General features: G+C 67.3%; 81 protein-coding genes, 3 tRNA genes and 1 rRNA gene (1 of these 85 running past the window's edge). 33 read left to right on the top strand and 52 right to left on the bottom strand.

All coding sequences use genetic code 11. The features are described from left to right. The first annotated feature begins 2 nt into the window (after positions 1–2). Positions 3–117: ribosomal RNA gene (rrf, locus tag BLS81_RS05470) — 5S ribosomal RNA — on the top strand. 88 nt (positions 118–205) lie between these two features. Beyond that, positions 206–282, top strand: a tRNA-Met gene (locus tag BLS81_RS05465). Positions 283–518: 236 nt separating this feature from the next. Here BLS81_RS05465 and purU read toward each other — a convergent pair. The 3 genes from purU to BLS81_RS05450 form a co-directional block, all read right to left on the bottom strand. Further along, on the bottom strand, positions 519–1,376 hold the full coding sequence (gene purU, locus BLS81_RS05460) for a formyltetrahydrofolate deformylase (RefSeq protein WP_093221878.1): 858 nt from the start codon (positions 1,374–1,376) through the stop codon (positions 519–521). Between the two features lie 209 nt (positions 1,377–1,585). Further along, positions 1,586–1,981 carry a response regulator gene (locus tag BLS81_RS05455; RefSeq protein ID WP_093221594.1) on the bottom strand — a complete coding sequence of 132 codons (396 nt, stop codon included), beginning with the start codon at positions 1,979–1,981 and terminating at the stop codon, positions 1,586–1,588. After that, a complete protein-coding gene (locus BLS81_RS05450; protein WP_256326081.1) occupies positions 1,978–3,510 on the bottom strand; it encodes a sensor histidine kinase in 1,533 nt (510 codons plus the stop codon). The genes BLS81_RS05455 and BLS81_RS05450 overlap by 4 nt, the downstream gene beginning before the upstream one ends. Before the next feature lie 149 nt (positions 3,511–3,659). Here BLS81_RS05450 and BLS81_RS05445 point away from each other — a divergent pair, with 149 nt between their 5' ends. Further along, the gene (locus BLS81_RS05445; RefSeq protein ID WP_093221588.1) at positions 3,660–4,073 is read left to right on the top strand and encodes a CopG family transcriptional regulator; all 414 of its coding nucleotides are present in this window, start codon (positions 3,660–3,662) and stop codon (positions 4,071–4,073) included. An 18-nt stretch (positions 4,074–4,091) separates the two neighbouring features. Beyond that, positions 4,092–5,150: an extracellular catalytic domain type 1 short-chain-length polyhydroxyalkanoate depolymerase gene (locus BLS81_RS05440; RefSeq protein WP_093221586.1), complete on the top strand. Its 1,059-nt coding sequence runs from the start codon at positions 4,092–4,094 to the stop codon at positions 5,148–5,150. A gap of 129 nt (positions 5,151–5,279) precedes the next feature. Here BLS81_RS05440 and BLS81_RS05435 read toward each other — a convergent pair whose 3' ends face one another. From BLS81_RS05435 to recJ, 4 genes are all read right to left on the bottom strand, one after another. Then, complete coding sequence (locus tag BLS81_RS05435; RefSeq protein ID WP_256326071.1) at positions 5,280–7,316, bottom strand: ATP-binding protein; 2,037 nt, start codon at positions 7,314–7,316, stop codon at positions 5,280–5,282. Between the two features lie 61 nt (positions 7,317–7,377). Continuing rightward, the gene (locus tag BLS81_RS05430; RefSeq protein WP_093221581.1) at positions 7,378–8,871 is read right to left on the bottom strand and encodes an ATPase domain-containing protein; all 1,494 of its coding nucleotides are present in this window, start codon (positions 8,869–8,871) and stop codon (positions 7,378–7,380) included. A 269-nt stretch (positions 8,872–9,140) separates the two neighbouring features. Beyond that, positions 9,141–9,215 (bottom strand) — tRNA-Glu (locus BLS81_RS05425). Between the two features lie 60 nt (positions 9,216–9,275). Continuing rightward, positions 9,276–11,042 carry a single-stranded-DNA-specific exonuclease RecJ gene (recJ, locus tag BLS81_RS05420; RefSeq protein ID WP_093221578.1) on the bottom strand — a complete coding sequence of 589 codons (1,767 nt, stop codon included), beginning with the start codon at positions 11,040–11,042 and terminating at the stop codon, positions 9,276–9,278. Positions 11,043–11,444: 402 nt separating this feature from the next. On the opposite strand from recJ, the gene BLS81_RS05415 reads away from it, so the two are divergent. From BLS81_RS05415 to BLS81_RS05395, 5 genes are all read left to right on the top strand, one after another. Beyond that, positions 11,445–13,778, top strand: a complete 2,334-nt coding sequence (locus tag BLS81_RS05415) for a TonB-dependent receptor (RefSeq protein WP_093221574.1) — start codon at positions 11,445–11,447, stop codon at positions 13,776–13,778. 125 nt (positions 13,779–13,903) lie between these two features. After that, the gene (locus BLS81_RS05410) at positions 13,904–15,100 is read left to right on the top strand and encodes a multidrug effflux MFS transporter (protein ID WP_093221875.1); all 1,197 of its coding nucleotides are present in this window, start codon (positions 13,904–13,906) and stop codon (positions 15,098–15,100) included. Then, on the top strand, positions 15,097–15,777 hold the full coding sequence (locus BLS81_RS05405) for an ABC transporter ATP-binding protein (protein ID WP_176787039.1): 681 nt from the start codon (positions 15,097–15,099) through the stop codon (positions 15,775–15,777). Before BLS81_RS05410 ends, BLS81_RS05405 begins: the two co-directional genes overlap by 4 nt. After that, positions 15,767–18,280 carry an FtsX-like permease family protein gene (locus tag BLS81_RS05400; RefSeq protein WP_093221569.1) on the top strand — a complete coding sequence of 838 codons (2,514 nt, stop codon included), beginning with the start codon at positions 15,767–15,769 and terminating at the stop codon, positions 18,278–18,280. Before BLS81_RS05405 ends, BLS81_RS05400 begins: the two co-directional genes overlap by 11 nt. Then, positions 18,280–19,335 carry a lipocalin-like domain-containing protein gene (locus BLS81_RS05395; RefSeq protein WP_093221567.1) on the top strand — a complete coding sequence of 352 codons (1,056 nt, stop codon included), beginning with the start codon at positions 18,280–18,282 and terminating at the stop codon, positions 19,333–19,335. Before BLS81_RS05400 ends, BLS81_RS05395 begins: the two co-directional genes overlap by 1 nt. Positions 19,336–19,347: 12 nt before the next feature. On the opposite strand, the gene BLS81_RS05390 is transcribed toward BLS81_RS05395, so the two are convergent. The 10 genes from BLS81_RS05390 to BLS81_RS05345 form a co-directional block, all read right to left on the bottom strand. Beyond that, positions 19,348–20,034 carry a response regulator transcription factor gene (locus BLS81_RS05390; protein ID WP_093221565.1) on the bottom strand — a complete coding sequence of 229 codons (687 nt, stop codon included), beginning with the start codon at positions 20,032–20,034 and terminating at the stop codon, positions 19,348–19,350. Further along, a complete protein-coding gene (locus tag BLS81_RS05385) occupies positions 20,031–22,697 on the bottom strand; it encodes a sensor histidine kinase (RefSeq protein WP_093221562.1) in 2,667 nt (888 codons plus the stop codon). The genes BLS81_RS05390 and BLS81_RS05385 overlap by 4 nt, the downstream gene beginning before the upstream one ends. Beyond that, positions 22,694–23,293, bottom strand: a complete 600-nt coding sequence (gene kdpC / locus BLS81_RS05380) for a potassium-transporting ATPase subunit KdpC (RefSeq protein WP_093221560.1) — start codon at positions 23,291–23,293, stop codon at positions 22,694–22,696. Before kdpC ends, BLS81_RS05385 begins: the two co-directional genes overlap by 4 nt. Positions 23,294–23,303: 10 nt before the next feature. After that, the gene (kdpB, locus tag BLS81_RS05375) at positions 23,304–25,334 is read right to left on the bottom strand and encodes a potassium-transporting ATPase subunit KdpB (protein ID WP_093221558.1); all 2,031 of its coding nucleotides are present in this window, start codon (positions 25,332–25,334) and stop codon (positions 23,304–23,306) included. A 15-nt stretch (positions 25,335–25,349) separates the two neighbouring features. Next, a complete protein-coding gene (kdpA, locus tag BLS81_RS05370) occupies positions 25,350–27,053 on the bottom strand; it encodes a potassium-transporting ATPase subunit KdpA (RefSeq protein WP_093221555.1) in 1,704 nt (567 codons plus the stop codon). A gap of 13 nt (positions 27,054–27,066) precedes the next feature. Next, complete coding sequence (gene kdpF, locus BLS81_RS05365) at positions 27,067–27,156, bottom strand: K(+)-transporting ATPase subunit F (RefSeq protein WP_093221874.1); 90 nt, start codon at positions 27,154–27,156, stop codon at positions 27,067–27,069. Between the two features lie 7 nt (positions 27,157–27,163). Beyond that, positions 27,164–27,355: a hypothetical protein gene (locus BLS81_RS05360; protein ID WP_093221552.1), complete on the bottom strand. Its 192-nt coding sequence runs from the start codon at positions 27,353–27,355 to the stop codon at positions 27,164–27,166. Between the two features lie 493 nt (positions 27,356–27,848). Continuing rightward, positions 27,849–28,907: a ribonucleotide-diphosphate reductase subunit beta gene (locus BLS81_RS05355; protein ID WP_093221550.1), complete on the bottom strand. Its 1,059-nt coding sequence runs from the start codon at positions 28,905–28,907 to the stop codon at positions 27,849–27,851. A 56-nt stretch (positions 28,908–28,963) separates the two neighbouring features. Further along, the gene (locus tag BLS81_RS05350) at positions 28,964–29,155 is read right to left on the bottom strand and encodes a hypothetical protein (protein ID WP_093221547.1); all 192 of its coding nucleotides are present in this window, start codon (positions 29,153–29,155) and stop codon (positions 28,964–28,966) included. Beyond that, positions 29,155–29,454 (bottom strand): hypothetical protein, encoded by a 300-nt coding sequence (locus BLS81_RS05345; RefSeq protein ID WP_093221545.1) that lies wholly within the window; start codon positions 29,452–29,454, stop codon positions 29,155–29,157. Before BLS81_RS05345 ends, BLS81_RS05350 begins: the two co-directional genes overlap by 1 nt. Positions 29,455–29,528: 74 nt before the next feature. Between BLS81_RS05345 and BLS81_RS05340 the strand changes: the two genes are divergently transcribed. Beyond that, complete coding sequence (locus tag BLS81_RS05340; RefSeq protein WP_093221542.1) at positions 29,529–29,771, top strand: DUF2171 domain-containing protein; 243 nt, start codon at positions 29,529–29,531, stop codon at positions 29,769–29,771. Between the two features lie 2 nt (positions 29,772–29,773). Here BLS81_RS05340 and BLS81_RS05335 read toward each other — a convergent pair whose 3' ends face one another. The 3 genes from BLS81_RS05335 to BLS81_RS05325 form a co-directional block, all read right to left on the bottom strand. After that, positions 29,774–30,247: an endonuclease domain-containing protein gene (locus BLS81_RS05335; RefSeq protein WP_093221539.1), complete on the bottom strand. Its 474-nt coding sequence runs from the start codon at positions 30,245–30,247 to the stop codon at positions 29,774–29,776. A gap of 133 nt (positions 30,248–30,380) precedes the next feature. After that, complete coding sequence (locus BLS81_RS05330; protein ID WP_093221536.1) at positions 30,381–32,303, bottom strand: ribonucleoside-diphosphate reductase subunit alpha; 1,923 nt, start codon at positions 32,301–32,303, stop codon at positions 30,381–30,383. A gap of 485 nt (positions 32,304–32,788) precedes the next feature. Further along, positions 32,789–34,912: a putative bifunctional diguanylate cyclase/phosphodiesterase gene (locus BLS81_RS05325; RefSeq protein WP_256326070.1), complete on the bottom strand. Its 2,124-nt coding sequence runs from the start codon at positions 34,910–34,912 to the stop codon at positions 32,789–32,791. A 235-nt stretch (positions 34,913–35,147) separates the two neighbouring features. Here BLS81_RS05325 and BLS81_RS05320 point away from each other — a divergent pair, with 235 nt between their 5' ends. From BLS81_RS05320 to BLS81_RS05305, 4 genes are all read left to right on the top strand, one after another. Then, entirely contained in the window at positions 35,148–36,665 is a 1,518-nt protein-coding gene (locus tag BLS81_RS05320; protein WP_093221531.1) for a fumarate hydratase, read from the top strand. A gap of 131 nt (positions 36,666–36,796) precedes the next feature. Next, positions 36,797–37,081 carry a GIY-YIG nuclease family protein gene (locus tag BLS81_RS05315; protein WP_093221529.1) on the top strand — a complete coding sequence of 95 codons (285 nt, stop codon included), beginning with the start codon at positions 36,797–36,799 and terminating at the stop codon, positions 37,079–37,081. Between the two features lie 105 nt (positions 37,082–37,186). Continuing rightward, positions 37,187–38,107, top strand: a complete 921-nt coding sequence (locus BLS81_RS05310; RefSeq protein WP_093221526.1) for an EamA family transporter — start codon at positions 37,187–37,189, stop codon at positions 38,105–38,107. A 96-nt stretch (positions 38,108–38,203) separates the two neighbouring features. Continuing rightward, positions 38,204–39,385, top strand: a complete 1,182-nt coding sequence (locus tag BLS81_RS05305; protein ID WP_093221524.1) for an MBL fold metallo-hydrolase — start codon at positions 38,204–38,206, stop codon at positions 39,383–39,385. A 96-nt stretch (positions 39,386–39,481) separates the two neighbouring features. Here BLS81_RS05305 and BLS81_RS05300 read toward each other — a convergent pair whose 3' ends face one another. Next, on the bottom strand, positions 39,482–39,757 hold the full coding sequence (locus tag BLS81_RS05300) for a GCG_CRPN prefix-to-repeats domain-containing protein (protein ID WP_093221521.1): 276 nt from the start codon (positions 39,755–39,757) through the stop codon (positions 39,482–39,484). Between the two features lie 102 nt (positions 39,758–39,859). Beyond that, the gene (locus BLS81_RS05295; RefSeq protein WP_093221517.1) at positions 39,860–40,453 is read right to left on the bottom strand and encodes a DUF3617 domain-containing protein; all 594 of its coding nucleotides are present in this window, start codon (positions 40,451–40,453) and stop codon (positions 39,860–39,862) included. An 86-nt stretch (positions 40,454–40,539) separates the two neighbouring features. Between BLS81_RS05295 and uvrB the strand changes: the two genes are divergently transcribed. Beyond that, on the top strand, positions 40,540–42,750 hold the full coding sequence (gene uvrB, locus BLS81_RS05290; RefSeq protein ID WP_093221515.1) for an excinuclease ABC subunit UvrB: 2,211 nt from the start codon (positions 40,540–40,542) through the stop codon (positions 42,748–42,750). A 27-nt stretch (positions 42,751–42,777) separates the two neighbouring features. After that, the gene (locus tag BLS81_RS05285; RefSeq protein WP_093221512.1) at positions 42,778–43,098 is read left to right on the top strand and encodes a HigA family addiction module antitoxin; all 321 of its coding nucleotides are present in this window, start codon (positions 42,778–42,780) and stop codon (positions 43,096–43,098) included. A gap of 91 nt (positions 43,099–43,189) precedes the next feature. On the opposite strand, the gene BLS81_RS05280 is transcribed toward BLS81_RS05285, so the two are convergent. Beyond that, on the bottom strand, positions 43,190–43,792 hold the full coding sequence (locus BLS81_RS05280) for a DedA family protein (RefSeq protein ID WP_093221510.1): 603 nt from the start codon (positions 43,790–43,792) through the stop codon (positions 43,190–43,192). Between the two features lie 96 nt (positions 43,793–43,888). Here BLS81_RS05280 and ileS point away from each other — a divergent pair, with 96 nt between their 5' ends. From ileS to BLS81_RS05265, 3 genes are read left to right on the top strand one after another with little or no spacing between them, the layout of a single operon-like run. Then, entirely contained in the window at positions 43,889–46,858 is a 2,970-nt protein-coding gene (gene ileS / locus BLS81_RS05275; protein WP_093221507.1) for an isoleucine--tRNA ligase, read from the top strand. Next, complete coding sequence (lspA, locus tag BLS81_RS05270) at positions 46,855–47,376, top strand: signal peptidase II (RefSeq protein ID WP_093221505.1); 522 nt, start codon at positions 46,855–46,857, stop codon at positions 47,374–47,376. The genes ileS and lspA overlap by 4 nt, the downstream gene beginning before the upstream one ends. Continuing rightward, positions 47,369–47,785 carry a DUF3035 domain-containing protein gene (locus BLS81_RS05265; RefSeq protein WP_093221502.1) on the top strand — a complete coding sequence of 139 codons (417 nt, stop codon included), beginning with the start codon at positions 47,369–47,371 and terminating at the stop codon, positions 47,783–47,785. Before lspA ends, BLS81_RS05265 begins: the two co-directional genes overlap by 8 nt. Positions 47,786–47,868: 83 nt before the next feature. On the opposite strand, the gene BLS81_RS05260 is transcribed toward BLS81_RS05265, so the two are convergent. The 3 genes from BLS81_RS05260 to BLS81_RS05250 all read right to left on the bottom strand — a co-directional run bounded on the left by BLS81_RS05260 (position 47,869) and on the right by BLS81_RS05250 (position 50,843). Next, on the bottom strand, positions 47,869–48,630 hold the full coding sequence (locus BLS81_RS05260; protein WP_093221500.1) for a TorF family putative porin: 762 nt from the start codon (positions 48,628–48,630) through the stop codon (positions 47,869–47,871). Positions 48,631–48,816: 186 nt separating this feature from the next. Beyond that, positions 48,817–50,007: a cystathionine beta-lyase gene (gene metC, locus BLS81_RS05255; RefSeq protein WP_256326069.1), complete on the bottom strand. Its 1,191-nt coding sequence runs from the start codon at positions 50,005–50,007 to the stop codon at positions 48,817–48,819. After that, the gene (locus BLS81_RS05250; protein ID WP_093221494.1) at positions 50,004–50,843 is read right to left on the bottom strand and encodes a sulfurtransferase; all 840 of its coding nucleotides are present in this window, start codon (positions 50,841–50,843) and stop codon (positions 50,004–50,006) included. Before BLS81_RS05250 ends, metC begins: the two co-directional genes overlap by 4 nt. Positions 50,844–50,964: 121 nt before the next feature. Between BLS81_RS05250 and queF the strand changes: the two genes are divergently transcribed. The 3 genes from queF to BLS81_RS05235 all read left to right on the top strand — a co-directional run bounded on the left by queF (position 50,965) and on the right by BLS81_RS05235 (position 55,148). Continuing rightward, positions 50,965–51,411 (top strand): preQ(1) synthase, encoded by a 447-nt coding sequence (gene queF / locus BLS81_RS05245; RefSeq protein ID WP_093221491.1) that lies wholly within the window; start codon positions 50,965–50,967, stop codon positions 51,409–51,411. Between the two features lie 133 nt (positions 51,412–51,544). Next, the gene (locus BLS81_RS05240) at positions 51,545–53,818 is read left to right on the top strand and encodes a glycosyltransferase family 4 protein (RefSeq protein ID WP_093221489.1); all 2,274 of its coding nucleotides are present in this window, start codon (positions 51,545–51,547) and stop codon (positions 53,816–53,818) included. 46 nt (positions 53,819–53,864) lie between these two features. Next, positions 53,865–55,148 (top strand): glycoside hydrolase family 130 protein, encoded by a 1,284-nt coding sequence (locus BLS81_RS05235; protein WP_093221486.1) that lies wholly within the window; start codon positions 53,865–53,867, stop codon positions 55,146–55,148. A gap of 15 nt (positions 55,149–55,163) precedes the next feature. On the opposite strand, the gene BLS81_RS05230 is transcribed toward BLS81_RS05235, so the two are convergent. From BLS81_RS05230 to BLS81_RS05215, 4 genes are all read right to left on the bottom strand, one after another. Further along, positions 55,164–56,291, bottom strand: coding sequence for a glycosyltransferase family 4 protein (locus BLS81_RS05230; protein ID WP_093221482.1), 1,128 nt, complete (start codon positions 56,289–56,291; stop codon positions 55,164–55,166). Beyond that, complete coding sequence (locus BLS81_RS05225) at positions 56,288–57,778, bottom strand: oligosaccharide flippase family protein (RefSeq protein ID WP_176787038.1); 1,491 nt, start codon at positions 57,776–57,778, stop codon at positions 56,288–56,290. Before BLS81_RS05225 ends, BLS81_RS05230 begins: the two co-directional genes overlap by 4 nt. Further along, on the bottom strand, positions 57,765–59,762 hold the full coding sequence (locus BLS81_RS05220) for an acyltransferase family protein (protein WP_093221477.1): 1,998 nt from the start codon (positions 59,760–59,762) through the stop codon (positions 57,765–57,767). Before BLS81_RS05220 ends, BLS81_RS05225 begins: the two co-directional genes overlap by 14 nt. Before the next feature lie 231 nt (positions 59,763–59,993). Further along, complete coding sequence (locus BLS81_RS05215) at positions 59,994–61,940, bottom strand: OPT family oligopeptide transporter (RefSeq protein ID WP_093221475.1); 1,947 nt, start codon at positions 61,938–61,940, stop codon at positions 59,994–59,996. 177 nt (positions 61,941–62,117) lie between these two features. Between BLS81_RS05215 and BLS81_RS05210 the strand changes: the two genes are divergently transcribed. Continuing rightward, positions 62,118–62,948, top strand: a complete 831-nt coding sequence (locus tag BLS81_RS05210) for a diacylglycerol/lipid kinase family protein (protein WP_093221472.1) — start codon at positions 62,118–62,120, stop codon at positions 62,946–62,948. 13 nt (positions 62,949–62,961) lie between these two features. After that, the gene (locus tag BLS81_RS05205) at positions 62,962–63,729 is read left to right on the top strand and encodes a metallophosphoesterase family protein (protein ID WP_093221470.1); all 768 of its coding nucleotides are present in this window, start codon (positions 62,962–62,964) and stop codon (positions 63,727–63,729) included. 203 nt (positions 63,730–63,932) lie between these two features. Here BLS81_RS05205 and mtnA read toward each other — a convergent pair whose 3' ends face one another. The 5 genes from mtnA to BLS81_RS05180 form a co-directional block, all read right to left on the bottom strand. Then, positions 63,933–64,964 (bottom strand): S-methyl-5-thioribose-1-phosphate isomerase, encoded by a 1,032-nt coding sequence (mtnA, locus tag BLS81_RS05200; RefSeq protein WP_093221467.1) that lies wholly within the window; start codon positions 64,962–64,964, stop codon positions 63,933–63,935. A gap of 84 nt (positions 64,965–65,048) precedes the next feature. Then, positions 65,049–65,696, bottom strand: a complete 648-nt coding sequence (gene mtnC, locus BLS81_RS05195; protein ID WP_256326068.1) for an acireductone synthase — start codon at positions 65,694–65,696, stop codon at positions 65,049–65,051. Then, entirely contained in the window at positions 65,693–66,232 is a 540-nt protein-coding gene (locus BLS81_RS05190) for a 1,2-dihydroxy-3-keto-5-methylthiopentene dioxygenase (RefSeq protein WP_093221462.1), read from the bottom strand. The genes mtnC and BLS81_RS05190 overlap by 4 nt, the downstream gene beginning before the upstream one ends. Continuing rightward, a complete protein-coding gene (locus tag BLS81_RS05185) occupies positions 66,229–66,846 on the bottom strand; it encodes a methylthioribulose 1-phosphate dehydratase (protein ID WP_093221459.1) in 618 nt (205 codons plus the stop codon). The genes BLS81_RS05190 and BLS81_RS05185 overlap by 4 nt, the downstream gene beginning before the upstream one ends. Before the next feature lie 23 nt (positions 66,847–66,869). Next, positions 66,870–66,943 (bottom strand) — tRNA-Gly (locus BLS81_RS05180). 98 nt (positions 66,944–67,041) lie between these two features. Between BLS81_RS05180 and BLS81_RS05175 the strand changes: the two genes are divergently transcribed. Then, the gene (locus tag BLS81_RS05175) at positions 67,042–68,337 is read left to right on the top strand and encodes a methyltransferase family protein (RefSeq protein ID WP_176787037.1); all 1,296 of its coding nucleotides are present in this window, start codon (positions 67,042–67,044) and stop codon (positions 68,335–68,337) included. Positions 68,338–68,456: 119 nt separating this feature from the next. On the opposite strand, the gene BLS81_RS05170 is transcribed toward BLS81_RS05175, so the two are convergent. The 5 genes from BLS81_RS05170 to msrA (BLS81_RS05150) form a co-directional block, all read right to left on the bottom strand. Beyond that, a complete protein-coding gene (locus tag BLS81_RS05170; RefSeq protein WP_093221457.1) occupies positions 68,457–69,830 on the bottom strand; it encodes a glutamate--cysteine ligase in 1,374 nt (457 codons plus the stop codon). Positions 69,831–70,096: 266 nt separating this feature from the next. Then, entirely contained in the window at positions 70,097–70,837 is a 741-nt protein-coding gene (locus BLS81_RS05165; protein ID WP_093221454.1) for a 16S rRNA (uracil(1498)-N(3))-methyltransferase, read from the bottom strand. Next, positions 70,837–73,143 (bottom strand): ribonuclease R family protein, encoded by a 2,307-nt coding sequence (locus BLS81_RS05160; RefSeq protein WP_093221452.1) that lies wholly within the window; start codon positions 73,141–73,143, stop codon positions 70,837–70,839. The genes BLS81_RS05165 and BLS81_RS05160 overlap by 1 nt, the downstream gene beginning before the upstream one ends. Before the next feature lie 18 nt (positions 73,144–73,161). After that, positions 73,162–73,899: a potassium channel family protein gene (locus tag BLS81_RS05155; protein WP_093221449.1), complete on the bottom strand. Its 738-nt coding sequence runs from the start codon at positions 73,897–73,899 to the stop codon at positions 73,162–73,164. 136 nt (positions 73,900–74,035) lie between these two features. Beyond that, a complete protein-coding gene (gene msrA / locus BLS81_RS05150) occupies positions 74,036–74,584 on the bottom strand; it encodes a peptide-methionine (S)-S-oxide reductase MsrA (protein WP_093221869.1) in 549 nt (182 codons plus the stop codon). 102 nt (positions 74,585–74,686) lie between these two features. Here msrA (BLS81_RS05150) and galE point away from each other — a divergent pair, with 102 nt between their 5' ends. The 3 genes from galE to msrA (BLS81_RS05135) all read left to right on the top strand — a co-directional run bounded on the left by galE (position 74,687) and on the right by msrA (BLS81_RS05135) (position 77,958). Beyond that, positions 74,687–75,685 carry a UDP-glucose 4-epimerase GalE gene (gene galE, locus BLS81_RS05145; RefSeq protein ID WP_093221866.1) on the top strand — a complete coding sequence of 333 codons (999 nt, stop codon included), beginning with the start codon at positions 74,687–74,689 and terminating at the stop codon, positions 75,683–75,685. A 130-nt stretch (positions 75,686–75,815) separates the two neighbouring features. Further along, positions 75,816–77,213 carry a M20/M25/M40 family metallo-hydrolase gene (locus tag BLS81_RS05140; protein WP_093221447.1) on the top strand — a complete coding sequence of 466 codons (1,398 nt, stop codon included), beginning with the start codon at positions 75,816–75,818 and terminating at the stop codon, positions 77,211–77,213. A gap of 64 nt (positions 77,214–77,277) precedes the next feature. After that, positions 77,278–77,958 (top strand): peptide-methionine (S)-S-oxide reductase MsrA, encoded by a 681-nt coding sequence (gene msrA, locus BLS81_RS05135; protein WP_371128240.1) that lies wholly within the window; start codon positions 77,278–77,280, stop codon positions 77,956–77,958. Positions 77,959–77,997: 39 nt separating this feature from the next. Here msrA (BLS81_RS05135) and BLS81_RS05130 read toward each other — a convergent pair whose 3' ends face one another. Beyond that, entirely contained in the window at positions 77,998–78,477 is a 480-nt protein-coding gene (locus BLS81_RS05130) for a hypothetical protein (protein WP_093221445.1), read from the bottom strand. Positions 78,478–78,600: 123 nt separating this feature from the next. On the opposite strand from BLS81_RS05130, the gene BLS81_RS21030 reads away from it, so the two are divergent. Together BLS81_RS21030 and ung are read left to right on the top strand one after the other, a co-directional pair. Further along, positions 78,601–78,924, top strand: coding sequence for a hypothetical protein (locus BLS81_RS21030; protein WP_176787036.1), 324 nt, complete (start codon positions 78,601–78,603; stop codon positions 78,922–78,924). A 50-nt stretch (positions 78,925–78,974) separates the two neighbouring features. After that, entirely contained in the window at positions 78,975–79,676 is a 702-nt protein-coding gene (gene ung, locus BLS81_RS05120) for a uracil-DNA glycosylase (RefSeq protein ID WP_093221440.1), read from the top strand. Between the two features lie 95 nt (positions 79,677–79,771). Here the strand turns inward: ung and BLS81_RS05115 are convergent, their stop codons facing one another. Beyond that, positions 79,772–80,470, bottom strand: a complete 699-nt coding sequence (locus BLS81_RS05115) for a pirin family protein (protein WP_093221438.1) — start codon at positions 80,468–80,470, stop codon at positions 79,772–79,774. Between the two features lie 103 nt (positions 80,471–80,573). Between BLS81_RS05115 and BLS81_RS05110 the strand changes: the two genes are divergently transcribed. After that, positions 80,574–81,485: a LysR family transcriptional regulator gene (locus tag BLS81_RS05110; protein ID WP_093221435.1), complete on the top strand. Its 912-nt coding sequence runs from the start codon at positions 80,574–80,576 to the stop codon at positions 81,483–81,485. A gap of 213 nt (positions 81,486–81,698) precedes the next feature. Here the strand turns inward: BLS81_RS05110 and BLS81_RS05105 are convergent, their stop codons facing one another. The 8 genes from BLS81_RS05105 to BLS81_RS05070 all read right to left on the bottom strand — a co-directional run bounded on the left by BLS81_RS05105 (position 81,699) and on the right by BLS81_RS05070 (position 98,182). Beyond that, a complete protein-coding gene (locus tag BLS81_RS05105) occupies positions 81,699–84,077 on the bottom strand; it encodes a TonB-dependent receptor (RefSeq protein ID WP_093221433.1) in 2,379 nt (792 codons plus the stop codon). Between the two features lie 152 nt (positions 84,078–84,229). Beyond that, positions 84,230–87,226 carry a TonB-dependent receptor gene (locus BLS81_RS05100; protein WP_093221430.1) on the bottom strand — a complete coding sequence of 999 codons (2,997 nt, stop codon included), beginning with the start codon at positions 87,224–87,226 and terminating at the stop codon, positions 84,230–84,232. 90 nt (positions 87,227–87,316) lie between these two features. After that, positions 87,317–88,240: a FecR family protein gene (locus tag BLS81_RS05095; RefSeq protein WP_093221428.1), complete on the bottom strand. Its 924-nt coding sequence runs from the start codon at positions 88,238–88,240 to the stop codon at positions 87,317–87,319. Then, positions 88,237–88,791 (bottom strand): RNA polymerase sigma factor, encoded by a 555-nt coding sequence (locus tag BLS81_RS05090; RefSeq protein WP_093221425.1) that lies wholly within the window; start codon positions 88,789–88,791, stop codon positions 88,237–88,239. The genes BLS81_RS05095 and BLS81_RS05090 overlap by 4 nt, the downstream gene beginning before the upstream one ends. A gap of 186 nt (positions 88,792–88,977) precedes the next feature. Beyond that, positions 88,978–90,909: a sialate O-acetylesterase gene (locus tag BLS81_RS05085; RefSeq protein WP_093221424.1), complete on the bottom strand. Its 1,932-nt coding sequence runs from the start codon at positions 90,907–90,909 to the stop codon at positions 88,978–88,980. A 9-nt stretch (positions 90,910–90,918) separates the two neighbouring features. Then, the gene (locus BLS81_RS05080) at positions 90,919–93,600 is read right to left on the bottom strand and encodes a glycoside hydrolase family 3 C-terminal domain-containing protein (RefSeq protein ID WP_093221421.1); all 2,682 of its coding nucleotides are present in this window, start codon (positions 93,598–93,600) and stop codon (positions 90,919–90,921) included. Positions 93,601–93,629: 29 nt separating this feature from the next. Next, positions 93,630–95,171 (bottom strand): tryptophan halogenase family protein, encoded by a 1,542-nt coding sequence (locus tag BLS81_RS05075; RefSeq protein ID WP_093221419.1) that lies wholly within the window; start codon positions 95,169–95,171, stop codon positions 93,630–93,632. Between the two features lie 59 nt (positions 95,172–95,230). Further along, the gene (locus BLS81_RS05070) at positions 95,231–98,182 is read right to left on the bottom strand and encodes a TonB-dependent receptor (RefSeq protein ID WP_093221416.1); all 2,952 of its coding nucleotides are present in this window, start codon (positions 98,180–98,182) and stop codon (positions 95,231–95,233) included. A gap of 341 nt (positions 98,183–98,523) precedes the next feature. Here BLS81_RS05070 and BLS81_RS05065 point away from each other — a divergent pair, with 341 nt between their 5' ends. Together BLS81_RS05065 and BLS81_RS05060 are read left to right on the top strand one after the other, a co-directional pair. After that, complete coding sequence (locus BLS81_RS05065) at positions 98,524–99,210, top strand: SapC family protein (protein ID WP_093221414.1); 687 nt, start codon at positions 98,524–98,526, stop codon at positions 99,208–99,210. Next, positions 99,207–100,208 (top strand): cupin-like domain-containing protein, encoded by a 1,002-nt coding sequence (locus BLS81_RS05060; protein WP_093221411.1) that lies wholly within the window; start codon positions 99,207–99,209, stop codon positions 100,206–100,208. Before BLS81_RS05065 ends, BLS81_RS05060 begins: the two co-directional genes overlap by 4 nt. 28 nt (positions 100,209–100,236) lie before the next feature. Here BLS81_RS05060 and BLS81_RS05055 read toward each other — a convergent pair whose 3' ends face one another. Next, complete coding sequence (locus BLS81_RS05055) at positions 100,237–101,808, bottom strand: alpha-N-arabinofuranosidase (RefSeq protein WP_093221409.1); 1,572 nt, start codon at positions 101,806–101,808, stop codon at positions 100,237–100,239. A 13-nt stretch (positions 101,809–101,821) separates the two neighbouring features. Continuing rightward, positions 101,822–103,492: the 3' portion of a glycoside hydrolase family 43 protein gene (locus BLS81_RS05050; protein ID WP_093221407.1), read on the bottom strand. 321 nt of this gene lie beyond the right edge of the window; the window shows 1,671 of its 1,992 coding nt (coding positions 322–1,992); the start codon falls outside the window, past its right edge; the stop codon is at positions 101,822–101,824.

The raw sequence follows: 103,492 nt of genomic DNA, 5'->3' as shown, positions 1-103,492 counted from the left end.
TGCCTGGTGGCTATAGCGTCTGTGCCCCACCCGATCCCATCCCGAACTCGGCCGTGAAACCAGTCCGCGCCAATGGTACTATCGCTTAAGCGATGGAAGAGTAGGTCGTCGCCAGGCATTGAAGCCGGTGCGCAGGAACATATACTCGGATCTCTCAGAACCCATTCACATGTCTCCCCCCGCACACCCACGCGGGGATCCTTGGCGCGGGGTGGAGCAGCCCGGTAGCTCGTCAGGCTCATAACCTGAAGGTCACAGGTTCAAATCCTGTCCCCGCAACCAATCACCACACGCCCACAACCGCCCGAGATACCTCAGGGCGGCTTTTTTGTGCGTTTTCTCCATGCCTTGTGCCTCTGAGCAACCTCCCAAGCGTCCGGCGAAATGTGGCTGGATGCCACCATGTCTATCCGCTGTCGCCGGCCGGATGCCGTTTGCAGCCAGCGGTTCGGCCTCGATACGGGTTCGCCCGGCCGCGCAGCGCCCGAGCCCGCGCCGATCGGTCCGTGCTGCCGCGATTAGCCCCGGAAGACGACGGTACGCCCGTCATTCTGGAAGACGCGATCGTCGAGATGCAGCCGTACCGCCTCGGCCAGCACACGGCGCTCGATATCGCGGCCTTTGCGCACCAATTCGTCAGGTGTGTCCGAATGGCCGATCGGTTCGACGTCCTGGTGGATGATCGGTCCTTCATCCAGATCCGCCGTGACGTAATGTGCAGTGGCCCCGATCATCTTGACGCCGCGGGCGTGAGCCTGATGATAGGGCTTGGCGCCCTTGAAACCGGGTAGGAAGCTGTGATGGATATTGATGCAGCGACCGGAGAGGAAAGCGGCGAGATCGTCGGAAAGTATCTGCATGTAACGCGCCAGGACGACCAATTCCGCTCTCGTTTCCTCGACCAGCGCCTTGATCTGCGCTTCCTGCTGCGCCTTCGTTTCGCGGGTGACGGGCAGGTGGTGGTAGGGAATCGCGTCCATCAGCGACGTGTGAAGCACCTCGCGCGGGTGGTTCGATGCGATCGCCACCACCTCCATCGGCAGCTCGCCCAGCCGCATGCGGTACAGGAGGTCGCCCAGGCAATGGTCCCATTTGGATACCATCAGCAGCACCTTCTTGCGGCTGCGCTGATCGTTGAGCGACCAATCCATCCCGGCCGCGCCCGCGATCGGCGCGAATGCCGCGCGTACCGCATCAAGGCCCGCGTCGCTGCCGGGCCGGAACGCGACCCGCATGAAGAAGCGATCGTTTAGCGCATCGTCGAACTGCTGCGCATCGACGATGTTGGCACCGCTTTCAAACAGGAAGGTGGCGACACGCGCGACAAGGCCGGGGCGATCGGGGCATTGCAGGCGCAGCGTATAGAGTTCGGGCATCATGCGTTCCCCAAGGTGTGCCGGCGCGCGGCGTTCGTATCCGTGGTCTGCTGGGCCATCATCAGCATCTACACCGGTGCCGACAAGATTATCACCGCGCGGGCCGAAAAGATCAGCATGCCAGTGGCTTCGGCGCTGATACCGAGATGGACCTACGCAAAATAGCCCGGAAAGAGTTCAGATGCCGACCAGATCAGCGTCTTGACTGGTCATGGGGTGCGCAGCGGAAGCGTTTGACGCTCGCCGCGCAAGTCGCGCAGCCGGGACACCAGCGCCGTCATGTTGACTGGTTTGGGCAGATAGGCCGCATCGGCGAGGTCCGGGGGGAGCGCCGACGCGTCATAGCCGGTCGCGAACAGGATCGGCACGCCGTCCCCGCGCAGGCCGCGGCCCACTTCGATGCTCGTCTCGGCGCCGAGATTGACGTCGAGCACGGCGAGATCGGGGCGCGCGCCGCGCAGCGAAGCGAGCGCGCCCGCCGCGTTAGCGAACGGGCCCAGCACGCGGGCGCCGGCCCGCCTCAGCGCCTCGGCGATATCGTCGGCGAGGTAGAAATCGTCCTCAAGGACGAGGACGGAACAGCCCTCAAGCGATGGTGCGGTCACGATCCGGTCTCCCGTATGTTCGGCAGCGGCGGCGAATTGGTCTGCAGGATGCTGTCGCCGGCGGCGAGCGGGAAGGCGATGCGGCAACGCAGGCCGTCCGCAGTGACCGTGAGTTCGCCTTCGCCGCTCAGCTCATAAGGAACACGGCGGGTGATCAGTTCGGTGCCAAAGCCCCGGCCATGTCCCGCGTCCGCCGGGTTCTCGACCGCGCTCTCGCGCCATTCCAGCGCCAGCCAGTCGCGTTCGTCCCGCCGATCGAGTCGCCAGCCTACCGTGATCCGGCCGCGCGGTTGCAACAGCGCGCCATATTTGGCGGCGTTGGTGGCAAGCTCATGGATGGCGAGCGTCAGCACTTCGGCCGCCTTGGGCGACAGCGAGATCTGCGGCCCGGCGACCGTGACCCGGCTCTCCTCCGCGTCCTGCGCGACCAACTCGTCGCGGATAATGCCGTCCAACGCGACGCCAACGCCCGGGCCCCGCGTCAGCAGCGCCTGCGTGCGGGCCATCGCCGCGATGCGTCCGCTCAACCGGTCGCGAAACTCCTGCGTGCTGACCGCCGCGTCGCCGCGCTTGACCACGGAGGCCACCATCGCGAGCACGTTGCGAACGCGGTGCTGCAGTTCGGCCAGCAGCACGGTCTGGCGTTCCTCGTTGCGTTTGCGATTGGTGAGATCCTGCCCGATCTTGAGGAACCCCGCGACCGCGCCGTCCGGGTTGCGCAAGGCGATAGTCTGGCCATCGACGAAGACGCGGCTGCCGCCTTTGGTGACGTGCCAGCGGATGTCCGGCGCCTTGCCATTGGCGCGCGCTTCCGCGCTCTCGCGCTCCGGGATGCCGTTGAGGCGATCTTCGGGGGTGAAGATGTCGGCCATCGTCCTGCCGATCATCTCTTCCTCACTCCAGCCGAACACCTCGGTGGCGCCGTGAAACCAGTCGGTGATGATATCATCCTGATCGGACAGGATGATCGCGAAGCCATGCGCGTTCTCGACGACCAGCCGAAAACGCTCGTCGGTGCGCTCCAGCGCGGCCATCTTGAAGAGCCGGTCGACGATCAGCCCGAGCACCGCGCAATAGGTGTGCAGGAACGCGATATCTTCTTGGTCGAACGCGCCTGGCGCGCGCGCGAGCGCCTGGAGCACCCCATAGGGCTTGCCGCCCGGCAGGATGATCGGCGCGCCGACGATCGCGCTCACGTCCCGCGCGCGCAGGGACCGGGTCTGCGGGGCGGTGTCCTGCGTCATGGCGAGGCTTTCCGGCTCGAGCGAACGCACCGTGAAGGCGGTTTCGTCCGCGTCGAGATGCGTGCCGACCATATCCGCCGCCCAGCCGATGCCGGCGCGGACCCGCGCCGCGCCGCCGGCCGCGTCGAGTTCTACCACCCTGACGACATCGGTGCGCAGCGCCCGCGCGACGATGCGGCAGCCTTCGGCAAGGACGGCGGAAAGGTCGTCGCAACGCAGCGCGAACGCGCCGAAATCGGCGAGAAGGCCGTGTCGCTCAGCGAGTTCGTCGCGGCTGGCGGTCATCTTCACCCTTTGATTTCATAGGGATGAAACCCGCTGCGGGCGCAAAGGTGCCGAAAGCCCGGCCATTTCGAAACCCGTCATGATCTCGCACTTGCACAATAGACTCTAATCATCCATATACCATCCACACGGATGGTAGGGCGGTTGTGATGGCGGAAGTTCACGAGTTCAGGCCCAAGGCCGACAGTGAGAAGATCACCATCAATCTCGGCTATGTCGATCTCGGCCATATTGACCTGATGGTGCGGGACGGTTTCTATTCGAACCGCACCGACTTCATCCGCACGGCGATCCGCAACCAGCTCGAACGCCATCGCCAGGCCGCCGAAAAGTCGGTCGTGCGCAAGCGCCTCGATCTCGGCATCAGCTATTTCTCACGCGCGCAGCTCGAGGCGGTGCGCGATGCGGGCGAGGTGCTCGAAATCCGTGTGCTCGGCCTCACCAGCATCGATCCCGAGGTTTCCCCAGAGCTCGCGAGGGCGACGATCGCGTCGCTCACCATCCTCGGCGCGCTGCACGCGACGCCGGCCGTCAAGGCCGCGCTCGCGGATCGCATCGCCTGACCATCGAAGGATATCAACATGGCTCTCAAGACATCGATGGAAGAGGCGCTGCGCCTGACACGATCGGGCAAGCTGCTCGAAGCGACCGCCTTGCTCCGCTCCGCCTTCACGCGCGGCGGCGGTGCGCCGGCTCCGGCAGGCGCGGCCGGCGGCACGTTGATCGAGAACGTCCCGTTCGGGCGGACGAAAGCCGCGCCTGACACGACCACCGCGCCCGGCCGCGAAGCGCGCTTCGAGGAGCGCAGCTACAGCGGCCCGGAGGGGACGATGCACTACCGGCTTTACCGGCCCGCGCAGGCGAGGGCGGGAATGCCGCTGATCGTGATGCTGCACGGCTGCACGCAATCGCCCGAGGATTTCGCGCGGGGGACGGGCATGAACCGGTTCGCGGACGAACACGGCTTCCTCGTCGCCTATCCACGCCAGACGCAAGCCGCCAACGCGCAGAAATGCTGGAACTGGTTCAAACCCGGCGATCAGCGGCGTGATCGCGGCGAGCCGGCGCTGCTCGCCGGCGTCACCCGTCAGGTGATTGCCGAGGAACGTGCCGATCCCGCGCGTGTCTATGTCGCGGGCATGTCGGCGGGGGGCGCGGCGGCGGCGATCATGGCGGCGGAATATCCCGATCTCTATGCCGCGGTCGGCATCCATTCGGGTCTCGCCTGCGGGGTGGCGCGCGACTTGCCGAGCGCGCTCCACGCGATGAAGCGGGGCGGCGGCACGCGCGCGACGGACACCGGGCGGCGGTTCGTTCCCGTCATCACCTTCCACGGCGACCGCGACGCGACCGTAAACGAGATCAACAGCCGCGAGATCGTGGCGGCGGCCGCCGCCGTCGCGCCGGCGCCGCTCACCGCCACGGTCGAGACCGTCCGCAATCCGGCCGGGCGCTCCTACACGCGCGAGACGAGCGCCGACGGGCGGGGCAGGGTGCTGATCGAACGCTGGACGATCGCGGGTTCCGGCCATGCCTGGTCGGGCGGAGACGCATCCGGCTCCTACACCGACCCGGCCGGCCCCGACGCGTCGCGCGAAATGGTGCGCTTCTTCCTCGAACGCAAACGCGCCACCGTCTGATCCTTCCCGCGTCGCGGCGGAAAGGGCGCGTGGGCTCCGGGATGGTGGGCTTGTGCGCGCGACATCGCTGGCGGAGAGCCCTCTCCGTCGCGCCATGCGCGCCACCGCTCCGCACGGGAAGCGGCCCTCTTACGATGCTACCATCTCGGCGATCTTGGCGCTCAGCGCCTCGATCGCGAACGGCTTGGTAATCATCGCCATGTTGGTGCCGAGGAATCCCGCGCGGATCGCGGCATTCTCGGCATAGCCGGTCACGAACAGGATCGGCAGGTCGGGCCGATGCTCGCGCGCAACTTCGGCGAGCTGGCGGCCGTTCATGCCGGGCAGCCCGACGTCGGAGATCATGAGATCGATATGCTGGTTCGATCGCAGGATCGGCAGCGCGCCGTCGGCATCGCTCGCCTCGATGGTATGATAGCGCAATTCTTCGAGAACGTCGCCCACCAGCAGGCGGACCGATTGGTCGTCTTCGACCAGCAGCACCGTCTGGCCGTGTCCGTCGATCGCCAGCGGCGGCGTGTCCGGCCCTTGCGCGAGCGGAGCCTGTTCGACCGGCAGATAGATTTTCACCGAGGTGCCCTGTCCCGGCTGGCTGTGGATACGCACCTGCCCGCCCGATTGCCGCGCGAATCCATAGACCATCGACAGGCCGAGTCCGGTGCCCTGGCCGGTCGGCTTGGTCGAGAAGAACGGCTCGAACACCTTCTCCAGCACCTCCGGCGACATGCCCACGCCGGTATCCGACACGCCGATCATGACATAGCGGCCGGGTTCGATATCGGGCTTCGCCGCCGCATAGGCCGCATCGAATTCGACCACGCCGGTCTCGATGGTAAGCTGCCCGCCGTCGGGCATGGCATCACGCGCGTTGATCGCGAGGTTGAGGATCGCGTTTTCGAGCTGATTGGCGTCGGTCACGGCGAAGGGAAGGCCGGGCGCCAGCGCGAAGTCGAGGGAGATGTTCTCGCGGATCGAGCGCCGCAGCAGATCGTCGAGCGAGCGCGCGAGCGCGTTGACGTCGGTCGGCTTGGTGTCGAGCGATTGCCGCCGCGAGAATGCCAGCAGGCGCGCGGTCAAGGCCGCCGCGCGCTGCGCGGAGGCCGCGGCGGCATCCATGAACCGTTCGAGGTCGTCGGTCCGGCCGCTCGCGAGCCGCCGTTTTATGATGTCCATCGCGCCGATCACGCCGGTCAGCATATTGTTGAAATCATGCGCGATGCCGCCGGTGAGCTGCCCGACCGCCTCCATCTTCTGGCTCTGCCGCAGCGCCGCCTCAATCCGGCTGCGGTTCGCCATCTCGGCTTCGAGTTCGGCGGTACGTTCGGCGACCTTCTGCTCAAGCGTGCGGTTCAACTGGTCGAGCTGCTCGCCCTCGCGCCGCAGCGCCTCCTGGGATTCGGCAAGCGCGCGCTCGGCCGCCTTGCGCGCGGAAATGTCCACGACGGTGCCGAGGAAGCGGACGCGGCCCGTGGCGTCGCGGATCGTGCGGCCGCGCGCATTCACCCAGCGGGTGACTCCGTCCTGCAAGCCGATCGTGCGATATTCGATGTTGTAATGGCCGTCGCCATCGGGATCGAGTGATCGCTCGACCGCCGCCAGCGCCCGCGCGCGATCGTCCTCGTGCAGCCCGGCGACGAACGACCCCTGATACGTCACCTCGGCATCCGCCGGCAGCCCGAACAACGCCTTGCAGCGCGCGTCATAGCTCAGCACGTCGCGTTCCGGGTCATATTCCCAGGTGCCGATGTCCGCCGCGCCGGTCGCCAGCCGCAACCGTTCCTCGTTGGTCGCCAGATCGCGCAGCCGGTCGCGCAGGTCGAATTGCCGCTGGCGCGATCGCATCGCCGAGCGGATCGCGCTCAGCAGCGAGGCGGTGCCGAGCGGCCGTTCGAGCACGATCGTGTTCGACAGCACCTCGGCGATCCGCAGCCGCGCCCGCTCGCTCGATCGCCCCTCGATATCGCGCCGCGAGGCGAGCAGGATGAACGGTATGTCGGACCAGGCGGGTTGCGCGGCCAGCGCGGCTTGCAGCGGCTCCAGGCCGCCCCGCAACGCCTCCTCGGTGACGAGGACGACGCCGGTTTGTTCGTCGAGCGCGGCGGCGAGGTCCGGCACGCTCCCGCGAACGCATACGTCGTACCCCTCTCGCGCCAGCAGCGCGGACACGCTCTCGGCGTCACGCCCATAAGGCGCGCTGATCAAAACCCGGTGGCCGAGCGGGGCATGCCTATGGCTCAAGCCGGTCTTCCATCAGCGGATCGTCTCCGCCCCGATATTCGGGCGTGCCCGTCATCACCCCCTTGAACTCGGTCAAGGGCTCCCCGACGCGAACGCCGCGTGGGTCGATACGCAACTCACGGATCGCGTCCTCATGCTGGCCGCCGCGATTCTTGATGACCGAGATCGCCTTGCGGAGCCGCCCACCCGCCTCGAAGAAGCGCAGCAGCAGCACCGCGTCGGCGACATACGAGACGTTGAGATTGCTCGTCATATTCCCGAGCAAGCCTTGCTGCGGGTTGATGAGGAACGTCACGACGCCCTGCTGACTGAGGTAGGACAGCAACTCGTGCATTTGCAGGATGAGCTGCTGTTCCTGCGGCATCGCCGCGATATAGCCGTTGAGGCTGTCGAGCACGATCATTCGCGCGCCGCGCGCCTCGACCTCGCCGCGAATCCGGCTCGCGAATTCCCCGGGCGAGATTTCCGCCGGGTTGATCTGCTCGATGCGCAGGCAACCGCTGTCGAGATGTTTTCGCAGATCGAGGCTGAACGCCGTCGCCCGCGTCAGCAGCGTTCCGATCCGCTCGTCGAATTCGTAGATCGTGGCGCATTCGCCGCGATCGCAGGCGGCGTGGACATATTGCAGCGCGATCGTCGTCTTGCCCGTGCCGGCCGGCCCGGTGACCAGCGTGCTGGTGCCGCGCATCGGCCCGCCGCCGAGCAAGGCGTCGAGCTCCGCCACCCCGCTCGCCACCGGCTCGTCCGCATAGTCGCGGTGGTGATCGGCCGCGATCATCCGCGGGAAAACATCTAGCCCACCCTTGCGGATCATGAAATCATGATAGCCGGCGATGAAATCGACGCCGCGCAGCTTCTGCACCTGCAACCGCCGCCGCGCCGCGCCGAAATCGAGCGTCAACCGCTCCAGCGTGATGACGCCGTGGCAGAGGCTGTGCAGTTGAGAATCGCGGCCGGTCTCCGATCCGGTCATGTCGTCGACCAGCAGCACTGTGCCGCTGCGCCCGGCGAAGAACTGCTTGAGCGCGAGCACCTGCCGACGATATCTGAGCGGATCCTGCGCGAGCAGCCGCATTTCCGAAAGGCTATCGAACACGACGCGCGTCGGCTTGACGCGGTCGACCGCGTCCTGGATGAGCTTGATGGTCTCGCTCAGCTCCATTTCCCACGGATGCAGGATCGACTGATCGCGCGCGTCGCCGAGGATCTCCGCGGCCGAATCGAACTCGAAGATCGCGAAATCGTCGATCCCCCAGCCGTGCGACGCCGCCACGACGGCGAGTTCCTCCTTGGTCTCGGATAGGGTGATGTACAGGACGGGTTCGCCCTGAGCGACGCCTTCGCGCAGGAATTGAAGCGCCAGTGTCGTCTTGCCCGCGCCGGGCGCGCCTTCCAGCAGATACAGCCGGCTCGCGGGCAATCCACCCTTCAGGATCGTGTCCAGACCGGCATTGCCCGTGGATATGATGGTGTTGCCCGACATTTGCCCGCCATTCGTCAGAAAACACCGATCCTAAACTACGCCCGCCGGCGCGCGAAATCGTTGTCTTTGAAGATTCGTCACAAAGCGCGATGATCTAAACTTGGATCAATCGAAAAAGATCCAGCCGCGCGCTTGGGTGCGTGTGGCAACTGCCGTCCCTTTGTCCCGGCTGCCGGAACGTGGCGCGGCGGAGCATGCCTGCGCCCGAACCACTTGAGCTTGGAGATTTGCCGCCGCTTCGAATTTATAAGTCGTTGAAAAACAACGAATGGTGACCCCTACGGGATTCGAACCCGTATTTCAGCCGTGAAAGGGCCGCGTCCTAACCCTTAGACGAAGGGGCCATGCCGTTGCCGGGCGGGCGTTGGGCGCTGCTAGGGAAACATGCGCTCGAGGTCAAGCGTCTAATCGGCCCAGGCGGCATCGTCGAGGTGAAGTTCGGCAGCGGGCTTGGCGCCCCAGTCGTCGATCTTGGCGCGGCCGGCGACCCACAGCCTGCGGTGCGGCGGTGCGCCGAGCAGCGCCTGCCCGAGCAGCGTATCGGCGGCGCGAAAGGCGACGGTCTTGAGCGGCCGGCCGTCATCGCCGCTGGCGATCGCGCGGACGTGGCCGTTGCCGACGATGTCGGCCTTGAGGATCCGCACCGGCCCGGCGGCGATGCGCGGCGCGGGCCAGCCCATGCCATAGGGGCCGCCGGCCTCCATCGACTCGACCAGCGCCGGATTGACCCCGCCGGGCGCGAGCAACGCATCGACCAGCAGTGCACGGTCGCCGATCGCGCGGGTCACCGCCGCTTCGAGTCGTTCCTCGAGGAAGTCCGTGAACGCGTCCAGCCGGTCCTCGGCGATCGTCAGCCCTGCCGCCATCGCATGCCCGCCGCCCGCGATCAGCAGGCCGCTGTCCTTCGCCGCCAGCACGCCTGCGCCGAGATCGACTCCGGCGATCGAGCGGCCCGAGCCCTTGCCGACGCCCGCCTCATCCAAGGCGATGACGATCGCGGGGCGGCCGTATTTCTCTTTCAGGCGCCCGGCGACGATGCCGATCACGCCGGGGTGCCAGCCGGGCCCGGCCACCACCATTACCGCGCGGTTGCCCTTGTTGAGCGCGATCGCCTCGGCGGCCTCCTGCACTTGCGCCTCGATCGCGCGGCGTTCCTCGTTCAGGCGATCGAGCTCGGCGGCGATCGCCTCGGCCTCGGCGGGGTCGCGCGTCGTCAGCAAGCGCACCCCGAGATCGGACTTGCCGACCCGCCCGCCGGCGTTGATGCGCGGGCCCAACGCGAAGCCGAGGTCGGAACACACCGCCGCGCGCTTCATCCGCGCGGCATCGGCCAGCGCGCTGAGGCCGACGTTGCGGCGCTGCCCCATCACCTTGAGGCCCTGCGCGACGAACGCGCGGTTGAGACCCTTCAACTGCGCGACATCGGCGACGGTGCCGAGCGCGACCAGATCGAGCAGGTCGAGCAGCCGTGGCTCCGCGCGGGCAGCGAAAAATCCGCGTCCGCGCAGCGTCCGCACTAGCGCGGCGCCGAGCAGGAACGCCACGCCGACCGCGGCGAGATGCCCGTGCGCCGCGCCCTCGGTCTCGTCGAGCCGGTTGGGGTTCACCAGCGCATGCGCGTGGGGCAGCGCGGTCGCGCATTTATGGTGATCGACCACGATCACATCGACTCCGGCTTCGCGCGCCATTTCGAGCGCCTCGAACGCCTGAGCGCCGCAATCGACCGTGACGATCAGCCGTGCGCCTTCCCGTGCCAGCCGCACCAGCGCCTCGCCCGACGGGCCATAGCCTTCCATCAGGCGATCGGGGATATAGGCGCGCGCCTCCAGCCCGAGTTCGCGCAGCAGCAGGATCATGAGCGCCGCCGAGGTGGCGCCATCGACGTCGTAATCACCGAAGATCGCGATCTGTTCGCCCGCCTGCACCGCATCGGCCAGCCGCGCGGCGGCGCGGTCCATGTCCTGGAAGATCGACGGATCGGGCATGAAGGCGCGGATGCTCGGGCTCCGGTGCGCGTCGAGCGCCTCGCGCGGGCACCCGCGTGCAAGCAACAGATGCGTGACGAGATCGTCGGGCGCGAAACCGGGGTCGCGTGCGTCCGCCGCCAGCATGCGCCAGCGCCACGGCTGGCCGAGGATCGAGCGGGTGATGTTGAGGACGGTGGGGGTCATCGCGCGCGGGCTGGGGGGCACTGCATCGCCGCTCCCTGCACCAAATCGCGGCGGGTTAACAGGCGCCCCCGTTCGGTGTGTGATGAATATCACACTGCTTCGTAATCGCACGGTCCGGCCCGGAGTGGGGCTGGCGCATGGCCGAATTTTGCGCCAAGGGCGCGCCGCGTTGATGAAAAGACCGCGAGGAGAGCAAGTGTTTGCGGGGCATGGCTGGCTGAACAGCCGGTCACCGTGAAAGCAAAATCTCTGTCATCAAAACTACACAATCCGATCCTAGCCGCGCGGCAAGGGTCAGCCGCAAACACCACCGAACGCCTGTTCTTGACGAGCCGGCGGGCGGTGGCGTGCGTGCGGGCAAACAGATTCGATCGTGTCGATCCTTTTACCTTGGGGGTTCCCGTGTCCAACTTCACCATTCGTTCGCTTCTCTTCGTCGGCTGCGCCACCGCCGCGCTGTCGTTCGCGCCGGCCGCCTCGGCCCAGGACGCGCCGACGGCCACGACCGCCGCGGCGAGCGACGGCACGCTCGGCGACATCGTCGTGACGGCGGAGCGGCGTTCGGAGAATCTCCAGAAGGTGCCGATCTCGGTCGGCGTGCTCCAGGGCAGCGACCTGCGCGACTATACCGCCGGCGGCAGCGATACGCTGCTCGAACTCGCCAACCGCGTCCCCGGCCTCTACGCCGAGACGACCACGGGCAAGATCTTCCCGCGCTTCTACATCCGCGGCCTCGGCAATATCGATTTCTATCTCGGCGCGTCGCAGCCGGTCGAGATCATCCAGGACGACGTCGTGCTCGAGCACGTCGTGCTCAAGTCGAACCCGGTCTATGACGTCAACCAGATCGAGGTGCTGCGCGGGCCGCAGGGCACGCTGTTCGGCCGCAACTCGACCGCCGGCATCATCAAATTCGACACCAACAAGCCGACCAACGAGTTCACCGGCCGCGCCACCGCGTCCTACGGCACCTACAACACCGTCACGCTCGACGCGGGCGTCGGCGGGCCGATCGTCAAGGACGTGCTGACCTTCCGCGTGTCGGGCCTGTATCAGCACCGCGACAACTGGATCACCAACACCTACACCGGCACCAACAGCGCGGACGGCACCACCGGCGGCAAGGACACGCTCGGCGGCTTCGACGAGAAGGACATCCGCGTCCAGCTCGAGCTGACCCCGCCCGACACCGGCTTCACCGGCCTGCTCTCGGCGCATGCGCGCGATTACAGCGGCACCTCGACGATCTTCCATCGCGGCGCCATCCTCAAGGGCACCAACGACGTGAGCAACGCGCCGCGCGCGTTCGTCGGGCTCGACGAGGGCGCGGGCAACCCGCAGGCGTACAAGACCTACGGCGGGTCGTGGAACATGAAGAATGATTTCGGCGGCGTCACGCTGACCTCGATCAGCGCCTATGAGACGACCTCGGGCTACAGCCGCGGCGACACCGACGGCGGCGTCGCGACCAACTTCCCGGGCAACCTCTATTTCGGCGAAAGCCAGGGCCGGGTGCGTGATCTCGACCAGCTCACCCAGGAGCTGCGCCTCGCCAATAACGGCAACGGTCGCTTCAAATGGCAGATCGGCGGCATCTATTTCTATTCGCGCGACAACACCGAGTTCGACCAGCGCGGCTTCTTCCTGCTGCCGGGCCAGGCGGCGCGCAACCCGAACAACTATGTCCTGCTGCGCAACACCAACACGTCGTACGCGGGCTTCGGCCAGGCGAGCTATGAGATCGTCCCCAAGCTGACCATCACGGGCGGCGTGCGCGTCACCAACGACACCAAATCGACGCGTCTGGTGATCGGCCCGCGCAACGCGGCGGGCGTCTCGACCTTCCCCGCCACCGCGCCGACGTTCGTCCGCCTGTCGGACACGCAGCCGAGCTGGGACGTGGCACTGCGTTATCAGGCCACCGACGACGTGAGCCTGTTCGCGCGGGTCGCGCACAGCTTCCGCGGGCCGACGATCCAGGGCCGCAACGCGGTGTTCAGCTCGGCGTTCGTTACGGCGGGTTCGGAGACGATCACCTCGTATGAGGGCGGCTTCAAGTCGAACCTGCTCGGCAACACGCTGCGCTTCAACGCGACCGGCTTCTACTACAAGGTCAAGAACATCCAGTTGAACGGCAACGACGCCAACAACAACGGCCTGCTGTTCAACGCCGATCAGGCGCAGGCGTGGGGCGGCGAGGCGGAGCTGACCTGGCGGCCGGTGCCGAACTTCACGGCTGGCATCGGCGCGAGCGTGCTCCACACCGAAATCAACGACAAGCGCGTCTATACGCCGGTGTGCTTCCTCAACGGCGCGGTGACCTGCACGGTGCTCAACCCGACGATCCCGGTCCGCAACGCGGCGGGCGTGACGACCGCGACGCTCGCGCAGATCGATGGCAACCCGCTGCCCAACGCGCCGAAATATCAGCTCGACGGCAACGCGCGCTACGACTTCCCGCTCGGCAACGGCGGCAAGCTGTTCGTCGGCGGCGACGTGACGCTCCAGGGCTACACCAGCCTGGTGCCGTACAAGACGATCGAATACACCTCGGACGGCACGTTCGAGGCGGGCCTGAAGGCCGGCTACACCGCCCCCGAAGGCGCGTATGAGATCGCCGTGTTCACGCGCAACGTGACCAACGAGAAGAACCTCAAGGGTGTGCTCGACAATTACAATGCGGCGGTGTTCAACGATCCACGCATCGTCGGCGTCCAGCTCAGCGGCAAGTTCTGATCCCCGGTGGGGCCGCCGCCCGGCGGCCCCGCACCCCGCGCCGCCCAGGGGCGGCGCAAATGCTTGTAATGTCGGGCGGCTGCCGCGAAAGGACCGGTATGACCGAGCCGACCGCACGCTATCCGATGAGCGGGTTCGAGTTCGTCGCGTTCATCGCCGCCTTGATGGCTGTGAACGCGCTGGGCGTCGACCTGATGTTACCCGCGCTCGCCGATATCGGGCGCGATCTCGCGATCGTCACCGCGAACGACCGGCAATGGATCGTCACCGCCTATATCTTCGGTTTCGGCATTGGGCAGATCTTCTACGGGCCGCTGGCCGACCGGTTCGGGCGCAAGCCGGTGGTGGTGGTGGCGCTGCTCTGCTTCGTCGGAGCGGCGGCGTTCGCGGCGCATTCGGCCTCGTTCGCGGCGCTGCTCGGCGCGCGGGTGTTGCAGGGGTTGACCTCGGCCGCGTCGCGCGTGCTGTCGGTGGCGATCGTGCGCGATCGGTTCTCGGGCCGGCAGATGGCGCGCACCCTGTCGGTCGCGCAGATGATCTTCTTCGTCTTCCCGATCCTCGCGCCCACGTTGGGGAGCCTCGTGCTCGCCTTCGGCCCGTGGCGGCTGATCTTCTACGCGCTCGCCGGATATACGCTGGTGGTGCTGCTCTGGACCTTGCTGCGCTTCGCGGAGACGCTGCCGCGCGCGCGGCGCATACCGATCTCGTGGCCGTCGCTGCGCCAGTCCTATCGATTGACGCTGACCGACCGCTTCTCGCTCGGCTATGCGGTGAGCAGCGCGCTGACCTTCGGCGGCATCGTCGCGTTCGTCTCCTCCTCGCAGCAGATTTTCGTCGATGAGTTCCACGCGGGCGGCAAGTTCACCATCCTGTTCGCGGTCTGCGCCTTTTCGATGGGCTGCGCGGCCTTCGCCAACAGCCGCCTCGTCGAACGCCTCGGCATGCGGCTGATCTCGCAGAGCGCGGTGTTCGGGCTGATCGCGCTGTCGCTGGTCCATGTCGCGATCATCGCCAGCGGGCACGAATCGCTTGCCACCTATATCGTCTTCCAGGCGCTGAGCATGACGTGCATCGCACTGTGCGGATCGAATTTCGGCGCGATGGCGATGGAGCGGGTCGGCCATATCGCCGGCACCGCTTCCTCGGTGCAGGGCTTCATCGCCAGCGTCGGCGCGGTGGTGGTGGCGGCGGTGATCGGACAATCCTATGACGGCACCACGCTGCCGCTGGCGCTCGGCTATCTCGCGATCGGCGTCGTCGCGCTGGGGCTGATCCTGTGGATCGAGGGCGGGCGGCTTTTCCAGGCCCGGGCCGGGGCGTGACCGCGCCGCGCCTCGACGTGCGCGGCCTCGGCAAGAGCGTGCCCGGCCCGCGCCGTCTGTTCGCCGGGCTTGATCTCGCGGTGCGCGGGGGCGAACTGGTTGCGATCCTCGGCGAATCGGGCGTCGGCAAATCGACCTTGCTCAACATGCTAGCCGGTCTCGACGAGGCCGATGAAGGGACCGTCACGATCGAGGGCAGCACGCTCGGCCCGCTCGACGAGGCGGCGCGGACGCGGTTGCGGCGTGAGCGGATCGGCTTCGTCTTCCAGGCCTTCCACATCCTGCCGTATCTCACGCTGGCGCAGAACGTCGCGCTGCCGCTCGCGCTCGTGTCGTCCGACTCGCGCGCCGCGCAGGCGCGTGCCGAGGCGATGCTCGACTCGGTCGGGCTTGGCGGGCGCGGCGGCGATTATGCGCGCGATCTGTCGGGCGGCGAGTTGCAGCGCGTCGCGATCGCCCGCGCGCTCGTCCACGCGCCGGCGCTGATCCTCGCCGACGAACCAACGGGCAATCTCGATCCCGAAACCGCCGCGCGCGTGCTGGCGCTGTTCGGCGGCGCGGTGCGCGAGCGTGGCGCGGCGGGCGTGATCGTCACCCATTCGGATGCGACCGCCGCCATCGCCGACCGCGTCCTGACGCTCACCGCGCAGGGGCTCGTGGAACGCCGTGGCGGCTGAGCCTGACCTGTGGTCCGGGCGGCTCGCGCTCGGCTGGCTGATCGGCGGCGAATGGCGCTTCCACCCCGGTCGCTTCGTGCTGACGGCGGTGGCGATCGCGGTCGGGGTGGCGCTGGGCTTCGCGGTGCATCTCATCAACGGCTCGGCGCTCGCCTCGTTCGACGGCGCGGTGCGCGGCGTGGGCGGAGGCGCGGAACTGTCGGTACGCGCGGCCAGCCCGCTCGGCTTCGATGAAGCGCTGTATCCGCGCGTCGCGCGTGCGGCCGGGGTGCGCGACGCCAGTCCGGTGGTCAAGCTCGACGCGCGCATCGGCAGCGCGCGGCTGACGTTGCTTGGCCTCGACGTGATCCGCGCTGCTGCCGTCACGCCGGCGCTGGTCGGGATCGCCCCCGAACGCGGCAACGATGCGATGTTCGCCGAGGACGCGGTCTTCCTGTCGCGCGCGGCGCTTGCTCAGACCGGAGCAAAGATCGGCGCGCATGTGGCGGTTACCGCCAACGGGCGAAGCGTGCCGCTGCGCGTCGCGGGAACGCTGCCCGGTGCGGGCGACACCGCTGTACTTGGGGTGATCGACATCGCTGCCGCGCAGTGGCGCTTCGGCCGGCTCGGCACGCTCGACCGGATCGATCTTGCGGTGTCCGATCGGGCCGCCGCCGAGTCCGCGCTGCGCGGCCTGCCTGGCGCGACGCTCTCCGCGGCGGAGGCGCAGAACGCGCAGGGGGATGTGCTGTCGCGTGCCTATCGCGTCAACCTCGACATGCTCGCGTTGGTCGCGCTGCTCACCGGTGGGTTCCTGGTCTATTCGGCGCAGTCGCTGTCGGTGGCGCGGCGGCAGCGCGCGTTCGCGCTGCTGCGCACGCTCGGCATGCCGCGCGGCGGGGTGGTGGCGGCGGTTGCTGTCGAAGGGCTGGCGATCGGCGTGGTCGGCGCGGGCGCGGGACTTGTGACGGGCTATGTGATGGCCTGGGCGGCGTTGCGCTGGTTCGGCGGCGATCTCGGCGCGGGCTATTTCGGCGGCGGCGTGGTGCGGCTCGCGTTCCAGCCCGGCGCGGCGCTCGGGTTCTTCGCGCTCGGGCTGGCCGCGGCGGCGCTGGGCAGCGCGATCCCCGCGCGGCTGGCGGCACGCGCCGCACCCGCCGCCGCGCTGAAAAACGCCGGCGACGTGCTCGATCCGCGCGCGCGGGTGGCATGGTGGCCGGCGGCGGTGTTGCTCGTTGTCGGCGGCGCGGTCGCGCTGCTCCCGCCGGTCGGCGGGCTGCCGCTGTTCGGCTTCGCGGGAATGGCGCTGCTGCTTGCCGGCGGCGTCGCGGGCGTGCCGTGGTTCGCGCGCGTGCTGCTCACCCCGCTCGCGCGGCGCAGCGGCGGGGCGGTGCCGCGCCGGCTCGCGATCCGCCACCTCCACGGCGCGCCCAACGATGCCGCGACCGCCTTGTGCGGAATCGTCGCCTCGACGGCGCTGATGATCGCGATGGCGACGATGATTACCAGCTTCCGCGGCGCGGTCGATGACTGGCTCGGGCAGGTACTCGGCGCGGACCTCTATCTGCGCACCAGCGCGGGCGCGGTGTTCGATCCGGCCACGCAGGCGCGGCTCTCCGCCACGCCCGGCGTCGCGCGCGCTGCGTTCAGCCGCCAACTGCCGCTGACGATCGTGCCCGACCGCCCGCCGATCACGCTGATCGCCCGCCCCGAGCGCGGCGCGCACGACCCGCTGCTGGTGCTGATTGCCCCAGCCGTACCGCTCCCGACCGGTGCGCGGCCGGTGTGGGTGTCGGAGCCGGCGCAGCGGCTCTATGGCTGGAACCCTGGCGATAGCGTCACGCTGCCGATCGGCGGCGGCGCGCGCTTCACCGTCGCCGGCGTGTGGCGTGATTACGGACGGCAGACCGGCGCGGTGCTGGTCGATGCGCATGACTATCAGCGCCTCACCGGCGATACCGGCCGCGACGAACTCGCGGCGATGCTGCGCCCCGGTGCTGACACGGGGGCGGTCACCGCCGCGATCCAGGCGCGGCTTCCGGCCGATCTGCGCGATCAGGTCGAGATCACCCGGCCCGCCACGCTGCGCCGCTTCGCGCTGACGTTGTTCGATCGCAGCTTCGCGGTCACCTATCTGCTCGAGGCGATCGCGATCCTCGTCGGGCTCGCCGGGGTCGCCGCGACCATCTCGGCGCAGACGATGGCGCGCGAGCGCGAGTTCGGCATGCTCCGCCATCTCGGCCTCACCCGCCGCCAGCTCACAGCGATGCTCGCCACCGAAGGCGCCTTGGTCGGGCTGACCGGCGCGCTCGCCGGCATCGCGCTCGGGCTGGTGTTGGCGCAGGTGCTGATCCACGTCATCAACCCGCAGTCGTTCAACTTCACGATGAGCACGCGAATCCCGTTCGGCACGCTCGCGGCGGTGGCGGCGGCGCTGTCGGGCGCGGCGGCGGCGACCGCGATCCTCGCCGGCCGCCGCGCGACCGCACGCGGCGCGGTGCAATCGGTACGGGAGGATTGGTGATGCTGCGTTGGATAGCGGGCCTCGCGCTCGCCGCCGTCGCGCCGGCCGCGACGCCCTATCCGGTGGTCAGGCCGGGCATAACGCTGCGCTTTCCACAGGATCACGGCGCGCATCCCGCGTTTCGTACCGAATGGTGGTATGTCACCGGCTGGCTGCGCACCGCGCGCGGCGACGATCTCGGCTTTCAGGTGACGTTCTTCCGCACCCGCCCACAGACCGACCCGCGCAACCCGAGCCGTTTCGCGCCAACGCAGGTTCTGTTCGCGCATGCCGCGCTGTCAGACGCCAAGACCGGCCGCCTGTTCCACGGCGAGCGCGTCGCGCGCGCTGGCTTCGGGCTGGCGCAAGCACGCGAAGGCGATGCCGATGTCGCGATCCGCGACTGGCGGATGCGGCGGCTGCCCGACGGGCGCTGGGCGACGCAGGTCAACGCCGATGGCTTCGCGCTCACGTTGGCGCTCAGCCCAACCCAGCCGCCGCTGCCGCAAGGGCAGGGTGGCTACAGCCGCAAGGGGCCGCGCCCCGAAGAGGCGAGCTATTATTACTCGATTCCGCATTTGCGCGTCAGCGGGCGTGTCACGCGGGCCGGCACGACCGAGCCCGTGACGGGCGAGGCGTGGCTCGATCGCGAATGGTCGTCGGACTATCTCGCGCCTGAAGCGCAAGGCTGGGACTGGACCGGGCTCAACTTCGACGACGGCAGCGCGCTGATGGCGTTCCGCATCCGCCGCAAGGGCGGCGGCACGCTCTGGGCGGGCGGGGCGTTGCGGCGCGCCGATGGCACGCGATCGGTGTTCGCGCCCGGCGATGTGTCATTCCGGCCGCTTGCGATCTGGCGCAGCCCGGCGACGGGGGCGACTTATCCGGTCGCGCAGCAGCTCAGCGTGCGCCTCGCCGACGGCATCCACCGCTGGCGCCTGCAGCCGTTGTTCGCGGCGCAGGAACTCGATACGCGCGGCAGCGGCATGCCGGTCTATTGGGAAGGCGCGGTGCGAACACAGGGCGGGCGCGGCTATCTCGAACTCACCGGCTACGCCAAAGCGCTCGCGATGTGAGGGCAGGGCGGATCAACCCGCCGTCAGCAGCCGGTATCCCACGCCCAGTTCGTTCGCCACCACCGATCCGACCGCGTCGGCGGGTTCGATCTTCTGGCGCAGATTGCGGATGACGATGCGCAGATATTCGATCTTGCGGTCGTGATCGAGCGGCCAGGCGGCGGCGAGGATGCGCTGATGCGTCACCACCCGCCCCGGCGCTTCGGCGAGGCATGCAAGCACGTCATATTCCTTGCGAGTCAGATGCACCTCCTCGCCGGCGCGGCGGACGCGGCGGTGCTCGAAATCGATCTCCACATCGCCCGCGCGCAAAGTCTTTGGTTTGGCGCGATGCCCGGCGTGGCGCAGCGCGACACGCAGGCGTGCGAGCAATTCCTCGGTGTCGAACGGCTTGGTGACATAATCGTCGGCGCCGAGATCGAGCGCGGCGACCTTCTGGTCGGTCTCGTCGCGCGCCGAGACGACGAGGATCGTCGCCTCCCCCAGCTTGCGCAGCAGCGGCACCAGCGACAGCCCGTCGCGGTCGGGCAGGCCGAGATCGAGCAGGATCGCGGCCGGCGTGTGGCGCTCCGCCGCCTTGAGCGCCTCGCCGCCATTCGCCGCCTCGACCACGCCGTAGCCGGCGCGCTCAAGCGTGTTGCGCAGCAATCGGCGGATCGATTGCTCGTCGTCGATCACGAGAACGGTGGCGTCGGTCACAATATCCAATCTCCATCGCTGTCGCGGACCAGCAGCGCCTTGGGGAAGATCAGCCGGAAGTCCGCGCCGGTGCCGTCCTCGCGGTTGCCGGCGCGCACCGCCATGCCCATCGCCTCGGCGAATGCCTTGACGATGGCGAGGCCGAGCCCGGTGCCGCCGATCTGACGGTCCGATCCCTCCAGCCGCCGGAACGTCTCGAACACCTCGCTCTCGCGCCCCGGCGGCAGGCCCGGCCCCTGGTCGAGTACCGACAGCGTCAGCGTGTCGTGGCGATGCACGCCGCGCACCGTCACCGGCGTACCCGGATCGGCATAGCGCCCGGCATTGTCGAGCAGGTTGAGCAGGCAATGGTGGAGCAATTGCGGATCGACGCGCACCAGCGGCAGGTTGGGCGGCACGTCGAGGACGATCGCATGCCCCTCCAGCGCACGACGCGCGTCCTGCGCCGCGCCGGCGACGGCGTCGGACAGATCGACCGGCTCGAGCGTCAGCGTCAGCGCCCCAGCCTCGACGCGCGCCATGTCGAGCAGGTTGGCGACAAAGCGGTTGAGCCGCGCCGATTCGCTCTGGAGCGTCGCGATCAGCTCTGGCGTCGCGCCCTGATCGAGTTGCCCTGCCGCCGCCATCACCGCAGTCAGCGGCGTGCGCAGATCGTGGCTGACCGACGAGAGCAGCGCCGCGCGCAGCCGGTCACGCTCGCGCAGGCGGTCGATATCGCGCATCTCGGCCTCCAGCCGCAGCCGTTCGAGCAGCAGCGCCGCCTGGTCGATCAACCCGGTCAGCAGCGGCAGTTGGTCGGCGCGGAGCGGTTCGGCGCTGTCGTCGCGCGCCATGCCGAGCACTGCCAGTGTCCGCTCGCCCGCGCGCATCGGGCGGAACAGCCATTCGGAGGCGGCGAGCGTGTCCGAGCCGCGCCCGGCCGGCGTGCCGGCGTCGAGCGCCCATTGCGCGGCGGCGAGTTCCATCGTCTCCAGCCGCACTTCGGTGTTGGCGGCCTGTAGGACCAGGCCGGTGCCGGTCGGCGCGGGGACGAGCAGCATCGTGCGGAAATCGAACAGCCGGCCGATCTCCTCGCAGATCGCGCGCGCCAGCGCCTCGGCATCGTTGATCGCGCCGAGCTGGCGCAGGAAGCCGGCGAGGGCGGCGTTGGCGCGCGCGCTCGCCGCCGCCAGATCGGCCTGCGCGCGCACGCGCGAGGTGAGCTGGCTGGTCGCCAGCGCGATGCCGAGCAGCACCAGCACCGAGACGACGTTCTCAGGGTTGTTGATCGTCAGCGTACCCGTCGGCGGCAGGAAGAAGAAGTTGTAGGCGAGCGACGAGAGCACGCCCGCGAACAGCCCCGTGCGCAGCCCGAAAAGGCTCGCCGCCGCCATCACCGGCAGCAGATAGAGCAGCGCGACATTGCCGAGGTTGAGAATGTGGAACAGCGCGTTGGCGATCGCGGTGACCCCGCCGACCATCAGCGCGGTCCACGCATAGCCGGCGCGGCTGCCCCAATGGCCGGGACGCAGCCGAAGCTTGCGTGATCCCGCACCCTCGATCGGCAAGACATGCACCGCCACGCCGGGCGTCTCGCGCACCAGCCGGTCGACCACCGAGCCGTGGCGAAGCTCGAACCAGCGCGACCGCACCGATTTGCCGACGACGAGCTGGGTCGCGCGGGCATTGGCGGAGAACGCCTTCAGCCCCTCGATCACCGATGCGGCCGGGACGGTCGCGGCGGCGGCGCCGAGTTGCGTGGCGAGGTTGAGCACCTTGGCGATCTGCCGATGCTCGTCGTCACTGAACCCCTGCGTGCGCGGCGTTTCGACATGCAGCGCGGTCCAGGGCGCGTGCAGCGCGTCGGCGATGCGTTTGCCGGCGCGCACCAGCCCCTCGGCGCCGGGCGCCTCGCTCACCGCGACGACGATCCGTTCGCTCCCTGCCCAGGTGCCGCCGACGCCGAGCGCGCGGACATGGTCGAGCATCTGCGCATCGACCGCCTGCGCCGCGCGCCGCAGCGCGAGTTCACGCAGGGCTGACAAATTCGACTTGGAGAAGAAAAGCGACAGCGCGCGCGTCGCCTCCTGCGGCAGATAGACCTTGCCATCCTTGAGCCGCTCGATCAGTTCGTCGGGCGGGATATCGACCACCTCGATCTCGGCGGTTTCGAGGATGCTGTCGGGCACCGTCTCGCGCACCCGCACCCGCGTGAACGAGGCGACGACATCGTTGAGGCTCTCGACATGCTGGATGTTGAGCGTCGAATAGACGTCGATTCCCGCATCGAGCAGCTCGACGACATCCTGATAGCGTTTCGGATGGCGGCTGCCCGTCGCGTTGGTGTGGGCGAGTTCATCGACCAGCACGAGCCGGGGGCTGCGTGCGAGGATCGCGTCGAGGTCCATTTCCTGAAGCGTCCCGCCGGCGTGGGCGACGGCGCGGCGCGGCACGATCTCATAGCCGCGCGTGAGCTGCTCGGTCTCGATCCGCCCGTGCGTCTCGACCACCCCGATCACGACGTCCACGCCCGCTTTGGCGCGGGTGCGGCCGTCGCTCAGCATCTCGAAGGTCTTGCCGACGCCGGGCGCCGCGCCGAGGAAGATCTTGAGCCGCCCCTTACCCTCCTGCGCCGCCTGGCGCAGAAGGGCGTCGGGCGAAGGGCGGCCGGTCGTGTCGTTCAACGCGTGTGCCCAACACCATCATGGCCGAGACCATCGAGCGCGCGGTTGAGCGCGAGCACGTTGACGTGCGGCTCGCCGATCACGCCGAGCAGCGGCTGTTCGACATGATCCATCACGAGCGCTCGCACCTTTCCAACCGGCAGGCCGCGCACCTTAGCGATACGCTGCGTCTGATACAAAGCCGCCTCGGGGCTGAGATCGGGATCGAGCCCCGAGGCGGAGGCCGTCACCAGATCGGCGGGGACTTTCATCCCTGGTGCGGAAGGCTTGGCGGCGGCGACATCGGCGCGCACGCGGTCGGCGAGCGCCTGCGAGGTCGGGCCATAGTTCGAACCGGACGAGGCGAGGCCGTCATAGCCTTTGCCCGCCGCCGAAGGACGTGTCTTGAAATAACGGTCGCTGGTGAATGCCTGGCCGATCACGGTCGAGCCGATCACCTTGCCGCCTTGCGAGATCAGGCTGCCGTTGGCCTGGCTCGGGAAGATCGTCTGGCCCATGCCGGTCAGCGCGAGCGGATAGGCGATCCCGAGCAGCAGCGCGAACAGGATGGTCATGACGAGTGCGGGACGAAGCGCGGAAGAGATATCGTTGCCCATGAGAATTTCCTCAGGCGAGACCGAGGCCGGTGACGGCCAGGTCGATGATCTTGATGCCGATGAACGGGGCGACGAGGCCGCCCAGACCATAGACGGCGAGATTGCGGGCGAGCAGCGGGCCGGCGCCCATCGGCTTATACGCGACGCCCTTGAGCGCGAGCGGCACCAGCAGCGGGATGATGAGCGCGTTGAAGATGATCGCGGACAGGATCGCCGATTGCGGGGTGCTGAGGCCCATCACGTTGAGCACGGCAAGCCCCGGATAGAGCACCACGAACATCGCCGGGATGATCGCGAAATATTTGGCGACATCGTTGGCGACCGAGAAGGTGGTCAGCGCGCCGCGCGTCATCAGCAACTGCTTGCCGAGGCCCACCACCTCTATCAGCTTGGTCGGATCGCTGTCGAGATCGACCATGTTGCCGGCCTCGCGCGCGGCTTGCGTGCCGGTGTTCATCGCGACACCCACGTCGGCCTGCGCGAGCGCGGGCGCGTCGTTGGTGCCGTCGCCGCACATCGCGACGAGCCGGCCGCCCTGCTGCTCCTTGCGGATCAGCGCGAGCTTGTCCTCGGGGGTGGCTTGCGCGAGGAAATCGTCGACCCCCGCCTCGGCGGCGATCGCGGCGGCGGTGAGCGGGTTGTCGCCGGTTATCATTACGGTGCGGATGCCCATCTGGCGAAGTTCGCCAAACCGCTCGCGGATGCCGGCCTTGACGACATCCTTGAGGAAGATCGCGCCGAGCAGCTTGCCGTCCTGCGCGACCGCGAGCGGCGTGCCGCCGGCGCGCGCGATCTCGTCGGTGACGCGGCGCAGTTCGGTCGCGGCGGCGGTCTCGCCCGCACCCGGATTGGCGCGCAGGATCGAATCGACCGCGCCCTTCTGGATCAGCGAGCCGTTCATCTGGACGCCCGAAATGCGCGTCTGCGCGGTGAACGGGATCACCTCGGCCCCGGCGGGCAGAGTATGGGTGGTGACGCCGAATGCCTCGCGCGCCAGCACCACGATCGAGCGACCTTCGGGGGTCTCGTCGGCAAGGCTGGCGAGCAGCGCCGCCTCGGCGAGATCGGTCTGGCTCGCACCGCCGACCGCGCGGAACTCGGACGCCTGCCGGTCGCCGACGGTGATCGTGCCGGTCTTGTCGAGCAGCAGCACGTCGATATCGCCCGCCGCCTCGACCGCGCGGCCCGATTTGGCGAGCACGTTGAAGCGTACCAGCCGGTCCATGCCGGCGATGCCGATCGCCGAGAGCAGCGCCGCGATCGTCGTCGGGATGAGGGTGATGAGCAACGCCGCGAGGATCGCGACCGGAATCCCGCCGCCGGCATAGCTGGCGAAGCCCGGAATGGTGGCGACCGCGATCAGGAAGATGATCGTCAACCCGACCAGCAGGATCGTCAGCGCGATTTCATTGGGCGTCTTCTGGCGCTCGGCGCCTTCGACCAACGCGATCATGCGGTCGAGGAAGCCTTGCCCCGGATTGACCGTAACCCGCACCGCGATCCGGTCCGAGATGACGCGCGTGCCGGCGGTGACGGCGGAACGGTCGCCGCCCGCCTCTCGGATCACCGGCGCGCTTTCGCCGGTGATCGCCGCTTCGTTGACCGAGGCGACGCCCTCGACGACCTCACCGTCGGAAGGGATCAACTCGCCGGTTTCGACGAGGACGAGATCGCCGATGCGCAGCGCGCTGGCGGGCACGTCCTCGACGCTTGCGCCCTTGACGCGGCGGGCGGTGAGTTCCGCCTTGGTCGCGCGCAGCGACGCGGCCTGCGCCTTGCCGCGCCCCTCGGCGAGCGCCTCCGCGAAGGTGCCGAACAGCACCGTCAGCCACAGCCAGATCACGAGCTGGAGCTTGAAGCCGACACCGAGCGCGTCATGCCCGACGACGAGCAGGATGGTCAGCAGCGTGGCGACGATCGCGGTGGTGAACATCACCGGATTGCGGACGAGCTCTTTGGGATTAAGCTTGCGGAACGCGTCGCCGATCGCGGGCGCGATCAGGTCGGCGGTGAACAGAGATTTGGCAGGTGTGCGTGCCATGATGGCGGCCCCCGATCAGACAGTTTTGCCGGCGATCATCGCGAGATGATCGGCGATGGGACCGAGCGCGAGGCTCGGCAGGAAGGTCAGCCCGCCCAGGATCAGGATGATGCCGACGAGCAGCCCCACCCACAGCGCGCCGGTGGTCGGGAACGACCCAGCCGATGCGGGCGTGTATTTCTTGGCGGCGAGGCTGCCGGCGATGGCGAGCATCGGCACGATCACGAAGAACCGCCCCAGCCACATCGCGATGCCGAGCATGGCGTTGTAATAGGGCGTGTTCGCGCTGATCCCGGCGAAGGCCGAGCCGTTGTTGCCGACGGCGCTGGTGAAGGCGTAGAGAATTTCGCCGAAGCCATGCGGCCCCTTGTTGAGCGGACCGGCGAGGCCGTCCGCGACCACCGACGAGATCGCGGTCATCCCGAGGATGACGAGCGGCAGGATCGCGATCGCCAGCACCGCCAGCTTCACTTCGCGCGCCTCGATCTTCTTGCCGACATATTCGGGCGTGCGCCCGACCATCAGCCCGGCGACGAACACGGCGAGGATCGCGAACAGCAGGAAGCCGTAGATGCCCGCGCCGACACCGCCGACGACGACCTCACCCAACTGGATGTTGAACAGCGGGATCATCCCGCCGAGCGCGGTGAAGCTGTCATGCATCGCATTGACCGCGCCGCACGACGCCGCCGTGGTGACGACCGAGAACAGCGCCGAGGCGACGATGCCGAAGCGTACCTCCTTGCCCTCCATATTGCCCCCGGCGACGCCGAGGTGATGGAGCACCGGATTGCCGGCCGCTTCCTGCCAATAGGTGATGGTGACGCCGGCGAGGAACAGGATCGCCATCGCCGACAGGATCGCCCAGCCCTGGCGGGGGTTGCCGACCGCCTTGCCGAACGTCCAGGTCAGCCCGAAGCCGATCACGAAGATCGACAGCATCTGGACGAGGTTGGTGAGCGCGCTCGGGTTCTCGAACGGGTGGGCGCTGTTGGCGTTGAAGAAGCCGCCGCCGTTGGTGCCGAGCATCTTGATCGCTTCCTGGCTGGCGACGGGGCCGAGCGCGAGCGTCTGCTTGGCGCCTTCGAGCGTCGCCACGTCGACCGACCCGGCGAGCGTCTGCGGCACGCCGCTGGCGATCAGGAACAGCGCATAGACGATCGAGATCGGCAGCAGCAGATAGAGCGTGACGCGCGTGCAATCCGCCCAGAAGTTGCCGACGGTCTTGGCCTCACGCCGCGCGAACCCGCGAAACAGCGCGAAGGCGAGCGCGATGCCGGTCGCCGCCGACAGGAAGTTGTGGATCGTCAGCCCGAGCATCTGCGAGAGGTTCGACATGGTCGATTCGCCCGAATAGCTCTGCCAGTTGGTGTTGGTGGTGAAGCTGATCGCGGTGTTGGCGGCGAGATGCTGGCTGGTGCCGGCAAAGCCGAGCGGGTTGCCCGGAAGCACCCCCTGCAAGCGCAGGATCGCATAAGTGAAGAGCATCAGCGCCGCGTTGAACAGCAGCATGTGGACGGCATAGCGCCGCCAGCCCTGTTCCTGGGTCGGGTCGATCCCGGCGAGGCGGTAGAAGCCGCGCTCGACGGGGCCGAGCACGCGGTGGAGCGGGGTGCGCCGCCCTTCGTAGAGCGCGTGGAGCCACAGCCCCATCGGCTTGGTGAGCGCAAGCAGGATGCCGACGAACGCGGCGATGAGAATCCAGCCCTGGATGGTCATGGATGCGCTCCCTTCAGAAGCGTTCGGGCCGGACGAGCACGGCCACGAGATAGAGAAGCAGACCGAGCGTGGTCAGCGCGGCGAGCCAGAGGTCGAGCGTCATCGCCACCTCACGCCTTGTCGCAGAGGCGGACATAGGCGAGCGTTGCCGCCACCAGCCCGGCCATCGCTGCGATCCAGAGCAGATCCTGCATGGGAAATTCCTTTCGAGATGCGAAGGCGCGCATCGCGAAGCACGGCCCCACGCCGCGCATCGCGCGCGCGCAAGGGTTCAGGCGGAACGCGCCGCCGGGCGGGTGCAAGCGGGATTGGCGGCAGCGGCGTGGGCCGGCCGTACAGAGACTCGTGTCATGATCGTCCTCGATCACGATGCGACGCGTCCGACACCCGGCCACGACCCTCGTGAGGACGTCTAATTAGGCCCGACTCGCATAGGGTTTCGAGATCGATTCCCGGACGGGCGCATAGGTTTTACATAGTATTTGTGTGGCTGTGGTTGCCCGTTCGCCCCGCGCGAAAGTGTCTCGACTTCGCTCGACACGAACGGGCGGCGAGGGTGCGCCGCATCCATCATTTGGTGCTGAGCGCAGCCGAAGCGCGTGTTACCAACGCAGCGCGCGGCACGCACTTCGACTGCGCTCAGTGCGAACGGATTGGAGGTACAAGGCCCTGAATCACCGTTCGTCCCGAGCGAAGTCGAGGGAGGTGCCCGGAGGACAGGGTGCCTCGACACGAACGGGTGTTTACCTCGGTAAGCGCTTCAAGGGGCGGCGCGCCGCCGCCCCGCCGCAAAGGTCACTCCGCCGCCACCCCGGCGCGCGAGAACATGTCGCCGCCTTGCTCGCCGGCATCCTCGTTGGCGGCCGGACCGGCCTTGGCCTTCTGGCGCGTGTCGAACGAATCCCACACCTCGTTCCAGTTGCCGCGCGTCGCCGCCTTCGAATATTCGGTCGCGCGCTGTTCGAAGAAGTTGGCGTGCTCGACGCCGTTGAGCAGCGGCGCCAGCCAGGGCAGGGGATGCTCGTCGATCATGTAGATCGGCTTCATCCCGAGCTGGCCCAGCCGCCAGTCGGCGATGTAGCGGATGTACTTCTTGATCTCCTTGGGGGTCATGCCGTTGACCGGCCCCATCTCGAACGCGAGATCGATGAAATTGTCTTCGAGATGCACCGTCGTCTGGCACATGTCGCGAATGTCCGACTTGACCGACTTTGTGAAACAGTCGCGCTCGCGCACGAAGGTGTGGAACAGCTTGACGATGCCCTCGCAATGCAGGCTCTCGTCGCGGATCGACCAGGTGACGATCTGCCCCATGCCCTTCATCTTGTTGAAGCGCGGGAAGTTCATCAGCATCGCGAAGCTCGCGAAGAGCTGAAGCCCCTCGGTGAAGCCACCGAACATCGCCAGCGTCTTGGCGATGTCCTCGTCATTGTCCACGCCGAAGGTCTGCAGGTAATCGTGCTTGTCCTTCATCTCGCTATATTCGAGGAAGGCGCCATATTCGCTCTCGGGCATGCCGATCGTGTCGAGCAGATGGCTGTACGCGGCGATATGCACCGTCTCCATGTTGGAGAAGGCGGCGAGCATCATCTTGATCTCGGTCGGCTTGAAGATGCGGCCGTATTTCTCGTGGTAGCAATCCTGCACCTCGACATCGGCCTGGGTGAAGAAGCGGAAGATCTGCGTGAGCAGGTTGCGCTCGTGATCGCTGAGCTTCTGCGCCCAGTCGCGGCAATCCTCGCCGAGCGGCACTTCCTCCGGCATCCAGTGGATCTGCTGCTGACGCTTCCAGAACTCGAACGCCCAGGGGTATTCGAATGGTTTGTACTGCTTGCGGGCTTCGAGGAGGGACATGGGGTACGCCTTTCGGTCTTAAATCTGGGAATGGGAAGAAACTGTCGCGGGGCCGCTCACGCCGTCACCCACGCCATCGTCGCGAAACCGGCGAGGAACAGCGCCGCCGCCGCCAGCATCGCGCCGCCGATACGCAGGCGGTAGGTCGCGGCCGCGTCCGCCACCCGCCCCGAGCGAGCGACCAGCGCCACGCCGCACACGAACGCGCCGCCCGCGCACGCGTCGATCGCGATCAGCGCGCGCGGCATCACCGTCGCACCACCCGCGTGACATAGACGGTACGCGTGCGGTGCGAGCCGACGCCAAGAAACACGATGCCGATGAAATAGCCGAAATCATACCAGCCGCCCTGGTTGGGCACGGCATAGACCGCCACGCCCTGCACGAACAGCGACAGCACCCACGCCACCGGGAAGATGAAGCCGTGCCACACGCCCAGCAGGAAGCCCGGCGTATCGGGCGTATGCTGCACCGAACTCGCGACGCGGTGCGCGCAGGCGGCGAGCGCGAGGCTCATCCCGAGCAGCAGAATCACGCGGTACTTCATCTTACGCTCTCGCCTGCATCGTTTCGCTCGCGTATGCGTTCAGCCCCGGCAACCATAACGCAGGAGCATTGCACATGGCCGACAAGAGCGCGATCAAAGAACATATGGAAGTCATCGGCGCCGACGGCGTCCATGTCGGGACCGTCGATCATCTCGATGGCGACCGCATCAAGCTGACCAAGAAGGACAGCGGGGAAGGCAGCCACGAAGGGCACCATCATTACATCTCGCTCGGCCTCGTCGCCGATGTCGAAGGCGACAAGGTCCGCCTCAGCGCCAACGCCGACGTCGCGGTGACGTTCGAAGAGGAAGAATAAGCTCACTCCCCCTCTCCCATCGGGAGAGGGGCAAGCGGCGCAGCCGCGCGGGGTGAGGGCGTGTGCGCTAAGAGTGTCGCGTCGCCCTCACCCTTCCGCCGCTGCGCGGCTCCTTCCCTCTCCCGCTGGGAGAGGGATTTTGTGATTCTCGCAATTACCCCGTCGAGATTTTGCAGCACATCGTTGTTCCAGAACCGCAGGACTCGATAGCCTTCGCTCTCCAAAAAGCTTGAGCGGATCGCGTCATAATCTGTCGCCGCTGCGTGCTGGCCGCCATCGATTTCGATGACGAGTCTTGCCGAGAAACACAGGACGTCCGCAAAGTATTGGCCGACTGGTACTTGCCGCCGCCATTTTAGCCCCGGGAAGCTTTCGCGCAGCGCACGCCACAGCGCTTTTTCCGCCTCGGTGGCGTTACGACGCAAATCGCGCGCACGTGTTACCGTGCCGCCGGGTTGATTGCGATACGTGCGCATTCTCCCTCACCCTTCCGCCGCTGCGCGGCTCCCTCCCTCTCCCACAGGGAGAGGGGCAGAACCCCTGTCCCTTTGGGAGAGGGAGGAGCCCATGCGCAGCATGGGAGGGTGAGGGCGACTTACCTCAACCACCTCACTGGCACGCCAGACATTCGTCATAGTCCGTGCTCTCGCCGAGCTCGAACTTGGGCGCGTCGATCGTGTTGTCGGCTTCGACCCCGCCCGCGAAACCGGCGCGCTGCACCGATTTCGAGCGCAGATAATAGAGCGACTTGATGCCCAGTTCCCACGCGCGGAAGTGCAGCATCAGCAGATCCCATTTCTCGACATCGGCGGGGATGAACAGGTTGAGCGAGGTCGACTGGTCGATATACGGCGTGCGATCGGCCTGAAGCTCGATCAGCCAGCGCTGGTCGATCTCGAAGCTGGTCTTGTAGCAATCCTTCTCCTCGGGCGTGAGGAAGTCGAGATGCTGCACCGAACCACCGCGCTCGAGGATCGAATTCCACACCGCTTCCGAGTTCTTCGATTTATCGATCAGCAGCTTCTCGAGATACGGGTTGCGCACCGAGAAGCTGCCCGACAGCGTCTTGTGCGTATAGACGTTCGCCGGGATCGGCTCGATGCACGCGCTGGTGCCGCCGCAGATGATGCTGATCGACGCGGTCGGCGCGATCGCCATCTTGCACGAGAAGCGCTCCATCACGCCGCGATCGGCCGCGTCGGGGCAGGGGCCGCGCTCGACCGCGAGGTGCATCGAGGCTTCGTCGACCTGCGCCTTGATGTGCTTGAACATGCGCAGGTTCCAGGACTTCGCCATCGCGCCTTCGAAGGCGAGCCCGCGCGCCTGCAGGAACGAGTGGAAGCCCATCACGCCGAGCCCGACCGAACGCTCGCGCATCGCCGAATAGGCGGCGCGCTCCATGCCCGGCTCGGCGCGGTCGATATAGTCCTGAAGCACGTTGTCGAGGAAGCGCATCACGTCCTCGATGAAGCCCTTCGCGTCCTTCCACTGGTCCCAGGTCTCGAGGTTGAGCGAGGACAGGCAGCACACCGCGGTGCGATCGTTGCCGAGATGGTCCTTGCCGGTCGGCAGCGTGATCTCGCTGCACAGGTTCGAGGTCGAGACTTTGAGGCCGAGCTCGCGGTGGTGCTTCGGCATGTTCTTGTTCACATGGTCGGCGAAGACGATGTACGGCTCGCCGGTCGCCAGCCGGGTCTCGACCAGCTTCTGGAACAGCGCGCGCGCATCGACCGTGCTGCGCACCGATCCGTCCTTGGGGCTGACCAGCGCCCATTCCTTGCCGTCGCGCACCGCTTCCATGAAGGCATCGGGGATCAGCACGCCGTGGTGCAGGTTGAGCGCCTTGCGGTTGAAATCGCCCGAGGGTTTGCGGATTTCGAGGAATTCTTCGATCTCGGGATGCGAGATGTCGAGATAGCAGGCCGCCGAGCCGCGCCGCAGCGAGCCTTGGCTGATCGCCAGCGTCAGCGAATCCATCACGCGCACGAACGGGATGATGCCGCTGGTCTTGCCATTGAGGCCGACCGGCTCGCCGATGCCGCGCACATTGCCCCAATAGGTGCCGATCCCGCCGCCGCGCGAGGCGAGCCAGACGTTCTCGTTCCAGGTATCGACGATACCGTTGAGGCTGTCGGGCACCGAATTGAGGAAGCACGAGATCGGCAAGCCTCGCCCGGTGCCGCCGTTCGACAGCACCGGCGTCGCCGGCATGAACCACAGTTGCGAGATGTAATCGTACAGCCGCTGCGCGTGGCCGGCGTCGTCGGCATAGGCCGAGGCGACGCGCACGAACAGATCCTGGAAGCGCTCGCCGGGCAGCAGATAGCGATCGGTCAGCGTCTCCTTGCCGAAATCGGTAAGGAGCGCGTCGCGCGAATGATCGACTTCGACCGGATAGAGCTGCGGGCGCACCGCCTTCGAATCGCCGCGCTCGGCGAGCTTGCGGTCGGCGCCGCCGGCCTCGACTTTCGTCGCTTCGATCGTGTCGGTCGCCATCTCTACGCTCACTTCCTGGGTGTCCCTGAAATCCATCGGTATCGCCCCTGTCCAAACCATCTCTATAGGCGGACCGTGTTCCCGGTCCGTTCGAATCGGGGGCAGTCCCCGATGCTATCACTGCGGGCGCTCGCCCGTGAGAACAAAATAAGGCCGCGCCTATGCAAAACGCACCGCGCAACCGCTCTATCATATGGGGTTCGCCACCCCATTCTACCAGTTCTTGGGTTCGCCCCCGAACCTTACCCCTACAGATTGTGCCGGATCGCGCGCGATCGCAAGACCGTAAATGACAGATCAGGGACTCGGTTCGTCGCTATTTTGATTCGGTTCATGGCATCGCGGGAAGCGTGCCACGCCGCGACGCGTGGACTTCCGCCACCTCCGCGAAACGCAAGGGAACGAACCGGGAATCCACAGATTTCTTTGCGCGCTGCCGGCCACCCGACCCGGTATGTGCCGGGCGCTTAGCGCCAACAGGTGCGGCGATGCTCGCGCGCGCCTTCGGGACGGGAAATAGGCTATCCCGCCTTGCGCACCGGCAAGGTTGGGCGGGCGAGCCGCGCCATGTTGAAGGGGCTTTCGAATTCCAGCCCGGCGCGGCCATCGATCGCCCAGCGCAGCTTGGCGGGAAACATCTCATCCTCGACCAGTTCGATCATCACGTCCACGTCGGTCGCCTCGCCGTCGATCGCGATGCCGTCGATCATCGCCCCGCCCGGCGACAGGTTGCGGATGCGGATCTCGCCCGCGGCATCGCCCGCGCGGATGCGCGCGGTGCGGATCATCGTGTGGCGCGGCGGGCGGCTCCTGGCAGGGGCCGAGGCGAGCGGCATGCCGCCCTGCGCGGCGAGCTGCGCCGGCACCTCGCCCGCGCGCGCGGCCTTGCCATAGGCCCAGCCCTGGATGTGGCTGCATCCGAGCGCGCGGATCAGCGCGATCTCGTCCTGCGTCTCGACGCCCTCGGCGGTCGTCTCCATGTCGAGCGCGTCGGCGAGCGTGACGATCGCGCGGATGATCGCCGCGTTGCGGTTGCCGGGGATCGCGGCGCCGCGCACGAAGCCCTGGTCGATCTTGATCTTGTCGAACGGCGCCTTCTTCAGATAGCCGAGCGAGGAATAGCCGGTGCCGAAATCGTCGAGCGCGAGCCGCACGCCGATCGCCTTGAGCGTCTTGAACATCTGCTCGGACTGCGCCGTTTCGTCGAGGAACACGCCCTCGGTGATCTCCAGTTCGAGCCGCCCCGGCGCGATGCCCGAGCGCGCCAGCGCCGAGGTGACGATCGTCGGCAGCGCCGGATTGGCGAACTGGATCGGCGAGACGTTGACCGCGACGCGGATGTCGTCCGGCCATGTCGCCGCCTCGATGCAGGCGGTGCGCAGCACCCATTCGCCGATCGCCTCGATCAGGCCGCAATCCTCCGCGACCGGCACGAACTCGGCCGGGGAGACCGATCCGCGCGTCGGATGCTCCCAGCGCACCAGCGCCTCATAGCCGACGATCCGCCCGCTCGCGGTGCTCACCACCGGCTGATAGGCGACGTGCAATTGATCGGCGGCGAGCGCGTGGCGCAGATCGTCCTCGATCTGCTTGCGGCTGCGCGCGCCGTCGAGCATCGCCGGCTTGAAGAAACGGTGGACGCCGCGCCCGTCGCCCTTGGCGCCGTACAGCGCGAGATCGGCATTGCGCACCATCGTCTCGGCATCGTCGCCGTCCTCGGGCGCGATCGCGATGCCGATCGAACAGCCGATCGAGATCGAGGAGCCGTCGATCGAATAGGGCTGCGACAGCGCCTCGATGACGCCGCGCGCGACCGTGCCGAGCATGTCGTGCTCGGTCATCCCCGGCAGCACGACCTGGAACTCGTCGCCGCCCAGCCGCCCGACCAGCCCGCTGTCGCCGATCGCGCGCACCAGCCGCTGCGCGACCTGCTTGAGCAGCGCGTCGCCGGTCTGGTGGCCGAGCGTGTCGTTGACCGCCTTGAACCGGTCGAGATCGAGCAGGAACAGCGCGGTGCCGCGCCCGCCGCGCGCCTGCGACAGTGTCTGGTCGAGCCATTGCCGCATCCGCTGTCGGTTGGCGAGGCCGGTGAGGCTGTCGAACAAGGCGAGGCGGGCGATCTCGGCTTCGGCGCGGCGGCGCTCGGTGAGGTCGCTGCCGTTGCCGATGAAACCCTGGAACGTGCCGTCGGCATCGGTGATCGGCCGGCCCGACATCGACCACCAGCGCTCCAGTTTCCCCGGCACCGCGGGGCGCACCGAATAGTTGGAGAAGGCGGTGCGCGAGGCGAGATGGAAGGCGATCGTCCGTTCCGTCTCGGTCGCGTTGGTATCGACCCGGAACAGCGTGCGGATCGGCGCGCCGATCGCGGGCGTATCGGCGGTGTCGAGTTCGGCGGCGACCTTGGTCGAGAGATAGGTGACGCGCCCCTCGCGGTCGGTCTGCCAGAACCAGCCGGTGCCCTGTTCCTCATATTCGCGCACCAGCCGCGCCGCGACTCCATCGGCGAGCGGGTTGGCGAGCGCCGGGGGGCGCTGCGGCGCGCGCGCGGTGCGGAACAGCAGGACCGCGACCCCGCCCACCAGCATGAGCGCGAGCGGCACGGCGCGCGCGTCGCGGCTCGCCATCGCAGCCGCCGTCGTCACGGCGACACATAGACAAAGCGCGGCCGTGCGGAGGGGAGTGAGCGGTGGAACCATGCGGCGGACCTAGCCGCCGATCCTTGCCAATTGCTTGCCGGCATGCGCCGGAATACGGTGTTCACCTCCATAATGGTGGTAACCGCCACATTCACGCTCAAGCCGCCGCTCGGGCGTGGGACTTTCCCTCGGCGCGCGATGTGGTCTAGGTGCGGCCACCATTTCCTTCGAGCGAGCAGCCATGACCACCATCATCCGCGAAGCCGATCTGATCGAGAGCGTCGCCGACGCGCTCCAGTTCATCTCTTACTATCACCCGATGGACTATATCCGCGCGCTCGGCGACGCCTATGAGGCCGAACAAGGTCCGGCGGCGAAGGACGCGATCGCGCAGATCCTCACCAATTCGCGGATGTGCGCGGAGGGGCATCGCCCGATCTGCCAGGATACCGGCATCGTCAACGTGTTCGTGAAGTGGGGCATGGACTGTCGCTTCGACGACACCAGCCGCTCGCTCCAGGAGATCGTCGATGAGGGCGTCCGGCTTGCCTATCTCAACCCCGAGAACAAGCTGCGCGCCTCGGTGCTCGCCGATCCCGCCTTCACCCGCCGCAACACCAAGGACAACACGCCCTGCGTGCTCCATGTCGAGATGGTGCCGGGCGCGCGCGTCTCGGTCGATGTCGCGGCCAAGGGCGGCGGCAGCGAGAACAAATCCAAGTTCAAGATGATGAACCCGAGCGATTCGATCGTCGACTGGGTGCTCGAAATGCTGCCGCAGATGGGCGCGGGCTGGTGCCCGCCCGGCATGCTCGGCATCGGCATCGGCGGCACCGCCGAACATTGCGTGCTGCTCGCCAAGCAGGCGCTGATGGAGCCGATCGACATGGGACCATTGAAGGCGCGTGGCCCTCGTAACGATATCGAGGCGCTGCGCATCGAGATCTTCGACAAGGTCAACGCGCTCGGCATTGGCGCGCAGGGGCTGGGCGGGCTCTCGACCATCCTCGACGTCAAGATCAAGGATGCGCCGTGCCATGCCGCCGGCAAGCCGGTTGCGATGATCCCCAACTGCGCCGCCACCCGCCACGCGCACTTCACGCTCGACGGCTCCGGCCCCGCCTTCCTCGAAACCCCCAAGCTCGACGAATGGCCCAAGGTCGATTGGAAGCCCGATTCCGCCGCGATCCGCGTCGATCTCGACACGCTCACGCCCGAGGACGTCAAGGGCTGGAAGCAGGGCGACCGCCTTCTCCTCAACGGCAAGATGCTCACCGGCCGCGACGCCGCGCACAAGCGGATCAAGGACATGCTCGATGCGGGCGAGCCGCTGCCGGTCGATTTCCGGGGGCGGGTGATCTATTATGTCGGTCCGGTCGATCCGGTCGGCGAGGAAGTGGTCGGCCCCGCCGGCCCCACCACCGCGACGCGGATGGACAAGTTCACCCGCATGATGCTCGACCAGGGCCTGCTCGCGATGGTCGGCAAGGCCGAGCGCGGCGCGGACGCGACCAAGGCGATCGCCGAGAAGGAAAGCGCCTATCTGATGGCGGTCGGCGGCGCGGCCTATCTCGTCGCGCGCGCGATCAAGGGTTCGAAGGTGGTCGGCTTCGCCGATCTCGGCATGGAAGCGATCTACGAGTTCGAGGTGCAGGATTTCCCGGTGACGGTCGCGGTCGATTCGTCGGGCGCGAACGTGCACCAGCTCGCGCCCTTGGTGTGGAAGGAGAAGATCGCGCGGGAGAAGCTGCTGGCGTGAGGTAAAGGGTGAGATAGCCAAGCACGTCGCCCCGGCGCAGGCCGGGGCCGCCAGGTGATTTGGCGATCGAGGTGGTTAAAACGCAGCGGCCCCGGCCTGCGCCGGGGCGACGATATCGGGCCGGGGTGTTGATGGGCGGCTTCACGTACATCATGACCAACAAGCCGTTCGGCATCCTCTACATCGGCGTCACGGCTGACATCGCCCGCATTCAGGCGCATCGCGAGAAACGCGGCTCCGCCTTTGCCGCGAAATGGAATTGCACCCGCCTCGTACTGATCGAACATCACGACCGCATCGAGGATGCGATCCTCCGCGAGAGGCGCCTGAAAGACTGGAATCGTTCATGGAAATGCCGCCTGATCGCCGAAGCGAACCCCAATTGGGATGACCTCTGGGAAACGATCAACGCATAACCGTCGCCCCGGCGAAGGCCGGGGCCGCTGCGTAACTTTGCGAGCGGACTGCCCAAAACTCGGCGGCCCCAGCCTGCGCCGCGGCAACGTGCTTGGGCGCACGCCATGATCGCCTCCCCGATCTGGCTCCCCGTTACCCTTGTCGCGGGCGCGGTGCAGGCGTGGCGGACGGCGGTGCAGCGGCGGGTCGGCAGGTCGCTGTCGGTCAACGGCGCCGGGCTGGTGCGCTATCTCTACGGTCTGCCGTTCGCGCTCGTCATGCTCGCCGGCTATCACGCACTTGCCGCGCCCGGCGTCTGGCCCGCGCTCGGTGCGCAATTCTGGCCGTTCTGCCTCGCCGGGGCGATCGGGCAGATCGTCGCGACCAACCTGCTGCTGATGGCGTTCGGTGAGCGCAACTTCGTCGTCGGCACGGCCTATTCGAAGACCGAGGCGGTGCAGGCGGCGCTGTTCTCGGCGGTGCTGCTCCATGACCATTTGAGCGCGTTGAGCTGGGCCGGCATCGCGCTCGGCGTGGTCGGGGTGATGGTGCTGGCGACCGGCGGGCGGGCGATGGCGCCGGTCGCGTTCGCGCGTGCGCTCGGCGAGCGGGCGGCGCTCTACGGTATCGCCTCGGGCACCGTGTTCGCGCTGGCGACGATCGCGATCCGCCGCACCACGTTCGAAGTCGCGACCGGCGATCACATCCTCGCCGCGCTCGTCACGCTCACGGCGACCGTCGCCACCCAGACGATGTTGCAGGGCGGCTATGTGCTGCTGCGCGAACGTGGCGAGATGGCGCGCGTGCTGGCGAGCTGGCGGGTGTCCGGCCAGGTCGGTCTGCTCTCCTCGGTCGGTTCGGCGTGCTGGTTCACCGGCTTCGCCACCGCGCCGGTCGCGCTGGTGCGGATCGTCGGGCAGGTCGAGGTCGCCTTCACGATGGCGTTCGCGCATTTCTACCTCGGCGAACGCATGGCGCGGAGCGAGGTCGCGGGGCTGCTGATCGTCGCGACCGGCGTGGTGCTCGCGCTCGCCGGCGCGCTGTGACGCACGCGGCCGCCTGACCCGCGCTATCCGGTGTGCGGGGCGACGGGCGCTCCGCGCGGGGTTGCGCCGCGCCGCACAATGGCTCAACGGCACGTCATGCGGTTTCTTCGTTTCCTGGTGGCGGCGATCCTGTGGATCGTCGTCTTGATCTGCCTTGCGATCACGGTTCTGCCCCGCTTCCTCGACGCGCGCTATTATCGCGGACCGGTGAGCGGGCATTTCGACGGCAGGCGCTTCGCCAATCCCGATGGTGACGACACGTTCGCGCCCGCCGCCCGCCCCGGCGGCAAACCCGCGCCGGCGCCGGGCCTGGGCATGATGGTGCGCTTCCTCACCGGCAGCGACGGGCGCCCGGCGTGGCCCGATCACGTCGCCGTCCGCCGCGTCGCACCGCCGCCGCGCGTCAGCGGCGACGCGATGCTCGCCACCTGGGTCGGGCACGCCACCGTGCTGGTGCAGACGCAGGGGCTGAACATTCTCACCGATCCGGTCTGGTCGCCGCGCGCCGGGCCGCTCGGGCTTGGCCCCAAGCGCGTCGCCGAACCGGGCGTGGCGTTCGACTCGCTGCCGAAGATCGACCTCGTCCTGGTCAGCCATGACCATTACGACCATCTGGACCTCGCCACGCTCAAACGATTGTGGGATCGCGATCACCCCCGCATCGTCACCAGCCTGGGCAATGACAGCGTCATCGGCCAGGCGGGCGTCCCCGCGATCGCGCGGGATTGGGGCGGCCGCGTGCCGGTCAAGCCCGGCGTCGAGGTGATCGTGACGCGCAATCACCATTGGGGCAGCCGCTGGATGGCCGATCGCAACCGGGCATTGTGGTCCAGCTTCGTGGTGACGCTGCCCGGCGGCAATCTGTTCTTCGCGGGCGACACCGGCGCGGGCGATCTGCGCTGGGCGGACGAGGCGGCGGCCTATGGCCCGGTGCGGCTGGCGTTGATCCCGATCGGCGCGTTCCGCTTTTCCGCCGGGCAAATGGCGGCGGGCAGCCATATCGGGCCGATCGACGCGGTCGAGGTGTATCGCCGGCTTGGCGCATCGAGCGCGATCGGCATCCACTGGGGGACTTTCCGCCTGTCCTACGAAGCCTATGACACGCCGCCGCGTCTGCTCGCGGCGATCGAGCGCTGTCGCGGTTTGAGCGGCTTCGGCACCGTCGCGTTCGGCCGCCCGGTACCGATCGCGCCGTATGCGCCGCCGGTGGCGAAGCCTGTTCTGCCGGCCGCTACGGCGGCGTGCCTCGCCTCGCCGGCGGTGCGGAGCTTGCCGTGACGTTGCGCCCGGCGATGGTCCGCGCTGGCCTGATGGCGATGCGGCGCGGCGGATAGGGCAAAGCGCGCCGCCGCGCACGGCGACGGCGCGGGAGACTTACCAGTAGCGCCAGCCGCCGTGCCAGCGTTGACGGCGATGCCAATAGCGCCGGCCGTCCCAATAGCCGCGACCGGCATAATAGCGATCGACCACCAGCGGCCCGCGCTCGACCACCACCGGGCCACGCTCGACGATCACCGGCCCGCGGTTGGGGCGGCAATCGCCCCAGCGATTGCGATGCCCGCCGGGGCCGCAGCCGTCGCGCGCCTCGGCGCTCGATACCGACAGCATCGCGATCCCGATCGCCAGTGCGGCGGCAACACGTTTACGCATACACACCTCCTCCTTCGGAGGCGGTGGAACGCACATTCGGGCGCGGCGTTCCGCGCGGGACGGCGCGGGCGGGGCACGCTCCGCCGCGCAGGCAGTGGCGCCTTACGGCTTGGTTTTCGGCGTCGCTCCGTTCTCGTCGCCACGGCATTCGCCGGTGCGCCTGGCGTCGATCGTGATCGTCATCTTCTGCGCGCCCGGGCCGCCTGGCGCCGCGCCGGCACCGGGCGCCTCGGTGGTCGAACGCATGTCGAAATGATAGCTTTCGGGCGTGTAGCTGCCCGCCATCGTCGCCTTCATCGTGCCGACGGTTTCCTTGCAGACCATCGCCGCGTCGATCTTGCCGCCCGCCATCGTGAAATGGTCGTAGGTGCAGTGGCTGTCCTTCGCGCCGGTGAAGAAGCCGCGCTTGGCCTTGACGTCTTCGGGCGTGACGCAACTGGTGAAGCGATGCGGCTCGGTCATCCGCGCGCTCATCTGCTGCTGCACCTCAGGGGGCAGGCCGCTCATCTGCATGTCGTGCATCGTCATGCTGCCTTCCCACCGCCCCGGCTTGACGAGATCGGCGTCGCCGGTCGCCGCGGCCACCTTGGCTTGCACTTCGGCGGGCGTCGCGTTGGTCGCCTCCACGGTCGGGGTCTTGGCGGGGCCGCAGGCGGCGAGCGGCAGAGTCAGAACGGCGGCAAACACCAAACGCATGGAGTCATCCCTTTGATACGGTTTGTTTTGTGCGACCCGTTCCCGCTTTGTTGCGGCTGGGCGCGGTACAGCCCATATTGCCGGACATGGCAATCCAGATTCGCACGACCTTGGACGAGCCCGAAACCGGGCAGACCTTCATCCCGCACCGGCCCTCGCGCCCGCCCAAGGCGGAAGGCGGGCGGCCGTTCAAGATCGTCTCGGACTATAGCCCCGCCGGCGACCAGCCCACCGCGATCGCCGAACTCGTCGCGCAGACCGAAAGCGGCGAGCGCGATCAGGTGCTGCTCGGCGTCACCGGATCGGGCAAGACCTTCACGATGGCGAAGGTGATCGAGGCGGTGCAGCGCCCCGCGCTGATCCTCGCCCCCAACAAGATCCTCGCGGCGCAGCTCTACGGCGAGATGAAGTCGTTCTTCCCGGACAATGCGGTCGAATATTTCGTCAGCTATTACGATTATTATCAGCCCGAGGCGTACGTCGCGCGCTCGGACACCTATATCGAGAAGGAAAGCTCGACCAACGAGGCGATCGACCGGATGCGCCACTCGGCGACCCGCTCTTTGCTCGAACGCGACGACGTCATCATCGTCGCCTCGGTGTCGTGCCTGTACGGTATCGGCTCGGTCGAAACCTATTCGGCGATGATCTTCGATCTCAAGAAGGGCCAGAGCGTCGACCAGCGCGAGATCGTCCGCAAGCTCGTCGCGCTGCAATACAAGCGCAACGACGCCGCCTTCGCGCGCGGCAATTTCCGGGTAAAGGGCGATAATCTCGAGATTTTCCCGTCGCACTATGAGGATACCGCCTGGCGCATCTCCTTCTTCGGCGACGATATCGAGGAGATCACCGAGTTCGATCCGCTCACCGGCAAGAAGGTGGCTAATCTTGATTATGTTCGCATCTACGCGAACTCGCATTACGTCACGCCCGGCCCTACGCTCAAACAGGCGATGGAGGCGATCAAGCACGAACTCGCCGAGCGGCTCAAGGAACTGATCCCCGAGGGCAAGCTGCTCGAAGCGCAGCGGCTCGAACAGCGCACCAACTTCGATCTCGAAATGATCGCCGCGACCGGATCATGCGCCGGCATCGAGAATTACTCGCGCTTCCTGACCGGCCGCCTTCCGGGTGAGCCGCCGCCCACCTTGTTTGAATATCTGCCCGACAACGCGCTGCTGTTCGTCGATGAAAGCCACCAGACGGTCGGCCAGATCAACGGCATGTCGCGCGGCGACCACCGCCGCAAGCTGACGCTCGCCGAATATGGCTTCCGCCTGCCGAGCGCGATCGACAACCGGCCGCTACGCTTCAACGAATGGGACGCGATGCGCCCGCAGACCACCTATGTCTCGGCGACGCCGGGCGCTTGGGAAATGGAGCAGACCGGCGGCGTGTTCGTCGAACAGGTGATCCGCCCGACCGGGCTGATCGACCCGCCGGTCGAGATCAAGCCGGTCGAGGAGCAGGTGCAGGATTGCATCGTCGAGTGCCGCAAGACCGCGGAGCTCGGCTATCGCACGCTCGTCACCACGCTGACCAAGCGCATGGCCGAGGATTTGACAGAGTTCATGCACGAGGCTGGGCTCAAGGTCCGTTACATGCACTCGGACGTCGAGACGCTCGAGCGGATCGAACTCATCCGCGATCTGCGGCTCGGCGTGTACGATGTGTTGGTCGGCATCAATCTGCTGCGCGAGGGGCTCGACATCCCCGAATGCGGGCTGGTGTGCATCATGGACGCCGACAAGGAAGGCTTCCTGCGCTCCGAAACCTCGCTGATCCAGACGATCGGCCGCGCCGCGCGCAACGTCGACGGCCGCGTCATCCTCTACGCCGACCGGATGACCGGCAGCATGGAGCGCGCGCTCAACGAGACCAACCGCCGCCGCGAGAAGCAGCGCGCCTACAACGAAGAACACGGCATCACCCCGCTGACGATCCGCCGCAACATCGGCGACATCATCCAGGACGTGTCGCAGCGCGATCAGGTCACGGTCGAGATCGACGAGGACCGCCCGCACATGGTCGGCCACAACCTGCGCGCCTATATCGAGGAGCTCGAGAAGAAAATGCGCACCGCCGCCGCCGACCTCGAATTCGAGGAAGCCGGCCGCTTGCGCGACGAGATTCGCGTGCTCGAAGCGGAGGAGTTGGGGCTTCCCGGCGCCGAACGCCCGGTGGCGCCGGTGATGGGCCGCTCGAACGAGGGCAAGCCGGGAACGCGCAAGACGCGGTATGGCAAGAGCCAGAAGATGCGCGCCGGGCTGCCGGGGGCGAGCCGGCGGGGGCGGTAAACCACTGGTCGAACGGAGGCGCGGAGGATGTCCGGATCGAGGACTACCATCGCGGATGAGGACCGGCTGGACAATGTCCATCCCGGCGACATTCTGCGCCAGGATTTTCTGATCGGCAGCGAAATCCCCTTGGCGGAAGTCGCGCTGGGGGCGGGTATCGATGAGACGCGTCTCGCCGCGCTCGTCTCGTCGAAGCTCGATGTCGATGCCGCGATCGATCTGCGGCTGAGCGGCTATTTCGGTATTTCCGAAGGTGTGTTCCTCGCGCTGCAAAACGACTTCGATCTTGAGGAAGCCAAGCGCGCGCTTGACGGCGACCTCGACCGCATCGTCCCTCGCGCCGCCTAACCGTCGCCCCGGCGCAGGCCCGGGCCGTTACGTAGTTTGGCGAGCCGAGTGCCCTATAACGCAGCGGCCCCGGCCTGCGCCGGGGCGACGCTTATTCTCCCCGCGGCTTCCACGTCACCACGCGCCACACATACACCACCGCCACCGCGGCCATGATCGCCGCGCTTGCCGGGCCGAACCAAGCCTCCAGCACGCGGAACCGCGCGCCGAGATACCAGCCCGCCCACGCCAGCAACGTGTTCCAGATCGCCGCCCCTGCCGTCGTCCACAGGCAGAACTTCCAGCGTTGCATGCGCGCCATCCCCGCCGGCAGCGAGACGATCGTGCGGAAGGCGGGCATGAAGCGGAACACGAACGCCACCCATTCGCCGTGGCGCTGGAAGAAGGCATGGAGCCGCTCGACATCGCGCCATTCGACCGTCAGCCAGCGGCCCCAGCGGGCCACCACGGGCTTGAGTGGTGCGACACCGAAATGTCGGCCAAGCGCATACCAGGCGTAATTCCCGGCGGTCGTCCCCAGCGTGCCTGCGACGATGAGCGGTACCATGTCCATCTCGCCGTGCGCGACGGCGATGCCGCCCAGGCCCATGATGACCTCCGACGGGATCGGCGGGAAGATGTTCTCCAGCGCCATCAGCAGGAAGATGCCGAGATAGCCGCTGCGGGCGATGAGTTGGACGATCAGGTCGGTCATGAGGGTTGAACGCCGTCCCTAGCCGCGCGGGTGCGAAAGGGAACCGCCTTGAACAATTTGTAACGCACGCGCCCCTCGTATATTGCGCGCGCACCCATGACCGACACCACCGCATCCGATACGCCGCGCGACTGGCGCGAAACCGTCTTCCTGCCGAAGACCGACTTCCCGATGAAGGCCGGCCTCGCCGCCAAGGAACCCGCGATCCTGGCGCGCTGGGAGAAGCTCGGCCTGTACGATCGGCTGCGCGAGCAGCGCGCCGGGCGCGAGCGCTTCATCCTGCACGACGGCCCGCCTTACGCGAATGGCGACATTCACATGGGCCATGCGATGAACAAGGTGCTCAAGGACATCATCGTCCGCAGCCAGTCGCTGCTGGGCAAGGATGCGCCCTACGTGCCGGGCTGGGATTGCCACGGCCTGCCGATCGAATGGAAGGTCGAGGAAGCGTATCGCGCCAAGAAGCTCGACAAGGATCAGGTACCGGTCGCGCAGTTCCGCGCCGAGTGCCGCGCCTATGCCGAGAAATGGGTCGCGGTGCAGCGCGCGCAGTTCGAGCGGCTCGGCGTGATGGGCGACTGGGCCGATCCCTATCTGACGATGAAGTTCGAAGCGGAAGCGTCGATCGTCGGCGAGTTGCTCAAGTTCGCGGAGTCGGGGCAGCTCTATCGCGGCGCCAAGCCGGTGATGTGGTCCCCGGTCGAAAAGACCGCGCTCGCCGAAGCCGAGGTCGAATATGAGGACGTGGTCTCGACCCAGATCGACGTGGCGTTCGAGATTGTGGAAGCGCCGAACGCGCCCGAACTGGTCGGCGCGCATGCGGTGATCTGGACGACGACGCCGTGGACGATCCCGGTCAACCAGGCTTTGGCTTATGGGCCGGAGATTGAGTACGCTGTGGTTGCGCTTCATCTTGGTGCAACCATGCGCGGTTCTGGCGATGCTCATGTCGTTGAGGGAGCGCATCCACTCCTTCCTATTGCTGAGAACAGATACATCGTGGCCTCGCATTTGGTCGGCGCGTTGCAGAGCCGGATGCAACAAGGGCTTGGGCGAGATTATCAGGTCAACCTAGTCGTTGAGGCCAACATCAGAGGCTCAGACCTTACTGGCGCAACCGCGCGCCACCCGATGCACGCGCTCGGCGGGTTCTTCGCGCGCCCGCGTCCGTTCCTCGCCGGCGACTTCGTCACCACCGATGCCGGCACCGGCCTTGTCCACATGGCGCCCGATCACGGCGAGGACGATTTCCTGCTGTGCAAGGCGCACGGCATCGATCCGGTGTTCGCGGTCGATGGCGCGGGCATGTACCGGCCCGACTGGCTGTGGCTCGGCGGGCAGGGCAGCGTCATCAACAAGAAGTTCGTCAGCGCCGAGGGGCCGATCTGCTCCGACCTGCGCGCTGCGGGCGCGCTGCTCGCGGCGAGCGACGATTTCGCGCATAGCTATCCGCATAGCTGGCGCTCGAAGGCGAAGGTGATCTTCCGCGCGACGCCGCAGTGGTTCATTCCGATGGACCAACCGTCCGGGGCACGTGCTTCGACTTCGCTCAGCACGAACGGTGTAGAGAGCGGCGCGACCAGTCCCTCCGTTCGTCCTGAGCTTGTCGAAGGACGTGCCACGCACGCCGCCCCTAGCTCCAACGGCGCCACCCTCCGCGAGATCGCGCTCGATGCGATCGAACATACCCGCTGGGTGCCCGAGCGCGCCAAGAACCGCATCAACGCGATGGTGTCGCAGCGGCCCGATTGGGTGATCTCGCGCCAGCGCGCGTGGGGCGTGCCGATCGCGCTCTACGTCAACCGCGCGACGGGCGACTACCTCCGCGACCCGGCGGTCAACCAGCGCATCCGCGACGCTTTCACGGCGGGCGGCGCCGATGCGTGGTTCTCGGCCGATCATCAGGCGCTGCTCGGCCCCGACTATGACGCGGCCGACTATGAGGTCGTCACCGACATCCTCGACGTGTGGTTCGACAGCGGCTCGACTCATGCCTTCGTGATCGAGGCGCGCTACGGCGAAGGCGTTCGCGCCAACCTCTATCTCGAAGGTTCGGACCAGCATCGCGGCTGGTTCCAGTCGTCTCTGCTCGAAAGCTGCGGCACGCGCGGGCGCGCGCCCTATGACGCGGTGCTGACGCACGGCTTCGCGCTCGACGGCAACGGGCGGAAAATGTCGAAGAGCCTCGGCAACGTCGTCGATCCCTTGAAGGTGATCGGCGAGAGTGGTGCCGACATCCTGCGCATGTGGGTCGCCTCGGTCGATTATTTCGAGGACGTGCGGATCGGCAAGGAGGTGCTCAACACCACCTCGGACGCCTATCGCAAGTTGCGCAACACCTTCCGCTATCTGCTCGGTGCGCTCGACGGCTTCACCGACGTCGAGACGGTCGCGCCGGATGAGATGCCCGAACTGGAGCGCTACGTGCTCCATCTGCTCGGCACGCTCGACGTGGAGTTGAAGGCGGCGGCCGAGGCGTATGAGTTCAACCGTTATCTGCGGCTGCTCACCGATTTCGCCAACGAGGATCTGTCGGCCTTCTACTTCGATATCCGCAAGGACTCGCTCTATTGCGACGCGCCGAGCGACCTCAAGCGCCGTGCCGCGCGCACCGTGTTCGACATCCTGTTCCATGCTTTGGTGCGCTACGCCGCGCCGATCCTGTGCTTCACGGCCGAGGAAGTGTGGCAGGCGCGCTTCCCGAGCGAGGACGGCTCGGTGCATTTCCTCGAATGGCCCGAACTGCCGGCGGTGCCGGGCGACGATGGCGTGTCGACGCTCTGGGCCGAGGTGCGCGCCCTGCGCGCGCAAGTCACCGAGGCGATCGAGCCGCTGCGCCGCGAGAAGGTGGTGCGCTCCAGCCTCGAAGCCGAGGTGACGGTGCCCTCGCTGCCGGTCGATGCGGCCGAACTGGCCGAGGCGTTCATCGTCGCGAAAGTGACAAAGGGTGAGGGTGTGTCGGTGACGCGCACCGACTATCATAAATGCGGCCGCTGCTGGCGGTTGCTGCCCGAGGTGACCGAAGACCTCGCTTTGTGCGATCGCTGCGAAAGCGTCGTCGCATGAGCCGCTTGCCGATCGCCGGCTTCGCCGCCGCCGCCGTGTTGTTCATCGCCGATCAGGCGGCGAAATACGGTGTCACCCAAGTCCTTGGTCTCGACGAACTGACCAATGCGCGCGAGATCACGCCGTTCTTCAACCTGCAGTTCGTCGCCAACCGTGGTGTCTCGCTCGGGCTGCTCCACGCCAGCACCGACATGATGCGCTGGATGCTGGTGGCGATGACCGGCCTCATCGCGGTAGGCGTGCTGGTGTGGATGCTGCGCGAGCCCAAACGGATCGAGCAGATCGCGCTCGGCTGCGTGTTGGGCGGTGCGATCGGCAACATCCTCGATCGCGTCCGGCTCGGGTACGTCGTCGATTTCGCCGATTTCCATATCGGCACCTGGCAACCGTTTTTGGTCTTCAATGTCGCTGATGCGGCGATTACGGTGGGGGTGCTCGTCTTGTTCGTCCGCGCGCTTCTGGTACGCGACAAGCCCCGGGCGGAACGAGCTTCTGTGGAGAATTCTGGCAATGCGTAAACTGGTTTGTGTCGCGAGCGTATCGAGTGTCGCGCTGTTGCTCGGCGGCTGTGGCCATTCGCGGCTCGGCCGCCCCGGCGGACCCGACGAGTTCGCCGTCGCGCGCCAGGCGCCGCTGGTGATTCCGCCCGATTTCTCGTTGGCGCCGCCGCAGCCGGGTGCCGCGCGCGCCAACGACATCAGCCCCAACGCGCAGGCGCTCGATGCTCTGTTCGGTGGCCCGGCCGCGCGTGGCGCGGGCGAGAGCGCGACGATCGCGGCGGCGGGCGTGGACTCCGACGATCCCGGTATCCGCTCGTCGGTCGACGATCCGCAGACCAACGTGATCGACAAGGGCGCCTCAACCCGCGACGTGGTTGCTGCCCCCGAGGGCGACGGCCAAAGCGCACGGGCGTCCGCGCCGAAGTGAGCCGCCGCTAAGCCACGGACACAAAAAAGGGAGCGGCGAACCGCTCCCTTTTTCTTTGTCGTCGGTCCCTGGCGAGCGCTCGCTTAAAACGCGGCGCCCAGCGACACCACGACGCCGGACCCGGAAATGTTGCGGGTTCTGTCGTGCTGATCGGTGATGAACGAATCCTTGTTCGTATCGACATAGCTGACGCCGAGCGTGAGGTGGTTCCACGTCACCGCGCCACCAAGGCCCCAATCGGTGTAATTGTCGCCGATCGAAAGATAGCTCGGGCCGAAGGTGTGGCCGAGATGCGCGGTGAAGCTGATCGGGGTGTTGGGCACCGAGGCGGCGAGATCGCCAGCGAGATACACATTGTCCTCGGCGCCCTTGCCGACGCTCAGCGCCTTCTGCTTGGGCGCGTAATTGACGGTGACCTTGCCGTTAACCGGACCGAACTGGGTCGAGACGTCGAAATAGGGCTCGGCGAAATCGGTGTTGGCGTGGCCGCCGCCGGGATAGTAATAATAGAGCACGCCGCCATCGAGCTTGATGCCGTTGATCGTCTTCGAATAGCCCGCGATCAGATCGATTTCCTGATCGCTGCCGTTTGCGACATAATCATCGATCGAGGAGCCCCAGACCGTCGCGTAAAGGCCGGACTCATGCGAGACCGTGAAGGTGCCCTGCAAAGCCACCTTCTTGTCGGTCTGCGAGATGCCGCGGAACCTGTAGTCCGAGATCAGCGTGGCACCGCCCGAAACGGTGAATGCCGGAGCCGGAGCGGTGGGTGCGTCGTCCGCGAAGGCGGGCGTGACGGAGGCGGCGAGCAGCAGCGCGCCGAGCGAGAGTGTGGAGAAGCGCATCGTTTTCCTTTCGAAATGCGTCGTCCCCGCCTGCTTCCGTGGGCATGTGCGTCTGTAAGGGAAGCCCTCCGCGCAACTGGCCGTTGGAGGCTTTGATGTGCCGGTGCTCATGGTGCAGCACAACAAAATTTTGCTGGTTTGTGTCTGTTTTGTTGCCAGTGTGGTGGCCGGGCAACACGTCTTCCTTTATGAGACGTGCGCGCGGAAGCGGGCGAGCCCGGCGTCGAGGTCGGCGATCAGATCGTCGGTGTCCTCCAGCCCGATTTGGAGGCGGATGATCGGTCCGGCATCGGCGCGGCGTGTTGCGGTGCGGTGGCGTGCGGGATCGACCGGCAGCGCGAGGCTTTCGAACCCGCCCCAGCTAAAGCCGATGCCGAAATGGTCGAGGCCGTCGATCAGCGCGGCGCGCGCCGCATCGTCCCCGCCGTTCAACACGAACGAGAACAGCCCCGACGCGCCCTTGAAGTCGCGCGCGAACAGCGCATGGCCGGGGCAGGAGGGCAATGCCGGGTGTAGCACGCGTGACACTTCGGGGCGCCCCGCCAGCCATTCGGCGATGCGGAGTGCGCTCGCCTGATGCTGGCGCAGCCGCACCGCCATCGTCCGCAAGCCCCGCGATCCGAGCCACGAATCGTCCGGGCTCGCGACCTGACCCAATTGAAAGCTGGTATCCCGTAGCTTGCCGAAATGCCCTGGTGCCGCCGTGACCGATCCGAGCATCACGTCCGAATGGCCGACGACATATTTGGTGCAGGCGAGGATCGACAGATCGACGCCATGTTCGATCGCGGGGAAGAACAAGGGCGTAGCCCAGGTGTTGTCGAGTAGCGTCACCACGCCGCGCGCCTTCGCCGCCGCGCAGATCGCCGGCACGTCCTGCACCTCGAAGGTGAGGCTGCCGGGGCTCTCCATCAGGATCGCGCGCGTGGCGGGGCCGATCAGGTCGGCGATGCCGGCCCCGATCAGCGGATCGTAGAAGCGCGTGGTGATGCCCATCCGCTTGAGCAACGTGTTGGCGATCCCGCGCGACGGATCGTAGGCACTGTCGACGAGCAGCAGCTCGTCGCCGGGAGACACTACCGAAAGCAATGCCGCGGCGATCGCCGCGACGCCCGACGGATAGAGGAACGTCGCCTCGGCGCCCGGCTCGAGTTCGGTGAGCGCGTCGGCGAGGCTCCACTGGGTCGGCGTACCACGCCGGCCGTAGAACAGGCGATGGTGCGTGTCGGTGGCGCCCGAGGCGCGCAGGTCCGCGACGCTGTCGTACAGGATGGTCGAGGCGCGCCAGACCGGGGTGTTGACGATGCCCTGGGTCCAGTCTTTGCGCCGTCCGGCGGCGACGACGCGGGTCGAATCGCCCTTACCGTTCGCGCTCATGCCTCGCCCGTCGCATTGGGGGTAGCGGGATCGGCCCCCCATTCGGACCAACTGCCGTCATAGAGCGCACCGTCCGCGCCGAGCAGATGCGCGCCGAACAGCAGCCCGGCGGCGGTGATGCCCGATCCGCAGGTGGTGACGAGCGGCTTCGCGAGATCGATTCCGGCATCGTCGAACGCCGCCCGCAGCGCGTCTCCGGTCTTCCACGTGTTGTCGGCGTTGAACAGCGTCGCATAGTGCAGGTGTTTCGAGCCGGGGATATGGCCGGGAGCAACGCCAGGGCGCGGGTCGGCTTCCTCGCCGGTGAAGCGGCTCGCCGATCGCGCGTCGAGCACCTGCTCGGCACCGCTGTCGATGTTGGCCCGCATCGCCGCCAGATCACGCACGTCGTCTCGTATCGCGGCGATGGTGAAATGGCGGTGCCGTGGCGCGGGTTCGCCGCTTTCCACGGCGCGGCCCTCGGCGCGCCATTTGCTGAAGCCGCCGTCGAGGATCGCGACATCGCGCACGCCGAAATGGCGCAGCATCCACCATGCGCGTGCCGATGAACGCACCGGGGATGCGTCATAGATCACGATCCGCGTGCCATCGCCTAGGCCAAGCGACTGCATCCGGCTCGCGAATTTCTCGGGCGCGGGCAGCATGGTGGGGAGGGGGCTCGCCGTGTCCGCCACCTCGGCCAGATCGAGAAACACCGCGCCCGGGATGTGCGCGGCCGCGAACTCGGCCCGCGCATCGCGCTTGTGCTCGGCAAGGTAATAGCTCGCATCGACGATGCGCAGATCGGCCGCGCCCAGTTCGGCGGCGAGCCATTCGGTCGATACCAGCGAGTCCATGTTCACACCTCATCGTGTCTGGGGGCGGGGCGGTGCAGCCCTCGAACCGCGTCCTAGCCCTGCATCCCGGCGTCGTCGAGGCGCAGTGGCGAACCCGCGTGTACGACACTACATAGCCGGCATGACTCCAAAGCATCTCGGCCAGACCAGCGCGCTTCCTTCCTCGCCCGAGGAAGCCGTGCTCGATTACGTTCCCAACCCGCGTCGCGGGCGCCCGTATCTGGTGCGCTTCACCGCGCCCGAATTCACGTCCCTGTGTCCGGTGACGGCGCAACCCGATTTCGCGCACCTCGTCATCGATTACGCGCCCGACGCGACGATCGTCGAATCCAAGTCGCTCAAGCTGTTCCTTGGCGCCTTCCGCAACCATCAGGCGTTTCATGAGGATTGCACGGTCGGCATCGGCGAGCGGCTGTTCGCGGAAATGCAGCCGCTGTGGCTCCGCATCGGCGGCTATTGGTATCCGCGCGGCGGCATTCCAATCGACGTATTCTGGCAGTCGGGCTCGCCCCCGGAAGGATTGTGGCTGCCTTCGCAGGACGTGCCGGGGTATCGCGGACGAGGCTGAGCGGGAACAATATTGATTCAAATCAATGGGATTCGATATGCCGCGATGCAACAATAATGCAACCATATCGCGGCCGAACCGTTTGAGGAGGCGTAGCGGGCGTTAAGCCGTTGTTCATGCAGGATGGCCTTTGATGACACGATCAGCAGACGTGCTCCCTTCTGTCGATCATATCGCGTTGCTCGGCAATTTCCTTCCGCGCAAATGCGGCCTCGCGACATATACGACTGATACGTTCACCGCGTTGAAGGGCCGCTTCCCCGACCTGAAGGTCGATGTGTACGCGATGGACGATCATCCGGGCCGTTACGCATATCCCCCGGAAGTGACGATGAGCATCCCCGAGCAGGATCGCATCGCTTACTCCGAAGCGGCGCGGGCGATCGAACAGAGCGGCGCGCAGGCGCTGTGGGTTCAGCACGAATATGGCATCTATGGCGGCCCGGCGGGCGAGCATTTGCTCGCGCTGCTCGACCGCGTCACCATTCCCGTCATCGTGACGTTGCACACCATCCTCGAACGCCCGAGCGCGGACGAGCGACGTGTCATGGAGGGGCTGCTGCGCCGCGCCGCCAAGATCATCGTGATGGCGGAGCGTGGCCGTGAGATTCTCGAGCGCGTATATGGTGCGAGCGCGCGTACCCTCGCGATGATCCCGCACGGCGTGCCCGATCGTGAGTTCGTCAACCCCGATACGCTGAAGGCGCGGTTCGGCTGGCAGGGCAAGCAGGTGATCTTCACCTTCGGCCTGCTCGCGCCCGGCAAGGGCATCGAAACGATCATCGACGCGATGCCGGCCATCACCGACAAGCACCCGGACGCGCTGTATGTCGTGCTTGGCGCGACTCATCCGAACCTCGTCGCGCACGAGGGCGAGGCGTATCGCGACCGGCTCAAGGCGCTCGCCGCCGAGCATGGCGTGGCCGACCAGGTGGCCTTCATCAACGAGTTCGTCGAGCATGACGATCTGATCGATTATCTCCAGGCGGCCGACATCTACGCGACGCCTTATGTGAACCCCGCGCAGATCACGTCGGGCACGCTGTCCTATGCGGTGGGCGTCGGCAAAGCGGTGGTGTCCACACCGTATGTCCACGCCACCGAGATCCTCTCCGACGGGCATGGCGTGCTGGTCGATTTCGGCGACAGCGAAGCCTTCGCACGCGAAATCAACGCGTTGCTTGGAAGCGATCGTAACCGCATGCGGCTGTCGCAGCGTGCCTATGAGCGTGGCCGCACGATGATCTGGCCGCGTCTCGCCGAGCGCGCGATGCGCGAGATCGTCGGAATGGTCGCGGCCAGACCGCGCCGGATCGCGGGGCCAAGCACGTCGCTCACCCCGCTCGATCCGGATTTCTCCGCAGTGGAGCGGATGAGCGATTCGACCGGCATGTTTCAGCACGCGATCTTCTCGGTGCCTGACCGTCGCCACGGCTATTGCATCGACGACAATGCCCGCGCGCTGATGCTGACGTGCAAGATGGACGCGCTCGCCGACGACACGCGCGACAAGTGGATGACGATCTACGAATCGTTCCTCCAATATGCCTGGAACCCCGAGGCGCGCCGCTTCCGCAACTTCATGCGCTTCGACAGGACGTGGTGCGAGGACGCCGGATCGGAGGATTCGAACGGCCGCACGCTCTGGGCGTTGGGCGTAACCGCGCGCGACGCGCGGCATGCCAAGCACCGCGACTGGGCCGTGGCGATGTTCGACATGACCGCGAGCCTCGCCTTCGAACTCGGCAGCCCCCGCGCGCACGGCTTCGCCATGCTCGGCGCGGCGGCGATCCTCGAAGCCTTCCCGGGACATGCGCTCGCGCGCAGCATCCTCACGCGCTTCTCGACCGAACTGCTGGCGTTGCTTGAAGAGGCGCGCCGCCCCGAATGGGAGTGGTTCGAGATCGTGCTGGCCTATGACAATGCGCGTCTGCCCGAGGCATTGCTCCGGGCCGGCAAGGCGCTGAACCGCGACGATCTGATCGCATGCGGCACCGCCACGCTCGATTGGATCATCGCGCAGCAGACCTCGCCCGAGGGCCGCTTCCGCGCCGTCGGCAGCGAGAGTTTCAACCGGCCTTATCAGCCGCCATTGCCGTTCGACCAGCAGCCGCTCGAAGCGCAGGCGACGATCGAGGCGTGCGAGGCCGCGTTCGAGGCCACCGGCGATCAGCGCTGGATCGACGAGGCGATGCGCGCGTATCTATGGTATCTGGGTGTCAACGATCTCGATCTGCCGCTCGCCACCGTACAGGACGGCGGCTGTTTCGATGGGCTGATGCCCACCGGTCTCAACCGGAACCAGGGTGCCGAATCGATTTTGGCGCTGCAACTTGCCTCTTGCGCGATTTCGGGGCTTTCAAAACGGGCCGAAAGCGTGGCAGGACCGGATCGCGCCGTCGCGTAGCCTCGCTCGCGACGCCGCGGGTGCGGACGATTGGCGAGGCTTAGGCGTGATAGATTTGTTTCACCATGCACTGCGGCTGCATGCCGATCCGTCGCGGGTCGTCGTGCGCCCGTTCCACCTTGCCTGGGCGAATAACGGGCAGGGGCCGAGCCGCACCGAGCGGATCGTCAACGCCGTGCTCGCACTCGACGCTGCCGAGACGAGCGCCGAGCTGGAGATCGTGCTCAAGGATTTCGAGGCGCGGCACTGGCAGACGCGGCGCGTGTTCATGACGCGCTATGACGAGATCGAGGGGATGCTCGGCCTGAATGGCGCGGCGATCGACGACGAGAAGCGACAGTTGATCGGCGCGTATTTCTGCCACGAATATAGCTATGCGGCCGCCGCGCTCATGAACCCTAGCGCGGTGCCGCACCACGACCAGTCGGGCATGCCGCCGGGGTCGCAGCGCATCCTCATGTCGCTGCGCGCGGTCGGCGAGGGGCACATCTCCTCGGTTGCGTTTCGCGAAGGCATCATCACTGACAACAATGAGTTGAAGCTCGCTCCGGAGCCGCCCTTCGCGACCGCGACCGATATGGTCGGCGTCGATGAAGAGCATGTGCCCGAGGGCCCGGTGACAGTGTACCGTCACCGCGACTCGACTCTGTCGGGCACGGTGATCTTCCCGATCACCAACGCGCAATCAAAGGGTCTCGAGGATCTGCGCCTCGTCCATTTCCAGCACGATGACGGCTCGTGGGAGTGGCTCGGCACCTATACCGCCTACAATGGGTCCGCGATCCAGTCCGAGTTGATGCGAACGCGTGATTTCCGCGCGTTCGATCTGGTGCCGATGACCGGTCCGGCCGCGCGCAACAAGGGCATGGCGTTGTTCCCGCGCAAGATCGATGGCCGATATATGATGATCGGCCGCCAGGATGGCGAAAATCTGTTCCTGCTCAAATCCGATACGCTCACGCATTGGGAGGAAGGCGAAAAGCTGCTCGCCCCCGAACTGCCGTGGGAGCTTGTGCAGATCGGCAATTGCGGGCCGCCGATCGAGGTGGATCAAGGCTGGTTGCTGCTGACCCACGGCGTTGGCGCGATGCGCAAATACGCGATCGGTGCGGTGTTGCTCGACAAGCACGATCCCTCGAAGGTGCTCGGGCGGACCAAGGAGCCGATCCTCGCGGCGGCCGACCAGGACCGTGAAGGCTATGTGCCCAACGTCGTTTATACCTGCGGCGCGCTGCGGCACGGGGACAAGCTGTTCGTGCCTTACGGCGTGGCGGACAGCTCGGTCGCATTCGCCTTCATTCCGATCGCGAGCCTGCTCGCGGCGATGTGACGGGGCGCCGGTCGGTCAGCGAAGCTGGTCGATCAGCGCGCGGAACCGCCGGGCGCGGATATCGAAGCTGAACTGGTGTTCGTACAACGCGCGCCCCGTTGCGGCGATGTGCGCGGCCAGCGCCGGTTCGGCGAACATCGTGTCGATCGCGCGAATCCAATCGGCGGGGTCGTCCGGATCGCAGAGCATCGCGCTATGCCGGTCCGCGACCATGCGTTCCACCGAGGGAATGCGGGACGCCACCACGATCCGCCGCGCCGACAGATATTCGACGATCTTGAGCGACGAGAGATCATCCGCGCGTACGAAAGGCGCGCCGTCACCGCCGAAGCCTGCGCGTTCGTAAGGCGCCAGGCCGACGCGGAAACTCGCGAGCGCGGCGCCGACGTCGGTCGGGTTCACATAGCCGGCGAGCGTGACGTTGGGGAGCGCCGCGAGTCGCGCCGCGGAGGGTGGATCGCGCGAGGGGTCGCCGTAAAGCACCACGCTATAATGGGGCGCGAGTCGCGCGATCGTCTCGACGAAGCCGACGCCTTTGCCGGGCATGAAGCTGCCGACGAAACCGATATCGTAACGCGGGCGGATGTCGGCCCCCCCGGCGAAATCGCGCGCCGCGCTCGCAATCATGGCCGGCTCCCCGCCTTTTCGCCTCAAGAGCGGATCGAGTTCATCCACCACACCCTGCGACAAGGCGGCGACACGCAGCCGGTCCGACCGGACCAGGTGCGACAGCCGCCGCCACACCGCCCAATGTTTGTAGGTCGCGGAATGCTGGTGCAGTTCCAGCACGGTTCGCCGGCCCAGCGCCGCTGTCAGCAGCGCGACTTGCGGCATGCGTGTGATGATGATCGCGCGGGCGAACTCGGGCCGGCGCAGGGCGGCGGCGTATGCGGGATAGTGCCCGGCATTGTCCGGTACGCTCAGGTTGCGGAACCGCACGCGCGGATGTGGCTGATAGGTCGCGGTGATCTCCGCCGTTGTTCCACCGCCATCAGGGGAAACGATGCATATACGCTCCCCGAGGGCCGCGAGCGCGGAGCATAATCCGATGACGGCGCCCGAGTTCGCGGCTTTGTTAGGCAGGGTCTGCCCATAGAGATAGACGATCGTCGGCGTGTCGGCCGCGCCCGGCGGGCCGATCATATGGCGCGGCCACGCTGACGGATCATCGCGCGAAGGACGCTGTCGACCAGCCACGATGGCGCCGTGAACAGGACGAAGCCCAAGAAGAGCGCATCCGCGATCGCCATCACCATTTCACCCGACCAATAGCTGAGCCGCGCAACCGCGACCGCCGCCAGCACATGAAACAGGAGCAACCCTCCGGCGAGCGCCGCGGCGCGGGCATGAATCATGATGGTGCGCGAGAGACTGGCGTGCAGCAGCCGTACCGCTTGGCCCAGCGAGAGGGCGTAGAACAGCCACACCGCGATCGACGTGCTGAGCGCGACGCCCGCCGACTGCCAACGCACCGCGATCAGCGCGCCCGATGCCAGCGCGACGAGATATACAAACTGGCGCAGCGCCGCCGAGCGTGCCCGCCCGAACCCGACCAGCACGCTCTCCGAAACCTTGTACCCGCAACGCGCCACCAGCGCCGAGAACAGGATCTGGACGAGCGGAATCGCCGCCAGCCACTGCTTGCCGAGTAGCGCGCGTACGATCGCCTCGGCGTGGAGGCACGCGAACGTTCCCGTGACGGCGAACACCGGAACCGCGACCGCCAGCGCACGCTCGAACGTGGCGCGCGCCGCGCTGCCGCCGTCCTGCAGCCCTGCGAAGATGGGCACCAGCACGCGCTGCATCGGCCCGCTCGTCGCGGATACCGCGATGTCGAGCAGGCGCCAGCTTCGCGAATAATAGCCAAGTTGCGCCAGACCCAGAAAGTGACCGGCAACCAGACTGGTGCTGGAGAGCGCCGCCCAGTTGAGCAACTGGTTGAGCGCGAAAAAGCCTTCGGTCGCGCCGAGTTCGGACAGGCCGGCGCGCGAAATGGTGACGCGCCACGGCAGGCGCGCCTTGCGCGAAACGATCGCCGTCTCGACGGCGCTCATCGCGATCGTTCCCAGCAGCAAAGACCACGCGCCGCAGCCGCTGATCGCGAGCGGCACCGAGACGAGCAGCGATCCGCAAGGCGCCGCGACCAGTGAGGCGAGCGAAATCGCCTTGTAGCGTCGCTCCCGCTGTAGCACCGCACAGGCGATCACGAACACCGCGCGTAGCAGGATCACGCTCGTCGCGGCGGCGATCAGTTCGGCGAGTCGGTCGAAATGGAAGAAGCGCTCGATCAGCGGCGATGTGGCGACCAGCGCGCCCGCCAGTATCACGGCGACCAGCAGGCAATTGCCGAGCGCGATGCGCACCCGTTCACGGTCGAGTTTGGGGCTACGGATGATGCCGACGCCGAAGGTGCCGTCGAAGACCGCCATCGACAGCGAGATGACGATCATGACCGGCACGAGCTGGCCGAATTGCTGAGGGGTCAGAAAGCGCGACAAAATCGCGGTCGTGACGATCGACAGCGCTATGTTGCTGGAGCGCCCGGCGACCAGCCAGGCGAGACCGCCGGCGGCGCTCTGCCTTCCCGGACGACGAACGCCGCCTGCTGCGGCGGCTTCAAGACCGGCCATCATCATGTCCGATCGCCGCGTGGGCGGTATGGCCGTTGAAGAGTTTCGTCACGAGCGTGGCGAGCATGGGCTCCAGCACGGCGTTGCCGGCTGCGCCGGGGTGAGATGCATCCCAATACAAGGGGGTTCCAGCCGCATCGGTCACGGCGCAAAGCGACCGGCATGTGATGTCGGCGGGATCGACGATGGCGTCCGGCCGTAGCGCGTCGATCGCGCGATTGAGCGGAACGAACGCAGCGCGATGATCGGCCAGAGTGTAGTGCAACGGTGCGAGGCTGCTACGGGCCACCGCACGGCCCACCGACGTGGTGGCGCCGGGCAAGGAACGGACGATGCCGATCCGAACGCCCATCGAGCGATAGACGGCGACAGTCCGGGATAGCGCACGCGTGACATTGTCGAGGCGTGATGCGGCATCGTAACTGGTTCGTCCCGCGAAGATGGTGTTCTTGGCGCTGAGCACGTTACGCCAGTTTGCGACGAGGATGATCGCCGCCGGCTTCACCGCACGCACATAGGCGGCCATCGCCGCGCTCGCGGCCGCGCAGCCGCGCGACGTCTCGACACGATCAAGGCCGAGCAGCGGCGGGCAGCCGGGCTTCGAAATCAGCCGCGCCGGGATGTCCGATCGTTCGAGCGCAGCCGAAAACGCCGGCTTCAACGCCATGGCTTCGGAATCGCCGAGGATGACCAGGCGCGGTCGTCCGCCCGGCCCGACATCGCAGACGCCGACTTTCTTGCGGATGCCGATCTTGTGGGCGGCGCCGCAGCGATAGGCCGCCTCCATCGCGGCGCCTTCGCGGATGGACAAGTCGACCATCCGGTTCTGCATGGACGTGAACCGCGCGGGCAGGCCGTTGCCGACGATCAATATCGCGGCGACGGACATTCCCGCTGTCAGGCAGGCGCCGCCGAAGCTCCACACGAAGGGCTTGCCGCCGCCCTTGCGCAACGGCCGCTCGACGAAGCGCCATGACGCGGTGGCGACGGCCAGCGAGAGCAGGATCGCCACCACGGTCAGGTCGGGCGACATTGGCATGCCGAATTTCAGGCCCAGGAAGACGATGATCGGCCAGTGCCAGAGATAGAGCGAGTAGGAGATCAGACCAAAGAATCGCAGGCCGCGGTTCGACAAGGCGACCGCGCAGGAGGTTCCGCGGCTCGCCCACAGGATCGCCGCCGCGCCCGCGCATGGCGGCAGCGCGGCGATGCCGGGGAACAGCATGGACTCCTGAAAGGTGAGTACCGGGATCAAGATCGCGCCAACCCCCGCCCAGGCCAGCACGGCGGCATATCGGCCCGAATAGGCGGGGATCAGCGCAACGAGCGCGCCGATCAACAGCTCCCAGGCGCGTGTCGGCAGCATGAAGAATGCGGTGCTGGGGAAACGGTGAAGAACAAGCTCGCTGACCACCAGCGATCCCACGATGCCGAGCATCACGATAGGCCGGATCGCGGATCGCGCATATCGGACCATGAGCCAGAGCAGCAACGGGAAGATGATGTAATATTGCTCTTCGACTGCAAGCGACCATGTGTGCAGCAACGGCTTGGTCGCGGACTCGGCGTCGAAATATCCGTCCTCGCTCCAGAACAGGATGTTCGACATGAACAGGCAGGTGGCGAGGATTTGCCGCCCGAATGCCGCGAATTCATCGGGAAGGAGGATGAACCAGCCGATTGCCGAACTCGCCGCGAGCATCGCGAACAGGGCAGGGAACAACCGCCGGATCCGGCGTTCGTAGAAGTTCAAGATACTGAACTTACCTGCGGAAATCTCGCGATAGAGGATCCCGGTGATCAAAAATCCGGATATGACGAAGAAGACGTCGACTCCGACGAAGCCGCCGCTGAAGAAGGTCACGCCGGCATGAAACAAGATCACCGGTAGTACCGCCAGCGCGCGCAGCCCGTCGATCTCGGGCCGATATCGCAGCGCTTCGGGCGAGTGGACCTGCCCGACCTCCGGCCTGCTTCCGTGCATGAACGCTCAACCCCCGTCGATGCGTTCGGGATCGCTTCCCGAACTCAGAATGCGGTGGCCTCTGTATCACTTCGTCGAAGCTTTGTGCGGTGCAGCGCGAATGAGATTGGGCGGTTTTGGGTGCAATTCTCGCGCGTCACCGCGCGGATCCTACTTTACGCGAGCTCTGCCCGCGTATGCCTTCAAGGTCTCCGTTGCGCTGTATGCGGAAGGCGCGCGTGATCCTCGCGGTCAGCGCACGACGCTCATCGTCCGCCGGTACAGGGCAGCGGCCAGCACGATGAAGCAGAGTGTCCCCGTCACCAACGCGATCTGGGCGAATCCCGGACCGACCAATGCCATGGGCGCGTCGCTGCCGGTCAGATACACGATGAAGGCGAACGCCACGCCCCACAGGCTCTCGCCGACGATCAGCCCGGTCGCGGTCAGCGTTCCCATCCGCTCGGCGACTTCGGGGTTGTGGCTGCGCCGTGCCCAGCGATCGTAGCAGAAGCCGACCACCGATCCCGCCACGGTGGGCAGGATCACCGACATCGGCAGATAGATGCCGAGCGCGACACCGAGCGGCGGCAGCCGCAGCAGCCTGAGTCGCCCAAGACCCTCGTCGAGCACGATCAGCGCCACGCCGGCGAGCGCGCCATAGCCGAGCATCGTCCAATTGGCGTCGCCCGACAGCACCCCCTTGGCGAGCGCCGAGATCAGCCCCGCCTGCGGCGCCGCCAGCGCATTCGGCCCCGCACCCGGCGCGCCGACGAAGCCGATGCCGGTGTTGAGCACGTTGAGCACTGGCGGGATGATGAGCGCGCCGAACACCACGCCGATCACCAGCGCCACCTGCTGCTTCCACGGTGTCGCGCCGACGAGCTGGCCGGTCTTGAGATCCTGCAAATTGTCGTTCGAGATCGTCGCGACCCCGAACACGATGCCGGTGACGATCAGCGCATAGGCGATCAGCGCGCGCGTGGTGTCTTCGCCGGGATGCTGGCCGAACAGCCCGACCAGCAGCAGCGCCGAGCCGATCGCGGCGAGGATGCCGATCCCCGAGACCGGCGAGTTCGACGCGCCGATCAACCCGGCCATATAGCCGCACACCGCCGCGATCATCAGCCCGGCGACGAGGATGAACACGAGCGCGCCCGCGATCAGCGATACCGCCGATCCCGACAGCGCACCGCCCGCCAGCACGTCCCACAGCAGCCACACGATCGGCAGGAGCGTCAGCAGCGCGGCCGCGCCGACCCACAGGATCGGCAGGTCGCGCTCTTCGAGAGCGAGCGTTTCACCCGCCTGCCGCGCCGCGCTCGCCGCCAGGGCGGAACGGATGCCGCCGAGCACGGGGCCGGCGATGCGCAGCAATGTCCAGATCGCCGAAACGCCGATCACCCCGGCGCCGAAGAAGCGCACCTGCCCCTTGAAGATCGCACCGACCCAATCCGCCACATCGCCCGGCATCGGATGATAGGCGGTCATCACCGGAACCAGCACCACCCAGCCGATGACCAGGCCAAGCGCCATCGCCGCGCCCACCGAGATGCCGACGAGATGCCCGACACCGAGCAGCGCGAACGAGAGACTTCCCGAGATTCCCGTCGCGCCCGCCCCGACGCGGAAGGCGGTGGCGGCGGTGTCGGTGATGATCTTGGTCTGCGTGGCGATCGCGAACCCCGCCGAGGCGAGGCTGTTGAGGACAAGTACCTTCAATCCGGTCGCGCTTTCCTCGCCGCCCTCGCGCGAGCCCGCGCCGACTTCGAGCACCTCGGCGGCGGCGACGCCCTCGGGATAGGGCAGATCGGTATCGACGACGAGCGCACGCCTGAGCGGCACCGAGAACATCACGCCGAGGATGCCGCCGGTCGCGGTGATGAGCGCGGTTTGCACATAGGGGAAACCCTGCCACCAGCCGATCATGACCAGCCCCGGCAGCACGAAGATGATCGCCGATAGCGTACCCGCCGCGCTCGCGATCGTCTGGACGATGTTGTTCTCGAGGATTGACCCACCGGGCAGCAGCCGCAGGATCGCCATCGAGATCACCGCCGCCGGGATCGACGTCGCGAAGGTCAGCCCGACCTTCAGACCGAGATAGACGTTGGCGGCGGTGAAGAAGAGCGTGATGATCCCGCCCAGGATCACACCGCGGATGGTGAGTTCGGCAAGGGGCTTGGCGGTGGTCTGCATGGCGCATCGTTGCATGATCGCGGCGGCCAAGCACAGCCCTTTTTCTGCGCCACCACTCACCCGGAGAGCGGCCGTCGCGAGCACTGTGCTGCTGTTGCCCCTCTCCCAACCCTGTCTCGGAGGGAAGAGGGCTTCCAGAAGAATGCGGCCTTTTCCTCTTCCACGCGTTGGCGCGGCATGAAGAACATCTGGTTCATCACCAACCCCGCGTCCGGCTCCGCCACGGGGGCCAAGGCCGAGGCGCTGCTCGCCGTCTTCGAGGAGCGCGGCCTCGCGCTCGTCGGGCGCACCGCCTTCCCCAAGGACGACCTGCCGAGCGGCGACGCGCTCGACGCCGCCGGCGCGGATACTGTCGTTCTGTTCGCCGGCGACGGCACGATCAACGCCGCCGTCTGCGCGCTCGCCAAATGGGACGGCGCGATCCTGATCCTGCCCGGCGGTACGATGAACCTGCTCGCCAAGGAACTCCACGGCACCGCCGATCCTTCCTCGATCATCCACGCCGCGCACGAGCGGGGCGAGATCGTCTCGCTCCCGTTCGTCGAGGCCGGGCAGCACCGCGCGCTGGTCGGGCTGATCCTCGGCCCGGCGACGAGTTGGGTGCATGCGCGCGAACTGGTGCGATCGGGCAAGCTGCGTGGGCTCATGCGCGCGCTTCGCCACGCGGTGCGGCGCACCTTTTCGCGGGGCATCCGGCTGGAGGGCGTGCCGGGGCTGGAGCATCACGCGCAGGCCGTGTTCGTGCGGCCCGGCAAGGAGCGCCTCGATATCGCCGCGGTCGACGCGCGCGATTTCCGCTCGATCGCCGCGCTCGGCTGGGAGTGGCTGACCGGTGACTGGGTCGCGGCGCGCGCGGTGACTCAGGTGTTCGCGGAACGGTTCCGCATCGGCGGCCGCAAGCCCGTGCTAGCGCTGTTCGACGGCGAACCGGTGATGCTCGATCCCGCCACGCAGATCTGCGGCGGTCGGACGAGCGAGATGTTCATCCGCACGCTGCGCGCGGACTAACAGGGGAATTGCGATGGTCCGACTGTTCCATGTCAGCGATGTCCACTTCGGCCGCGAGGACCGCGCCGCGATCGCGTGGTTCAACGATCTCGTTCACAAGGAGCAGCCCGATGCGGTCGTGATGACCGGTGACCTGACGATCCGCGCGCGCCGCCGCGAGTTCGCCGATGGGCTCGCCTGGCTGCAGGGGCTCGGCGTGCCGGTGACGGTCGAGGTCGGCAACCACGATCTGCCCTATTACAATCTGTTCGAGCGGTTCGCGCGACCCTACAGGCGCTATCGCTCGGTCGAAGATATGATCGAGAAGCCGCTCGAACTGCCCGGCGTTACGATCGTGCCAATGGTGACGACCGCGCGCTTCCAGTGGCGCTTCAACTGGTCGAAAGGCTATGTCGCAAAGCGCGAGCTCGCCAAGGCGGTGGCGCTGGCGCGCGCGGCGCGGCCAGGCACGCGTGTGTTCATCGCCTGCCACCATCCGCTGATCGAACCGCACACGCGCATGTCGGCGCAGACCCACCGCGGCGCCGAAGCGTTGCAGGCGCTCGCGGAAGCAGGCGCGGACGCCGTGTTGACCGGGCACGTCCACGATCCGTTCGACATCGCCCACGACGCCGCCGGCCACCAGATCCGGCTGATCGGCGCGGGCACGCTGTCGGAGCGAACGCGCGAAACGCCGCCCTCGTTCAACGAGATCCGCGTCGGCGCGGAGGGGTTCTCGGTCAAGGTGCGAACGCTCGCGCCCGAGCCAGACGTGAAGCTGCCGGTGGAGCAGGCGGCATAAGGTTTCGCCGCAACCCTCGGCCGCCAATCACATACGTCACCCCAGCGCAAGCTGGGGTCTTTTCCCGTCGGGCAACCGGCTCGACCCCGTCGCCCTCACCCTTCCGTCGCTTCGCTCCTCCCTCCCTCTCCCATTGGGAGAGGGAAGGGGCCCGCGAGCCGAGGGCGAGTGGGAAGGGTGAGGGTGAGGGTGATGCTCGCCCGTCAAATCCGGTCGAGTAAACCTCGCTCCGTTAGATACCCGCTCACCAGCCGCGCCGGAGTCACGTCGAACGCTGGGTTCGCAGCGCTCGAAGCCGTCACCCGAATATTTCCACCTCGACCCGCGACGTGAGTCACCTCGTCGCCGCTGCGCTCCTCGATCGGGATGTCCGCACCGGTCGCGGTGGACGCGTCGAAGGTGGTGTAGGGCAGCGCGACGTAGAACGGCACGGCGTTGTCGTGCGCGGCGAGCGCCTTCAGATAGGTGCCGATCTTGTTGCAGACGTCGCCGTTCGCGGTCACGCGGTCGGTGCCGACGATCACCGCATCGACCTGGCCGCGCATCATCAGATGCCCGCCGGCATTGTCGGCGATGACGGTGTGCGGCACGCCGTGCCCGGCCAGTTCAAACGCGGTGAGCAAAGCGCCCTGGTTGCGCGGGCGGGTTTCATCGACCCAGACATGGACCGGAATGCCCGCATCATGCGCGAGATAGATCGGCGCGGTGGCGGTGCCGTAATCGACCGTCGCGAGCCAGCCGGCGTTGCAATGCGTGAGGATGTTGAGCGGCCGATCCGGGTGCTTGGCGTGCAGATCGCGCAGCAGCGCGAGGCCGTGCTCGCCGATCGCCTTGTTGAGCGCGACATCCTCGTCGCAGATCGCGTCGGCGCGCGCGAACGCGGCTTGCGCCCGCTCGGCCGGCGCGAGCGGGCGCACTGCCGCCGCGACCTGATCGAGCGCCCAGCGCAGGTTGACTGCGGTCGGCCGGGCTTCGGCGAGCAAGGTATAGGCCGCATCCAGCGCTGCGTCCGATCCATCCTCGGCCAGCGCCATCGCCAGGCCATAGGCGGCGGTCGCGCCGATCAGCGGCGCGCCGCGAGTCCACATCTCGCGGATCGCCACCTCGGCATCGCGCGCCGAGCGGAGCTCGACCCACACGATTTCCCACGGCAACCGCCGCTGGTCGAGGATGCGCGCGCCCTTGCCGTCGGCGGTGCGGGCGATCGAGCGTTGGTGGGTGTTTTCGAGGATCATGTCGCTCTGGCTCTCACGTCCGTTCGTCCCGAGCGAAGTCGAGGGACACGCGCAGGTGCCTCGACTTCGCTCGACACGAACGGTTCAGGGTTGGGTCTCGGGTATGAGTATCTCGTCAAACGTCGCGATGTCGCCGCCACCGCCGTCGCGCGCGATCCGCAGCGCCTGCATGCCCGCGTCCCGCGCGGCGGCGATTTCCTCGGGCGTATCGGACAGGAACAGCACGTCGCCCGCCGGCACGCCGATCGCCCCGGCGATCTTGAGGTAGGAGGCTGCCTCGCGCTTCGCCCCCGTCGTCGTATCGAAATGGCCCGAGAACAGCGGCGTCAGGTCGCCCGCGTCGCTATGCCCGAACAGCAGTTTCTGCGCGGCGACCGAGCCGGACGAAAACACGTGGAGCGCCACCCCAGCCGCATGCCAGCGCCGCAACGCCGCCACCGCATCGGCATAAACATGGCCGGTGAACGCACCGCTCGCATAGCCGTCCGCCCAGATCATTCCCTGCACCGTCTTGAGCGGGGTCGCCTTGCGATCCTCGTCGATCCAGCGCAGCAAGGTCGCGATCGGATCGCCGGGCTCGGCGGCCGCGACATCGGCAAGGATCGGCGCGGTCTCCTGCGGGTGCGCGACGACATAGGCCGGCAGATGCGCGCGGGCGTAGGGGAACAGCACGTCCGCCACGAACGACAGGCTCGTCGTCGTCCCCTCGATATCGGTGAGGATCGCCTTCACGCGGCGGCCGGTTCGTGGCGGGGGAAGCGGTCGGCGATGGCATCGCCGGTGAAGCGCGCGATCCATCCGTCGGGATTGCGGAACAGCCGGATCGCGGTGAAGCTGGGGCTCGGCCCCATGTCGAACCAATGCGGCATCCCCGCCGGCACCGAGATCAGATCGCCCTGCGTGCAGAGCATGTTGAACACGCGGCCCGCGGCGTGGAGCGTGAACAGCCCTTCGCCGGCGACGAAGAAGCGCACCTCGTCCTCGCCGTGGGTGTGTTCGGACAGGAATTTTTGCCGCAGCGTGGCGCGTTCGGGGTGATCCGACGTCATCGTGATCGTATCGACCGACAAATAGCCACCCTCTGCCTTGAGCCGCGCGATCTCGGGCGCATAGGCGTCGACGACGTCGGCCGACCCGATCTCGCGCGTCGCCCAGCGTTCGAACCGCACGCCGACTGGCGCGAGTTCGGCGGCGATTTGGTCGCCATCGGTGATATCGATCAGCGCGGTGGCGCCATCGGCTTCGTCGAACACCTGCAAGCGGCTCATGCGCTGAAACTCCTCTCGGCACGCTCGGTCGCGACCATGAACTCGATCGCCTCGATCACGCGCTCCGCCTCCGCCATGTCACGGCCCCAGCCGTAAAGGCCGTGGCCGCGAATAAGATAGGCGGGCGGCGCGCCGGGCGCCAGCAGCGCGGGCGCGATCGCGGCGTCGATCATCGCCATGTCCTGGCTGTTGTCTACGATCGGGAGACGCACCGAGGCGTCATGGGTGGGGTTGCCCGGCAGCGCCTTAAGCATTTCGTGCCCCGTGAAGGTGAAACTATCGCCACGCACGGCCCGGCTCAGCCCCACGCTGTCCGGGCTGTGGCTGTGCAGCACCGCGCCTGCGTCCGGGAACAGCCGGTAGATCGCCAGGTGCAGTGCGGTCTCCGCGGAGGGTTTCTTGCCGTCGAGCGACGCGCCCTCGGCAGAGACCCGCATCACGTCGTCTTCGCCCAACCGGCCCTTGTGCCGTCCCGACACGGTGACGGCGATGCTGCCATCGTCGAGCCGCACCGAGTAATTGCCCGAGGTCGCCGGTGCCCAGCCCTTGCCGTCGAGCCAGCGCCCGACCGCAACGATCTGCCGCCTCGCCTCGGGGAAGGAGATGGCGGTCATAAGATTGGCTCTACCGGAAAGGGTGGAGCGGGTAACGGGAATCGAACCCGTGTATTCAGCTTGGAAGGCTGCTGCACTACCATTGTGCTATACCCGCGTTGTGGCGGGAGATACCGGCAAGCCGCCCCGCGCGCAAGACCAACCGCCTGCGGTTTCCTTCACGCTTGGCTAACCACTCGCGCGCTACGGATTGGTATGCTCCACAATACCGTCCTCGCGCCCGTCACGCGCGCCTCCGACACCCGCCCGCGATCGGCGGTGAGCGGCGGTAGCGGACTCGCGGGACTCGCCGGACTGCTCTCGTGGGTGGCGGTCGCGCGCGCCTATGGCATGGACGGACCCTATTCGGCGCTCATCAACGTGGTCGCGTGCGGGCTGCCGATGGTGCTGTGGTCGCTGCTCGTGGACAAGGTCCACCGCAACCCGTCGACGGGGATCGACTGGTCGACCGCGAAACCGCTGCGCGCCACCTATGAGATCAGCCTGACCAAGCTTGCCGGTCTGTGGCTCACCTGGGCGGGGATCGGCGTGATCTACGGGCTGGAGCGCTTCTACTGGCAGGAAGATTATAGCTTCGCGATGTGGTGCCTCGGCGTCGTCGCGCCGGTTCTGTTCGTCATGTCGATCCCGTATGTGCTGTGGCTCGATCGTCATCTCGTCGAGCCGAGGGATGGCGCCTGGGCGCTCGGTGCGTGGCTGATGGGCCTCGACGAGCAGGTCGACCGTGAGGCGATCTACGGCCATGTGCGCGCCTGGGCGGTGAAGGGCTTCTTTCTCGCCTTCATGCTCGCGATCGTCCCGCCGGGCTTCGGCGACTTCGTTCGCGCCGATACCAGCCTGATCCTCCACGATCCGGTCGCGCTTGCCAATTGGCTCATCACCTTCATGTTCGTGGTCGATGTCGCCTTCGCGACCGTTGGCTATATTCTGACGCTGCGGCCGCTCGATTCGCATATCCGCAGCGCCAATCCGTTCGCGGCGGCGTGGATGGCGGCGCTGATCTGCTATCCGCCGTTCGTGCTGATGGCGGATGGCGGGGTGCTCGATTACCATCCCGGCACGCGCGGTCCCGATGGCTGGACGGTCTGGCTCGCGGGCCATCCGATCCTGCTCGCCGCAACCGGTGCGGTGCTGGTCGGGCTGACCGCGATCTACGCCTGGGCGACGGTGGCGTTCGGCCTGCGCTTCTCCAACCTCACGCATCGCGGCATCCTCACGCACGGGCCGTATCGCTTCTCGCGGCATCCGGCCTATCTGTCGAAGAACCTGTTCTGGTTCATCTCGACGCTGCCGTTCCTGACGACCGGCTCATGGCTGGATTCGGTTCGCGCGACCGGGTTGATGGCGGCGACGGCGGGCGTTTATTATTGGCGCGCCAGGACCGAAGAACGCCATCTCGGCCTAGACCCGGAGTATCGCGCCTATTCGGAATGGATGGCCCGCAACGGCATGGTGCCGCGCTTTTTCGGGTGGGTGACGGGTAAGCGATGAACGGCGCTCATCCCTCCAGTTCGTCCTGAGCCTGTCGAAGGACGCGTGGCGAGCCCAGCGCGTCCCAAACGCACTTCGAGAAGCTCAGTGCGAACGGTCTACGTAGCGGTACGTCAGCGCTAAAACTTCATGTCCTCATACACCCGGCTGACGTCACCGCCCCACGCGCCGTGATATTTCTCCAGCAGCACCTCGGCCGGCACCTTGCCGCTGCGCACGACTTCGCGCAGCGGATCGAGGAAGCCAGTCTCGTTGCTGCCGCCGGCATCGAGCCGCGCCCGCGCCGACAGGCCGCCATGCGCGATGTCGAGCACCGCGCCGGCGATGTCGCGCAGCTTGCGGCCGCCCGCGATCGGCGCGTCGAGGCCGAGCTTGGGCACCGACGCGCGCAGCGTCTCGCGCTCGTCCATCGTCCAGTGCTTGACCACGTCCCACGCCGCATCGAGCGCCGCGTCGTCATAGAGCAGCCCGACCCACAAAGCCGGCAGCGCGCAGATCCGGCTCCACGGGCCACCATCGGCGCCGCGCATTTCGAGGAAGGTCTTGAGCCGCACCTCCGGGAAGGCGGTCGAAAGGTGATCGTTCCAGTCGTCGATCGTCGGCAACTCGCCGGGCAGTACCGACAGCTCGCCCTTGAGAAAGTCGCGGAACGACAGACCCGCCGCGTCGATATAGCGGCCTTCACGGTACACGAAATACATCGGCACATCGAGCGCGTATTCGGCATAACGCTCGTAGCCGAAGCCATCCTCGAACACGAACGGCAGCATGCCGGTGCGCGCCGGGTCGGTGTCCGACCAGATGTGGCTGCGGTACGAAAGCATGCCGTTCGGCTTGCCTTCGGTGAACGGCGAATTGGCGAACAGCGCCGTCGCGAGCGGTTGCAGCGCGAGGCCGACCCGGAACTTCTTCACCATGTCCGCCTCGCTCGCATAGTCGAGGTTGACCTGGATGGTGCAGGTGCGCAGCATCATGTCGAGCCCCATGCTGCCGACGCGCGGCATGTGGCGCAGCATGATTGCATAGCGGCCCTTGGGCATGATCGGCAGCTCGGCGCGGGTCTTGTCGGGCCACATGCCGAGTCCGAGGAAGCCGATGCCGAGCTCGTCGCCGACGGTCTTGACCTGTTCGAGGTGCCGGCCGGTCTCGGCGCAGGTCTGGTGGAGATTGTCGAGCGGCGCGCCTGACAGTTCGAACTGCCCGGCCGGTTCGAGGCTCAGGCTGCCGTCCGCGCCGGTCATCGCGATGACGTTGCCGTTCTCGATCACCGGCTCCCAGCCGAAGCGCTGGAGCCCCATCAGCAGATCGCGGATGCCGCCCGTCTCGTCATAGCTCGGCGCATGATGATCGCGGAGCGCATAGACGAACTTCTCGTGCTCGGTACCGATCCGCCAACGGTCCTTCGGCTTCTCGCCGCGCGCGAAGCTCGCGATCAACTGGTCGCGGTGCTCGATGACCGCATGCTTGGCGGAAGAGGCGGTCTTGGTGCTCATCGCCGCGCCTTAGCGGCGCGATTGCGGAGGCGCTAGAGGGGGTGAAACGAGCGGTACAGAATCCTCTTTGCTCACGATCGTTGCACGGGTTCGCCCTTGTCACCCCAGCTCCACCATCGTCACCCCATCGCAAGCTGGGGTGACGGATATAGCTGTGACGCGCCGACGGCAAAGCCGTCCGTCGGGTTCGGGGCTTCGCGTCGACCCGCCGGCCGGGCGCGGCGATGCGCTGCGCGCAGCGGCGCGTGGACGCGCCTTCGCCGCGACTACCAATCCCCTTTCGCCGCCATCCAAAGACTCACTGCCGCCGCCGCCGCCGTGTCGGCGCGCAGGATGCGCGGGCCGAGCGACACGCCGATCGCCTGCGGCAGCGCGCGGATCGCGTCGCGTTCGGCATCGTCGAAGCCGCCCTCGGGGCCGATCAGGATCGCCGCCGCCGTGCCGCCGTCCCGCATCGCGCCCAGCGCGGGCACGCCGCCGGCTTCGTCGGCGAAGAAGAGGGTGCGATCCTCGGGCCAGTCGCGCAGCAGGCCGCTGAGCTTCACCGGCTCGGCGAGGTTGGGCACGGCGGTGCGGCCGCATTGCTCGGCCGCCTCGACCATATGCGCGCGCAGCCGTTCGAGGTTGAGCCGATCGACCACGGTGCGCCGCGTCAGCGTCGGCATCAGCCGCGCAACGCCGAGTTCGCACGCTTTTTCGACCAGCCAGTCGATCCGGCCCTTCTTGAGCGGCGCCGCGCACAGCCAGAGATCGGGCACATGCTCGCGCTCGCGCAGCCGCTCGGTCACGTCGAGCAGCAGGTCGCGCTTGCCGACCACGCTCGCCACGCCGAGCCACTCGCCCGACACGCCGTCGAACAGCTTGACCGGATCGCCGACCTTGGTCCGCATCACCGAGACGAGATAATGCGCCTGCGCGCCCTCGATACGGATCTGGCCGGGGCCGAGCGGCTGCTCGACGAACAGCCGCGGCGTCGATTGCGGCGGCCAGGCTGGGGTGGCCACCATCAGCGCCGCTTGCCCTGATGGCGGATGTTGGCGGGCCGGCCACGCCGCTTGATGACCCGGTCGCGGCGTGGCTCGGGGGCGGGGCGGCTCTCGCCCTCGACCATTTCGAAGCGCAGCGCGCCCGATACCGGATTCGATTCGGCGAGCCGCAGCCGCAGGCGCATGCCGCTCGCATATTCGGTGCCGCTATCCTCGCCGACCAGCCGGCGGCCGGCTTCGTCGTAGCGGAAATATTCGCGCCCCAGATCGCGCACCGGCATCAGCCCGTCGCCGCCGATCCCCTCGACGGTCGCGAAGAAGCCGAAGCTCGCGACGCCGGTGATGCGCACATCGACGATCTCGCCGATCCGCGTCGCGAGGAACGCGGCGACATAGCGATCGATCGTGTCGCGCTCGGCCTCCATCGCGCGGCGCTCCAGCATCGAGATCGACTGGCCGATCTTCTCCATCGCCGCCGCCTCGCCCTCGGTCAGCCCGCCTGGCCCGAGCTTATAGGCGTCGACCAGCGCGCGGTGGACGATCAGATCGGCATAGCGCCGGATCGGCGAGGTGAAATGCGCATAGCTTCCGAGGGCGAGGCCGAAATGGCCGTGGTTCTCGGGCGTGTAATAGGCCTGCGTCTGCGTGCGCAGCACCTGCTCCATGATCTGCGGGCGGAAATCCACCTCGCCGACCTTGTCGAGGATGTGATTGAACGTCGCCGGGCGGATCACCTGGCCGAGCGCGAATTCGACGCCGAAGGTCTTGAGGTAATCTTTCAGCGCGACGAGCTTCTCGCGGCTGGGCGGCTCGTGGACGCGGTACATCACCGGGGCTTTCTTCGCCTCGAGCGCCTTGGCGGCCGCGACGTTGGCGGCGATCATATAATCCTCGATCAGCATATGCGCGTCGAGCCGCTCGCGCGGCGCGACCGAGAGGATGCGCCCCTTTTCGTCGAGCATCACGCGCCGTTCGGGCAGATCGAGATCGAGCGGCGCGCGTGCGGCACGTGCTTTCGACAGCGCGCGCCAGCAGCCCCACAGCGGCGTGAGGATTGGCAACAAATCCCCCTCCCGCTTGCGGGAGGGGCTAGGGGAGGGCGTGTCCTCATTCGCCTCCGTCTGCGGGGACAGGCCCTCCCCCGACCCCTCCCGCGAAGCGGGAGGGGAGGAAGCGGCGTCGTCGATGATCGCCTGCGCGTCCTCATAGGCGATGTTCGCCGCCACCCGGATCGCCGCCCGCGTGAAGCGCCAGCTTTGCAGCGTGCCGTTTTCGGCGATCCGCAGATGGCAGACCAACGCCGCGCGATCGACGCCTTCCTTCAGCGAGCAGATGTCCGCCGACAATTCCTCGGACAGCATCGGTACGACCCGGTCGGGGAAATAGACGCTGTTGCCGCGCCGCCGCGCATCCTTGTCGAGTGCGCCGCCGGGGCGGACGTAGAAGCTGACGTCGGCGATCGCGACGATCGCCTGCCAGCCGTCGGGGTTGGCGGGGTCGTCGTCCGGCGCGGCCCACACCGCGTCGTCATGATCGCGCGCGTCGGCGGGATCGATTGCGACGATCGGGAGGTGGCGCAGATCTTCGCGCGCCTCACCGAGCGGAAGCCCGGCGACTCGATGCGCTTCCTCGATCGCTTCGGGAGCGAAGGCTGTTGGAATTCCGAGCTTGTGGATCGCGATCATCGAGAAGCTGCGCGGCGCGAAGGGATCGCCGAGGATTTCGGTGACGCGCGCGGTGATGCGGGGCGGGCGCCCGGCCTTCTCCGCCAGCACGAGATCGCCGGGTTGGGCGCCGCCCGCGTCGGACACCTGGAAATCGCGGCGTTCCTTCTTCTCGACGCCTTGCAGCCAGAGCTTGCCGCCTTCCTCGTGGAGCACGCCAAGGATCATCTCCTCGCCACGCGCTAGAGACTTCATTGGATGCGCGATCCAGCCGCTGCCGGCTTCCTCGGTGCGCGCCAGCACGCGGTCCCCCACCGCGAACGTGCCGTGCCTGCGTTCGCGTACGCGCAGGCGGGGGGCGGGGGTCTCTGCCTCCCAGCGCTCGGGCACCGCCCAGACGTTGCCGCCGTCATCGACATCGGCGATGCGCAGCACCGTCACCTTGGGCAGCCCGCCGAGCTTGTGGAAGGCGCGGCCGGGCGCGCTGTCGATCAGGCCTTCGTCGGCCATGTCCTTGAGCAGCGCCTTGAGGCCGATCTTCTCCTGCGCGCTCAGGCCGAAGGCGCGCGCGATCTCGCGCTTGCCCGCCGGCGTGGGCGAGGTGGTGATGAAATCGAGAACCTGTTCGCGCGTGGGCAGGCCGGGTTTGGGACGCTTGGGCATCCGCCAGAGATAGGGAGGTTACACCCCCGCGTCACGCTTTCCCGCCGAATCATCGGCATGGGCGAGGTGCAGCGCGACCAGCCGGGCGAGCAAGGTCGCCGGAAACAGATGCCCGAACACCGATTCGAGATTGACCAGGCTGCGCGCGATCGGGTGCATCGGCACGATATCGCCGAAGCCGGTGGTGGTGATCGTCACTAGGCTGAAATAGGTCAACGCTGCCGTCCGCGCGCCGGCGGGATTGGCGAACTTCAGCCCGTCCGACATGACGAGCGCGCCCGGCGCGCGCGTCTCGATCACGCCATAGGCGATCGCGAACAGTTGCGCGACGTTGAGATAGACCAGCACGGCGCCCTGCAACCGGTGGCTCGTGACGCGGCCGGGGCCGAACACGTGCCGCGCGATCAGCGCCGTCACCAGCCCGTTGAACACGAACGCGGTCAGCGCGATCGATTCGTGCATCGTAACGGCGGCGAGGCCGCGCGATGCGACCGCCTGTTCGCCGATGATCGGCCCGACCGCCAGCCCAGCCAGCGCGGCGAGCAGCAGCCCGCGCGTGACGCGATTGTGCGCGAGCACCGCGACCGAAACGGCGGCGAACACAAGATGTCCGGCATCGAGCACGACATGCCAGCCGGGATGCTGCGCCGAGAGCGGGATCGCGACGAAGAGCGACACTGCCTGCACGATCAGCAAGGCGCTGAGCGCGCGATCGGCGTGCGGGGGCGGCGCGGGCGCGGGTGGTGACGCAGTCATGATCCGCGCTTATCTCCACCGGCGACGAACGTGCGATTAACAAGCGCGTCGCCCCGGCGCAGGCCGGGGCCGTTGTGTTTGGGGGCGAGCGGCTCCCAGATAACGCAGCGGCCCCGGTCTGCGCCGGGGCGACGGGTCAGGCGGTCGCGTCGGCGGCCTTGGAGCGTTTCGCGAAGCTCTTGCGCAGCTTGGCAAGCTTGGGGGGGATCACCGCCAGGCAATAGGGATTGCGCTGGCCTTCACCCTCCCAATACTCCTGATGATAATCCTCGGCCGGATACCATTGCGATGCCGGCTCGATCGTCGTCACGATCGGGCTGGGCCAATCGGCGGCGGCGCGCTCGATCGCGGCCTGCGCTTCCTCGCGCTGGTCGGGCGACAAGGGGAACAGCGCCGAGCGATATTGCGTGCCGACGTCGTTGCCCTGACGGTTGAGCTGCGTCGGATCATGCGTCGCGAAGAAGATGTCGAGCAGATCGGCATAGCGGACCTGATCCGAATCGAAGGTGACGCGGATCGCCTCGGCATGGCCGGTATCGCCGCCGCACACCTGCTTGTAGGTCGGGTTGGGGATCGCGCCGCCGATATAGCCGCTCTCGACCTTTTCGACACCGATCACGTCGGCGAACACCGCCTCGGTACACCAGAAACATCCGCCCGCGAAAATCGCGACTTCGCTCGCCATCATCTGCTCCTTCTTGATGACGATGAAGATAGGGAGCGATTGGCGCGGCGCAATCTCCGGTGGTAGGCGGAGATGGGTGCGATGCAGCATGGGGATGATTCGATGATCGACGGTGCGGTGCTGGTGACGGGCGGGGCGGGCTATATCGGCAGCCATGCGGTGCTGGCCTTGCTCGATGCGGGCTACCGCGTTGTGGTGGTCGACAATCTCGTGACCGGTTTCGCCTGGGCGGTCGATCCGCGCGCGATGCTGGTCGAGGCGAGCATCGAGGACGACGAGGCGGTGCGTGCCGCAATCCGCGACCACGGCGTGAAGGCGATCATGCATTTCGCGGGATCGGTGGTGGTGCCCGAATCGGTGAGCGATCCGCTCAAATATTATCGCAACAACACCGTCGCGACGCGTGCGCTGCTCGAAAGCGCGGTGGTGTGCGGGGTGCCGCACTTCATCTTCTCCTCGACCGCCGCGACCTATGGCACGCCGGCGAGGATTCCGGTGGTCGAGACCGACCCGACCGTGCCGATCAACCCCTATGGCATGTCCAAGCTGATGAGCGAGGCGATGCTGCGTGATGTCGCGGCGGCGCACCCGATCAACTATTGCGCGCTGCGCTATTTCAACGTGGCGGGCGCCGATCCGCAGGGCCGCTCCGGCCAATCGACGGCGGGGGCGACGCATCTCATCAAGGTCGCGGTCGAGGCGGCGACGGGCAAGCGCGCGAGCGTCGGCGTGTTCGGCACCGATTTCGACACGCCCGACGGCACCGGCGTGCGCGACTATATCCATGTCAGCGATCTCGCGGCGGCGCATGTCGCGGCGCTCGACCTGCTCACCGCCGACCCCGCCAAGAGCCACACGCTCAACTGCGGCTATGGGCGCGGCTTCTCGGTGCTGGAAGTGCTCGATGCAGTGGATCGTGTCACCAACGTGCATATCGAGCGCAAGATCGAAGGCCGCCGCGCGGGCGATCCGGCGGCGTTGGTCGCCGACAACACCGCGATCCTCAAGGCGCTCGACTGGCGGCCGCAGCGCGACGACCTGGACCTGATCGTCCGCGACGCGCTGGCGTGGGAGCGGGTGCTCGCCGAGCGCGACGCGTAAGAGCCGCCACGCCACCCCGGACGTGTTCCGGGGTCCGCCGAGCCGCCAGATCGCCGGCTGCGCGGTTTCGCTCGACTTTTCCGCCTCCCGCACGCTAGCCTTTGTCTTTGTACGAAAAGGGGCGGGGCGGATGCGAAGGATGGCGATGGCGCTCGGGGTGGGCGCGGCGATGCTGTCGGCCGCCGCCTCGGCGCAGACCCGGCCCGACCAAAAGGCGTTCTTCACGCTGTACAAGGAGCTGGTGGAGACCGACACCACGCTCTCTACCGGGAGCTGCACCGACGCCGCCGCCAAGATCGCGGCGCGGCTCGAGGATGCGGGGTATCCGGCGCGCGACATCACGCTGTTTTCCGTGCCCGACCATCCGCGCGAGGGCGGCATGGTCGCGATCCTGCCCGGCAGCGACCCGTCGGTGAAGCCGATCCTGCTGCTCGCGCATCTCGACGTGGTCGAGGCCAAGCGCGAGGACTGGAAGCGCGATCCGTTCACGCTGGTTGAGGAGGGCGGCTATTATTATGCGCGCGGCGCCGCCGACGACAAATCGATGGCGGCGATCTGGGCCGACAGCCTGATTCGCTTCCGCCAATTGGGCCATCGCCCGAGGCGCACGATCAAGCTCGCGCTGACCTGTGGCGAGGAGACGACCTACGCCTTCAACGGCGCGGCATGGCTGGCCAAGACCAAGCCCGACCTCATCGCCGCCGAGTTCGCGCTCAATGAAGGCGGCGGCGGGCGGTACGGCGTGAACGGCAAGCCCGAGGTGCTCGCGATCCAGGTCGGCGAAAAGGCCGCGCAGAATTACACCTTCGCGGCCACCAACCCGGGCGGCCACAGTTCGCAACCCACTTCGGACAACGCGATCTACCAACTCGCCGACGCGCTGAAGGCGGTGCAGGGCTATACCTTCCCGGTCCGCTTCACCGACACCACGCACGCCTTCTTCACCGCGATGGCGAAGACCACGCCCGCGCCGGTCGCCGATGCGATCCGGCGGTTGCTCGCCAACCCCGACGAGGCCGAAGCGTCGGCGCTGCTCGCCCGCGACAAGACCTTCAATTCCACGCTGCGCACCACCTGCGTCGCGACCCTGCTGTCGGCGGGACATGCCGAAAACGCGCTGCCCCAGCACGCCAGCGCCAACATCAACTGCCGTATCTTCCCAGGCGAAACCGTCGAGGGCACGCTCACCAAGCTGAGGGAACTGGCCGGGCCGAACGTGACCGTCTCCGCCAACGCGCCGATCCGCCCGACCGCGATCCCACCCGCGCTCGACCCACGCATTCTCGAACCGGCCAAGGCGGTGGCCGAGCGCTATTTCCCCGGCGTGCCGATGCTGCCGCTGATGTCGACCGGCGCGACCGACGGCATCTTCCTCGAGGCGATCGGCATTCCGGTCTATGGCGCGCCGGGGCTGTTCTTCGATGCCGACGGCAACGGCATTCACGGGCTGAACGAGCGGATCGGCGTCAAATCGCTCTACGAGGGGCGCGACTATCTCTACGATCTCGTCAGCGCCTATGCCGGCTAGCGATGTTTAGCGCGGGTTCAGCCGCGGGGGTGTAATTCCGCGGGACGCCACCGATATCGGCGGCATGGAGACCTTGGCGATGAAAACCGTGCTGGCAGGATTGAGCGTGGCGGGCGTGGCGCTGTTCGCGCTCTCGGGCGGGGCGGTGGGCGCCGAGCGCGCGGTGCCGATCCCGGCGGCGCTGCATGACGTGCCCGGAACCGGCGGCACGCAGGTCGCGGTGCTGGCGGGCGGTTGCTTCTGGGGCATGGAAGCGGTGTTCGAGCATGTGAAGGGCGTGAAATCGGTGACGGCGGGCTATGCCGGCGGCACCGCGCGCACCGCCACCTACGATCAGGTGAGCAGCGAGACGACCGGCCATGCCGAGGCGATCCGCATCGTCTATGATCCCGCCAAGGTGAGCTACGCCACCTTGCTGCGCGTCTATTTCTCGGTCGCCCACGATCCGACGACGCTCAACCGGCAGATGCCCGACAGCGGCACCAGCTACCGCTCCGCGATCTTCCCGCAGACCCCGGCGCAGCGCACGGTCGCGGCCGATTACATTGCCCAACTCGGCCAGGCGCATGTGTTCAAGGCGCCGATCGTGACCAAGCTGGAGAGCGGCGGCTTCTTCCCGGCCGAAGACTATCACCAGCATTTCTACGACCGGAATCCGAACCACCCCTATATCGTGCGGTGGGACAAGCCGAAGGTGGCGGCGTTCAAGGCCGGCTTCCCCACGCTCGCGACCAGGGCGGCGTGAGCGTGGCCGCGCCCGCTCTTCGAGCGCGGCGGTGGCGGGTCAGGCCGGTCGGCGCAGCGTCATCCATGCGGCGGCGGCGACCGCGACCAGCACGACGGCTTGCGACACCAGCACCGCCGGCTCCGCGCCGGTCGGCGCGAGCGCGTGCAGCGCCGGGATCTTCTGATAGCTTTGCACCACCAGCACCACCATGTTGAGCCACTGCGCGATCAGCGCCGTGGCGAGATACACGCGCCGCCAGGGCCCGCCGAGCTTCGCGCCGTAGAGGGCGTAGAGCGCGACCGCGAGCAGCACCAGCGAGACCGCGCCGAAGATGTGCGGCGGCCCGATCGGCTTGGGTGGGAACAGGAAGCCGGTCACGCTCGTCAGGATCGTGAAGACGAGGAAGACCGCGTTGGTGGTGCCCAGCCACCGCCCACGCGACAAAGCGATGAAGAAGAGGAGACCCGCGCCGATCGCGACGAGGCTGATCGCGGTGTGGAGCAGCGTGAAAGCATGTACCGAAAGCCCGAGAACCATCTGCGTTCCTTCCGATCGTCTTTCGCGATCATGCGACGGCGCGGCACGAAAAGCGAGTCCGTTTTGGGGCCGTAACGATGTTCCGGGCGACGCGTTGGATCGCAACGTTTCGTTTACCATGTCGTGGCACAGGCATTCCCGGGTCAGTTCGGTGAAAGGTCTCAGGTGTCGCACAAATTGGCGTTTTGCGCGGGTTTCCTCGTCACGGTCGCGTTGGCGACGCCGTATCTCGGTGCCATGGTCGATCGGCCTGCGGCGACCGCGCCGGTCGTGACGACGGCGGCGCCGGCACCGATGTTCGCTCCCGCCCCGGCACGCCCCGTGCCCGCCCCGGCGCCCGCCGCGCTGGTCGTCGGCCCGTCCGCGCCGGACACGGTCTATGGCGACGCCAAGATCGCCGATTTCGATCCCGAGCATCCGCCCCCGCGGATGGGCGAGCCGGGCTGACGCTTCCGCGTTGACAGGCGTGGCACCGATCCGGCACGCGTCCGGGCGTGATGAGCGACCGCATCAACCTCCATCCCGAATGGCGCGTCGCGCTGCAAGCAGAGTTCGACAGCCCCTATATGGCCGACCTCAAGGCGTTTCTCGTCGCGGAGAAGGCGGCGGGCACGCAGGTCTTCCCCAAGGGCGGCGAATGGTTCCGCGCGCTCGACCTGACCGTGCCCTCGGCGGTGCGCGTCGTCATCCTCGGGCAAGACCCTTATCATGGCGCGGGGCAGGCGCATGGCCTGTGTTTCTCGGTCAACCCCGGCGTGCGGACGCCGCCGAGCCTCGTCAACATCTATAAGGAAATGCACGCAGATCTCGGCATCGCGCCGGCGCGGCACGGCTTCCTCGAACATTGGGCGAAGCAGGGGGTGCTGCTGCTCAATTCGGTGCTGACGGTGCGGATGGGTGCCGCCGCCTCGCACCAGGGGCGCGGCTGGGAGCGTTTCACCGACGCGGTGGTCCGCACCGTGGCGGCCTCGCCCGAGCCGATCGTGTTCCTGCTGTGGGGCGCCTATGCGCAGAAGAAGGCCGCGTTCATCGCCGACGTCACGCGCGGCGGGCGGCATCTGGTGCTGAAGTCCGCGCATCCCTCGCCGCTGTCGGCGCACAACGGATTCTTCGGGAGCCGGCCGTTCTCCAAGGCCAATGCATTCCTGCGCGAACATGGCCGCGAGCCGATCGACTGGGCTTTGCCGGCGATACCCTAGCGGATGATCTATCCTCCGCTCGGGATGAACGGAGTGAATGCGGAACGGGGTTGGTGCTGGAAGGGCGCGGCATGTGCGCCGCGCCCTTCTTCGTTTCAGGCGGCGTCGACGAGGACGATCTCGGCTTCGTCGTTGGCGGTGATGCGAAGCAACGTCTCGCCGGTGATGGCGGCGCCGTCACGCGCGTCGAGCTTGACACCGTTGATCTCGACCGAACCCTTGGCGAGCACCAGATAGGCGTGGCGGCTGGCGTCGATCGGATATTCGGTGGTCTCGCCGGCCTTCAGCGTGGCACCGGAGATGCGCGCATCGGTGCGGATCGGCAGCGCATCGGCATCCTCGGCGAAGCCGCTGGCGAGCGTGACGAAATGGCCCGAGCGTTCGCCCTTGGGGAAGGGCTTCGCACCCCATGACGGCTTTTCACCGCGCGTCTTCGGCTCGATCCAGATCTGGAAGATCCGGGTGATGCCCGGCTCCTTGTTATACTCGGAATGGCGCACGCCCGAGCCGGCGCTCATCACCTGCACGTCGCCGGCTTCGGTGCGGCCGATGTTGCCGAGGCTGTCCTGGTGCGTGATCGCGCCTTCGCGGACATAGGTGATGATCTCCATGTCGGCGTGCGGGTGCGGCGGGAAGCCGGTGCCCGGTGCGATCGTGTCGTCGTTCCAGACGCGGATATCGCCCCAGCCCATCTTGGCGGGATCGTAATAGCCGGCGAACGAGAAGTGATGTTTGGCGTCGAGCCAGCCGTGGTTGGCGCCGCCGAGTTGATTGAAGGGCCTACGGTCGATCATCTGACAAACTCCTGTGAGAGCGACTGCCGCTCCGTGTGACCGCAACGTGCGGTCGATCGTGGCTTGACGAAAGAGAAACAATGGCATTGTATCATTGCCAGAAATGACACGTAGGCTCCCCGACCTCGAAGCCTGGGCGATCTTCGCCAAGGTAGCCGAATGCGGCTCGTTCGCGGGCGCGGCGCAGGCGCTCGGGCTTTCCAACCCGACCGTGTCGAAGGCGGTCGCGCGGCTGGAGGCGCGGCTGGGCGTCGCGCTGATCGCGCGCACGTCGCGGCGGCTGTCGCTGACCGAGGGCGGGCGCGCCGCGCTGCCGCGCGCGATGCGGTTGCTCGCCGAGGGGGAGGCGGCGGAGGACGAAGCGGCCGAGCAGTCCGCGCGCCCACGCGGAACGGTGCGGATGAGCGCGCCGCTGTCGTTCGGGATCGGCTATCTGGCGGACGCGCTGCCGCCGTTCCTCGATCTGTATCCCGAGATCACGCTCGATCTGGCGCTCAGCGACCGGCGGGTCGATCTCGTTGCCGACGGGTTCGATCTCGCGCTGCGGATCGCGCGGCTGGAGGATTCGTCGCTGCTCGCGCGGCGGCTGTGCGCGGTGCGGATCCTGCTGGTCGCCTCCCCCGGCTATCTCGACGCGCGCGGGCGGCCGACTCACCCGGCGCAACTCGCCGGGCATAGCGCGCTCGCTTATACCGGGGGCGGCCCGCGCGGCGTGTGGCGCTTCACCCACCCGCACTTCGGCGAGGAGATCGTCGAGCCGCCGGTGCGGATCTGGACCGACAATGCCGATATGCTCGGCCCGGCGCTGCTCGCCGGGCAGGGGCTGGCGCTCCAGCCCGAGTTTCTGGTGTGGCGCGCGCTACGCGCGGGAACGCTGGAGGTGGCCATGCCAGAGTGGTCGGTGCCGCCGCTCGCGCTGCACCTGCTGATGCCACCCTCGCCGCTCAGGCCGCTGCGCGTGCAGGCGCTGATCGATTATCTGGCGAAGGCGCTGGCGACGCCGCCTTGGGGCTGACCCGCGCCGTGCCGCGAACGCGCGCGGGTGTCTCGACTACGCTCGACACGAACGGTTAGTGGGGGCGTCGTGTGCGTTCGGCGACTGACGAGAGCGGTTGCGAGCGTTTTTGCGCCCGACCTCCAACCGTTCGCCCCGAGCGAAGTCGAGGGGCACACCGCGCGCAGGGTGTCTCGTATATGCTCGACACGAACGGGTCGGGCGGGGCGCCCGCTACTGCCGCGCGCGGAACGTCACGCCGATCGTGCGCGGGTCGCTCGGGGTGGCGAGGATCAGGCCGGAATTGCCGGCCTGGATCGTCACGTTCTGGAGGTAGTTCGCGTCGAACAGGTTGCGCGCGAACACGTCGATTTCCCAGCCCGCGTTGTTGCGGTAGCCGAGGCTGGCGTTGACGAGCGTATAGCCGTTGATGCGCGTATAGGCGGAGTCGGTCGGGTCGCCATATTGGCTGGTGCGCGACATCGAATCGGCGTGCAGGATGACCGCGCCGCGCAGCGCCGGGACCGGCAACGTGTAGTCGCCGCCGGCCGATACGGTCCATTTCGGCAGGCTCGACAGCGGCTTGCCCGAGAGGTTGCAGACGGTGGTGCTGCTGCTGATCGCCTCGATCGGGCAGGGAGCGTTGGGATAGGATGTGTAGTCGCCGGCCGCATAGGCGACCGCGCCGCGCAGCGACAACGCCGGGATTGGCGTGGCGACGGCATCGGCCTCGAACCCCTTCACCGTCACCTTTGGGATGTTGGCGAGATAGGTGCGCAAAGCGGCGGCAGCGCCGGTATCGGTGACGTTCGCCTGGAAATCGGTGACACGCGTGTAGTAGCCGTCGATGTTGAAGGTCAGCCGGCGGTCGAACAGCCGCGTCTTGAGGCCGATTTCATAGGCGGTGTTGGTCTCCGGCCGCACCACCGCCTTGGACAGAGCGGGCTGGTTGGTATTGTCGAGCGGCAGGCCCGACATATTGATCCCGCCCGATTTGGCGCCGCGCGCGAAGCTGACATAGCCGAGCACGCCGGGGGTAAAATCATAGGCGACGTTGGCGCGCCCGGTGAGGCTGCCGTCGTTGACCTTGGCATCGTAAACCTGCCCACGCAGGACCGAGAGCTGGCTGTTGATCTGCGCCTGAGTGAGGCCGGTCGGGCCGCCGAAGGTGAAGGTGTTATAGCTGCCGGTCTTGGTCTCATAGGTGTAGCGCAGGCCGCCGGTCAGCGTCAGCCCGGCGAGCGGGCGCCAGTTGACCTCGCCGAACGCGGCATAGCTGTTCGACTGGAAATCGGTGCGCCCGTCCGAACCATAGCCGTCGAGCAAATTGCCCGGCAGCGCGGCCGAGGGGCTGCCGAGCAGCCAATAGGTCGCGAGCGGGCCATAGATCGAGATCGGCCGACCGATCACGCGCTGGCGGAAGAAATATAGCCCCCCGACATAGCTCAGCGCGTGATCGCCGTTCGAGGCGATGCGCAGTTCCTGGCTGTACTGGTCCTGCCGGGAGGGAATGTGCTGGCTCGTCTGGATCGGGATGCCGGTATAGTCGCGGTCGTTGGCGGCATCCCAGTTCCAGAACCGCCACGCGCTGACCGAGGTGAGCGTGGCCGGCCCGAGGTTCCAGTCGGCCACCGCCGACACACCGCCCTCGTTGGTGTTGGTGCCGACCGCCGCGTCGATATCGGTGAGGCGATCATAGGGATTGCGGCTGGCGGGCGTGTACGCGCCGCCCGGCACGTTGGCGGCGAGCGCCGCATATTGCCGCGCGGCGGCCTTGAGCGTGGGCGCGACGCGCAGATAGACTTGCGTGCAGCAATCGCTTTCGAAAGTGCTGAAATCGGCGGTGAGGCGGAGCCGGAACGTGTCGTTGGGCTTGATGAGGAGTTGCCCGCGCACCGCCTGATTGCCGATCGTGTTGAGATCGGCGCCGGTGCGAAGGTCGTGGATCACGCCGTCGCGGCGCGTCACCACCGCCGAGATGCGCCCCGCCACGGTATCGCCGATCAGCGCGCCCGAGGCGGCGGCCTTCGCCTGCACGAAATTGCGGCTGCCGATCGAGACTTCCTCCTCGGCCTCGGGTTCGAACGTGGGCTCTCGCGTGGTGATACTGATCGCGCCGGCCGTGCTGTTCTTCCCGAACAACGTGCCCTGCGGGCCGCGCAGCACCTCGACATGGTCGATATCGCTGAAATCGAACGCGGCGGTGGCGGGGCGGGCGTGATAGACCTGATCGACATAATAGCCGACCCCGGGCTCCAGCCCGTCATTGGCCTGGCTGACCGCGACCACGCTCGAGCCGAGCCCGCGGATCGTGAAGGCGGTGTTGCGCGGATTGGCCGAGCTGTAGTTGAGCGCGGGCACGAGCACCGACAGCCCTTGCGTGTTGATCGTGTACGACCGATCGAGCAGCGCGCCCGACACCACCGAGAGCGATCCGGGGATGGTCTGCGGGTCTTCGGGCCGGCGGCGCGCGGTGACGAGGATGTCGGTGCTGGTATCGGGCTGAGCGATGGCGTCAGGCGTCGGCGCGTCGCCGGGCGCGGCGGCGTGTGCAGCGGGTGGCGTGGACGCGAGGATAGCCGCCGCGGTCGCGGCGATGGCGCGGATTTTCATGGTAGCCCCTTTGTCCGCTCGGGCGCTGGTGCGCTTACGGGTGTCGGGGCCTTATTATATACGGTGGAATATAGTGCAAGGGCGTGCGGACCGGGATCGCACGCGCAAAAAGCCCACCCGGCGGAATGCCGGGCGGGCAGGTGGGGTAAGGCTTAGAATTCGGCGCTGACGCCGAACGTGAAGGTGCGGCCGGCGGTGGTGTAGACTTCGGGCCGGTCGTAATCGACGCTGGCGAACTGGCGGATCGCGGTGTTGGTGAGGTTGATGCCCTCGGCGATCAGGCGGACGCCCTTGCGCACGTTGACGTGCGCTTGGAAGTCGATGTTGTTGGTGCCCTTGATGGCGTCGCCGGCATTGTCATAGGCGTTGCTGGCGCCGATCAGATACTGGCTGCGATAGGCGTCCGACACGCGCACGCCCCATACCGCGTTTTCGTAATAGAGCGTCGCGTTGGCCGCCCATTTCGACAGATTGTAGAGCGGCAGGCGGCGCGGCACGCCGCTGTAGAACACCGTCTGGTGCCCGTCGAACCACGTCCCGTTCGCCACCACGCCGAGATGCCTGAGCGCGCCCGGCAGGAAGGTGAAGTCGTGCTGGAACGCCGCCTCGATCCCCTTGATGTCGGCGCCGGGTCCGTTGATCGGCTGGCTGACGTCGAACTGGGTGTTGGCGTCCTGCCCCTGGATCAGCAGCGACAGCGGCAGGCCGGTCTGGCCGTAGGGGATCTGCTGGGTCGACGAGACGATGAAGCTGTCCATCTTCTTGTAGAACGCACCGAGCGAAGCGAAGCCGGTACGGTCCATATACCATTCGATCGATCCTTCGACCGAGGTCGCCTTGTATGGCTTCAGGTACGGGTTGCCGAGGCTGAGCGAGCCGCCGTTGGGGCGGGTCGTGATCGAGCCAGCCGCCGCGAGATCGCCGAGGCCGGGGCGGTTGACGTTGCGGCTGGCGCTCACGCGCACGACCACGTCCTTGGCCACGTCGAGCGCGACGTTGGCGGCGGGGAGGAAGCCGTGGCTGTTGGTGCCGACCGCGACCGGCACGAACTGCGTCACTCCGGCGATCACCTGCGAGAGATGGCCGGACGAGATCAGGTCGGTCGAATAATAGCGCACGCCCGCGTTCGCGCGCAGCCGCATTCCGGCGACGAGCGTATCGAGATCGAACTGCGCGAAGCCAGCCCAGGTCTTTTCATCGACGCGGTAGTCGCTGCCGGTTTGGAGGAACGAGGCGTCGAGGTTCCGGCGGTCGCCGATATAGCCGTACACGCCATCGACATTGCCGACGATATATTGGGTGAGCGTATCGACGCCGACGGTCTGCTTGAGGTTGTTGGGGATGGCGACGTCGGCGGGGACGTTGTGGAACACCTTGTTGACCCAGGTGTAGCCGCTGTTGATGAAGTGCTTGAACTCGCCGCCCGCCTTGAAGGTCAGCGCGTCGGTGAGCTTATAGGCACCGTCGAGCTTGGCGTTGGCATATTGGTTGGTGATCTTGTTCTCCTGAACGTCGAGGCGCTGAAGCGCCCAGTTGTTCGGATCGGTAATGTCCTTGCCATAGGTGTTGACCGGGATCGTCGGCTTCATGTCGAAGCTGAACGGTGTGTTCTTCAACTCCATGAACACCTTGTCGAACACCGGCTGGCCGAAATCCGATTCCTCATAGCCGCCGAGCGCGTGGAGCGTCAGCCGGTCGCCGACCTTCCACTCGGCATTGGCGACGCCCTGGTAGAAATCGGTGTGGTTCTCGACGATGTGATGCTCGCTGCGCAGATCGATGCCGGTGAAGCTCGCCGCGCGCAGCGTGTTGGTGCCGTCGATCTCGGCGCTCTGGATCACCTGGCCGCCGGTGATCGAGGTGCCGGTCAGCGCGTTGGTGCCGGCGGTGGCGAGCGCGTAATCGTCGCGGTGATCCCACAGCCGGCCGTACAGGCCATCGATGTCGAGCTTGAAATTGGTGCCGGGGTGATATTGCAGCGACGAGGTGACGCCGAGCCGCTTACGATCGGTGTACCAGCTCGATGGCGATTGCGCGGTCGCTTGCCATACGCCGTTCAGCAGCTTCTGGCGGGTCGCCGCGTCGATGTTCGGGCCGATGTTGGCGGCGCCGTATTTGGTGAGGCCCCAGCCCCAGTTGCGATAGCCGAACTCGTTGTTCTTGATTTCGCTATAGGCGACCGAGACGAGCGCGCCGAAGTCGCCGTGGCGGGTCGAGGCGAGCGCCACCACGCGCGGGGTGATGCCGCTGGTGTTGTCGTTGGTCTGGCCCTTGGCGGAGACGACGAATTTGGTGCCGGCATAATCGAACGGCCGCGCGCTGGAGAGCTGAACGGTGCCGGCGATGCCGCCTTCGTCCTGTTCGGCCGAGAACGACTTTTGCACCGCCACGCGGTTGAACAGTTCCGAGGCGAACAGGCTGTAGTCGAACGCGCGCGAGCGCGTCACGCCGCCGCGATTGTCCATACCCGAGGCGGTGTTGCCGAGCACTTCCATGCCGTTGAGCTGGGTGCGCGTGAAATCGGCGCCGAGACCGCGCAGCGCGATCTGGCGGCCCTCGCCGCTGTCACGGGTGATGGTGATGCCGGGGATGCGCTGGAGCGATTCGGCGAGGTTCAGGTCGGGAAAGGCGGCGATATCGGTGGCGAGGATGTCTTCCTCCGCGCCGACCGCGCGGCGCTTCAGATCCTGCGCCGCCTCGAGGCTGTGGCGATAGCCCGAGACGATGATGTCGCGCTGGGGCACGCTGTCATCCTCGGCGGGCGCGGCGGCCGGGGCCGGCGTGGTCGCTACGGGCGTGAGGTGGGCGGCCGGCGTGACCGTGCCGGTGCCGGGAGTGAGCACCGCCACGCCGCCGCGGATCGTCGCGGTGAGGTTGGTGCCGCGCAGCAGCGCGTCGAGCGCCTGGCGAACGGTCATGTCGCCGCGCACTCCCGCGGTGTGGCGGCCGTTGACGGCGTTGGGCGCAACGACGACCTGAACGCCCGTGGCCTTCGAAAATTGCGAAATCGCGCTGCGCAGATCGGACGCGCCGATCTCGAAGCGCATTGGGCGGGCCGTGCTGGTATCGACCGGCCGCGCCTCGGCCAGAGCCGGCGCGGCGAGTGCCGCCGCCAAGACGATCAACGATGTTCCCTTTATGCGTTTCATCAAATTCCTCCGCTCGGACGCATCTGCGCCTCGAACGGAAGACGGCGGTTGGCCCCACTCAGGACAAAAGAATTTTGTTACGATTCAATGTCATGAGTGTGACGTTTCGACGATGCGGATGCGGTCGCCGGTGCGCACCGTCTCGAAGCCATAGGCCGCGCCGATCGCGCCGAGCAGCGTTTCCGCATTGTCGAGCTTGAACCGGCCCGACAGCGTCAGCCCGGCGAGCGCGGGTGGGGGCGGCGCGATCATCGGCCCGCCGCGCCGATTGAGCGCATCGACGAGATCCTCCAGCCGCATGTAGTCGGTATCGAGCCAGTTCCGGCGCCAATCCTGCTGCGCGGCATCGAAGCGCACCGGCGCCTGCGCCACGCCGCCCGCGAAGCGCGAGCGCCAGCCGGCGGGCACATCGACGCTGCCGGCCGGGCCGCCGAAGCGGACGCGGCCGCGATAGACGTCGAGCTTCACCTCGCGCCGGGCGACATCCACATCGAATGCGGTGCCCAGCACGCGGGTTTCCGATCCCGCCGCCGCCACGACGAACGGCCGCGCGGGTTCATGCGCGACATCGAAATACACCTCGCCGCGCCGCAACGCGACACGGCGCTGTCGGTCGCCGAGCGTCACGTCGACGCTGGTTTCGCCGTTGAGCTGGAGCCGGCTGCCGTCGGCGAGCGCGAGATCGAGCTGTTGGCCGCGCTTGGTCTCGTAATGCGTGGTGACCGGCGCGGAGGGGCCGAAAGCCCCCTGCTGCCACGCGCCGATGCCGAGCGCGAGCGCCAGCGTCGCGGTGCCGCCAACGACGAGCTTGCGGCGGCGCGCGGCGCGCATCTCACGGATGTCGTCATTCGACAGCCGTCCGAAGCCGGCGGCGCGCGTCAGCGCCTCGCCGAGCGCGGGATCGTCGAGCGTCACGCGCAGATCGGCGGCGGCGGGCGGCGCGGGGGAGGGCGGGATGTCGTCGCCCGCCAGCGTCCAGCGCGCGGCGGCCGCGAGATCGGACCGGCGCGTCATGGCCGCGCGCCCGGCGGCAGCCCGCGCCGTTCGAGCGCGGCGCGCAGATCGGCGAGCGCGCGCGTGCAATGCTTGTCCACCGCCGCGCGGCTCAGCCCGAGATCGGTGGCGATCTGCGCGGCGGGCGTGCCGTCGAGCTGGCGGCGCAGGAAGACCTCGCGGCGCAGCGCGGGCATCACCTTCATCGCGCGCACGAGGATCTCGACCCGCTGGCGATAGTCGAGCACCTCCTCGACGCGCGGCTGCGGGCAGACGATCGCCTCATCGACCGGTTCGGTGCGCGGTGCCGCGGCGCGGCGGCGAAAATGGTCGTGGACGAGATTGCGCGCCACCGCGAAGCAGAACGCGCCGATATCCGCGACCGGGCGCGTGCGCCGATAGTCGTAGAGGCGCAGATAGGTTTCCTGCACGATGTCCTCGCCATCGGCGCGCTCGCCCGCACCGAGCCGGCCGCCGACGAAGCGCCTGAGCGCGGTGCGAAGCTCGGCTTCCTCGCGCGCGGCGCGGCGGCGCTCGGCAGCGGGCGCGGCGATCGCCATGGTCTCGTTCATCGCGCCCGCACCCCGCCGGGGAGCGGGCGCGCGATGTGGTGCCCCGTCACTCTTGCGTCTCCCCGCTCGGACTTCTGCCCGATTCTCGGCTTACGCTAGCGCCGCTCCATGAAGCGCGCGTGACAGTCCGGTGCGGCGAGCTTCCCGCTTCTCCCCTCCCTTCCAGGAAGGGGAGCAGGATACGCCTTATCGCACCGCCATCTCGAACGGCCCGGCGGGGAGAGCCGCGTCGTCCACGAGATTGACGATCGGGAAATCCGCCCACGCATAGCGCACGCGCGCGACCGGCTGGCCGTCGCCCGCCAGCATCACGCGATCGCCCGCGACACTGGCCGATGCGTAACGGCATGATCCCGCCGCCGCGCCGCACAGTTCGAAGCCGGTCGCTTGCGTGGCGCTGCGCGTATGCAGCGCGCCGGTCACGCCCTTGAACGTGACGCTCGCGCCGCCATTCGCGTCGCGTGTTACGCTCGCGACCTGCGGGCCGGACGGGGGCGGGGCGGCGCCATAAGCGAGACTGCCCATCGCCACCGCGAGCCGCCGGCCGATCTCATGCTTCTCGCCGGGGTGGATGTCGAGCGGGTCGCCGAGATCGATCGCGAGCGCGAGCGCGGTGTGCCCGTCGGTTTCGGCGACACGGCGCTGGTCGTCGCGCACGCGCGCCCAGCCGCTTTCGCCCGGCGCGATCGCCGGCTTGCCGAACCCTGCGAGCGAGACGAGCGCGAACGGCAGCGCCGGCGCGCCGAACTGCGCGCGCCATTCGGCGATCAGCGCCTTCATGCGATCGGCATAGCCGGGAATGTCGGTATCCGATTCGCCTTGATACCAGGCGACGCCAGCCAGCCCGATCCCGCCAAGCGGCGCGATCATCGCGTTGTAGATCGTGCCCGCGCCGGTGATGTCGTCCCACGGCACGCGCGGCGAGGTGCCGCCCGGCTTCTTCGCCACCGCATAGCGCCAGCCCTCACCGATCGGCGCCGCGCTGCCGTCGGCGAAACTGAGCTTCATGACGTCGGCCGGGCCGGGCAGGCCGCCGGTCGCATAGGCATTTTCGATGTTGATCGTGATGACGTTGCGCCCGGCGACAAGCGTTCCCGCCGGTACGGTGTAGACGCGAGCATCCCAGCCGCCACGCCCGCCGACCGACTTGCCGTTGATCCACACGCGGTCGGCGTCGTCGGCGGGGCCGATCGCGATCATCGCGACCTGTTTCGCCTGCTCGGGGGTGAGATCGACGGTCTTTTGATACCAGAGCATGCCGAGATAGGTCTGGAGCGCGGGCACGCCCCAGTTCTCGTAGAAGTCGATGCGCGGCACCGGCTGCCAATCGAGCGCGGCGTCGGGCTGCCACGGCTCGTGGCCGGGCGTGTCGCCGGTCTTTTCACGCCACCACGCTTCCCACGTCGCATTCGCGCTGCGCATCGCGGCGGCGGGATCGCGGGCGTAGAGCTTGAGCAGATCGGCCTGCGCGCCGCGCCCGGCCGCGCGCTGTGCATCGTCGCCCATCCACGCCGAGATCGACGAGCCACCCCAGCTCGAATGGATCGCACCGATCGGCACGTTCGCGGTTTTGCGCAGCTCACGCGCCATGTAGAAGCATGCCGCCGAGAAGCCGCCGGTGGTGAGCGGGCCGGCCGCCGCCCACACCGGCTGTTGCGCAAGGCGATCCTGCGCGACCGGTGCGGTCGCCTTGGCGATCGTAACGAGGCGAAGCTGATCGTCGGCCGGGCCGTGGATCGCGCTGCCGGCATCCTGCGCGCGCTCGACCGGCAGTTCCATGTTGCTCTGGCCCGAGCACAGGAACACGTCGCCGATTAGCAGATCATGGACTTGCGTGGTGCCGCTCGGCGCGATCACCGACAGATCGTACGGGCCGCCGGCGGGCAGAGCGGGCAGGGTGGCGCGGAACGCACCATCGCGGCCCGCGCGTGCCTGCGCGCTGTGCCCGGCCAACACCACCGTCACCGGCTCGCCCGGTATCGCGGTGCCGGTCAGCACGATCGGCTTGCCGCGCTGTATGACGGCGTGGTCGCTGGTCAGTCCGTCCAGCTTCGGCGCGGCGAGCGCTGGGGTGGCGAGGGCGAGCAGGCTCACCCCCGCCGCGATGGTGCGAAGCATGGGGCCTCCTTACAGCGGCAGCGGCGCGGATTGCGCGGCCTTGAAGCTCGCCGAGCGCACCGGCACGTCGGTGCCGGGCTGGCCCGAGCCGACGCTGACGCGGTACTGGCCCGCCAGCACCTGGCGCGTGCCGTCGGCGGTGACCGCGCTGAGATCGCGCGGGCTGAGCTCGAACGTCACCGGCCGGGCCTCGCCGGGTGCGAGCGTGACGCGTTGATAGCCGCGCAACGCGATCTTGGGCGCGCCGGGTACGTCGGGGAAGGTCAGGTAAAGCTGCGCGACCTCGTCACCGGCGCGCTTGCCGGTGTTGCGCACCTCGGTCGTCACGCGCAGGCCCTGTTCGGCGCCGCCCGCCGCTGGCGTCACCTCCAGCGGCGCATAGGCGAAGCTGGTGTAGCTGAGGCCATAGCCGAACGGATAGACCGGCGTGCCGGTGAAGTAGCGATAGGTCCGCCCCTTCATCTCATAATCGCCGAACGGCGGCAGATCGGCGACGCTCTTGTAGAAGGTCAGCGGCAGGCGGCCCGCCGGATTGACCTTGCCCGACAGTACGTTGCCGACCGCGAGACCACCCGACTGGCCCGGATACCATGCCTCCAGGATCGCGGCGGCATTGTCCTTCGCCCAGGCGAGGTTGATCGGGCTGCCGTTCATCGCGACCACGACGAGTGGCTTGCCGGTCGCCTTGGCGGCTTCGAGCAGCGCCTGCTGGTCGGCCGGCAGATCGAGCGTGGTCTTGTCGCCACCCTCGAAGCCCGGCACCTTGACCGGGGTTTCCTCGGCCTCGAGGTCAGAGGTGAGCCCCACCGCGGCGACCAGCACGTCGGCGTTGGTGGCGGCGGCGCGCAGATCGGCATCGGGGTTGGTGGAGATGCGCTTCCACACCAGATCGACCCCGCCGCCGACATGCGCGTCGGTGGTGACGGTGATCGGATAGCGGTGGCCCGCCTCGAGCGTGACATCCTTGAACGTCGCCAGGCTGCCATAGGCGCCGGCGACATCGACCAGCGGCTTGCCGTCGAACACCAAGCTGCCCGAGCCGTTCATGCCGAGCCGGTAGCTGCCGCTCGCCGGGGGAACCAGAAAGCCGGTCCAAATGGTCCGGTGATGATCGGAGACCTTGGCGAGATCGAGGTTGGCGCCGGAGACACCCGCCTCGATCCGCGTGACGACGGGCTTGGTCGCGAAGCGCATCGCCTTGGTCACATCCTTGAACGTGTCGGGCGCGAAATATTTCGGCGGGGTTTCGAGCGGGTTGTAATAGCGCGCGAGCAGGCCGGGCTTGCCATCGGGCGTGCGCAGCGCGGTGGTCGGCACACGATCGCCATCGGTGAAGGACTTGCCGAACGGAACCAGCGTCACGGTCGCGCCGGGCAGCGCCTGCTTGAGCCCGTCCACGATCGAGATCGGCGGGGCGGACAGTTCCGACGAATAATTGCCGCGCAGCACGCGGGTGGCGTCGCCGAGCGGGCCAATCACGGCGATCCGCAGGCCCGGCTTGAGCGGCAGCACGCCGGTGTTCTTGAGCAGGACCAGGCTCTTCTCGGACGCGGTCAGCGCGAGCGCGCGATGCTCGGGCGTGTCGATCTGCGAGATCGGCACCACGCTCGGCGTGCGCGCGCTAAGGCCGGGCAGATCGCCGTTGCGGTAGCGCGCCGAGAACAGCCGGACGAGCGTGCGGTCGACATCGCCTTCCGAGATCAGCCCGCGCTTCAGCGCCTCGTGGTACCGGTCGCCGAGACCGGCGGTGTCGTTGAGCGTGCGGGTGTGGCATTCGTTATCGACGCCGACCTTGATCGCCGCCGCGACCGCCGCGGCGCCGTCCGGCGCATATTTGTGATTGTCGCTGATGTCCTTCACCGCGTCGCAATCCGACACGACATAGCCCTTGAAGCCCCATGCGCCGCGCAGGTGATCCTTGAGCAGCAGATCGTTGGCGCAGGCGGGCTGGCCGTCGATGCGGTTGTACGCGCACATGATCGACCCGGCCTGACCCTCGACGATCGCGGCGCGGAAGGCAGGGAGGTAGGTATCCTCCAGATCGTGCGGCGACACGAAGACATTGGCGGCGTGGCGGGTCGATTCGGGGCCGCTATGGACCGCGAAATGCTTGGGCGTGGCGATCACGGCGGGCAGATCGGGGTTCGGCCCTTGCATGCCGGTGACGAAGGCGACGCCCATGTGCGCGGTGAGATAGGGGTCTTCGCCGTAGGTTTCCTGCCCGCGACCCCAGCGCGGATCGCGGAAGATATTGATGTTGGGAGACCAGGTGTCGAGCCCGGTGCCGATCCGCCCGAGCCGCCCGGTCTGGCGGCCAAGCGTGTGGAGCGCGCGGACCTCGGTGCTGATCGTGCCGGCGACTTCATGCACCAGCGGGGTGTCGAAGGTCGCGGCGAGGCCGATCGGCTCGGGGAAATTGGTCGTCGGCAGCGTGCCGATCGCGCCGTGGAGCGATTCGGTCCACCAATTGTAAGCCGGCACGCCGAGGCGCGGGATGGCGGGGGCGACGTTGAGGAGCTGACCGACCTTCTCGTCGAGCGTCATGCGCGCGACCATCGCCGCCGCCATCCGATCGGCCTCGGCGCGGACATCTCCGGCGGGGGCGGAGATGGTCTGGGCCTGCGCGGCGACGGCGGCGAGGCTGGCGCCGAGCAGGAGGAGCGCCTTGGCGAACGGGAAGGACGATGCCATGAAATACCTCATCTGGGGGGAAGGGGGAGTCAGATCGCGGGAAGTCCGTGGTCGATGATCTTGCGGATCAAATCGCGGTGGCGCGGCAGGCCGGCACGCAGCCGCTGCGTCTGCACCGCCGCCTCGCGCCGGGTCTGCTCGGCGAGCCGGGCCTCCGCCGACAAGGCCGCGCGCGACACCTCGGTGCCGAAGCGCATGCCGTAGAGCACATATTGATAGCTCGCCGCCGGGAAGACCTCGTCAACGCGGTCGAACTCGTCGTGGAACCAGGGCGGCTGGTATTTCCACAGCGTGAGCAGATCGCGCAGCCGATCCGGGATCGTGTCGGCACGGACGTTGTCACGCCAGAAGTCGCTGTCGGTGCGCTTGGTCAGCACATAATGCAGCTTGAGGAAATCGATGATCCGGCCCCACCGGTAATGCGTGGTGGCGTTGAAGCGGGCGGCGACGATGTCCATCACCTCGCGGCACACCGGCATCTGCTCGGCGATCAGCTTCGTCGACATTTCGATCAGCACGATCGCCGAGGCTTCGAGCGGTTCGAGGAACCCCGCCGCCAGCCCGACCGCGACGACATTGTTCTTCCAGAACGTCTCGCGGTGGCCCGAGCGGATCTTGATTTTCCGCACGTCGGCGTCCGCGCCGACCGGGCCGAGATAGGCGCGCAGTTCGCGCTCGGCATCCTCGTCGGAGATGTGGCTGCTCGAATAGACATGACCGGTGCCGCGCCGGCTGGGCAGGCCGATGTCCCAGATCCACCCCGACGACTGCGCGGTCGAGATGGTGTGCGACGCGATCGGCGCGTCCTCGCTCTCGTACGGCACCTGAATCGCGAGCGCGGTGTCGCAGAACAGCACGTCGGCACAGCTCTTGAACGGCACGCCCAGAGTCTTGCCGATCAACAGCGCGGCGAAGCCGGTGCAATCAACGAACAGATCGCCAGCGATCTCGCCCGCCTGTTCGGTGACCAGGCTAGTGATGTCGCCGTTCTCGGCCTGACGGACCTCGGTCACATCGGCGAGGACATGGCGCACGCCGAGCTTGGTGGTGCAGTGGCGCTGGAGGAAACCGGCGAATTTTCCGGCGTCGAGATGATAGGCGTAATTGGCGACGGCGTCGAACTCGGGGGTGGCGATCGTCTTCGGCGCGAGGCCATCGTCGCACAACACGCCCTGCGGGGTGACCGCGTCGCAAAAGCTCTGGTCATGGCGATCGGCCAGCCAATGCGCGGCCATGTTTACGCGTTGGAAGCCCTGCGGCAGCATCAACGGGTGATAATAGCCTTCGTCGGCCTCGCCGGTGGTCCAGCGGGCGAAGCGCGCGCCCTGTTTGAACGAGGCGTTGCATTCGCGAAAGAAGTCGGTTTCGGACACGCCGATCTTGGCCAGCGTGGTGCGCAGCGTCGGCCACGTACCTTCGCCCACACCGATGATCGGGGTGTTGGGGGATTCGATCAGCGTGACGGTGAAGTCCGCCGGCATCCTTGCCTGATGCTTCGCGGCGATCACGCCCGCGGCAAGCCAGCCAGCGGTGCCGCCGCCGACGATCACGATGTTTTGAACGCTCTGCATAAGCTTCCGTTACCAAAAAAACGGGGGTGCCGGATAGGCACCCCCGAGGCTGAGGAAGGTCAGAAGCGGAAGTGGGCGCCGAAGGTGAAGCGGCGACCGTAATCGAACACGTCGAGGAGCTGGTTCTTGAACCGGCCGTGCGTGCTGACCTGTGCGTTGTTGACGTTGGTGATCTCACCGAACACGCTGAAGTGCGGCGTGATGTCATAGCTGGTGCTGAGATCGATCTGCGTGGCGGCATTCACGAAGGTCGGTTCGGCACCGAACTGGCCGGTGTTCTGGTTCTGCCCGAACTGGAGCAGATATTCGTCACGCCAGTTGACCGCGGTACGGAACTGGAAGCCGTTCTTGTCATAGAAGCCGACGAAGTTGGCCGAGTTGGCGAGGCCGGTCACCGCGAAGCCGGTCTGCGAGATGTCGGTCGGATCGTACGGCTTGTTGGTATCGACGAAGGTGGCGTTGGCATTGAAGCCGAAGCCGCTGTCACCGAACACGTGCTGGAGCGCGACTTCGACACCGCGCACGGTCGCGTCCGGGCCGTTCAGCCGGGTCGTCACCGCGAAGCTCGCGGGCTGGCCGGTGGTCGGGTCGATCACGTTGTTGATCGTCTGCCGGCTCACGCCGCCGACGATGAAGTTGCTGACGTTCTTGAGGAAGAAGTCGACCGAGAGGTACGAGTTGCGCTGGTAGTACCATTCCACCGCTGCGTCGAAGTTATCCGACAGATAGGGCTTCAGGTTCGGGTTGCCGCCGCTCGCGGTGAGCGCGCCGACGCGCTGGCCGCTGCCGACGCTGAGCACCGGCGTGAGCAGGCTGAGGCCCGGCCGCGTCAGCGTGCGCGAAGCATCGACACGCAGGATCAGCTTGTCGGTGACTTCCAGCTTGGCGTCGAGGCTCGGCAGCAGATACGAATAGTTGCTGCGTGTCGTGACGTTCTGGATCGGCGTGTAGCCCGAGGGATCCGGGATCGACAGCAACGTCGGATCGGCGGTGCTCGGCAGCAGCACAAGCGGCAGGCGACCCTGGCCGGTCGAGGTCACGTGCGTGTTTTCATTCCGCACGCCAGCATTGAAGTGGAACGGCATCCCGGCCACTTCGGTGTTGAACGAGGCGCTGAAGAACAGCGACCAGGTCTTTTCGTTGATGCGCTGGATGCTGCCGGGATCGACCGCCTGATCGAACGCGCCGGTGAAGCCGGTCACGTTGTTGAAGCCGGGGATCGTCTGGGTCTGCGGATTGCCGAGGCCGCTCAGATAGTTCTGATAGGCGATCGGGCTGTACATGAAGATCGACGGCGGCAGCGCCCCCTTGAAGCCGGGGATGAAGTCCTTCGTGCTGATCGAGCCTTGATACAGGTTCGCGGGCAGCGGCGCGATGCCGGTGGTGCGACCCGAGGGCGTGCCGTAGCCCGCATAAGCCTGCCAGAAGTTGTTGGTGAACGTGCTGGCGTTCTGGAACTCGAACGTGTCGTCGATGTACTGGCCGCCGACCTTGATCGTCAGGTCGTCCTGCTTCCAGGTCGCGGTGAGACGGCCCTGCTTGAGCCGGTCGGTGTTCTTCTGCGTCTGGTTTACGGTGACGTGCGAGCCGATCAGCGCGGTGTTGGCGTAGTTCGCCTGGTTGCCGTTCGGGCCGTAGCTGGTCAGCGTCGGGAAGGCGTCGCTGCTGTTGCCGGTGATCGACAGGCCGGTCAGCGTGCCGAGATTGCCGCCATAGCCGATATCGCCATTCTGCGAACCGATGTTGCCGTCCGGATTGAGCCAGCTCTGGCCGTAGCTGACGTCGGCGTCGATATTGAGATGCTCGGTCGCATCCCACTTCAGGTTGCCGCCGATCTGGTTGGTTTGCAGCACCTGCTTGTTGATCGCCGAGGTGAAGTCGGTCGGCGTGCCGGCCTGAAGGAAGTTGGTCGTCTGGCCGTTCTTGTCGAGCGTTACGTTGCGCAAGTCGCCCTGGTTGAACCAGAGGCCGACGCCATAAGCATTGGTCGTGACCGTCTGACGCGAGAAATTGTCATCGACGGTCAGCATCACGCTTTCGGACGGATGCCACTGAAGGGCGATACGCGCATCGACGCGTTCGTCCTTGGTATAGTCCTGCTCGTAACCGTATTGCTGCGGGAACCAGCCGACCACGGTCTGCTTCTGCGAGGCGGGCGCGTTGATGTTGGCGGCGTTGTTGGCCACCGGTGCGCAGGTGGCAGCGGTGCTTCCGGCGAGCTGGCACGGCGCGTAATAGCCACCCGCCCAACCCGATACGAACACGCGGTTGGTGGTGGTGTCATGGCGCGTGTAGATCGCGTCGGCGAGCACGCCGAGCGTGTCGTTGGCGAACGTGTCGCTGATCAGCAGCCCGCCGGTGGGCACGACCTTGCCGGCGCGATCCTGGACCGAGCCTGAGGCGCTGCCCGCGATGCGGAAGCCGGGGTGATCGAACGGCTTGGGGAACGAGATATCGACGGTCGCGCCGATCGAGTTCGACGACACCGCGACGTCGGGCGTTTTGTACACGCTCAACTGGCCGATGAAGTCCGAACCGACGGTCGAGAAGTCGATCTGGCGCCCGCCGGTGCCGGTCGAGATGCGACGGCCGTCATACAGCGTGGTGTTGAAGTCGCCGCCGAAACCGCGGACCGTGATGCCGGTCGGCTCGCCGCGGGCGCCGTTGCGCTGGATCGACACGCCGGGGAGGCGCTGGAGCGAGGCCGCGACGTTCGAATCCGGGAACTTGCCGATATCCTCGGCCGAGATCGCGTCGACCACGCCCGACGACGTGCGCTTGATGTCGAGGTTGCGCTGGAGCGAACCGCGCAGACCGGTGACGATGATGTCCTGGGTCTCGTCGACCGCGGGGGCGGCGGTGGGGCCGGTGGTCGGATCGGTCTGCGGCGCGGCCTGGCTGGCGGCATCCGTCGTGGTGGTCGCGGTCTGCGCGGCGGCGGGATTGGCGATCGCCAGCGCGATCAGGCTCGACGCGCCGATCAGACCGAACTTGCGGCCCCGCGCGGACATGAATGTGGTTGATTGTCTCACAGCACTCCCCTCCTTAGAAAACGTTTCTCTTCGGCATTGCCGCTCTCGCATCGTTGGCGGGAGCGGGGTTCACCCCATTCGAGGCCGGATCGGGCCGGATCATATGCCCGGCTGTGGAATCGGCTTCGTCTGTGTCGGTGGTGGTACCGCTACCAGAAAGGTTCTGCAAGCAGTTTCTGTAGGACTATAAAAGCACGCTCGACGGCTTGGCCGGAGATGGCGCGCCGGTTATGCAGCGGTAACACGCCGAAGCGAAACGCGGCCCGGCGGGCGCCGCGGGGGCGGATCAGCGACAGCAATAGGACGGGAGAAGGGTGACGATGCCCACATGGGAAGTTCTCAACAGCCAGGTGCATGCCGATCTGCGCCTCGGCGCGCCGGTGGTCGATGAGCGATTGTTCGTGCAGATCGTCGCCACCGAGTTCGAATCGGCCGCCGCGCGCTTCCCGATCCTGTTCTCCAAGAAGGCCGACACGGGCGCCTTCTATGCGGGCGCGATGCTCGGCTTCAAACCAGGCCGCCCGCTGCTCGCCGGCTCGCGCGATCTCAGCGACGCGCAGCGCCTGTTCGACGTCGAGCGCGAGGGCTTCTACGTGTCCGACGATTCGATCGTCATCGACCGCGACCATCCGCGCTTCGGCAGCGCCGAGGGCAAGCCGGTGTTCGATTGGGAGGGCAAGCCCGACGAGCCGTTGCGCCGCGTCCAGCGCGCGCTCGCGCAGCTCAGCGTCGGGCTGGAGGCGACCGACCAGTTCATCCGCGCGTGTCTCGACCTCAAGCTGATCGAGCCGATCGACCTGACCTTCCGGTTCGACGATGGCGAGCATCTCGTGCTCGACGGGCTGTACACGATCAGCCGCGATGCGCTCGGCGCGCTCGAAGATGCCGCCGCGCTCGATCTGTTCCGGCGCGGCTGGCTGCACCTCGCCTACGCGGTGATCGGCTCGCTCCAGCATGTGCCGCGGCTGGCGCGGCTGCACAACGATCGGCTGGCCGAGGTCGCGTGATCGAACGAGACGGTCCCCTCGACCGCGCGGCCTTCCTCGCCGAGATCGCACCCGCGTGCGCGCCGGTCGTGCTGCGTGGACTGTGCCGCGACTGGCCGGCGGCGCGTGCCGCCGCCCGGTCCCGCCAGACGCTGCTCGCATGCCTGGAAACGTTCGATTCCGGACAGGTGGCGGAGGCGTTCGTCGGCACCGCCGCGATCGCGGGGCGCTATGATTACGCGGCCGATCTCGACGGCTTCAACTTCGTGCGCGAGGCGATGCCGCTGCGCGATGCGCTCGCGCGAATCGATGCAGCGGCGGATGCGCCGGAGAGCGCGTCGGTCTATGTCGGCTCGTTGCCGGTCGAACGCTATCTGCCGGGCTTCGAGCGCGAGCATCGGCTCGCCGCGCTGCCCGACGGCGCGGTGCGGCAGCATGTCTGGATCGGCACCGCCTCGACGGTCGCCTGCCATTACGACACGTTCGACAATTTCGCCTGTGTCGTCGCGGGGCGGCGGCGCTTCACTTTGTACCCGCCCGACGCGATCGGTGATCTCTATGTCGGGCCGATCGACTTCACGATGGCGGGCCAGCCGACCAGCCTCGCCGCCAGCGCGCCGCCCGATGATCCGCGTTACCCGCGCTTCGCCGCCGCGCGGGCGCGGGCGATCACCGTCGATCTGGAGCCGGGCGACGCGCTCTACCTGCCCAAATTGTGGTGGCATTCGGTCGAGGCGACCGCGCCGTTCAACATGCTGGTCAACTTCTGGTGGGACGCATTCGCGATCGGCCCCGACGCACCCTATACGGCGATGCTGCTGGCGATGATCGCGATCGCCGAGCGGCCCGAACGCGAGCGCGGGGCATGGCGCGCCTATTTCGACCATTATGTGTTCCGTGACCGAGGCCATCCGCTGGCCCATCTGCCCGCGGCCAAGCACGGTGTGCTCGGCCCGCTCGCGCAGGGCAATTACGGCCGTATCCGCGCGCAGGTGATGAAGTGGCTGCGCGGCGGCTGACGGTGCCGGCCAGCCGCTCGCGATAGCGCTATCGCAGCGCCAGCACCGCGACCGACTTGGGCGGAAGCACGATGCGCAGGCCCTTGGCCGTCGCCGTCGCGGCGATCGGCGTGGGCGCGACCGCATTTGGGGCGGCGAAGCTGTTGACGCTGTCGACTCGCGGCGCGGTCAATAGCTGGCCGCTGCCTTGCGAGACCTTCGCGCCCGCCACGTCGAGGATGATCTCGGCCGGCCGGTTCGGATCGACGTTGGTGGCGGACACCCAGAGCTGGCCGGTGGTGTCGCGCGCGGCGACGGCATCGACCTGCGGCATGCTGATCTTGCCATGCGTGTAGGTCGCCGATGTGTAGTCGAGCGGCACATAGGTCGCGTCCTGGAAGGGCAGGTACATGCGATACAAGTGATAAGTCGGCGTCAGCACCAGCTTCGGCCCGTCGGTGAGGATCATGGCCTGCAACACGTTAATCATCTGCGCGATATTGGCGAGGCGGACGCGATCGGCATGGCGCATGAAGATGTTGAGGTTGATCGCAGCGAGGATAGCGTCACGCAGCGAATTCTGCTGTTGCAGGAAGCCGGGGTTGCTGCCCGGCGTCGGCGCCAGCCACGCGCCCCATTCGTCCACCACCAGCGCGATCTTCTTGCCCGGATCGTAGCGGTCCATGATCGCCGATTGCTTGGCGATCAGCGTATCCATGCCGCGCGTTTCGTTCAGCAGCCGCGCGTAATCGTCCTCACCGAAGCCGGTGCTCGGCATGCGGGGCGGCCAGCCGCCGACGCTGTAGCTGTGTAGCGACACGCCATCGATGTCCCAGCTCCAGGCCTTGCTGGCCCAGGCCTTCATCACGGCTTCGGTATAATCGCCCTTGTCGGCGTCCCAGCCGACCGCGATCCGCTGCATCTGGTCGGTCGCCTTCTGCGCCGGATTGCCGTTGCGCGCGAAGTGGCTGAACAGCTTCATTTGTTCGACATAATGATCGGGCGACATCGCGCCACCGCAGCCCCAATTCTCGTTGCCGAGGCCGAGATATTTGATCTTGTACGGCGCCGGGTGCCCGTTCGCGGCGCGCTCCTTGGCGAGCGTGGTCGGCTGGTCGGTGGTCATATATTCGAGCCACTTGCTCGCCTCCTCGGGCGTGCCCGAGCCGACGTTGACCGAGACATAGGCATCCGCGCCGATCTGGCCGAGGAAGTCCATATATTCCTCGGTGCCGAAGCTGTTGGGCTCGGGCACGCCGCCCCAGTTGGAATTGACCGTGACGGTGCGCTTGGCCTGCGGGCCGATGCCGTCGCGCCAGTGATATTCGTCGGCGAAGCAGCCGCCCGGCCACCGCACGTTGGGCACCTTCAGCGCGCGCAACGCCTGCACGACGTCGCTGCGGATGCCGCGTACGTTGGGGATGGCCGAATCCTTGCCGACCCAGATGCCCCCGTAAATGCCGGTGCCGAGATGCTCGGCGAACTGGCCGAACAGATCGCGGTCGATCTTCGCGCCGGGCTTGGCGGCATCGACGTGGACGACCAGCGGCGCATCGCCGGCGAGGGCGGGCCCGGCGGTGGACAGCAGCAGCGCGGCGAGCGCGCAAGCAAGGCGTTTCATCGAGACCTCGTCGTCAGGGGAGGATGCGGAACCGCGTCAGATCGGCGTTGTCGGCGGTCGGGCCGGGGCTGTCGGCGCGCAAGGCGCCGGTGGCGGGATCGACATGGAGATAGCGGTTGGTGGCGAGCGACATCAGCACCGCGCCGCCGCTGAGGCTCTCCATCCACTGGAAGCTCTGCCCCGGCGCGTCTGCGCGCACCGGCTGGAGCGATACCGTGCCGTCCGCTCCGACGGTCAGTGCGTTTTGTCCGTTGAGCAACGCGACGCGGCCGAGCTTGCGATCGGCGACCAGCAACGGCTTGTTTAACAGCGCGGCGGTGTGATCCGAACCGACCGGGCGTAGCGTGATGCGCCTGCCATAGGGGATCGCCGGGCGACTCTCGGGGCGGCCTTCGGTGACGTCGACGCCGGCGAAATCGGCGAAACCGCCAACCGCGCCGCGCTGGTTATAGGCGAACAGCCCGTAGCGGACGCCCTGGAAGGTCATCAACTGATAGACCGTCGTGAAATCGGGGCCGAGCACGGTGAAGTGCATGCCATCGGTCGAATAGCTCAGCCGCGCCTGCTCGGTGTCGAAATCGCACGCGGCGCGCAGCCACAGGTGCGTCGCGCGGATCGGCGCGCTTGCCACGCGACCGCCTTTCTCGTCGAAACGCACAATCGTCAGCCCGTCCGCGCCGCGTTCGACGCCGAGCCACGCATAGGGGCGGTTGAGCAGCGCCAGCCCGGCCACGTCGCCCACCGCAAGGCCGCTCGCGTCGAGTTCGGCGGTGACGGTCGATTGCGGGCCGATCGCGCGCTGGGTAAGCGTGTTGCGCGCGCCAAGGAAATCGCTTGCCGGCGCGGTGTGCAGCCGCAGCGACCCCGGCCGCTCGGTGAGCGACCAGCGGGCCGGATCGGGCACGTGGTTCCACTGCCACACGTTGGCCAGCGTGCCGTCGAAACTGTCGCTGCGCGTGTAAGGCGCATGCGGCGGGGCCGCCGACGCGATCGGCTTGACCCAGGTGCGCGGGGTGCGGCCGAGGTTGCCGGGCAGGCCGAAATAGGGCCAGCCGTCTTTCCACGTCACCGGCGACAGCGCGGTGAGGCGGCCGACCGAATTGCCCTCGAACATTGACCAGCCCCACCAATCGCCCTTGGGCGTCTGGATGATGCCGCCCTGGTGCATCGACATGCCGTCGCGCGCGTGCGGATCGGGCGGCAGGATCGTCGTCGGATCCTTGCCGCGCAGGTGATAGCCTTTGCCAAGCCCGAAATCCTCATGCTCGCTGATCGACGGATTGATCTCCCACGGGCCGAGCGGCGACTTGGCGCGCGCGGCGGGCATGCGGAAGCTGCCGGAATATTCGGCGGTGGTGATGTAATAGGTGTCGCCGAACTTGTAGAAATGCGAGCCTTCGCCGAGCCCGGTGCCCTTCTGCGTGATGACCCGCTCGCTGCCCGGCACGATATCGGTCAGGCTCGCGTCGAGCTGCGCGAGGTGGAGTTCCTGATAGCCCCAGACGACATAGACCTTGCCGTCATCGTCGAACAGCACCGACAGATCGTGGAAGCTGCGCTTCATCGGCGTGCGCGTCCACGGGCCCTTGGGCGACTTCGCCGTGAACATCTGCGTCATCGCGTGGTTGACGTTGCTGAAGATGTAGAAGGTGCCGTCGTGATAGCGGAAGCTCGGCGCCCAGAT

This window comes from Sphingomonas sp. NFR15 (genome assembly GCF_900103265.1).
In the GTDB taxonomy this organism is placed as follows: Bacteria; Pseudomonadota; Alphaproteobacteria; order Sphingomonadales; family Sphingomonadaceae; genus Sphingomonas; species Sphingomonas pollutisoli.
This window is presented reverse-complemented; position numbering and strand designations above follow the sequence as displayed.

What these genes read in the sequence shown, in the direction of transcription:
- BLS81_RS05395 (WP_093221567.1), top strand. Translation starts at nt 18,280, where the DNA reads ATGCTGCGTTGGATAGCGGGCCTCGCGCTCGCCGCCGTCGCGCCGGCC.
- kdpC (WP_093221560.1), bottom strand. Translation starts at nt 23,293, where the DNA reads ATGGGCAACGATATCTCTTCCGCGCTTCGTCCCGCACTCGTCATGACC.
- BLS81_RS05075 (WP_093221419.1), bottom strand. Translation starts at nt 95,171, where the DNA reads ATGCAGAGCGTTCAAAACATCGTGATCGTCGGCGGCGGCACCGCTGGC.
- BLS81_RS05345 (WP_093221545.1), bottom strand. Translation starts at nt 29,454, where the DNA reads ATGAAGTACCGCGTGATTCTGCTGCTCGGGATGAGCCTCGCGCTCGCC.
- BLS81_RS05250 (WP_093221494.1), bottom strand. Translation starts at nt 50,843, where the DNA reads ATGGACTCGCTGGTATCGACCGAATGGCTCGCCGCCGAACTGGGCGCG.
- queF (WP_093221491.1), top strand. Translation starts at nt 50,965, where the DNA reads ATGACTCCAAAGCATCTCGGCCAGACCAGCGCGCTTCCTTCCTCGCCC.
- BLS81_RS05090 (WP_093221425.1), bottom strand. Translation starts at nt 88,791, where the DNA reads ATGAACGAGACCATGGCGATCGCCGCGCCCGCTGCCGAGCGCCGCCGC.
- BLS81_RS05065 (WP_093221414.1), top strand. Translation starts at nt 98,524, where the DNA reads ATGCCCACATGGGAAGTTCTCAACAGCCAGGTGCATGCCGATCTGCGC.
- BLS81_RS05230 (WP_093221482.1), bottom strand. Translation starts at nt 56,291, where the DNA reads ATGATCGGCCCGCCGGGCGCGGCCGACACGCCGACGATCGTCTATCTC.
- BLS81_RS05320 (WP_093221531.1), top strand. Translation starts at nt 35,148, where the DNA reads ATGACCACCATCATCCGCGAAGCCGATCTGATCGAGAGCGTCGCCGAC.
- purU (WP_093221878.1), bottom strand. Translation starts at nt 1,376, where the DNA reads ATGCCCGAACTCTATACGCTGCGCCTGCAATGCCCCGATCGCCCCGGC.
- BLS81_RS05225 (WP_176787038.1), bottom strand. Translation starts at nt 57,778, where the DNA reads ATGGCCGGTCTTGAAGCCGCCGCAGCAGGCGGCGTTCGTCGTCCGGGA.
- ileS (WP_093221507.1), top strand. Translation starts at nt 43,889, where the DNA reads ATGACCGACACCACCGCATCCGATACGCCGCGCGACTGGCGCGAAACC.
- BLS81_RS05170 (WP_093221457.1), bottom strand. Translation starts at nt 69,830, where the DNA reads ATGAGCACCAAGACCGCCTCTTCCGCCAAGCATGCGGTCATCGAGCAC.
- galE (WP_093221866.1), top strand. Translation starts at nt 74,687, where the DNA reads ATGATCGACGGTGCGGTGCTGGTGACGGGCGGGGCGGGCTATATCGGC.
- kdpB (WP_093221558.1), bottom strand. Translation starts at nt 25,334, where the DNA reads ATGGCACGCACACCTGCCAAATCTCTGTTCACCGCCGACCTGATCGCG.
- msrA (WP_371128240.1), top strand. Translation starts at nt 77,278, where the DNA reads ATGGAGACCTTGGCGATGAAAACCGTGCTGGCAGGATTGAGCGTGGCG.
- BLS81_RS05350 (WP_093221547.1), bottom strand. Translation starts at nt 29,155, where the DNA reads ATGCCGCGCGCGCTGATCGCGATCGACGCGTGCGCGGGCGGCGCGTTC.
- BLS81_RS05085 (WP_093221424.1), bottom strand. Translation starts at nt 90,909, where the DNA reads ATGCTTCGCACCATCGCGGCGGGGGTGAGCCTGCTCGCCCTCGCCACC.
- BLS81_RS05355 (WP_093221550.1), bottom strand. Translation starts at nt 28,907, where the DNA reads ATGTCCCTCCTCGAAGCCCGCAAGCAGTACAAACCATTCGAATACCCC.
- BLS81_RS05335 (WP_093221539.1), bottom strand. Translation starts at nt 30,247, where the DNA reads ATGCGCACGTATCGCAATCAACCCGGCGGCACGGTAACACGTGCGCGC.
- BLS81_RS05190 (WP_093221462.1), bottom strand. Translation starts at nt 66,232, where the DNA reads ATGAGCCGCTTGCAGGTGTTCGACGAAGCCGATGGCGCCACCGCGCTG.
- BLS81_RS05330 (WP_093221536.1), bottom strand. Translation starts at nt 32,303, where the DNA reads ATGGATTTCAGGGACACCCAGGAAGTGAGCGTAGAGATGGCGACCGAC.
- BLS81_RS05430 (WP_093221581.1), bottom strand. Translation starts at nt 8,871, where the DNA reads ATGTCGGGCAACACCATCATATCCACGGGCAATGCCGGTCTGGACACG.
- BLS81_RS05080 (WP_093221421.1), bottom strand. Translation starts at nt 93,600, where the DNA reads ATGGCATCGTCCTTCCCGTTCGCCAAGGCGCTCCTCCTGCTCGGCGCC.
- BLS81_RS05310 (WP_093221526.1), top strand. Translation starts at nt 37,187, where the DNA reads ATGATCGCCTCCCCGATCTGGCTCCCCGTTACCCTTGTCGCGGGCGCG.
- BLS81_RS05070 (WP_093221416.1), bottom strand. Translation starts at nt 98,182, where the DNA reads ATGTCCGCGCGGGGCCGCAAGTTCGGTCTGATCGGCGCGTCGAGCCTG.
- metC (WP_256326069.1), bottom strand. Translation starts at nt 50,007, where the DNA reads ATGAGCGCGAACGGTAAGGGCGATTCGACCCGCGTCGTCGCCGCCGGA.
- BLS81_RS05175 (WP_176787037.1), top strand. Translation starts at nt 67,042, where the DNA reads ATGCTCCACAATACCGTCCTCGCGCCCGTCACGCGCGCCTCCGACACC.
- BLS81_RS05185 (WP_093221459.1), bottom strand. Translation starts at nt 66,846, where the DNA reads ATGACCGCCATCTCCTTCCCCGAGGCGAGGCGGCAGATCGTTGCGGTC.
- BLS81_RS05160 (WP_093221452.1), bottom strand. Translation starts at nt 73,143, where the DNA reads ATGCCCAAGCGTCCCAAACCCGGCCTGCCCACGCGCGAACAGGTTCTC.
- kdpA (WP_093221555.1), bottom strand. Translation starts at nt 27,053, where the DNA reads ATGACCATCCAGGGCTGGATTCTCATCGCCGCGTTCGTCGGCATCCTG.
- recJ (WP_093221578.1), bottom strand. Translation starts at nt 11,042, where the DNA reads ATGACCCCCACCGTCCTCAACATCACCCGCTCGATCCTCGGCCAGCCG.
- BLS81_RS05300 (WP_093221521.1), bottom strand. Translation starts at nt 39,757, where the DNA reads ATGCGTAAACGTGTTGCCGCCGCACTGGCGATCGGGATCGCGATGCTG.
- kdpF (WP_093221874.1), bottom strand. Translation starts at nt 27,156, where the DNA reads ATGACGCTCGACCTCTGGCTCGCCGCGCTGACCACGCTCGGTCTGCTT.
- msrA (WP_093221869.1), bottom strand. Translation starts at nt 74,584, where the DNA reads ATGGCGAGCGAAGTCGCGATTTTCGCGGGCGGATGTTTCTGGTGTACC.
- mtnA (WP_093221467.1), bottom strand. Translation starts at nt 64,964, where the DNA reads ATGATCCTCGAAAACACCCACCAACGCTCGATCGCCCGCACCGCCGAC.
- BLS81_RS05055 (WP_093221409.1), bottom strand. Translation starts at nt 101,808, where the DNA reads ATGAAACGCCTTGCTTGCGCGCTCGCCGCGCTGCTGCTGTCCACCGCC.
- uvrB (WP_093221515.1), top strand. Translation starts at nt 40,540, where the DNA reads ATGGCAATCCAGATTCGCACGACCTTGGACGAGCCCGAAACCGGGCAG.
- BLS81_RS05295 (WP_093221517.1), bottom strand. Translation starts at nt 40,453, where the DNA reads ATGCGTTTGGTGTTTGCCGCCGTTCTGACTCTGCCGCTCGCCGCCTGC.
- BLS81_RS05165 (WP_093221454.1), bottom strand. Translation starts at nt 70,837, where the DNA reads ATGGTGGCCACCCCAGCCTGGCCGCCGCAATCGACGCCGCGGCTGTTC.
- BLS81_RS05340 (WP_093221542.1), top strand. Translation starts at nt 29,529, where the DNA reads ATGGCCGACAAGAGCGCGATCAAAGAACATATGGAAGTCATCGGCGCC.
- BLS81_RS05155 (WP_093221449.1), bottom strand. Translation starts at nt 73,899, where the DNA reads ATGACTGCGTCACCACCCGCGCCCGCGCCGCCCCCGCACGCCGATCGC.
- BLS81_RS05130 (WP_093221445.1), bottom strand. Translation starts at nt 78,477, where the DNA reads ATGGTTCTCGGGCTTTCGGTACATGCTTTCACGCTGCTCCACACCGCG.
- BLS81_RS05260 (WP_093221500.1), bottom strand. Translation starts at nt 48,630, where the DNA reads ATGCGCTTCTCCACACTCTCGCTCGGCGCGCTGCTGCTCGCCGCCTCC.
- BLS81_RS05440 (WP_093221586.1), top strand. Translation starts at nt 4,092, where the DNA reads ATGGCTCTCAAGACATCGATGGAAGAGGCGCTGCGCCTGACACGATCG.
- BLS81_RS05240 (WP_093221489.1), top strand. Translation starts at nt 51,545, where the DNA reads ATGACACGATCAGCAGACGTGCTCCCTTCTGTCGATCATATCGCGTTG.
- BLS81_RS05140 (WP_093221447.1), top strand. Translation starts at nt 75,816, where the DNA reads ATGCGAAGGATGGCGATGGCGCTCGGGGTGGGCGCGGCGATGCTGTCG.
- BLS81_RS05095 (WP_093221428.1), bottom strand. Translation starts at nt 88,240, where the DNA reads ATGACGCGCCGGTCCGATCTCGCGGCCGCCGCGCGCTGGACGCTGGCG.
- BLS81_RS05305 (WP_093221524.1), top strand. Translation starts at nt 38,204, where the DNA reads ATGCGGTTTCTTCGTTTCCTGGTGGCGGCGATCCTGTGGATCGTCGTC.
- BLS81_RS05115 (WP_093221438.1), bottom strand. Translation starts at nt 80,470, where the DNA reads ATGATCGACCGTAGGCCCTTCAATCAACTCGGCGGCGCCAACCACGGC.
- BLS81_RS05210 (WP_093221472.1), top strand. Translation starts at nt 62,118, where the DNA reads ATGAAGAACATCTGGTTCATCACCAACCCCGCGTCCGGCTCCGCCACG.
- BLS81_RS05220 (WP_093221477.1), bottom strand. Translation starts at nt 59,762, where the DNA reads ATGCACGGAAGCAGGCCGGAGGTCGGGCAGGTCCACTCGCCCGAAGCG.
- BLS81_RS05285 (WP_093221512.1), top strand. Translation starts at nt 42,778, where the DNA reads ATGTCCGGATCGAGGACTACCATCGCGGATGAGGACCGGCTGGACAAT.
- BLS81_RS05205 (WP_093221470.1), top strand. Translation starts at nt 62,962, where the DNA reads ATGGTCCGACTGTTCCATGTCAGCGATGTCCACTTCGGCCGCGAGGAC.
- BLS81_RS05215 (WP_093221475.1), bottom strand. Translation starts at nt 61,940, where the DNA reads ATGCAGACCACCGCCAAGCCCCTTGCCGAACTCACCATCCGCGGTGTG.
- BLS81_RS05450 (WP_256326081.1), bottom strand. Translation starts at nt 3,510, where the DNA reads ATGACCGCCAGCCGCGACGAACTCGCTGAGCGACACGGCCTTCTCGCC.
- BLS81_RS05110 (WP_093221435.1), top strand. Translation starts at nt 80,574, where the DNA reads ATGACACGTAGGCTCCCCGACCTCGAAGCCTGGGCGATCTTCGCCAAG.
- BLS81_RS05410 (WP_093221875.1), top strand. Translation starts at nt 13,904, where the DNA reads ATGAGCGGGTTCGAGTTCGTCGCGTTCATCGCCGCCTTGATGGCTGTG.
- lspA (WP_093221505.1), top strand. Translation starts at nt 46,855, where the DNA reads ATGAGCCGCTTGCCGATCGCCGGCTTCGCCGCCGCCGCCGTGTTGTTC.
- BLS81_RS05280 (WP_093221510.1), bottom strand. Translation starts at nt 43,792, where the DNA reads ATGACCGACCTGATCGTCCAACTCATCGCCCGCAGCGGCTATCTCGGC.
- BLS81_RS05105 (WP_093221433.1), bottom strand. Translation starts at nt 84,077, where the DNA reads ATGAAAATCCGCGCCATCGCCGCGACCGCGGCGGCTATCCTCGCGTCC.
- BLS81_RS05265 (WP_093221502.1), top strand. Translation starts at nt 47,369, where the DNA reads ATGCGTAAACTGGTTTGTGTCGCGAGCGTATCGAGTGTCGCGCTGTTG.
- BLS81_RS05100 (WP_093221430.1), bottom strand. Translation starts at nt 87,226, where the DNA reads ATGAAACGCATAAAGGGAACATCGTTGATCGTCTTGGCGGCGGCACTC.
- BLS81_RS05445 (WP_093221588.1), top strand. Translation starts at nt 3,660, where the DNA reads ATGGCGGAAGTTCACGAGTTCAGGCCCAAGGCCGACAGTGAGAAGATC.
- BLS81_RS05315 (WP_093221529.1), top strand. Translation starts at nt 36,797, where the DNA reads ATGGGCGGCTTCACGTACATCATGACCAACAAGCCGTTCGGCATCCTC.
- ung (WP_093221440.1), top strand. Translation starts at nt 78,975, where the DNA reads ATGAGCGACCGCATCAACCTCCATCCCGAATGGCGCGTCGCGCTGCAA.